Raw genomic sequence first — 100458 nt, forward strand, 5'->3', positions numbered from 1 at the left:
GATGAATGGTTTAATTGAATCGAAATAACAAAAAGAGCAGAGATAGCAAACAGCTGTCTATCTCTGCCCATTCCTTTTGTAAAACTCATCAGTCCAATTTGACAAAGAGCCAAAATAACTTTCTCTCCCATCGACTTAATTGCCAACAACACTAGTTGACAAAGAGCCCGAATGTTCAATAAAATCATTAATGAACATTCGGATTGTATTTCTATTATTTAATCTTTATATTTTTGACAATTCGTTATTGTGCATTTGATTTATCAATTTTTGATAAAGGAACCCATATAGCTGTTTCTTGCTTGTTTGCATACTTAATATCTTTTAACCTTTTCTTATTAACAAGTTGATTAGCAGCCTTAATCATATATTCCCCTTGTTGACTACCTGATTGTAAGACACTAAATTGCATACGGTCTTCTTTGATTGCGGATTGAGCTTCTGTAGTTGCGTCAATCCCAACAATCAATGGTTTTAGTCCATTTTGTTCAAATACTTCCAATGCCCCTAATGCCATCACATCGTTATTACATGCGACTACATCCACCGGTTGCTTAGTACGTAAGAATACTTCTACCATCTTTTTAGCAGTATCAGCATCCCAATTTGCAGTATCATTGAAAACAAAATTTATTTTTTTATCAGATTTTTTTAACGTTTCTTCTAGAGCGAGAGTTCTTTCTTGTGCTGCTGAATTACCATTCTCTCCTCGTAATATCATCACATTAATTTCATCACGACTACCTAACTTCTCTAAAATGTACTCTGCTTGATATTTTCCTGCAGCCAATTCACTTGAACCAACATAAATAAATCGATTTGGCATCATTAAAACATTACTTGGTCTAGCATTGAAAAATACAATTGGAATCTCTTTAGCAACAGCTTCCATCTCTTGCGCTGTATCAGCATCTACAGGTCTGCATAGAATAGCATCATATTTTTCCTTAACACCTTGTTTTAGCTGTGCCAATTGTACTTCACTAGAGCCATCAGCACTTTTAATTGTTAATTCTGCTCCCTGATTTTGTGCTTGCGTTTTCGCAGCATCCATAATTTGCTTAATGAAACCATCTGTATCATTTTGCACAAGCATTAAATATTTTTGACCACTTGCACTTTTACTATCATTACTTGATCCACAACCTGTTAAGATGAACAAAAAGCAACAAGCTAATAATATTATTTGAACATATTTCTTCACCAAAATCACTCCAATCTATACTTTAAAACGTTTCACTTGATTAGCTAATTGTTGTGAAGAATCAGCTAGTTTATGAGCTTCTGTAGCCACATTTTTACTATGATTAGAAATGTGTTTTGCCTGAGTTAATGTAGTCTCGGAAGTAGCATGAATTTCATCTGAGCTAGCAGCCTGTTCTTCTGAGATAGCTGCAGCGTTGGTCGCTACTTGATCGACTAAATCAATTTTATCAACTACATCTTGAATTAATTGGTTGGTTTGTTGAATATTTTGGAAAATCGAATCGAAACTATCCACTGCAGTACGTATTAATTGAGAGCTATTTAATATATCATCTGAACTGTGATTTGCCTGCGTCACTGCTTCTTCAACTAAAGTATTAACTTCCGAAATTAAATTTGTAATCTGAGAAACTGAATCTGCACTATTTTTTGCTAACTTATTAATTTCGGTAGCTACTACAGCAAAACCTTTTCCTGCTTCACCAGCTCTAGCCGCTTCTAGAGAGGCATTAATAGACAATAAGTTTGTTTGATGGGCAATTTCACCAATAATTTGAATAATTTGAACAATTTGACTTGATGCAGTACCCACGCGACCAATCGAGCTCTCTAAATCATTAATACTTTGTTGGATATTTTGCATAGCATTTACTACTTGTTGCATTTCTGAACGACCTTTTTCAGAAATTTCAACTGTTTCGTTCATTTTTTCTTCCACTAAATTACTATTTTGTTTTGTATCATTAGCAATTTGTGCAAGTTGCATCGCATTTTCTGCAATATCATTAACAGAAAGGGAAAGTTGATCTACTGTGTTATTCAACTCATCCATTGAAACAGATTGACTTTCTGATGCATCGTACATATCTCTAGAAATCATTTCACTAGTTTTTGCTTGTTCTTGCAATCCACTTGAAATATGAGTGATAGATTGAATCATATTACGCATATATTGAATAAAACCTTCAATACTATGTCCCATCTCAGCGATTTCATCATCACCATTATTATTCACTGAAACAGTAAAATCACCATCTGCCATCGTCTTAATTACAGACGTCATATCTTTCACTGGTTTTACCACTCGATTTGTCATACGTTCAATCAATATTCCTAATGCTAAAACTGAAAATACACTAATAATAACCATAATTAAACGTAATTTTGATAAACCACTTAAAATTACTTTTTCAGGAATATAGCTAACTAACACCCAATTTGTACCATTAACTTTTCGGCTAACAGCTAGATTACCATCAATTTTAAGACTAACTTCAGCATTTTTCTTTAATTCTTTAGACATAGCTTGATAAAATTTTGGCTGATTTGATTGTCCAAGAACTTGAGATACAAATGATTTTTCACGGTCAGCCACTATTTTTTGTGTTTCTTGATCGTATAAAAAGGCACTTGCACCTTTCATACTAATAAAAGAATTTACAATAGTAGATACGCGATCTAAAGTTAAATTACCAGCAATAACCTTTAGCGGGTCACCCGGAGTATTAATAATTCCAGAAGCGCTAATCATTTCCTCATTTCCTTGTTTATGTGGTGTACCAAATGCCATATTTACATGTGTCATACCTTCTTTAAACCAAATTTCAGAAGTCGGATTACTCACTTCAATATCAGATTGACTCGCTTTATAAAAATGTCCTTGATTATCAGCAATAAATAAACCATCTGGAAAATCAGAATCAAATTTATAGTATCCATCTAAGATTCCTGGTAGTTGTTCTAGTGACGGATTCGTTGTTTCAATAGTCTTTTTTGCAGTTTGAAAAGCAGACAAGTTTTCATTAAGCCAAGACTCAATTCTAGTTGCTTGACTTTTAACCGATGACTCTAGTAAATCGTTAGCATCCCTTTGCAACATTTTACTAGAAATAGAATAGGAAAGTCCAACTAATATTAATAATAAAATAGTGACAACGGGTATAATAGTTAACGTTAATTTTACTTTTATTGAACGTTTTTTCTTTCGATTTGTCTTCATTTTCTACATTCCTCCAATTATGCAGCATACAACAATGTTTCCCTTTATGCATCCCCTTACAATGTAACTTAAAGTAGTAACCACACACAATTACATCGGTCATTTGACAAGATTATTAAAGTCAAAATACCGCCAAAAATTTATTTTTTACCCATTTCTTGTTAAAAGGAGTAATTGCTTTATTATTATTTGGAAACAGTAGTACATAATGTATGAAGAATTTACTAAAAAATTATCTAATAAAGATTAAAATGATTATTTGATTATGTATAATGTAGCCTAGTATAAATCAAAAACAAATATTCACATTGATTGGCTACATTTCAAATAAAAAAAAACCACTAGGTTGGTTAGGCCTAGCGGAAAAAGGAGTAATTACTCAACTAAGGAGTAAAATGAAAAATAAAAAGGTTATTGTTGGTTATGTGATTATTATATACTAGGTAAAACAATTTATCCTAAAAACTGACTAATATTTAGATTAGATTTTTCTCCTTTTTTGTAAGTGCTTTTATCATTAACGTTTCATCAAAAGCATCGTCATCCGTTGAATCGCAAAAGCAATGGTGTCTGTTGCTTCATCTTGGTGTTGCTCAGCTTGATTAAAGGCGTCCACATCTACCTCACCTTCAAGGCTGGCAATCATATCTAGGCAACCTTGCACATATTTTTGGTAAGCAGCTACTAATTTTTTATGCAAACCAATCACTCTAGCCGGTGCTTTGAGTCCTTGTAATTTGGCTAAGTATTCTTTATATGTTTGCGTTCCTTCATTAAAAGTAGCTAAAATCTCAGCCAATTGCTCAGAAGATAAGGAGGCCAGTTGATTGTCTTCTATTGCTTTTTTCACTTCTTCAAATTTGGGATTCATCTTTTCCCCAACGGCTTCTGTATCTTGAATAATTTGATTAATCATTTGAATATAATATCCTAAATCGACACGCATAGATAAATTCTCTCCTTTTCGTAATGAGTTTATTTTAGCATATTTTTCAGATAAAAAAAACGCCACTAGCTAGATATCCTAACTAGTAGCGAAAAGGTTTGATTATTCTTTACCCATTGCACGTTGAATGGCTTTGATAATTTCAACAACTGGGATAATCGCAAATGAAGTACCTAGAACAATTCCCCATTGATATAAATCAAGGTGAGAAACTCTAAAGATATCATTTAATCCTGGTACAACAATAATGACCATCATTAAAGCAAATGATAATAGTATCGCCCAGTTAAAGACGCGGTTTTTAAAGGCACCCACTTTAAATAGAGATTGATGGACTGATTTCACGTTAAATGCGTGGAATAGTTGCATTAATCCTAATGTTGCAAAGGCCATGGTTAACGCATCGGCATGTTGTAATTGACTTAAAGCCGCCGCAGACATACCTGGTGTATTAGCTGCGGTGTGATCTGGCCATTGAATTGCTGCCCAGTATACGAATAATACAGAAGCCGCTTCTAAAATACCTTGGTAAATGATACTACTCAATACCCCACCAGAGAAGAAGTTTGAATTCTTACCACGTGGTTTGTGTTGCATCAATCCTTTTTCAGCTGGTTCCATACCTAAAGCAATGGCAGGGAAAGTATCAGTTACTAAGTTAATCCATAATAGATGAATTGGTAATAACGTATCCCATCCCCAAAGTGTCGCTAAGAATAAGGTTAAAACTTCCCCTAAGTTCGCAGCCAATAGATATTGAATGGCTTTTTGAATATTAGAGAATACTTTACGTCCTTCTTCAACAGCCACAACAATTGTCGCAAAGTTATCATCAGCAAGGACCATATCAGAAGCCCCTTTAGAAACTTCCGTACCAGTAATCCCCATACCAACACCGATATCTGCTTGTTTCAAGGCAGGCGCATCGTTTACCCCATCACCTGTCATCGCAACGACTTTACCTGCTTTTTGCCATGCTTTCACGATACGTACTTTATGTTCAGGAGATACACGGGCATAAACAGAATATTGGGTCACTTTTTGAGCAAATTCATCATCAGACATTTGGTTTAATTCAGCCCCAGTTAATACAGCAGCATCATCTTTTTCTTTAATAATCCCAAGACGTGCGGCAATTGCTTCAGCTGTATCACGGTGGTCACCAGTAATCATAATTGGACGAATACCTGCTTCTTTGGCCACTTTAACAGCATGAGCAGCTTCAGCACGTTCTGGGTCAATCATACCTACTAAACCAGCGAATACTAAGTCATTTTCAAGTGTTTCGCTGACTAATTCTGGCATTTCATCTACAATCTTATAAGCCATTGCCAAGACACGTAAAGCTTGTTGAGCCATGTCTTTATTATTGGCTAAAATATTGTCTTTATCTGCTTGTTGTAATGGACGTACTTGACCATCCATTAAAATTTGTGTTGTACGAGTTAATAAGACATCCGGCGCACCTTTGACAGCAACTAAATATTTGCCATCTGCTAATTGGTGAACCGTAGACATCAATTTACGATCAGAGTCAAATGGTAGGTCAGCCACACGAGGTTCAGCCACTAATGCAGCCTTCACATCAAAGCCTTGATCTAAACCAAATTGAATTAAGGCAGTTTCTGTTGGATCCCCGATTAAAGTGCCTTCTTGAGAAAATTTAGTGTCATTGGCAAAGTTCATTACTTTAATCGCCATATGATCATTGGCAAATTCATCATGAACTGCAAATTGTTGGTTATCCACATATAATTTTTCAACCGTCATTTGGTTAAGGGTTAGTGTACCTGTTTTATCAGAAGCGATAATATCAGTAGCCCCTAATGTTTCTACGGCAGGTAATTTACGAATCATAGAGTTACGTTTGGCCATGACTTGTGTACCAAGCGCTAGGATAATCGTAACAATGGCAGGTAAACCTTCAGGAATCGCTGCAACGGCAAGTGAGATAGAAGTTAATAACATATCTGCCCATGAAGTATTGTTGAAGAAAATACCAACAAAGAACATAATTACCGCAATCACGACAATCGCAGCTGTTAAGAATTTACCTAATTCGTTTAAGTTACGTTTTAATGGTGTTTCTGTTTCATCGGCTTGAGCTAACATTCCGGCAATCTTACCAACTTCGGTATCCATACCAGTGTTAACAACAATCCCTTTACCACGACCATAAGTGACATTACTATTTGAGTAAGCCATATTCACACGGTCACCAATACCCACTTCAGAATCTTCTAAAACGATTAATTCTTTTCCAACTGGCACTGATTCACCGGTTAAAGCTGCTTCTTCAATCTTTAATGAACTTACTTCAACCAAGCGCATATCAGCAGGAACAATATCCCCTGCTTCTAGCAATACTAAATCACCTGGTACTAATTCATCACTTTTGACCGTCATCGGATGACCATCACGGACGATATTCGCATTCGGTGTAGACATTTGTTTTAAAGCTTCAATAGCTTGTTCGGCTTTAGCTTCTTGCACCACACCCATGATGGCATTAATGATAACCACCGCTAAGATAATTAATGAGTCCACTACTTCATGTGAAACAACGGCAGAAATAATCGCAGCTACCAATAATACAGCAATCATCAAGTCTTTAAATTGCTCGATGAATTTTTGTAGCATACTTTTTTTCTTGCCTTCTTCTAGTTCATTAGGACCAAATTTTGCTAAACGCGCCTTTGCCTCACTAGAAGTTAAGCCATCAAGAGTTGTATCTAACGCTTGTGTGACCTCATCGACACTTTTTGCATAAAAAGCTTCATGCAATTGTGCTTGTTTTTGTTGTTCTGACATATGTTCCTCCTTCAAAATTCTCGCTAACCAATTACTTGAACTGGTTGCTAAATTCCACAAATCTATTTCTTGCTAAAAAAAATAGACCTGTGTATGCAAAAAAATACATACATAAGTCTCACTAATTAAGGCAACACCAGAAATTTCTTTCTTGCTGGTGATGTTGCCACAGTATTCCTACTGCCAGTTACTCCCTCATGAATTATTACATTGTCATTATACTAAACAATTCCAAACCTGACAACAACCAACACTCACAGAAAACGTTAACAAATGAAACAAAAAAAATAAGGTTGTGAGAAGGATTGGTCAGCTGCGAGCGGATAAGATTATCTTAAATGAGTTATCAATGCAAAAAAACTAGCCACTCAAAACGAATGACTAGTTCAAAAATATCAATTGATAGAGGGTTAAGCGATAATCGAACCATTTGGCATGTTTTCTGGAGCTTCTACAATTTGTAAACGTCCTTGACTATCTTCAGCAGATAAAATCATCCCTTGGCTGATTTCACCACGCATTTTACGTGGTTTAAGATTTGCGACTATCACAACTTTTTTACCGATTAAAGCAGCTGGATCTGGGTAGAACGCTGCGATACCTGAAAGAATTTGACGGTCTTGCTTATCCCCTGCATCTAAGCGGAATTGCAATAACTTGTCGGCATCTTTCACACGTTGGCAATCGATAACTTCAGCGACTTTTAATTCTACTTTATCGAAATCATCATATTTAATTTGCTTTTCTTTCACACTTACTAATTCTGTTTCTTCAGGGTTCCAATTGACTTTTTCTTCAACACTTGGCACACCTTGAGCCATCTTTTCTTGAATATAAGCAACTTCTTGTTCTACATCAAGACGTGGGAAGATTGGCACACCTTTTTCGACCACTTTTGTATCTTTAGGGAACTCACCAAAACGTAAATCAGTCAATTCTTTACTTGCATTACTAATACCAAGTTGTTCAAAGATTTGATTTGGTACATTGGTCATCACTGGTTGTAAAAGAATGGCGACAATACGTAATACTTCGGCTAAGTGAATCATAACAGAATCTAATTCAGCTTTACGTTCAGGATCTTTTGCTAAAATCCAAGGCTGTGTTTCATCGATATATTTATTTGCACGAGAAATCAAATTCCACACTTCGCCTAAAGCAAGGTTAAATTCCATATTGTCCATCGCTTCATGATATTTACTGATGACATTAGCCGCAGTTGTAGAAAGATCCGCATCAAAGTCAGTAACACGAGATTTATACTCTGGAACAAAACCGCCACAATATTTGTTAATCATCGCAACTGTGCGGTTTAATAAGTTACCTAGGTCATTGGCTAAATCATAGTTCACACGCGAAACGAAATCTTCTGGAGTAAAGACGCCATCAGATCCAAATGGTACCGCACGTAATAAGTAGTAACGTAAAGCATCTAAACCATAACGTTCCACTAACATTTCGGGATAAACGACATTTCCTTTAGATTTACTCATCTTGCCGTCTTTCATTAATAACCAACCATGACCAAAAACTTTCTTAGGTAATGGTAAATCAAGCGCCATTAACATGATTGGCCAATAAATGGTATGGAAACGGACAATTTCTTTACCAACCATATGAACATCAGCTGGCCAGAATTTTTCAAATAAACTTTCATCATCGCTACCATAACCAAGTGCTGTGATATAGTTTGATAACGCGTCAATCCACACATAAACCACGTGTTCAGGATTCGCATCAATTGGAATTCCCCATTTGAAAGTCGTACGAGATACCGCTAAATCTTCCAGTCCTGGTTTGATAAAGTTATTGATCATTTCATTTTTACGAGACTCTGGTTGAATAAACTCTGGATGTTCTTCATAATACGCTAATAAACGATCAGCGTAGTTACTCATTCTAAAGAAATAAGACTCTTCTTTCACTAATTCAACTTCATGACCACTTGGCGCTTTACCACCAATCATGTTGCCTTCTTCATCACGATAGACTTCAGCTAATTGTGTTTCTGTAAAGAATTCTTCATCAGATACAGAATACCAGCCTTCATATTCACCTAAGTAAATATCTCCTTGATCAAGTAAACGTTGGAAAATCTTACGGACTGCTTTTTCATGATAGTCATCAGTGGTACGAATAAATTTATCGTAGCTAATATCTAAGGTTTTCCATAATTTTTTAATATCCGCAGCCATTTTATCCACATATGCTTGTGGTTCTAATCCTAATTCAGCTGCTTTCTTTTCAATTTTTTGACCATGTTCATCCACACCAGTAAGATAAAACACATCAAAATCCATTAATCGTTTATAACGGGCCAATGCATCACAAGCAATGGTCGTATAAGAATTGCCAATATGTAACTTGCCACTTGGATAGTAAATCGGAGTGGTAATATAATAAGTTGGTTTTTCAGACATCTTTCAATTTTTCCTCCAATCAATAAACGACTTATACCAAATTATTGTAGCATTAGATGAAACGATTATCAATTGAAAAATAAGGTTGTGAGAAGGGTTGATCAGCTACAAGCAAAAGGTTATCAATCAACTTGGTCAAATACGAGAAAATTCATGTGTTACCTACTGCTAAGAAAATCGGATGAAAGGAGATTTTCTTAAGCAGGAGGGTGAATTTTCCGAGTATTTAGTTGATTGATACCGAGAAAGCTAAGGTTGTCCGGAATGACAGGAAAATCCGCTAGTTTTAAAGATTTTCCTAGGCAGGCCGGCTTAGATGCGATGTAGCTACCCTTCGAACACCGTCAAATAAGGTTGTGAGGCAGCTTGCACAGACATGAAGAAATTCGTATGTTTACCTACCACTGCAAAAATCGGATGAAAGGAGATTTTTGCAAGTGGTAGGGCGAATTTCACAATGTCTAGCTTCCGAACACCGTGGATAAGGTTGTAAATCGACTTGGGCAGCTACGAGCGGATAAGTTTGTCCAACACGTCGGGAAAGTCCGAAAAGTAAAGACTTTCCCAGACGGGGTGTCTTATACGCCGAAGTAGCTAGTCGATTTACACCGTCTAACAAGGTTGTGAGAAGGGGCATTCAATAAAATAAAGGTACAAATTACTTAAAATATGATATAATGAAAGTTACCAAGAAAATTGTGAGGATTATTTATGAAATCAGCTTCGAAAGCGGCTTTTTTAGTATCTTGTGTGCTAACTTTTTTGCATATTTTGTTCTTTATCAATCGTTATTATATACAAGCCTACTTTACAATGCATCAAGGTGTAGAGACCTTTTTACACTTGCAGCTATTATTTAAAATTATTTGTTTAGTAGGGATACTTATCCTAGGAGTCACTCAGGTTCGCAAAAAGCCCAATCTTTGGTTCCCATATACGGGATTATTTTTAATAAATCTCATACTATCTTAAAGAGGTGTTGATCGAATATGGAATTTTCATCAAAAGCTGAAGAAAAAAAATATTACGAACAAATCGCAGCGGAAGAAGAATTCTTAAAATGGTACCATGAACAAGAACATCCTACCTACGAAGCCCCTTCTTTAACCGTAGATATGGTATTGCTTTGTTATAATCGTCAAGAAGAACAACTGAAATTGCTATTGATTCAGCGTAAAAGTCACCCATTCCGTCATTCTTGGGCCTTACCTGGAGGATTCGTCTCAAAAGGTGAGTCCACTGATGATAGCGTCATTCGCGAAACATTAGAAGAAACTAGTGTACATATTAATCAAAATCAGATTGAACAACTCTACACTTTCTCTACACCGAATCGTGACCCTCGTGGTTGGGTGGTGACTGTTAGCTATTTAGCCTTTATCGGTGAAGAACCCGTAGATGCCGGCGATGATGCAAGCCAAGTACGTTGGTTTAATTTAAATCGCAAACAAAATACCATCGTCCTAGAAAACCAAGAAACACAAATTATTCTCGATTTAGAAACCGGTGAATCGCTTGGAAAAGACACCTTAGCTTTTGACCATAGCCAAATTATTCTTAAAGCTTTTCATCATGTATTAGAAACAATGATGCATGACCCACGCGTACTATTAGTATTAGGACCTGGCTTTACAATTACCGATGCTAGAAAAGTCTTTGCTAAATTTTTAGGTATCGATTTTAAAAATATTGATCATTCCAATCTTAAAAAAGCATTAAATGATCATTTAGAAGCTATCGGTGAACGTGCAAGTGGTGTTGGACGACCATCAAAAATCTACCAGTTAAAGACCGATAAAAAAATCAGCCCGAAATAGGCTGATTTTTTTGTGGTTTTTCATAATTAGTGGGCACATTTCCTAGAAACAAATGAATTATTACCTAGGCGAACCCTGGCACCCCTACCAGTTAGTTTTGTTTAAATATTTTGACAATTTATGATTTGAATCTCTTTACCATACCATTGTGCTTTGTATTTTAATAAACGAGTTAATTGATGCCATTCATTACTGGTGAATAAAGCATCTTTCGCACAAGACCTATCTTCTGGTTCGACAATTTCGATTACATCATATTCCTTAATATAAAAGATGGATAAATGATTTAAATAATCTTTTATCTGATTATTAAGGTGTGTCAATAATTTATCATATTGCTTTTTTTGCTTTTGGTAATTCTTACAGTCGGCTAATACCCGATTTTGCTTGCGGGCAACTCGAGCCTTTACCTTTAATTTTCGTTGTAAAAACGCTAGACGTCCTTTCGTTTGCTGAATGGGTTCAATCACTTCAGCACGATACTTCGCTTGTTTGACTAATTGATGTTCATCGAAAGAAAGTCTGATTTTCTTACCTGTTTTCTCAAATTTATCAATGGCTTCTACGCATAAAATCGAAGCATAAAACTCTTCATTATTTTTTGCTGAGATGGTCACCGACTTGATTTTACCAGTAATTTTCCGATGTTCGCATATTTGAATTTTTTCTTTTAACTTTGGCAATTTCAGATAACCATCCTCTATACGAACTGTACCATTTTGATTATTGGTCGTGTAAGATTGCCAGGCAGAACTCTTATTTTTGAGCTTAGGATAGCCACTACGCTGTTGATAGTAATTTTGAAAAGCCCTATCTAAATTTCTCTTCGCATTTGCAAGGGCTAGACTATCCGTCTTTTTTAAAAAGGGATAATCACGCTTAAGACTTGCTGGCGTGATTACCTCTTCACTTGTGCGCTCAGCTGTATCTAACTTCAAAAAATAATTGTAGATAAAGCGAACACAACCAAACGTTTCAATGAAGAAACTTTTTTGTGCTTCATTGGGATAAATTCTAAATCGATAACCCTTTAAATTTTTCATCGAATCAACCTTATTATTCAGTGTTCGGCAGCTAGACATTGTGAAATTCGCCCTCCCGCTTGCGAAAATCTCCTTTCATCCGATTTTCTCAGCGAGAGGTAATCACACGAATTTCTTCATGTCTTAGCGAGCTGCCTCACATCCTTTTCTTTTCAGTGTTCGAAGGGTAGCTACATCGCATCTAAGCCGGTCTGACTTGGAAAATCTTTAAACACAATGGATTTTCCTGTCATTCCGGACAAACTTAGCTTTCTCGGTATCAATCAACTAAATACTCGGAAAATTCACCCTCCTGCTTAAGAAAATCTCCTTTCATCCGATTTTCTTAGCAGTAGGTAATACATGAATTTTCTCGTATTTGACCAAGTTGATTGATAACCTTTTGCTTGTAGCTGATCAACCCTTCTTACATCCTTTTCTAATCAGTGTAAATCGACTAGCTACTTCGGCGTATAAGCCACCCCGTCTGAGAAAGTCTTTACTTTTCGGACTTTCTCGACGTGTTGGACAGACCTTATCCTTCTCGGTATCAATCAACTAAATACTCGGAAAATTCACCCTTCTGCTTAAGAAAATCTCCTTTCATCCGATTTTCTTAGCAGTAGGTAACACATGAATTTTCTCGTATTTGACCAAGTTGATTGATAACCTTTTGCTCGTAGCTGATCGAGTCGATTTACATCCTTTTCTTTTCTGCTAGTTTTTCGGCGAAGTGTTTGGCTTCTTCATCGCTAGCATAGACAAAATGGCCTTCTGCGATTTCTTGCATTTTGCGTGGTATTCCATCTTCTTTAGGTGCTGTGTATTTGATACGTTTGCGGGTACGTTCATAGTCTGGATCAGGTAATGGAATTGCTGATAATAGACTTTCTGTATATGGATGTACCCCATAATGATAAATCTCATCACTTGTACCCATTTCAAGCAATTTTCCATGATGCATTACGCCGATACGGTCACTGATATGTTTTACCATTGACAAGTCATGGGCAATAAATAAATAAGTAAGATTTTTTTCTTTTTGTAAATCTTGTAATAAGTTTACGACCTGTGCTTGAATCGATACGTCTAACGCAGAAATCGGTTCATCACAGATAATGAATTTCGGATTAACCGCTAAAGCACGCGCAATCCCAATTCTTTGTCGTTGTCCACCAGAAAATTCATGTGGATAGCGCGTACCATGGTTTGGATTTAAGCCCACTGTTTTTAGTAAGTCATCCACCATTTTATTGCGTTCTGCTTCATTTTTTGCTAAATGGTTGATATCAATTCCTTCAGCGATAATATCACGAACCTTCATCCGCGGATTTAATGATGCATATGGATCTTGATAAATCATTTGCACTTCACGACGAAATTCTTTTAATTCATCGCGTTTTTTCAACTTCATAACATCTTTTCCATCAAAAGTGATTTCTCCGCCACTTGGGTGATTTAAACGGATAATCGTGCGGCCAGTAGTCGATTTTCCACTTCCTGACTCACCTACCAAGCCAAAAGTCTCACCTTCATAAATATGGAAAGTAATGTCATCCACCGCTTTGACTTCATCTTTACGGCCAACGTTAAAATATTGTTTTAAATTTTTAACATCTAATAAAACTTTTTTCACGTTACGACTTCCTTTCTAGGCTTGACCTTTTTTTATTTGATTTTTTTCTGCAAATTTTGCCCAACGAATTTGAATTTCTTTCGGTGGGGTTACTTTTGGAGCTTGAGGTGCTAATAACCAAGTAGCTGCCTTATGTGTTGGGGATACTTCAAAGAATGGTGGTTGTTTTTCAGCATCAATCTTTAAAGCATACTCATTACGTGGATAGAAAGCATCTCCTTTTGGTGGTTGCAATAAATCTGGTGGTGTACCAGGAATCGCATATAGACGCTCTTCTCCTCCTTCTAAGGATGGCATTGAACCTAGCAAGCCCCAAGTATATGGATGTTGCGGATTATAGAAAATTTCCTCGGAAGTACCGATTTCCACAATTTTTCCGCCATACATAACAGCTACACGGTCAGCCACATTTGCTACTACCCCCAAATCGTGGGTAATAAAGATAATCGAGGTTTTAATTTTTTCTTGAATATCTTTTAATAGTTCTAAAATTTGGGCTTGAATCGTTACGTCTAGTGCAGTTGTTGGTTCGTCAGCGATTAAAATTTGTGGATAACAAATCAAAGAAATCGCAATGACAATCCGTTGACGTTGCCCACCTGAAAATTGGTGTGGATAGTTGTTCAAGCGTTTTTCAGCATTTGGAATTCCTACTAGTTTTAATAATTCTAAAGCTTGTTCCATCGCTTCTTTTTTCGAAATTTTCGTATGTTTTAATAAAGATTCTGCCACTTGTTTTCCGATTGGCATGGTTGGGTCAAGAGAAGTCATCGGATCTTGGAAAATCATCGCAATCTCTTTCCCACGAATTTTTTGCATTTCTTTTTCGGTCTTTTGTACAATATCTTGACCATTAAATAAGATTTGACCATTTTCAATATTGGCATTACTTGCAAGTAAGCCCATGACACTTCGAGTAGTGACTGATTTACCACTTCCGGATTCCCCTACAATCGCTAGGGTCTCCCCTTCATATAAATCAAAACTCACATTACGGATGGCTTGCACTTTGCCGGCGAAGGTGTCAAATGAAATTTCTAAATCTTTTACTTCTAGAATTTTTTTCATATTTGTTTACTCCTTCATCTTAGGGTCGAAAGCATCACGTAAACCGTCTGCTAAAAGGTTAAACCCAATCATAATTACTGATAACATGATGGCTGGAATCCACATTTGATATGGTAAGAATAAGAATGTCTTATATCCATCACTTAAAAGCATCCCTAGAGACGCTGCTGGTGGCTTAATCCCTAAACCGATAAAGCTTAAGAAGGCCTCGAAGAAAATTGCTGATGGAATACTGAACATCATTTGCACAATAATCACGCTAGAAATATTTGGCAAGATATGTTTAAATGCAATCTTCATTTTTGATTCACCTAATGTAGTGGCTGCGAGTACAAATTCTTGATCTTTTAACTTCAAGGATTGGGCCCGCACAATTCTGGCCATTGGAATCCAGTTGGTAATCGCCATCGCTGCAATGATTGATGGAATCCCTGGTTTAAATACAACTAACATTAAAATCATCACGACTAACGTTGGAATACCAGATAAGATTTCAATCAGACGTTGTAAAATCGTATCGACACGTCCACCAAGTAAGCCAGAAATCAAACCGACAACTACTCCGATGGAAATATCTAGTATAGCAGCAATAAAGGCGATAAATAGAGAAATTCGTGTTCCCATTAATAAGCGACTTAATAAATCACGACCTAGACTATCTGTACCAAAAATAAAGTACACATCTTTAGGTACGCCCGCTTCTTTATATTTATCGACTAATTCACCTCCAACCATGGCTTTCCCGTTAAGACCATTGATATCTACACCAGGAATTTTTGGTGGTAAGTTAATATAGTCAATATTTTGTTTAGCTGGATTATGTGGCGAGAAGAAAATTGCGCCCACACTCACCACTAAAATAATCGCTAATAAAGTAATTGAAAATACAGCGGCTTTATTTTTCTTTAATCGACGCCATGAATCCTGCAAGAATGTCAAAGAAGGAGCGGCAATGGCTTCACGTTCTTCAACGGTATCTTTTTGTAGAAATTCAAATTCAGAAGCAGGAATTTTGGCAATCTCTTCATGCATTTGTTTCGCTTCCATCTAGCCACGACTCCCTTCTGATACACGAATACGAGGATCAACAATTCCATAAAGGATATCGACCACTAAGATAACGACAACCAACATTGTAGAGTAAAGGATTGTTACGGCCATGATGGTTGGATAGTCATTCGTAGTAATTGATTTAACGAATTGTTCCCCGATACCTGGAATAGCAAAAATATTTTCGATAACCAATGAACCGGTCATCAAACCGACTGCTAAAGGTCCTAATAATGTTAATAATGGAATCAAACTATTACGTAAACCATGACGGAAAACAATTTGCCAACGACTCAATCCTTTGGCACGCGCTAATTCGATATAATCACTATGTAAGACTTCAACCATTTCTGTACGAATAAAACGAGCAGAATCAGCTAATGGACTCATCGCAAGGGCAATCGTTGGTAAAATCGTATATGCAAAACCTTCCCACTTCGCGATTGGTAAAATGTGTAATTTCATCGCAAAGAAATATTGTAATAATACCGCAAACACAAAGTTAGGAATCGAACGACCGATAATAGCCACTAAAGTCGCCAAGGTATCCACCCAAGTATTTTGCTTCATGGCTGAAATTGCCCCTAAAACTGTTCCGAAAATCGTACCTACAACAATAGCTTGGAACCCTAATTGTAAAGAAGGTCCGATACGATCCATTAATAATGAAGCAACAGGTTGGTTTTTAAATTGGAAACTAGTTCCGAAATTAAAATGTAGGGCATTCCATAAATATTTTCCATATTGAACAATGACTGGTTGATCAAGCCCCATTTGTTTATTTAAAATAGCAATTTGTTCTTTGGATAATTTCTCAGCGTTGGTATATGGTGTACCAGGTAGAAGCTTCATTAAAAAGTAAGTAATGGTAGCAATCAACCACAAAGTAATCACCATATAGAATAGTCGCTTAAGAATATATTTTACATAACTATTCAAATAGGTTCCCTCCAATTTTTTTAAGTATAGGATTTTTTTGACTTCTCACATTATTTTGTGTACATTTAGCATAGATAAACCAAGAAAGGAGCTTCTTATGCGCCCAAAAAAGTGGTCTCTTTATCTATATCTCATTATTTTACTAGGCAATATAGGATTTCTAACAATAAAGCATGAATTACATTTGGTCAATCTTTCAGACACCTTATTTTTATCCATGCTACCGTTTTTAATCATTGCCGTCTTTTTGTGGATTTTATCTTCTGGAGTGTTTGATTTCTTCCATTACTCCATGAAAAAGGCCTTCAAAAAATTAAAAGAAGATGATCTTTCACTCTCGCAAGCAAGTAAAGGTAGTTCCCGCTTCTTTTTTGAAATAAGTGGGCTACTCTTACTTACGAGTGTGCTTTGTCTACTTTTTTCTGGTTACTTTTAAACCTATAAAGCTGATGCACTGAAGTAAAAGTGCATCAGCTTATTTTTTGAAAGTTTCACGTTGCTTTATTTAGCGATGTAAGTCCACTTGAAGTCGTATTTCGCACCAGCTGGGTGGTTGACGATACCTTTGACTTTTGGATTACGCATATAGGCAACTGCTTTTTGATAGATTGGCACTACCCCTTGTTCATCCATGATAATCTTTTCAGCTTTTACAAAGTCATCCCAACGTTTTTCTTCATCAGCGGCATCTGTAGTAGCTGCAGCACGAACAAGTTTCGTATATTCTTCATTGTTCCAGTTTCCGCGGTTGTAGCTGTTACCAATTGTAAACATATCTAAGAAGCTAGAAGCATCGGCATAGTCAGCACCCCATCCACTTAGAACCGTATCAAAATCACCTTTGTTTGAACGATCTAGACGAACTGAGAATGGCACTGGACTAACACTTACTTTTAGACCTGGTAAGTTTTCTTGTAATGAACCTTGTAGATATTCAAGCATCTTTTTAGCCACATCTGAGTCAGAAGACAAAATGTCTAGTTTCACTTGATCGACACCAAGTTCTTTCTTCGCTTTTTCCCAGTATTCTTTTGCTTTCTTCTTATCATATTTCACTGGAGATTTCGCTTCTTTGACAAAATCTTTCTTCGTCTTAGGATCATAAATAAATTTTTCTGGCATCAAGTTCGTTGTCGCAATTGAACCATTGGCTAAAACTTGTTTTGCTAGAGAATCACGATTGATTGCGTAGGAAATAGCTTTACGTAAATTAGCATTGCGATATGGTGATTTTTCATCTTTTTGGTTAAATTCTAGATAGAAAGTTGAAGCTTCTGGAATGGTTAAGAATGCCTCATCATTAGCCATTTGTTGTGCTAATTCACCATTTAGTGTTACTTGATCAGCTTGACCATCTTTAAATAAGTTCAATGCTGTTGAAGATTCTTTAATGACGCTCACATTGATTTTATCTAATTTTACATTCTTAGCATCCCAGTAAGTATCATTTTTCGCATAAGACCATTCTGTATCTGTACCTGGGCCATCAAAACCTTCTAAAGTAAATGGTCCGTTATAAACAGCATTTTCAGATTTTGTCGCATAATCACTACCAAATTTTTCTACCACTTTTTGATTTTGTGGGAAGAAGATTGGAAATGCTAGTAATTGGTCAAAGTATGGTGTTACTTTTGCTAGTTTAATTTCTAATGTGTAATCATCTACTGCTTTAATTCCTAATTCACTAGTAGCTTTCTTACCGGCAGTGATATCAGAAGCATTAGCAACTGGTTCAAATAGGTAAGCATATTCAGAAGCTGTCTTTGGATCGACTGTACGTTGCCAGCCATAAACATAATCTTTCGCTGTGACTGGATCGCCATTTGACCATTTGGCATCTTCACGTAATTTTAATGTGTAAGTTAATCCATCCTCACTTACTTTCGCTAATTCCGCAGCACCTGCAGGAATTGGTTTATTATCTTTGTCTAATCGATATAGCCCTTCATAGCAGTTGTTTAAAGCTGAAAAACTCACTTCATCGGTTGCTAATGAAAGGTCAGCAGATGGCATTTCAGCACCTTCAACCATGTTAAAGACTTGTTTTTTCGCTACTGCTGATGTGTCAGAAGATTTACTTTCTTCTTTCTTTGATGAGTTCCCTGTTGAACAGCCCGCTAAAACTAAGCCGCAAACTGCCAGAGTTGCAATCGCCCATTTTTTCTTCATACTAAACTCCCCTATCATTAATTTTATTTTAAAAAAATTAGCTTAATGCAATTTTAAATAATAATTATTAAAAATGCAACTATTTTTTCTCAATTCTTTTTAATTTTTCAGAATATTTGAAAGTTACTATCAATTTATTGTTTTTATTTTTCAGTAAAACCCTTTTAATTTAATATTATTAGGCAGATAACGATTTTTTTCTGTTCTTTTTACAGTAATAAAAAAATTCTGATTATTTCAAACAATTAGATTCTGATTTTAGATATGCATTAAAATAAGCAGCCTAGCAAACTGCCAGACTGCTTCATATACTTTCTGGTTAGAAGCTGACCAAGTCGATTTACGACCTTATTTGACGGCGCAAATCGACTAGCTACTTCGGCGTATAAGCCACCCCGTCTGGGAAAGTCTTAACTTTTGTGACTTTCCCGACGTGCTGGACAAACTTATCCGCTCGTAGCTGATCAAGTCGATTTACGACCTTATTTTACTTCTACCCATTTGTATTCGTATTGGGCGCCAGCTGGGTGTGCAACGATGCCTTTTACTTTTGGATTGCGTAAGTGTGCTTCTGATTTGTAGAAGACTGGGATTACACCACTTTCATCTAGAATTACTTTTTCAGCACCTAGTAAGTCATCCCAACGTTTCTTTTTATCTGTCGCATCAGCATTTCCTGAAGCATCAACCAATTTATCATATTCAGCATTACTCCAGCGACCACGGTTATAACTATTTCCAGTAACGAATAAATCAGTAAAGCTACTTGCATCTAAATAGTCAGCTGCCCAACCACTCACAATCATATCGAATTGACCTTTATTTCCGCGATCCAAACGAACAGAGAATGGTACTGGCGTTAAGTTCACTTTCACACCATCTAAAGTATCTTGTAGTGAACTTTGTAGGTATTCACTGACTTTCTTCGTCGCATCGGTATCATCAGAAACTAATTCAATCGTTAAGCTATCAATGCCTAACTCTTGTTTAGCCTTATTCCAATATTCTTTGGCTTTCTTCTTATCGTAAGTAACTTTGACTTTAGAATCTTCAGTAAAGTCTTTACCATCTGGACCTGTCATATTACCTGTAGGAACTAAACCGGTCGCCACTGCAGAACCATCGCCCAAGATATTATTCACTAAAGATTTACGGTCAATAGCATAAGAAAAAGCTTTACGTAAATTAGCATTGCGATACGGTGATTTTTCATCGCGTTGATTTACTTCTAAATAAGTAGTACGTGCTTCTGGTTGTGTCACATAAGCTGGATCATTTTTCATTTGTTTGGCTAATTCACCAGTTAAAATGACATCATCAGCTTGACCATCTTTGAATAAGTTCAATGAAGTAGAAGATTCTTTGACCACATTGACATTTACTTTATCTAATTTGACATTTTTCGCATCCCAATAAGTGTCGTTTTTCTTATAAGCCCACTCAGTATCGGTACCAGGTCCATCAAAACCATCTAATACGAAAGGTCCATTGTAGATAGATTTATCAGATTTTGTCGCATAAGCATCGCCAAATTCTTTCACCGTTGCCTCATGTTGTGGGAAGAAAGAAGGAAACGCCATCAAGTATGGGAAGTATGGTGTTGCCTTTTCTAATTGAATTTCTAATGTGTAATCATCTACAGCTTTAATCCCTAATTCGCTAACTGGTTTTTCACCATTGATGATAGCTTCTCCGTTTTTCACTAACGCATATAGATACGCATATTCAGCCGCTGTTTTAGGATCTGCTGTACGTTGCCAACCATAGACATAATCTTTGGCCGTTACTGGATCACCATTTGACCATTTAGCATCTTTACGTAATTTAACGGTATAAGTCGTACCATCCTGAGATACTTCTGCCTCTTTTTCAGCGCCTGCAGGTTGTGGTTGGTCTTTTTTGTCCAAACGATACAACCCTTCATACACATTGTTCAAAGCAGTAAAACTAATTGTATCAGTCGCTAAAGAAAGGTCTCCTGAAGGCATTTCTTGTTGGACCACGACATTAATTTCTTGTTTTGCAGCTTTATCGCCACTTTCTGTTTTGGCTTTGTCGCCGCCACCTGTTGAACATCCCGCTAATACTAATGCGCATAAAGCAAAAGATGCTAATACCTGTTTTTTCTTCATTTTCATTCCACCCTTTTATCCATCTATCTTTCAATACTATGAGAGATAAACTAATAATAATGATTAATTATTAAAAAATCAACATAATTTTCATTCATTTTTAATAATATAACTGATAATTTATCTCGTTTGTTCTGAATTGTCTGAAAAATCAAGCATGGACGCTTTTATTAAAAAATGCAAAAAAATGACTTGTTTCCCTCAATTTTTTAAAAGAAAACAAGTCATTATGGATTGAATTCATTTCGAACTACGTAGCTGTCCGAGTCGATTTACGATCTTTTTAATCTGTGTTCGGCAGCTAGACATTGTGAAATTCGCCCTACCGCTTGAGAAAATCTCCTTTCATCCGATTTTCTCAGCGGTAGGTAAACACACGAATTTCTTCATGTCTGAGCGAGCTGCCTCACATCTTTTATACACGGCGTTCGAAGGGTAGCTACATCGCATCTAAGCCGGCCTGTCTAGGAAAATCTTAAAACATAGTGGATTTTCCTGACATTCCGGACAAACTTAGCTGCTTGTAGCTAATCGACCCTTCTCACGACCTTTTTTGACGGCGTAAATCGACTAGCTACTTCGGCGTATAAGCCAGCTCGTCTGGGAAAGTCTTTACTTCTCGGACTTTCCCGACGTTCTGGACAAACCTTATCCGCTCGTAGCTGCCCGAGTCGATTTACGACCTTTTTTTCATTTGTTTGCTTCGTAGTTGGCCACAGGCGGCATCGATGTCGGTTCCGTGTTCTTTACGGATAACACAGTTCACGCCATTTTTCTTCAATGTATCATAGAAACGCAATACATCGTCTTTGCTACTTCTTGAATATTGATCATGTTCACTGACTGGATTATATGGAATTAAGTTCACATAGGCTAATTTCTTCTTATCTTTGAGTAAATTCGCCAATTCTTGGGCATGATGCACACGGTCATTCACGCCTGCCAACATAATATATTCAAAGGTAATGCGGCGGTTGGTCTTTTCTAAATAGAAATCTACCGCATCCATTAATTTAGCTAATGGGAAGCTACGGTTAATACGCATAATAGATGTACGTAATTCATCATTTGGCGCATGTAAAGAGATAGCAAGATTTACTTGTAAACCATTATCAGCAAATTCTTTAATCTTCGGTACAATCCCACTCGTTGAAACAGTAATATGACGCGCACCAATAGCCATGCCTTTAGGATCATTCACGATGCGTAAAAATTTCGTTACATTATCATAATTATCAAAAGGTTCACCAATTCCCATCACCACGATATGAGAAACACGTTCACCTAAATCACGCTCATCAAAATAGTGTTGCACAAGCATAATTTGGGCCATGATTTCCCCTGCTGTTAGGTCGCGTTGTTTTTTCAATAAGCCACTCGCACAGAAGGTACAACCAATATTACAGCCCACCTGCGTCGTCACACAGACACTCATCCCATAATCTTGACGCATTAAAACTGTTTCAATCATATGTTTGTCAGGTAATTCAAATAAATATTTTACTGTACCGTCACTTGATTCTTGCACGACAATTTGATTTAACGGACAAATCTCAAAGTTCTCTTCTAATTTAGCAATCAAGGTTTTGGATAGGTTGGTCATTTCCGCAAAAGTCATCACTCGCTTTTCATATAACCATTCCCAAACTTGAGTCGCACGGAATTTCTTTTCGCCATTTGCTTCAAACCAGGCAATTAATTCAGCTTTTTCTAATCCATAAATAGATGGTTTCAATCGTTTTTCCCTCACTTTATCAGTATCGTATCCACTATAGCGAAAAATTTAGGGAAATGCAATGAAATCTACTTTAAATTTTGCTGAAAACTGACCTGAGAAAATCTAAGTGCGAGCACCACTTGCGTCAAGCCAAAGACCACAAATAGGCTATAGTAAGTTTGAATATGTATCATCTGACAACCAAACATCACGAGTAACCCAAGTAGATTGACAATAATTGTTTGCGTAACAACCATTTTTTCTTGATTTTGCGCTTGTAAATAGACCTTAATGATTTCATAAAACGGAACAGCTAGCATCACACTAAAAGTAAATCCCGCCATGAATGATAAGTGACTAAACATTTGCTGGGTAAAAAGTTGCGCAAAAGCTGGGATAGTCAAAGTTCCTACAATGGATAGCCCAATAAACAATAGAAAATTAATCTGCAATAACCATTTTAACAGTTGTGACTTTTGTTTTTGAGTGACTTCTGGTAAAAAGACTGGCAAACTATTGGCATACATTAGGCTTGGTAATTTTATAATTGCAAACATTTGAGAAATGACAGCATAAGCACCTAACGTAGTATTCCCCAAATGTCCCATAAAACTTTCAAAAACGAGGATAAATAAGACACTTTCAAATATTTCCTGGATGGCTAACGGAATACCTAAGCGTGTGATAGCTAGCATTTGATTAGCTGATTGCAAGAGACTTTGCTTGAGGATGGGGAAAATATGCCATAAATAGGCCAATACGAGGTACAAGACACCCGCCATATTCGCTAAGGCTGCCCCTTGAATCTCCCACAGTGGCACTAAAATGATATTCAAACCACATTCGAGTAAAGCGCTGATTACGCCGATACGAAAAATCACTGTTGTCTTTTGGGCGAATTTGAGCAGATTGCTAAAAAGAAACGAAAGCAATAATAGTAAGATATAGCCCGACATGATATAGAGATACTGACTCGCTTTTAGCAATAAATCCCCTTGAAAGCCATAAAAATATCGCAAAAACAGTTTGCCAAAAAGCAAGCAAAGAGCTAAGAAGCCCCCGCCAAATAATAAACACAAGCGCAAGGCTGAATGCACATACTGCTGGAACTGTTGCTTATCTTGGTAAAAACTCCGCGCCGCTAAAATATTAAAACTCAGACTAAAGGCCCCTAATATTCCACCAAAGGCATATAAAAAATTTTGAATAATCGTAATAGCGGAGAGTGAATGCGTAGAACCAGCTGTTGCAAAGTGTAGTGCTGCAATACCAATCGCCATCTGTAGCAACTGACTGGCGATTAAGGGAAATACATAGTGATTGATTTGTTGTTTAATTGTTTTCATCATTACTTCCTTTTTATTTGATATACTTGTATATTTTATCACAAACAAAAATATACACAATACAACAAAAGCCTTGCTATCAGAGTCGATCCTCTCGACCTAGCAAGGCTGATTTGTTATTCATAATCTTGGGGTATCTCCTCATAATCCACAGGTGTATCTAGGGATTCCAGATAGACCTTACGTGGTTTACTCCCCTCAGAAGGGCCAACTACCCCATTGGCTTCTAACTCATCCACCAGACGGGCAGCTCGATTATAACCAATTCTAAAGCGCCGTTGTAAAAGCGAAACACTTGCCGTTTGCATCTCTACCACTAAGGCCTTGGCTTCCTCGTACAACTCATCTTGTGGATAGTCATTATTACTTTCACTTGGTGCTTCTTCTTCCAGATTCATCATCTTCTCGTCATAATTGGCCCCCATTTGATCGGTTACAAATTTGACAATACGCTCGACTTCCCCATCTGAAATAAAGGCCCCTTGCACACGGATAGGTTTATTCTCACCCATTGGTAGGTAAAGCATATCGCCACGTCCCAATAGTTTTTCTGCCCCATGACTATCAATAATGGTGCGCGAATCCGTTCCTGAAGAGACCGCAAAGGCAATACGTGAAGGTACATTGGCCTTGATAATTCCTGTAATGACATCAACACTTGGCCGTTGTGTAGCTAAAATCATATGAATCCCAGCAGCACGGGCCATTTGCGCTAAACGAATAATCGCATCTTCTACTTCAGTACTTGCGACCATCATTAAGTCAGCCAATTCATCAACAATCACCACAATAAATGGTAGAATTGGACGTTTTTGCCCATCTTCTTGATTTTTTGCTTCAATTAGTTCATTATAACCAGCAATGTTGCGCACACCAGTAGCCGCAAATTTTTCATAGCGTTCTTCCATTTCTTTCACGACTTTTTGAAGCGCTTGGGCAGCTTTTCGCGGATTGGTTACCACTGGTGTTAACAGATGCGGGATGCCATTATACACATTCAACTCAACCATTTTCGGATCGACCATCATTAATTTCACTTGATGTGGTTTGGCTTGCATCAAAATACTGGTGATAATCCCATTAATCGCTACCGACTTCCCACTACCTGTCGAACCAGCAATCAATAAGTGCGGCATTTTCGTTAAATCACAGGTCTGCACTTTACCAGAAATATCACGACCTAATGGCACTTCAAGAATCTTATCCGGATGTGCCGGTGTGGCTTCAATAACTTCTCTAAACGAAACCATCGAAATATTTTGGTTTGGCACCTCAATCCCAATCAATGACTTACCAGGAATGGGCGCTTCCATCCGAATATCTTTGGCCGCTAAAGCTAAGGCAATATCATCGGTTAAACTAACAATTTTGCTCACTTTTACTCCAACAGCTGGCTGAATCTCAAATTTCGTCACAGAAGGGCCTAAACTTGCCTTCACCACCGTGGCATCGACGCCAAAGCTTTGGAAAGTCTGATTTAAAATTTCCCCGTTTTGCTTGATTTTTTCATATTCATCGCTTTGATCTTGAACTTTTGCCGGATCAAGCAACGTACTTGGTGGCAACTCATAAAATTCATCTGGCTCCTCATTTTCCATGCTAAATTCTAATGGATCATCGCCATCTATGTCCTCTTCAGGCGCTGCTTTGGTTTTGCGGGAACGTTTAGGTGGAACCTGACTCGCATCCTTTTGTTCTTGCATTAACTTTTCAGCCTCAGTTGGCTCAATCAAACTCATCTGATGAGGCTCAATAATCATTTCTGGTGCTTTATGCTGGCGTTCTTGTTCCTCAGTTTCAGTAAAAGGTCGTACTTGATTTTTTTGCTGTTCTAACATTTGCTGACGGAGTGCTTCTTTTTCAGCCTCTTTTTTCGCTTGTTTGGCCTTTTTCTTTTCTTCACGCAATTTTTGTTTTTCTTCACTGACCTTGAGACGTTGACTAATTGCCTCGCCGAAATCTTGCAGAAAATCAATCAAATCTTGCGCCGACTTTTGCGTAAATAAAAAGACCCCAACAAAAATACTTAAGACACCCAATACATAACTACCAAATTGGGCCACTAAGAAATAGGTTACTTGATAGAGTGCGCCACCAATCATGCCGCCACCAAGACTTTGGCTAATTTTGCTATGTTTTAAATCACTCACCCATAGATTTAGCGTTGTTCCTAAAATATTAGGATTCTTAGTATGAATCTTAGCAAAAAGCATCGCCGAAACAATCACTAATATTCCCACATAGGTTAATGCCAAACCAGCACTACGCTTACGAGAATCAAAGACGGTGAGCTGATGTTTGACCAATAACCAGATTCCATAAAAAATGAGTATTACCGCTAATAATGGGTACGTATTTCCGACAAAAAATCTTAATATATTGGCAAATAAAATACCTAAAAAGCCTAATTTAAAGAAACCAAGTAAACTTAAAAAAATAAAAGAAAAGCCAGTAATAATCATTGCCATGGTTTGATTATTGGCTTGCTGTTTTTTTGTTCTCTTGGTCGATTTTCTTTTCTTTCTTTGCGCCATAAATCATTTCAATCCCTTCATCCTTTCCATTATACTAAAAATATGACAAAAAAACGATGCCCGAAATCAAATTCATCACACCGTTTCTAATTTCACCTAAATTCGTATCCCTTTATCATTTTAAAAAAGCAGCACGCACTCAAAGCAAGCTCACATCGGATACTTTTTTTGAAAATACAAATTGATATACATTCCAATCATAAAAATAATATAAATGAATAGAAAGAAATAGTCGTGTGCCACAAATAATTTATAGATTAAGTAACCAGTCATAAAGCCAAATAGCGCGCCATAAATGACAACCAAAAATTTCATTGTACTATCTAAACTTCTCAATTTTAGATCTAGACTTCTCATTTTTTTGTTTAATTCTTGCAACATAAGACTCACCCTTTCTTTCTAATGTGTAACTCCAATGATGAGTAAACAGGATGAACTATCGAGATTTTTCCTATCCCCTTTGCTACTCCGTCACTTCTACAAGTTCATTATATCACAACTCAAACCCAGGATAAAGCGTTATCATTATAACGAAATAATCATTCTCCCTCATTTAATTTTCGAAGGAGAATGACGTACTTAAAACCCAAATAACGTAATTGCAAGTGGAAGAAGTCCAGCTAAAAGAATGCTTAAGCCAGCTATCCAATAATTCTTATAGCGTAGAGCCAGCAGTAAACAGATTATGCCAATTATCGGATTAATAATCAACCCGACGACACCACCCCAACGAAAATTTCCCAATATAGCACTCAAAAAATCAGTAGGGAGGATAAACACACTCAACCAAAACAACAGACCAATCACAAGTAGAACTGGATAATACTTCTTAATTACCATCTGAAATTTCCTCCTTCATCTCTTTCTTCTATTTATTAAGACTCTATATACTATCACAGCAATTAGCATCCAAAAAGTGACAAAATTAAATACTTTTGCGACGGAAGGAAGATAAGCATTGAAAATAATCGTCAGTAAAAATGCTAATACAAAACTAAAGATTAATAAATGATCTTTTTTCATCGCTTTTCCCTTCTTTTATCCATGTTCTATCTATAACGGCTAATGAGTAATCGCTGCCACCACTTATGAAAAGTCATCTTATAACCACACTTTCCTTTCGTCAACTTAATTGTAATCCAAATAAATCAAAAAAATAAGAATACATTAACGAAATGCAGGTTTTATCAACGAAATGCAGTCTAGGATAAAAACATTTGATTTCGATTACACCAAATATTTACAACTAATCTAAGGGTAAAACGACTCTGGCGATAAACTGTTGATTTTTTACGTTGATATCAAAAATACCCTTACTTCTTTCAACAGCATCTCTAACATTTTTCAAACCCAAGCCGTGATTTTTCTCATCTGCCTTCTGGGATTGAATCAGTCCATTTTCAATACTGATTTCATTTGATACCTTATTTTTCACAACAAAAATAAATTGTTGATTCTTAATCGAACATGACACACTAAAGAAATCATTTTTTTCTAGGATTGTTGCCTCTAGCGCATTTTGTAATAAATTATAGCAAATAATCGGTGAACTACTCACCACTTAGCTAAACCTAACGGTTCTTAACGCTTGAAGTGGGAGCTTCTTGGGAATAGAGCATACTTGATAGCTTATTTCTTTACTAACAGCGGTTTCTCTTATTTACCAAGCTATCCCCGTAGTTCCTACGGTTTTTGATTATATCTAAGCTAATGATTGTATCCTTAGACCTTCGGTCAAAATATTGATACTAGCGTTGATATCACGGTCATGATGAGTATGGCAAATAGGGCAAGTCCATTCTCGAATATCGAGCGATTTCTTGCCATCTTTATGTCCGCACTCTGAACAAATCTGACTAGACGGAAACCACGTATCCACTTTGATGATTTCACGTCCATACCAGTCCGCTTTGTATTGCAACTTAGCCACAAAGCTAGACCAAGATACATCAGAAATACTTCTTGCTAATTTATGATTACGCAACATACCTTTTACGTTTAAGTCTTCAATACAGATAATATCGTGATTTTTGATAATTTCTGTACTTAACTTATTCAGAAAATCAGTACGTTGATTCATTACTTTTTCATGTAATCTAGCAACTTTACGTTTTTGTTTTTGGTAATTTTTAGCTTCAAACAGATTGATACCTTTTTGTTTGGCTAATAATGCTCGTCTTGACAACTTACGTTGTTCACGTTTTAATTTCTTTTCCATTTTGGACGTGAATCTATTATTATCAATTTTTTGCCCATCTGAAAGAATCGCAAAGTCTGTAATACCTAAGTCAATGCCAATTGCAGAATTGGTTTTAGGTAACTCGTTAATTTCTTCTTTACATAGCAAAGAAATATAGTATTTACCGCTAGAATGCCGTGATATTGTAGCAGATTTAATCATCCCTTTTGGTTGTCTATGAAGCTTAATTCTTACTAATGATTTCAATTTAGGAACTTTTATGAATTTATTATCAATCAAAGCAACGGTACCATTTTGATTATTCGTTGTATAACTCTGAACAGGATTTTTCTTACTTTTGAAACGTGGAAAGCCAACAGATTTATCCCGAAAAAAATTCTTGTATGCTTTATCTAAATGAAGTTGGGCATTGGCCAAAGCGAGGCTATCGACTTCTTTCAGAAATGGAAATTCTTTCTTATATTTAGTCGGTGTTGGAAAAGTCATTTTTTTAGAAGGATCATTTTTAACTTCTTCATATGCTTTTTTTCGATCATTAAGCATTAGATTGTAGACCTTACGAACGCAGCCGAAAGTTTTGGCAAAGAAGATTTCTTGTTCCTCTGTTGGATAGATTCTGAATTTGTACGCTTTTAGTCGTTCCACAAAGTTCACCTGCTTTCTATTTATGATTGTTTCCTTGATTTTGGATGTATTTCTTTATCACATCAATTGGTGCTCCACCAGTCGTCAACAGACAAAAACTTTTAGACCAAAACTGTTCTTTCCAAAGAAACTGTTTGACTCTTGGAAAATCACGTTTTATCAATCTTGAACTAGCGCTTTTATAGGCGTTGATAAATTTTGTCAATTCTGTTTTAGGGTGAGCTTTGAACATGACATGAATATGGTCTTTATCATGATTCCACTCCACTAAAGTAATGTGATACGATTCTGAAATTCTTTCAAAAGTAGCTTTAGCATAATCAGATATTTCATCATCAATCACTTGTCTACGGTATTTCGTTACTAAAATAAGATGGTAATAAAGAAGAAAGACTGAATGGTTATTTGTATCTAATTCCATTTTATATCAACTCATTTCTAATATATACTGATTATAACATAGAACGAAATAAAAAGATAATATACTGCATCGTCGGTATTCATCACCCACCTATAGAGGATGGGCGACTTCTGCCTGAATTACGTTAAATCAACAGAATCCACATTTAAGTCTTTTGGAATAATTCCTTCTATATTAACTGTGATATTATTTTCGCATGCTTTTTCGGTTAAATTCGTCAACAAGATATCGATTATCTGATTCCCTGTATAAAAATATTGCTTATCAAAATGAAAAAGATGCGCGATTTCATCCAAATAATTCATCACTGCTTGATCAATGGGCTTACTGATAAAACCAAGTGTCTTTTCACTAAAAGCTTCACTCATTCGTTCAACAAAATTTGAGACATATACAATCCATGAAATCTTTTTATTCTTTAGTAAATATTGATTTAAAGCAATCCCATCTAGTCCATCCATTTCAATATCTAAAAGCAGAAAATCAATACTTGCTGTTTTTTCATCATTGATATAGTCCAATACTTCTTGTGCATTCATAAAATCAATAATTATGATTTCTTGCCCATACTGATGAGAAAATTCTGACAATAGGTTATGTAATTGTTCATAGATAGCCATATTATCATCACAAACTGCTACGTTCATCTTCCTCACCTCTCGTTATAATTATAACACTTTTTCGTCATTGAATATACCAAAATATAAAACGCTTTCTTAGTTTTTTCTCTGAATAATAAAAAAAGAACCACTTCCTTTTATTGAGAAGTGGCTCTGACTATCAAAAGCAAATCCTTATTGTTTAGGTGTGACGTCTTGGCCAAACCATTTTTCTGAGATTTCTTTAAACTTGCCATTTTCTTGTAATTTTTTGAAAGCTTCATTAATTTGTTTGGCTAACTTTTCATCATATTTACGTACCCCAACAGAGAAATCTTCGCTATCAAATGGTAATTCGACAATATTATATTCCGCTAATTTTTTGGCTTGTGTTAAATAGTATTCAGCATATACCTTATCAATTAGCAGACCATCAATCCGGCTATTTTCTAAATCGATAAAGGCTTCATTAAAACTAGCATACAGCGTCGCATCATTATTTTTAACGATATCTTGTAGAACTTCTGGCTGTTTCGTAAAAGTATCATAACCTGAAGAGCCTTCTTGTGCCCCTAACACTTTGCCTTTCATTTGTTCAGCCTTGGTGATATTGCTTTTCTTAGGTGTGACTAGCACTTGGGTATTTTTCATATAAGTATCTGTGAATGTCACTTTTTTCTGACGTTGAGGAGTCACAGAGTAACCATTCCAAATCATATCAATCGTTCCATTTTTTAGCTCGGTTTCTTTCATCGACCAGTCAATTGGTTGGAATTTCACCTTTTGATCTGTTAATTCAAACACGGCTTTCGCTAAATCAACATCAAAACCAACAATCTTGCCACTGTCATCTTTAAATCCCATTGGCACAAAGGTATCATCTAGCCCTACCACGACTTCTTTTTTGTCGGCAGCAGACTTACTCGTTTCGCCTTTTTTCTGAGTAGAACATGCGCCTAATACTAAACCTAATGCAACAACTGATAATACTTTAAATAATTTTTTCATTTTCATCTTCTCCTTTAATTTTTATGTTTATTCAACAGGGGTTACCTGATAAAGTTGATCGGCAATTCTCTTGGCAAATTCCAAATCATGCGTCACCACAATTTGCGTCATACCTGCTTCTTTCATTTCTAAGATTAAATCAGCGACTTGTTGACTCAAACCTGGATCAAGAGCACTCGTTGGCTCATCATAAGCTAATACTTTAGGATTCATCGCCATCGCCCGTGCAATTGCCACCCGTTGTTTTTGCCCACCAGATAATTGATAAGGATAATGGTCCAAAAGTTGAGATAAACCTAAACGTTGCGCCAAGTTTTGTGCCATTTGTTGGGATTCGGCCGCCGATTGCTTCAATGCCAACTTTGGAGCTAACGTAATATTTTCCATCACACTTAGATGTGGAAATAATTGAAAATCTTGAAAGACGACCCCAACGACTTGTTCCTTTGAAGTACTTGGATTAAAGGGTTGGCCATCTAATAAAAATTCGCCACTATCATAAGTTTCTAAACCAGCTAATATTCTTAACAGTGTCGTTTTCCCACCACCAGAGGGACCTACAATACATAAAATCGAGCCTTCTTCAATGGATAAATCTAGATTACGAATAATTTGTCGTGAACCAAATGCTTTATTGACTTGTTTTAGTGATAACATACAATCCCTCCTAACGATAATAATTTAAGCGTCCTTCAAAGTATTTCAACAATAAAGTCACGATGGCAGTCATTAATAGATAAACAATTGCCACGCCTACTAATGGCAGCAAGGTAGATTCTCTTTCCATCGCAATTTTACCAATACGCATCACATCTGATAAACCTAAAATATATACAAGCGAAGTATCCTTGACTAGATTAATGATTTCATTGCCGACAGAAGGTAAGGTAATTTTAGTGACTTGCGGAATGATGATTTTACTAATCGTTTGCCAAGGACTTAGATGCAATACTTTGGCTGCTTCATATTGGCCTTTAGGTATGGATTGAATCCCGCCACGGAAAATTTCTGCATAATAGGCGGCATAGTTTAGAATAAAAGCAATCAAAGCTGCTTCAAAACGATCAAAGACGATGCCGATATAAGGCAAACCGTAAAAGACTAAAATTAATTGTAATAGTAACGGGGTTCCGCGCATGAGCCAAACATAAAATTGAATCAATAATTTCACTGGATAAAAGCGACTCATTAATAAGAAGGCTAACAATACCCCTAGCGGAATTGAGCCTAAGATGGTCAATCCAAATAGCTTTAATGTTATCCCTGCCCCTTGAATAATTTGGGGAAACGTATCTAATATTACTTGCACATGTATAACCTCATTTCTCTATGATTGATGAACTTACCCACGGTCTTGCCCTCAAGGTATAAAATAAGTCCTTTGATCATTTTGACCAAAGGACGTGATTGACGTGGTGCCACCTTTTATTTATCTTTCCCTCGCAGAAAAGAACTCCGTGAGTCAAGTAAACTTTTTTGGGGAAACCTTATCCTGCTTGGAGCTGACCAACCCGCCTCACATCCTTAAAATTAGACGGCGTTCAGCAGCTAGACATTGTGAAATTCGCCCTCCCACTTGCAAAAATCTCCTTTCATCCGATTTTTGCAGTGGTAGGTAAACACACGAATTTCTTCATGTCTGGGCAAGCTGCTTCACGACCTTAATGCAATCTGTGTTCGGCGTGTAGCTCCTGTGCATCTAAGCCGGCCTGTCTTGGAAAACCTTAAAAAATAGTGGATTTTCCGACATTCCGGAAACCTTAGCTGCTTGGAGCTGACCGACCCGCTTCACATCCTTAAAATAAAAAAGTCCTTTGGTTTTTTTAACCAAAGGACGTGTTGACGTGGTTCCACCTTTTTTCACAACTACCTCGCAGTAATTGTCTCAATAAGTCTACTTGACTCTGGCTATAACGGGCCACCCGAATCTTCCTACTTCCTCATTTCAGAAAATCTACTCCAAGATGTGTTTCACGCATAGGTCTCTACTTCTTTGCACCAACCAGAAGCTCTCTGAAAAAGGACTATGGCTACTCTTCTTTTCAACGTATTTTCAATTTGATGAATCCAATTTATCAGAAAATTTTGAGGATGTCAATATGAAAATTCGATTAAAATTTTAAATTCGAAATTAAATAAACCATTAATAAATCATTTAGCTCTTTCAAATTCAAATCAAAACGTTGTTGAAACTTTTCCATTTTATACAATAATGTATTACGGTGCATGAATAAATCTTTAGCAGTCGAAGAAACGTTGGCTTGATTTTTCCATAATGCATGGATGACTTCTTTCATGCCTTCTTCTGCAAAAAAGATTTTTCCTAACTCTTTTAATGACTCATAATTCGTTAAATCTTGACTCGTTGCTAAATATAAAACACAATCACTCAAAGAAAGATACTTTTTAGGATTTTCAACTAACATTTCTTGAAATAACCGGCTTTCCTCACGATAAATCTTCGTAAAATCAACCTCGCTTGGATAAAAAGCCCCCACAAATATCTGGGTAAAGGTCGCAAAATCATCATCCAAAGCCGTGAACAATCCATGCAACTCTTCTTTTTGATAATAATTCTCTGTTCTTTTCTCAATAAGTAGGGCTTGGTTTGAACTAACAAATAAACAATCGACTAAATTTGGCAAAACAGTTTCCATCGTTTGTATCCATGAATGATAAATACTGTCATCCATCCGCTTAAACTGGACTTGAATAATCCGGTATTCACCCGCTTCTTTTTCAGAAAGTCGTGTATGTTTGAATAATACTTGATACCAAAATTTGCGCTCTAATTCATAAAGAGGGGCTACATTGGGATATAATGTTAAAAGTAATTTTTGCTCTGTAACGCTTAACTTTTGCTTTTCAATACAAAAGAACTTTCCCTTATATGGAATACACAAGAAATCTTTATTAAATAAAGGCTCATCCTTAATGAAACCTTCCGCATAAATTTGCTCTAAAGGTAAAATTTGCACTGTCATCACCTCAATTATTTTCATCTTTATTGTATCTAAGAAAGACAGATTCGACAATTCTTTCTATGTGTGAAAAGCGATTTCAACATTTTGCACAATTCACTGAGGTGTTCTTTGTACATGTTAACGTTGAGATGTAAAAGGCTTTCATTTATATTAAGGATGTCGATAAAAAGATTTCTCGCAAAAATAAACTTTGCGAATAGGATGATTAAACATAGAAAGAGGTATGAACTTATGGTAGAAATGGCTTTACGACATGTATATAAAAAATATGATAACGCTGAAAAATATTCAGTAACAGATTTTAACTTAGAAATTGCCGACCGCGAATTTATCGTTTTCGTTGGTCCTTCTGGTTGTGGTAAATCAACTACTCTACGTATGATTGCCGGTCTTGAAGATATTTCTGAAGGTGAATTATTAATTGGCGATAAAGTGATGAATGATGTTGCACCTAAAGACCGTGATATCGCGATGGTATTCCAAAACTATGCCTTATATCCACATATGACCGTATTCGATAACATGGCTTTTGGTTTGAAATTACGTAAATATGATAAAGCAGAAATCAAAAAACGTGTAGAAAATGCAGCTCAAATCTTAGGCTTGTCTGAATATCTTGATCGTAAACCAGCTGCTCTATCCGGTGGTCAACGTCAACGTGTTGCCTTAGGACGTGCGATTGTGCGTGATGCTAAAGTCTTCTTAATGGACGAACCTTTATCAAACTTGGATGCGAAATTACGTGTAGCCATGCGTGCAGAAATCGCGAAGTTACACCAACGTTTAAATACAACAACTATTTACGTAACTCACGACCAAACAGAAGCGATGACAATGGCTGACCGTATCGTTATTATGAAAGACGGTATTATCCAACAAATCGGCTCTCCAAAAGAAGTTTATGATACACCAAATAATGTATTCGTTGCTGGTTTCATCGGATCTCCTGCAATGAACTTCTTTAGAGTTACCCTAAATGGTGGCTATATCACAAATGATGGTGGTTTGAAAGTGAAATTACCTGAAGGACGTAATAAAATCTTAGTTGAAAAAGGTTATGAAGGAAAACAATTAATCTTTGGTATCCGCCCAGAAGATATTCATAGCGAACGTGTCGTATTAGATGCAACACCTGACGCTTGTGTGAAATCAACGGTTGTCGTATCTGAACTTTTAGGTGCTGAAACCATGCTTTATACTATGATTGGTGATACTGAATTTGTTTCTCGTGTGGATGCGCGTGATTATCACAAACCAGGTGAAGAAGTAGAATTAGCCTTTAACTTGAATAAAGCACACTTCTTTGATGTAGAATCTGAAGAAGTTATCCGTTAATCTTGCACATTTCTAGTCTTCGTCCCCTTTTTATACATTAGTTTAGGCCTAGCAATCCATCTGCTAGGCCTTATTGTTATGCTTGATTTTCTTGTGGTTTTATTTCCGCTGATTTTAAATTGGCTTGTAATAGAATGGGTAAAAGTACCATCATGACAATCACAACGATTCCTGAAATAAAGAAGGTCAGTCCACCGTTGGCCACTTCAAATAAGAATGAATAAAAAACAATTCCCAGAGGCATTAATAATTGCACTCCAGTCATTAAAAAGTGAAAGACACGACCTTGAAACTGTGGATCGACATATGCACTTAACCAAGTATTCAGCGGCACATTTAAAAGCGTAATACATACACCCATCACAAAATTTCCGACAATCATAATGACAATCATCCATTTTAACGGAAGTGATTGCATCAATATAAATCCGAGTATACTCATAATTGTCCCTAATGAAATCACATAAATATAAGTATTCAAAAGTGGATAACGAATATTTTTAATCATAGATAAAATCAAGGAAGCCAAGATTAATCCAAATCCAAAAGCTGATTCAGAAAAACTATAAGCTTGTGTTGGAAAATGAAGTTGGTGGATTTGAATATATGGAATTCCGACGCTAATAGAAGATAAGACGAAATTAATGGACATACCCATCACCATCGCAAACACCAATAAGCGATCCTTTTTGATATAATTTAATCCGGATAAAAACATCTTTAACAAAGAATCCTGTGACTCATCCACGTGACTGTCGCTAACTTTGCGATAATGAAAATTCACCATCATTAAAATCATCGCTGCCAAAGTTTCACAAACAACTTCCAACAATACGATATTGGATAAGGAAATAAGCACATAAATAATTCCACCAATAATTGGCGCAATAATTTGACTCACTGCTGAAACTAATTGTTCAAAACTTCTCACCTTTTGTAAATCGGCTTCATCCACCAAATGAATGGTCGCTGCTCCATAGGCGGTACTCAGAAAAATATCCGCTAGTCGTAATACAATCAATAACAAATAAGTGGAAATCAACACGGAAAAACCACTTTTTAACGAAAAAGCATAAAAGACGAGCATCAGAATACTCACAACTTGTGCAATAAAGATGATTTTCTTCTTTTCAAAACGATCGACCACTGCCCCGGCAAATGGCAGTAAAACCAACGATACCACAGGACCAATTAACTGCGTCCCACCAAAAGCAAGGGCAGAATTGGTTTTGGATAAAATTTCTAACCCGATAACAAAAGATAAAACACTACTGCCTAAAGAACCAAAAATCAATGAAGTAATGATTTTAACAATCTGTTTGTTTCCTTCTTTCATTTCATCACACCTTTTTTTAATTATTTTTTCATTCATTTTACCACAGGCAAATATCATGCACAACATAAAAAAAGATACTCGCCTCCATGCAGGATTTGAGTATCTTTTGTATTATTTATCTTCAGCCATCATCGCTTTTAAGGCTAAAGCTAATGGACTTTCCATTTCTGTATTTTCTTGGCTGTATTTTTTCAATAGTCGTTTTTCTTCATGTTTGGTCATTTTTTGTTTTCGTTCAGCCTTGGTTTGCATTTTTTCGGTCGTGCCGTCATATTTACAACGATAATAAGTCCCGTTTTTCCCTTCGATGATTTCCATTTTCTTATGACATTGTGGGCAACGATGATTGGATACTTTTGGCTCTTTTCGTCTTGAGTAATGACAGTCTTCATTCGTGCAGACCAAACGCTTGCCGTCTCGACCATTCTTTTCTTTTAAGAGCGAACCACATTCTGGGCAACGTTTTTGTGTAATTGAAAAATCTTGATAGCTTTGGTTACTTTGCTTAATCTCAGCCACTAAACGCTTCGTATCTTGTTCGATTTGTTGGATGAATTGTTGACTCTTCATCTGACCTTTAGCGATTTTTTCAAGATTTTTCTCCCATTTTTCCGTCAATTCAGGCGTGACTAATGAAGGATTCACCAGACCTAGTAGCTGTTTTCCCTTAGGAGTGACCGCTAAATAATTGGCTTTGCGTTCCATCAAGTCGCTTTTAATCAACTTTTCAATCATTTCAGCACGCGTGGCCGGCGTACCTAAGCTATATTTTTCCATCTTCGCCAACAAAGTCCCCTCACTCAATGGCTTAGGCGGGGTGGTCAATTGTTTTTCAATGCTAAACTCACCCTTGATTTTTTGACCTTCTGTATAGTGCACAACCTTTGCTTTAGGTTCGTCACTTGTCCCTTTCCAACCTGGTTCAAGTACTTTTTTATTACTTGCAACAAAACGTTCAGAACCAAATGATAGTGTGATTTTTTGAACCTTTTCTTGATATTCAGGTAAGAACAACATCAAAAAGCGTGACACAATCATCTGATAAATGCGTTGTTCATCACTGGATAACTTAGCAAAATTTGCCCTTTGTTCAGTTGGAATCAAGGCATGGTGGTCAGAAACCAACGCATTATTAAAAACTTTTTTTAAGACAACTTTTGCCCCATTTTTAATAATCGTCTTGACTTGCGGATCAAAATCACTAATTGCTTGTAGGCGTTCCTTCATCGTATTTTGCATATCGGTGGTTAAATACTTACTATCAGTCCGCGGATAAGTGACGACTTTATGAATTTCATATAGACTTTGCACCAAAGAGAGCGTTTTTTTAGCAGAAAAGCCGTAACGTTGATTGGCCTCACGCTGGATTTCCGTTAAGTCATAAGGTAATGGCGCGGCTTGGCGTTTGACTTTTTCTTCAATTTTTTCCACGGTGCCTGCTGTTTGGCTCATCTGTTGAACTAATTGTTGGGCCGCTTCTCGTGTTTTGATAGCTTGCGGATTCTTTTGTTGATGAGTAAAGGTCAACTGATTATCGGCAAACTGAATTGTAAAATATTCTTGTGGGAGAAACTTTTCAATTTGCTTTTCTTGCTGTCTCACTAAGGCCAAGGTCGGTGTTTGTACACGTCCAGCACTTAGATTATCTTGATATTTCACAGTTAAAGCGCGGGTCACATTTAACCCCACCAACCAGTCCGCCTTTGCTCTAGAAATAGCTGACTCATATAAATTGTCATATTGACTGGCTGGTTTTAAATTGGCAAAACCTTGTTTAATGGCTTTGTCTGTTTGTGATGAAATCCATAGACGCTTCACTGGTTTGTTAAATCTCACCCACTGCAAAATCCAACGGGCAACTAACTCTCCTTCACGTCCAGCATCGGTCGCAATCACGGCTTCTCCTACATCTTTTCGTTTGGCCAACGCTGCAATCGCCTTTAATTGATGACCAGTTTTTGGTAAAGGTTTGATACCTATTTGCTTTGGTAACATTGGCAGTGTCTCTAATTGCCATTGTTGCCATTCTTTGTTTAGATCTTCAGGCATTTTTAAGGTTAATAAATGTCCTAAAGCCCAAGTGACAATCACTTTGTCGCCTTCATAGTAATTTTTAGTTTTCTTCGTTGCTTTTAACACTCTACTCAGATCTTTGGCAACACTTGGTTTTTCCGCAATGATTAGCTGTTTCATATAAATTCCTTTCACTGGTTATTGTGACGGGTTCAAAATCTTTTAATAAAGCGATGGAGTGATATTGCTGTAAATCATCCTCGCATTCCTCACAATAACGTAATTCTTCTTCATTCCAAAACGCACAAAGATAATTTTCTTTTGCGCTGACACAGGAATATTTTATTTTATATTCGTGCCATAATAAGGTGTAAGCTGCGACGGCTTCCTCAAAAGTAGCAAAATATTGTTCTTCCACAATGTCTGCTTGCCAACCTTCAAAGAACCACCACACTTCATTATCACCATGCATACGAATTACTTGATACATCCTATTCACCATCTCTATTTTCCTAAATCTTTCGTAACAAATCAACAAAAACTTTTATAACAATTTTTAGTTTGTATTTTCTTTTGTTTCATTCGTTGTAAACTATATACTATTTTTCCTTGATAACTCTATAGTATTAAGCTTTGATTTATCTGGCAAATAATTTACTTGTGAAAAGGACAGTAAAGCAAATTTATAGTATCTCATTTATAAAAAAATACCGAACAGCCGCTAACAAACAACGACTATTCGGTAATATACAGTCTAACTTTTGGTCATGCTGGTACTTGTAGCTAATCGACCCTTCTCACAACCTTTTTTGACGGTGTTCGAAGGGTAGCTACATCGCATCTAAGCCGGCCTGCCTAGGAAAATCTTTAAACATAGTGGATTTTCCTGTCATTCCGGACAACCTTAGCTTTCTCGGTATCAATCAACTAAATACTCGAAAAATTCACCCTCCTGCTTAAGAAAATCTCCTTTCATCCGATTTTCTTAGCAGTAGGTAACACATGAATTTTCTCGTATTTGACCAAGTTGATTGATAACCTTTTACTTGTAGCTGAGCGACCCTTCTCACAACCTTTTTTGACGGCGTAAATCGACTAGCTACTTCGGCGTATAAGCCAGCCCGTCTGGGAAAGTCTTTACTTTTCGGACTTTCCCGACGTTCTGGACAAACTTATCCGCTCGTAGCTGACCGAGTCGATTTACGACCTTTATATATACTGCATTTGTTTTTGGTCTTGGTAGGCTTGGTCGATGAGTCCGCCGCCTAGGCATTCTTCGCCGTCATAGAAGACGACTGCTTGTCCTGGGGTGATGGCACGGGCTTTTTCATCGAATAATACTTCAGCACGGTCCCCTTCTAATAAACGGACAGTAACCGGTACATCTTGTTGACGATATCTGAATTTAGCGGTACAGCGAAATTCTTGTGGTTTTTCTTCATTCGTTGTGAAGTGAATTTGGCTTGCTGTTAAACGGTTCGCATACAATAATGGATGATGGAAACCTTGATCCACAATTAAGGTATTGGTTGCAAGGTCTTTTCCTACTACAAACCATGGCTCTTGTGTTTTACCGCCCCCACCAATGCCTAAACCTTGGCGTTGACCGATTGTATAATACATTAAACCATCATGCGTTCCTTTTTCTATTCCATCAGGAGTCATCATTTTCCCAGGTTGAGCAGGTAAATATTGACTCAAAAATTGTTTAAAGTTCTTTTCGCCAATGAAGCAAACACCCGTTGAATCTTTTTTCTTGGCAGTTGCTAAACCAGCTTTTTCCGCGATTGCACGTACTTCTTTTTTCTCTAAATGACCAAGCGGGAACATAGTTTTAGACAATTGTTCTTGTGATAACTGACTTAAAAAGTAAGTTTGGTCTTTGTTATTATCAGTTCCTCTTAGCATATGCACAACACCATTTTCATCACGCTTCACTTGTGCATAATGACCCGTTGCGACATAATCCGCACCTAGTTGCATGGCATAGTCTAAAAAGGCTTTAAACTTAATTTCTTTGTTGCACATGACATCAGGATTTGGGGTACGACCCGCGCGATATTCGGCTAAGAAATATTCAAAAACACGGTCCCAATATTCTTTTTCAAAATTCACTGAATAATAGGGAATCCCAATTTGTGAAGCGACTGCCGCAACATCTTTATAATCTTCTGTTGCCGTACAGACACCATTTTCATCGGTATCATCCCAGTTTTTCATGAAGATTCCGATGACATCATAGCCCTGTTCTTTTAATAAAAGGGCAGTAACCGACGAGTCAACCCCGCCACTCATACCTACAACAACACGAATTTTGCTGTTGTCTTGCATAAAAAATCACCATCATTTCTTTATAGATTCTGAAATCTACTACGATTGAAGGTCGCATTATTTTCAGTAAACTTCATTATAGCGCAAATTTCCCCAACATGCACGAAAAAAATCGCAGTACCAAGACTACGATTTTCTTACCTTATGCTTTTTCTAATAAACCACGATCGATAAATCCATCCATCAAGAAATAGAATTTATCCTGCAACATTTTATGCTGTTCGCTCTTGAAAATATTGACTGCTTTTAGACCTGTCGCATTGGTAATCGACATTTTTAAAGTTTGTAAGTCTTTAGAAACAGTTATTTTTAATTTAAAGCCTTCCTTACTTTGAGGCGTTGCTTCTAATGAACGAATCAGTTGGAAGTTGCCTCCATTTGTTTCAACAAAACCATTATCACGCAAGGTATAACGTTTTGCATTTGGGTTCATTTGGTATTTGACAGCTGAACCTAGAACTGTTGCTGTTTTTTCAAAAGCCATAAATCTAGCCTCTTTTCATGTTTTTCTTTATTTTATCACAGCTTTTGTCATCTGAAAACCTTTGCCTAGATTTAAGAAAACAAATTTTACGCTTGTTGAAATTTACGCACGACTTGTCCTAATTGTTGGGCTAGTTGCGCTACTTCATCTAAAGTATTGCCCAGGCCAAAACTTACACGAATGGCGGTATGAATTTTTTCATCCTTTTTTCCATACATCGCTTCTAATACATGGGAAGGGTTAACATTCCCCGCTGTACATGCCGAACCAGTTGAAATGGCCATGTTTGCTAAATCTAGATGCATCAAAAGCATTTGATTATTCACTTGATCAAAGGAAAGATTCCATACCTGTGGCAATTTATTTGCTTCATCGCCGTTCACTTGATACCGAACCTGTTGTTGGGATAACACGTCTAGAAAATGCTGACTTAACGCTTGCATCTGTGCTTGTTCTTCAGCTAAATGTTCATGGTGAAATTGCGCCACTTCAGCCATCGCACAAATCGCGGGTAAATTTTCCGTTCCAGCCCGACGCTTTTCTTCTTGCTCACCACCATGTGTAATTGGCTGTAATTTGACGTTATCTTTTTTATAAAGAAAACCAATTCCTTTAGGCCCATTGATTTTATGAGCCGAAATACTTAATAAATCTATGCCTAATTCTTCTGGAAAAATCGCCACTTTCCCATAAGCTTGTACCGCATCTGTATGAAAAATAGCGGGATGGTCTGTTAAGATTTCACCAATTTGGGCAATCGGTAATAAATTGCCCGTTTCATTATTCGCAAACATGATGGATACTAAAATCGTGTCTTCTCGTAGCGCTTGTTTAAAGTCAGCTAGCGAAATTTGTCCGTTAGCATCCACTGGTAAGTAGGTCACTTCAAAGCCTTGTTTTTCTAAGTAATGTAAAGTTTCCATAACTGCTGGATGCTCTATGCTTGTAGAGATGATGTGACGTCCTTTCGCTTGATTGGCAAAAGCGGCGCCGATAATGGCATAGTTATCGCCTTCTGTTCCCCCACTGGTAAAAATAATTTCATGAGGTTTAACCTTTAAAGTTTTAGCAATGACTTGGCGTGCCTTTTCTAAATATTCATGAGCTTTGCGACCATATTGATGAATGCTAGATGGATTACCAAACACCTCATTCATGATAGCAGTCATTTTTTCAATGGCCACTGGATGCATAGGCGATGTTGCTGCATGGTCAAAATACATAAAATCTACTTCCTTTACTAACAAATAAGCCAAATCAGCTTACTAAACTTCGCAATTTCTGTCAAGTAAACTCATTTGGCTAAACGTTTATTTTTGATCTTCAATAGATAGGCGGAATAAAGGACTCATTGGGGTATTTTCTTGGATACGTTTCATCGCTTCTCCCATTAAATCCGCACAAGTAATATAATGAAGGACATTTGGCTTGCGACTATCATCAATCAGACATGAATCAGTCACACAAATAGATTGAATTGGTGCTGCATCTAAATCAGCTTTAGCCCCTTCACATAATAAAGCATGAGAAGCACAAGCATAAATTTCAGTAGCGCCTTGCTCAGTTAGCAGTTTACTTGCTTTGACAAAGGTTTGACCAGTATTTAAAATGTCATCCACCATAATACATTTCTTTCCTTTGACATCCCCAATCACATAGCCACCTGCTTCATATTCATCGGATTGATCCACAATGGCTAAAGTAGAACCTAGATATTCTGCTAAACTACGTGCACGCTGTACCCCACTATTTTTTGGTGAAACAACCACATAGTCATCACCAGACATTCCTTGATTGAGATAATACTGAGCAAACAATGGAATCGTGAATAAATTATCCACTGGAATATCAAAGAAACCTTGTACTTGTACTGTGTGCAAATCTAATGTTAGAACACGCGTTGCCCCTGCTTTGGTTAACATATTGGCAATCAATTTTGCAGTAATTGGTTCGTGTGGACGCGCGGTACGATCTTGACGCGCATAAGCATAATAAGGTAAGACGACATTGATTGATTTCGCACTCGCCCGTTTCATTGCATCAATCATAATTAAAAGTTCCCAGTAGTAATCATTCACTGGTTGATTGGTCGATTGGATTAAGTAAGTATCCACCCCACGGACACTTTCTTCAATGTTAATCGCAATCTCCCCATCACTAAATTGTCGCACTACACATTTTCCTAATTCTTGTCCAAAGGCTTTAGCAATTTTTTCTGCTAAAGGTTGATTCCCGTTGAGACTAAAAATTTTGACATTGTCTGTTGCAGTATTCGCCACCGTTTCATCCTCCAAAAATGTTTTTTTCTTTTATTGTATCATATCTTGAGGTGATTTTGAAAATTTTCTTGTGTTTTCATAAAAATAATTATCGCTTCATCGAAACTGTGCTATTGACCCACTTTGCCGGAATGATTTTAGCCGGATTACCCCAAACATCATGCACCAGCAAATCATAGCTGCCATCTTCATTTTGTAGATACCCGTAGCAAACAACCCAGTGATTCCCATAGCTACTCCCTCTTTTCTTAGATAAACCTACAATCAATGGAAGACCGGCATCAATGCGTTTTTTAATACGTGTCAGACAAACCATGGTAGTACTATGGGCACGATAAGGCATCTGGTAACGCCTAAAAAATCGATTCAACCCCATCGACAACTCAATCGGTAAGGTAGGAAAGCCAAATGGTTGCACCAATAGTTTTAATATTTCGACCAAGCTTGCTTGACATTGCTGGGTATTTTCCTGTAAAAAATCAGGCAAAATAGCTGGCGTAAAATGTTTTTGAAAATAGCTTAATAAAACCGCACAACAATACGTCCCACAGTAATTACCTTGCGTATTTTCTAAGTCAGCGAGTTGCTCAAAAGTTTGTTTATCTAAAATTTTTGCTTTCATTTAAACAATTGTCGCCCCTAATGTGTTTTTGAAATGATTGAGTGCCCATTGATGACCCACTTGATCAAAACTTTGCACGGCATCTTCCACGACAAAAATTTTATAGCCCAAATTATAGGCATCTACAGCGGTATGCAATACACAAATATCGGTACATACCCCAGTTAAATAGACTTCCGTAATTTGGCGTTCTCTCAAGCGTAAATCTAAATCCGTCCCACAAAAAGCGGAATAATGACGTTTGTCTAGCCAATAAATTGTTTCTTTACTTTTATTTTGCTCATACAAATCAGCCAATTTACCATATAAGTCACGCCCAGGGGTGCCTATCAGATTATGTGGCGGGAATAATTTATTTTCTGGATGATAGTGATCTTTTTTATCATGACCATCAATGGCGAAAACCACAAAATCATCATTTTCAATAAAATCTTTTGTAACCTTTACCAACGCTTCTTCAATTTGTTGACCATATTCACCAGTCGTTAACTTACCATCCGTTGCGACAAAATCATACGTATAATCAATCGAAATTAAAGCCTTCATATTTCTCACCTTTTTTCATTTATTTAATTGTATTTAAAAACTCAATTACCATTTCTGCGGAGCGTTTTCCAGCTTCATCAATAAATTCATCAAAACTCATTGTTGCTTGATGGTCTGCCGTATCACTAATTGCTCGTACAACTAAAAATGGAATATTAAATTGACGGGCAGTTTGGGCAATGGCTGCACCCTCCATCTCACAAGCAAGCGCCTCTGGAAAATGCGATTTAATTTCCGCAATTTTTTCCGGACTATTGACAAAGCTATCTCCGGTTACAATTAAGCCACTACGCACTTGTTGTCCAGTTTTTTCCGCGGCTTTTTTCATTTCATTTATAATATATTTGCTTGCTTCAAAATATAATGGCATGCCAGCTGGTAATTGACCATACTCATAGCCAAATCCTGTGACATCAACATCAAAATACGCTAATTTTTCAGAAAAGACCACATCACCAACTTTTAAGCCTTCACCAATTCCTCCTGCAGAACCAGTATTAATCACCATATTGACGCCATATTGTTGAATCAGTAAACTCGTTGTGACACTGGCAGCCACTTTCCCAATGCCTGAGCGTACCACGATGACATCATGTTTGCCTAAAGTACCCGAAACAAACAAAACTCCTGCGCGTTCCCAGGACATGGGTGCTGCCATTTTTTCCTTTAATATTTTGACTTCTTGGTCCATTGCACCGATAATTCCGATTTTCATTTTCTACCAACTTTCTGAATAAATTATATAAAAAAGATAATCATAAAAATTAAAACCAACATTAACCCAACGATAATAATTGCTTTCCATAAAAAAGAATTTAAGGCACGAGAAGTTTCTTTTTCTTCTACCCGTGATTTATGAATTTCTTTATTCTTTTTTGCTTCTTTGCGATAATGGCGAGCGATGCGTTGTTCTTCTTGTTCAAATTCTTTTTGTGCTTGTTTGGCAACAATTTGTTGATTACGTTCTAACGCCTGTTGCTCTTGTTCACGCCGTCTTCTTAATTCTGCACGTGTGAGTAAGGGCTTATCTGACATTTCATCGACCTTCCTTAAGTTTCAAATTTTCCCAATATTGGATGGCAAAAATCGTCTTTGCATCACATATTTCGCGATTCATGATTGCTTGTTTAGCCTCTTCTAATGTTAATTCATATACTTCTAAGACTTCATCTTCATCCATGGCTTTCGGATTTTCTACCTTGCTTAATTGTTTGGCATGATAAATATATAGCTGTTCATTGGCAAATCCCGGTGAAAGATACATTTGCGCCACTAACTCCCAATCTTTCGCCTGAAGTTGTACCTCTTCTTCTAGTTCACGTTGTCCAGTGGTCAAGGGATGAATATTTTCACCTGGATCGATTTTACCCGCTGGAATCTCTAAAATGACAGATTCTAGTGGCTTTCTAAATTGTTTGACAAAAACCATTTTATCTTCATCAGTGATTGCAATGATTGCTACCCCGCCTGGATGAAAGACAAGTTCTCTTTGTGATTGGGAGCCATCAGGTAATTGGACTTCATCGACACATACATCAATAATATTTCCGTGAAAAATTTCTTTACGGTGGATTGTTTTTTCTTCAAAATCTTGAAATTCCAACATTATACTTCATCCTTTGCTTTTATTTGTTTCTAGTTTACCATAGGAAGCAAAAGATTTCTTATATTTTTCATAAATCCATAAAATACTTCCTCAGTTGGATACTTTTCTGGTCAAAAAAATGCTAAAATATAAAAGAAGTGAACGCTTGCCCAATTTTAAAGCAAGCAATAGTATATAATCTACACCTTTAAGGGGAGGGTTCTAATGAAAAAAAATCTATTTATATTTGGCGTACTGATTGTGATTGCTTTTTTAGTACTAGGTTATTTTGAAACTTTCTTTTTACTTGCAGCAGCCATTGCCTTTATTATTTTTATGGCTTATTTAGCAATCCAAGCGCTAGAAAATCGGCATAAAGCGAAACCACTGTATAAGAGTCTGATTTATGCTATTGCCATTATCGCCTGTGCTACCATTGCTTTTGATCATGAATTTTATTACGATTTACGCTATGATTTTGCTGAAACCGTCATTGAAACCACAATGAAGATTTTTGCCATTTTCATTCCGATTTATCTGTATACGGCTTGGCGTAAATATTTTCAAAATAAAGTCGTGCGTCCGAATACTTTGCCACCATTATCCAAAGCCAAAGAGCAATATTACCATGAATTAGGCTTAAGTGATAGCGAAATTGAGTTATTCCGTGACACGATGAATCAAGCCAAAATTCAAATTGAGCAATTACAAAAAAATGTGAGAAGCAATTCAAAATTAAAAGCCTTAGATTTGCGTCACGACTATCTTAAAATTTCTAAAGCATTGTTTAAAGAAATCGTCAAAAATCCAACACGCTTATCCGATGCAAGTCTATTTTTATACACACATCTTCCTAACTTGGTCGATTTAACCAATAAATATGTTGAAATCAATAATCATGAAATCAAAAGTCGAGAAGCTTATGATCGTCTAGAAGAAGGCATTCAAGTCATCGAACAATTAACTGAATTGATTCAACGTGATTATCAAGACTTTGTAGCGGATGATTTTGAAGATATGGACATTGAAATCAATATGGCAAAAAAACATATCGAAAAAGATTCAGATCATCAAACCCTACAATTTTAGCATTGAAAGGCAGGAAACATGATGGACAATTTAACACCAGATACTAATAAAAGTTTGGATGACTTATTAGCCAATCCTTTTTCCGTTGATACCAATGAATTAACTAGTAGTCAACAAAACGAAATCAAACAATTTCAGGAAAAACAAACAGCTCCTCGTTTAATTGATCGTTTGGATGCCAATTATCAAGAGCAAGCCAAACAACTCGCTTCTCAAATTGACGTCAATGATGCACAGGCGGTCATCATCTACGGGGCCAATGCGCAAAGTAAATTAAGTGAATTCTCGCAAAGCATGCTAAGTCACGTCCAAGCTAACGACATTGGGCCAATAGGGGATTCTTTAAACGAGTTAATGTATCGCCTACAAGAAGCCAACCCTGATGAATTACGAGCAGGTGAAGGCAATTTCTTCCAAAGAATGTTTGGCAAAGTGAAACAATCAATTTATGAAATTACTGCTAAATACCAAAAAATCGGTGCCCAAATCGATAAAGTCGCTGTCAAATTAGAACACGAAAAAGATGGGCTAATCAAGGATAATCAAATGCTTGAACAAATGTATCAAAAGAATAAAGATTACTTTGATGCTTTAAATATATACATTGCCGCGGGTGAATTGAAAATCGATGAATTACAAAATCAAATCATTCCTCAAGCAGTGGCTAAAGCTCAAGCCTCAGGTGATCAAATGGATGTCCAAATCGTGAATGATTACACCCAATTTTTAGACCGACTTGAAAAACGGACCCATGATTTAAGATTAACGCGTCAAGTCACGATTCAACAAGCGCCACAAATTCGCTTAATTCAAAATACCAATCAAGTCTTGGCTGAAAAGATTCAATCCTCTATCCATACAGCGATTCCTCTTTGGAAAAACCAAGTCGTGATTGCCTTGACCTTATTACGTCAAAAAGATGCTGTGACTGCACAACGTCAAGTATCAGAAACGACCAATGATTTACTGAAGAAAAATGCAGAATTATTGAAAGTCTCTGCCATTGAAACGGCCAAAGAAAATGAGCGTGGTATTATTGATATCGAAACATTGCAAAAAACGCAAGATGATTTGATTGAAACCATTCAAGAAACCTTGCGTATCCAAAAAGAAGGTAAAGAAAAACGTCAAGCAGCCGAAATTGAACTTGGCGTCATGGAAGAAAATCTCAAACAAAAATTATTGGAAATTACCCATTCTTAGTAAAAAAGGTTCAACACAAAATTTTGCGTTGAACCTTTCTTTTTTTTATTTATTTAATGTGGAATGTTTATAACCATAGCCAAAGTATATGCCTAAACCAATCACCAGACTAATGAAAAAGACAATCCAAGTGGTTAAAGATAGTTGCACCATTAAGAAGATACAAAAGCCCACGGTAATGAGTGGAAAAATTGGTACAAACGGCACTTTAAATTCACCTGGTTTGGGCTCACCCGCTACTTGACGCAAGCGAATAATACCCAATGCCATCATAATCAAGTACCCTAATGCTACGATATTGGTTAACTCTGCCAATATTTGCAGCGGAAACATCGTCGCAAAAATAAAGACGACCGCACCAGAAACTAAAGTCGCGCGCACAGGAGTATGGGTTTTAGCATCTACTTTTTTCAAAGATACCGGTAGTAAGCCATCTTTACTAATCGCATAAACCAAACGTGCTAAAGAATACATCATCGAAATCGTCACAGTTAGTAAAGTTAAAATCGCCCCAATAGATATAATGGAACCAACTAAATCCAAATGCAAAAAGCGCATCGCAAACGCTACTGGGTCATTGACACCTAATTTTGTATAAGGGACTAAACCTGTTAAAATAGCTGTGACAATGATATAAAGGACTGTTGAAATGGCAATCGCGCCAATCATCCCTCGTGGCACAGTCTTTTGTGGTTCCACGACTTCTTCTGCAGCCATCGCGATCGCATCAAAACCTAAAAAGGCAAAGAACACCAAAGCGGCCCCATCAATCACACCTTCGACTCCAAAAGGCAAATAAGGTTGCCAATTGCTAGTTTTCACAAAAAAGACACCAACTACGATAAATAAAGCAATAATTCCAAACTTGATCCATACCATAAAATTATTGAGGGCTAAGGCTTTTTTCGCTTCTTGTAGCACCCAAAAGACGACAAAAATCACGACAAGGCCTGCAATCAAATCGAAATAGGTGCCCTTTTCAAGATTCAAACCAGCAGTCAAGGCTTGTGGTAATTGCAGATGGAGATAACTTAAAAAGCCTTGAAAATACGCAGACCATCCCGAGGCTACTGAAGCCACAGCCAACATGTACTCGCATAATAGAAACCATCCCGTAAGCCATGCGATAAACTCTCCAAAAACCACATACATATAGCTATATGCCCCACCGATGACCGGAATACGCGAGGCAAACTCAGCAAAACTAAAACCGGTTAATATCACGACAAAAGCAGCTAACACAAAGGATAAAGTCAAGCCTGGTCCTGCTAAATTCGCCGCAGCTTGTCCTGGTACGACAAATATTCCCGTACCAATGACCGCCCCAATCCCTAGTAAAATCAAATCTTTTAATTTCAATGTCTTGCTTAAATGACTGGATTGCTGAGTATTGATTTGTTTTTTTCTAAATAAATCCATTTTATTTCCTTTACATGTAAAAATTTAACCAACAATACCCTTCATTATACACATCCTCGTCTATACTTTCATGAGATTTTTATCATTTTTCATTATTTTATTTACGAATTTAGCAATTTTTTCAGAAAATCCATTTGGGAAAATTAAGTTTTCATTAAGAACAGGACGTATATCTTATCATTTTTCCTATGCATTATTTGAAATTTTCAGAAAATGTAATAAAATGATAGTATTCACAAAAAAGAAGTTTAAAGGAAGTTATTCATGAAAAAAGAAAAACAAGATTTACAACGTGGGCTGAAAAACCGCCATGTCCAACTCATTTCAATCGGAGGCGCCATTGGGACAGGTTTATTCTTAGGCTCCGGTAAATCGATTCAATTGGCTGGTCCATCGATACTTTTAGCCTACGCCATTATGGGAGGCGTGTGCTTTTTAATTATGCGTGCGCTAGGTGAGTTGCTCTTATCTAATACCAACCACCATTCATTTATTGATTTTATCGCCGAATACCTAGGTGTTAAAGCAGCTTTTGTTACTGGCTGGACATATTGGTTTTGCTGGATTGCGATTGCCATGGCTGACTTAACGGCAATTGGTACGTATATGAAATATTGGTTGCCGCACTTACCTAACTGGTTACCTGAGCTGATTGCCTTAACCCTGCTCATTGCTTTTAACTTAATTGCTGTTTCTTTATTTGGTGAGTTAGAGTTTTGGTTCGCTTTAATCAAAGTCGTTGCTATTTTAGCGCTGATTATTGTTGGGATTTTTATGATTATCACACATTTTCACACCAATCAAGGCGTAGTAAGCATCAGTAATCTATGGTCACACGGTGGCTTTTTTGCGGCAGGTCCTAAAGGGTTCATCCTCTCTTTTCAAATGGTTGCTTTTGCCTTTGCCGGAGTTGAACTAGTTGGTCTAGTTGCCGGTGAAACCAAAGACCCTGAAAGTGTGTTACCAAAGGCGATTAATAATATTCCTGTACGAATCATTTTATTTTATATTGGTGCTTTAGCGGTCATTATGTCCATTTACCCATGGAATTCAATGGATGGCAGCCAAAGTCCATTTGTCCAAGTTTTTTCAGAAATCGGCATTGTCTCCGCCGCTACCATTATTAATGTCGTCGTCTTGAGTTCAGCCGCATCCGCTTGTAACTCAGCCATTTATTCAACCGGTCGTATGTTGCGTTCCTTATCAGCTGAAGGAAATGCGCCACAAGCTTTCCATAAATTAACCAGTCATAAAGTACCAGCTAGAGCCATTTTCTTCTCAGCTGGCGTGATTTTACTCGCAGTGATTCTAAACTACGTGATGCCAAGTGGTGTCTTCGTATTAGTGACAAGTGTCGCAACAACTTGTTTCTTATTTATTTGGAGTATGATTGTTTTAGCCCATTTACGCTACAAAAAAACCATTCAAGGACGAAGTGAGCATCCTTTTAAAATGCCGCTATATCCTTTAAGTGATTATTTCGTTTTAGCTTTTATGGCATTTATTGCAGTCGTCTTACTCTTCCAACCTGATACCCGACAAGCATTACTTTTTGCGCCAGTCTGGTTTATCTTTTTATTGCTTGTCTATCGTTTCAAAATTGCCAAAAGCATGGTGCGTATCAAGCAAACCGAAGAATAAATTACAAGTCAAAGAGGCCGTCTATTAATCTAAGACGACCTCTTTATTGATTATCCTAAATGAAGATTGGCGCTTGCTAAGGCTTGATCAACTACTTGCATCACTGTAAGACTATGGTTTAATTGTTTAGAAGCAAAGGCCAAATCTTTTTGATCAATTACCTCAGTAAATTTCACAAACTCTTGATACATCCGATGCTTATCCAAATTCACATTCACGGCTTCTACCTCAGTTTTGCTTCGCCGTTCATAGCGTGGCATTTCATTGGTTGCGCCCAATACTTCAATTGAAGCATCTGTCCCTTGAATAACAGAACGAATTTGAGCAGTCGAATCCTTCGCACCAATACAAACCGCTTTAAATGCACCATAATCTAAAACTAAAATCCCTGAAGTATCAATATGACGTTCAACATTTGCTAAATACTGCACCTTTTCTGGCTTTCCAAACAGACCAACAACAAAATGAATATTATAAATATTAATATCCATCAATGCCCCACCACCTTTTTGTGGATTAAACGCTGGGAGAATCTTGCCTTCTTTAAAAGCATCATAACGAGAAGAAGATTGTGAATAATTACATTCTACAATCTTGATTTCCCCTAATTTAGCTAGGTCCCTTTTAATCTGTAAGAAATTGTTTAAGTACTGGTTGGTAATCGCCTCAAGTAATATCACCCGTTTTTCTGTCGCGATTTGGATTAATTCTTCTAATTGTTGGGCATTGAGTGTAAAGGGTTTTTCGCAAATGACATTTTTGCCCTGTAATAAAGCTGCTTTGGTATATTGATAATGCAAATGATTGGGTAAAGCAACATAGACTGTATCAATCGAATCATTAGCTAAGAGTGTCTCATAATCTGTATATACTTCTTGAATATGATACTGTACTTGCATCTCTTTGGCTTTGTCTAAACTACGTGGGGTACTTAATAAAGCGACTAATTCTACATTTTCAACTTGTTGAATCATCGGTAAGAATTCTTGAACAATTTTTCCTGTTCCCAAAACGGCTAACTTCATCTCTCTTCATCCTCTCAAACGTTTTCATGTATATTATGGCTTAAATAAATTAAAAAAGCCAACTAGATGAATGAAACGAAACAATTTATTCAAATATTGAACAAAAAACATAGAATCATTGAAAATCAAGTTCAAAAAAAGCTGTGAGAACAATCCCACAGCTAAAACTTTTATTAAGCTAAATCTGCACCATTAGAGGCAATCACTTGTTTATACCAGTCAAATGATTTTTTCTTCATACGTTTGCCGCTACCTTCAATCTTGTCATCCAAATCGACATAGATAAAGCCATAGCGTTTGCTCATTTCACCGGTAGACGCTGAGACTAAGTCGATACAGCCCCATGGTGTGTAACCCATCAAGTCGACACCATCTTCTATTGCTTTAGCCATTTGTTCGATATGCGCGCGTAGGTAGTCAATGCGATAATCATCTATAATTTGGCCCTCAGCATTTATTTCATCAACAGCTCCTAATCCATTTTCAACGACAAAGACTGGTTTTTGATAACGATTATACAGTTCATTTAGAGCAATTCGTAAACCAACTGGATCAATTTGCCAACCCCATTCACTCGCTTTTAAGAATGGATTACGCACCCCACCTAGTAAGTTACCAGCTACTGTATCAGATTCATCGCCAGTCACCGTCACCGCAGAAGACATGTAGTAACTAAAACCAACATAGTCAACTGGATAAGCTTTTAATAGGTCTAAGTCTTCTTTGGTAATATCAAGATCTTCAAATTTCACCCCGCGGCTATTTAAGAAACGGTTGGTATACCCTGGATATTCTCCACGTACTTGCACATCCGCACAGTAATAATTGAAGATTTGGTTTTGTTCCATCGTAGCTGCTTGGTTCACTGGATTGGCATCCAAACTATAGGTTGTCGCATAAATAATCATACAACCAATTTTTAAATCTGGATCTAACTCATGACCAATCTTCACAGCTAATGAACTGGCTACAAATTGATTATGCCATGCTTGAGCAATATTTTTGAAATCGCCCGCACCATTTGATAAAACCATGCCTTGGCTTAACGCTGGAAAATGAAGCGCTGAATTGATTTCATTAAAGGTCATCCAGTATTTTACTTTACTGTGGAAACGAGTTAAGACCACTTTGGCATAGCGTTCATAAAAGGCAATTAATTCACGATTTTTCCAACCACCATATTTTTTCGCTAAGTTTAAAGGCATTTCGTAGTGTGAAATCGTGATAACTGGTTCAATGCCATGTTTCAAGCATTCATCGATAACTTGATCATAAAATTTTAACCCTGCTTCATTTGGTTCTAATTCATCACCTTGTGGGAAAATACGACTCCAGGCAATAGAGAAACGATAACATTTAAATCCCATCTCTGCAAAAAGCGCGATGTCTTCTTTAAAATGTTCATAATAGCTGATCCCTTTATGGTTTGGGTAGACATATTTTTCTTCATCAATCGTCCAGTCAAATTCTGGGCTGCCTAGGACTTCAAAACGAATTTTTCCACCTGGCATCGCATCCGCAACCGATAAGCCCTTGCCATCTGCTAAATAGGCACCTTCTAATTGATTTGCTGCTGTAGCGCCACCCCATAAAAAGTTTTCAGGAAATACTGTTTGACTCATATTTATTACCTACCTTTATTATTTGATTACGACTAGAAAATCTTCATTTGCTAATACTTCTACTTGATTTAAATCTAAAATATCCGCATAATCATTGGTATTTGTCACAATGATTGGGGTAATTAGATTATAACCTTTATTGGAAACGCGTTCAACATCAAATTGTACCAACAAATCTCCTTGTTTCACTTGTTGTCCTTCTTTTACTTTTAATGTGAAACCATCGCCCTCTAGTTCAACGGTATCCATTCCGATATGCATTAAGATTTCTACACCGTCATTCGTTTTCATTCCAATCGCATGTCCAGTTGGAAAAGCCGTCATAATCACACCATCAGCTGGAGCCAATAATTCTCCTTTAGTCGGCTGAATAGCGATTCCTTTACCCATCGCACCTGAAGCAAAGACTGGATCAGGTACTTCAGATAAGGCTACTACTTCACCAGTTAATGGGCTTTTTAATACAACACGTTGGATTTGCGTATCCGTTGTTTGTGCTTTGGAGTCAGTAGTTATTTTTTCAATCGTCTCAGCTGTTTGATTTTCTTTATATAAAACTAAGGTCAAAATAAAACCTAAAATAAAAGATACAATTGTGGCAATCACAGCCATCATAACATTAGATTCAATTTTTGGATTAGGACTAATGAAGGTTGGAATAGAAAGAACGCTGATTAAACCAAAAGCAAAAACTTTCACTTTCGCCCAACCGATGATGGCACCACCGACTGCACCTGAAATACAAGCCGCAATAAATGGCTTTTTCAGTGGTAATGTCACCCCGTAAACCGCTGGCTCAGTAATTCCAAAGAAAGTGGTTAAACCAGAAGAAATCCCTAACGAACGCATTTTGATATCTTTTGTACGTACCGCAACGGCTAAGGCTGCCCCACCTTGTGCAACAATTGCTGGTAATAACATTGGTGCCATTGTGTCAAAACCTAAATTGGATAAGTTAAGCATCATAATCGGTACAAAGCCCCAATGCATACCAAACATGACAAATACTTGCCATAAGCCACCCATTACCGCACCAGCAACTAGTGGACTAAGGTTATAAATACTATTATATACGCCACCTAAAGTATTACCGATAATTGTACCCACTGGACCTAATGCCACAAAGGTTAAAGGAACCATCACTAATAACACAATTAAAGGATAAAAAATAGTGTGTAGTGATTTTGGCACAACTTTTTTAATGATTGGTTCAATTTTACTTTGTACAAAAACAGCTAGTAAAATTGGTAATACTGAAGAAGTATAGCCAGATGGAGATAACACTGCTGGAATGCCTAGAAAATCTAAACCTTTGCCCGCTGAAGCAAGCGAAGTAATATTGGGATAAACTAACGCAAAAGCAATTGTTGCAGCAAGATATTCATTTGCTTTAAACTTTTTAGCTGCTGTATAGGCTAACATCACAGGCAAGAATGTAAAAAGACCATCCGCACCTGCATATAAAATTTGATACGTCCCACTCGTTGCATCCATCCAATGAAGCGTCGTTGCTAATGCCAAGAAACCTTTGAGTACCCCCGCAGCTGCCATAGCCCCTAAAAACGGAGTAAAAATACTAGAAACAATATCAATTAATACACTTAACACATTTCCTTTTGGCGTGCTGTCTTCTTTTGATTCGCCAAGGGCATTGTTTTCCATAATTTCTTGATACTGTCCGCCACTTTGTACGACTTGAACTACCTCAGGATCGGCTTTTATCGCTTGGGTATCCGCCTTGCCCTCATCTTTTAATTTAAATCTTAGGCGGGTCGCACAGTGTGTAAGGATAATAACGTTATCTTTCCCACCTACCGCTTCAAAAACACGTTGTCCTACTGAATTTTTACTCATGATTGAACCTACTTTCTTTTTTTATTAAAAAAACCTAGATTGAAAAAACGGCATACTAAAAAGTATACACATCATTTTCAATCTAGGTTTTGCCTGACTTACTCAGTAACAATCCTTTGAATATGAATCGGTGAACTACTCACCACTTAGCTAAACCTAACGGTTCTTAACGCTTGAAGTGGGAGGTTCTTGGGAATAGAGCATACTTGATAGCTTATTTCTTCACTAACAGCGGTTTCTCTTATTTACCAAGCTATCCCCGTAGTTCCTACGGTTTTTTGATTGTGCCTAAGCTGAAGTTTGTATTCTTAGACCTTCGACCAGTATATTGATACTAGCGTTGATATCACGGTCATGATGAGTATGACAAATAGGGCAAGTCCATTCTCGAATATCAAGCGATTTCTTGCCATCTTTATGTCCGCACTCTGAACAAATCTGACTAGACGGAAACCACTGATCCACTTTGATGATTTCGCAACATACCTTTTACGTTTAAGTCTTCAATACAGATAATATCGTGATTTTTGATAATTTCTGTACTTAACTTATTCAGAAAATCAGCACGTTGATTCATTACTTTTTCATGCAATCTAGCTACTTTGCGTTTTTGTTTTTGATAATTTTTAGCTTCAAACAAATTGATGCCTTTTTGTTTGGCTAATAATGCCCGTCTTGATAACTTACGTTGTTCACGTTTTAATTTCTTTTCCATTTTGGACGTGAATTTATGATTATCAATTTTTTGTCCATCTGAAAGAATCGCAAAGTCTGTAATACCTAAGTCAATACCAATGGCAGAATTGGTTTTAGGTAACTCGCTAATTTCTTCTTTACATAACAAAGAAATATAGTATTTGCCACTAGAATGACGTGATATTGTAGCAGATTTAATCATCCCTTTTGGTTGTCTATGAAGATTAATTCTTACTAATGATTTCAATTTAGGAATTTTTATTAATTTACTATCAATCAAAGCAACTGTGCCATTTTGATTATTCGTTGTATAACTCTGAACAGGATTTTTCTTACTTTTGAAACGTGGAAAGCCAACGGATTTATTCCGAAAAAAATTCTTGTATGCTTTATCTAAATGAAGTTGGGCATTGGCCAAAGCAAGGCTATCCACTTCTTTCAGAAATGGAAATTCATTCTTATATTTAGCCGGTGTTGGAAAAGTCATTTTTTTAGAAGGATTATTTTTAACTTCTTCATACGCTTTTTTTCGATCATTAAGCATCAGATTGTAGACCTTACGAACGTAGCCGAAAGTTTTGGCAAAGAAGATTTCTTGTTCCTCTGTTGGATAGATTCTGAATTTGTACGCTTTTAGTCGTTCCACAAAGTTCACCTGCTTTCTATTTATGATTGTTTCCTTGATTTTGGATGTATTTCTTTACCACATCAATTGGTGCTCCACCAGTCGTCAACAGACAAAAACTTTTAGACCAGAACTGTTCTTCCCAAAGAAATTGTTTGACTCTTGGGAAGTCACGTTTTATCAATCTTGAACTAGCGCTTTTATAGGCGTTTATAAATTTTGTCAATTCTGTTTTAGGATGAGCTTTAAACATGACATGAATATGGTCTTTATCGTGATTCCACTCCACTAAAGTAATGTGATACGATTCTGAAATTCTTTCAAAAGTTGCTTTAGCATAATCAGATATGTCATCATCTATCACTTGTCTGCGATATTTAGTTACTAAAATAAGATGGTAATAAAGAAGGAACACTGAATGGTTATTTGTATCTAATTCCATTTTATATCACTCATTTCTAATATAGACTGATTATAAAATAGAACGAAATAAGAAGACAATGTACTGTATTGCCGGTCTTCGAGTTACCAACAGTAACCCTCATACCGAACGGCATTCATCACCCACCTATAGAGGATGGGCGACTTCTGCCTGAATTACGTTAAATAGATTTGTTCTGACTCCTCCATTAACGGAAGATGTTGGGTGTGCAAATAATCATTTATTCGCTGCACACATTGAAAAGCTTGTGGATATTTTCCTTGAACCAAAGCATATAAGAATTCATCTGGCTGCTCTTTTAGATTTTCGTTACGAACATAGCGTTGGGCAAAATATTGTAAATGTGTGACCATCCGCTGATAAGCAAGACTTTCTTCATCAAAAGTTTTACCAAAAAAGCGCCGGATCAAGGTAAGGATATCGCGAACCAATTTAGTTGCTTGCATGGTTTGCTGCATATTTTGACTATCTTGTTGACTATTGACCAAGTGAAAAGCAATAAAACCAGCTTCTTCTTCAGGTAAAAGAACGCCCAACCGTGTTTGGATAATGACTAAAGCTTGCTTTGCCACATAATATTCTTCTGGATAGTATTTCTTAGTCTCGAATAGTAAAGGATTCGCTAAGGTGATTCCTGATTTTTGACGCTCAATCGCATAATGCACATGATCAGTCAAATTCAAAAATACACTTGGCAAGAGCTTAATTTTCAGCGAATGTTCAGCCAACTCGACAAATTCACGCACCGCCTCTAATTCTTCAGGCTGGATATCGGTCAGTAACTGCTCAAATTGCTGCAACTCTTGACTATCCTTTAAGACAAATTCTTTTTCAACCTTTGCTCTGTCAAATTGCTGCCCAGCTTTTCTACCAAATGCTAGGCCGCGTCCCATACAAACAATTTCTTCGCCAGCTTCATTTTTTGAAAGCACCACATTATTATTAAATACTTGTAAAATTTCCACGAAGCTGACTCCTTAAGTAATTTATTGTACAAAAAAAGCCAGAATCCCCCCATTTACTGAAATGAGAAATTCCGGTTTTGCCTGCCGAACAGTAACAATCCTCTGTACAAAAAGTATATTAGCAGATTCTAAAACCGTTTTCAAGTACTTTTTTAAATATTTCAAAAAAAATAGACGATAAGCCACTACACCTATCGTCTGTTTTTTGAGGATTATACTAAAATTCCGGCAATAATCGCACTTAAGAAGCTAACTAAAGTCGCCGCAAATACAATCTTTAAGCCATGTTTAGCGACTAAGTTTCCTTTTTCTTCATTTAAGCCTTTCATCGCACCACTAATAATCCCGATAGAAGAAAAGTTCGCAAAGGAAACCATAAAGACTGACAGAATCGCTTGTGTATGTTCGCTAAAATGCCAGTTGCCTTGAGAGAGTTCGCTCATCGCTACAAATTCATTGGTTACTAATTTAGTCGCCATTAAACTACCTGCATCCACTGCTTCATTCCAAGGAATCCCTGTTAAGAAGGCTAATGGCGCAAAGACATAACCTAATAACTCTTGGAAAGTAAAACCAGTAATTCCTTTAAAAATCGCGTTAATCATCGCAATTGCTGCCACAAAACCGATCAACATCGCCGCAACAGTAATCGCCACGTGGAAACCATCCAGAATATACTCCCCTAACATCTGGAAAAAAGTTTGATCTTTGTCCTCTTCAGAAGCATTGAATTGATCTTCTTTTTCGCCTAGTTCATATGGATTGATTAAGCTGGCGATAATAAAACCACCAAATAAGTTTAAAACCAATGCACAAATGACATATCTTGGCTCAATCATCGCCATATAAGAACCGACAATTGACATTGAAACGGTAGACATAGCTGAAATACTCATCGTCAATAAGCGTTTTTCAGTTAAAAATTTCAATTCTTTTTTATAAGAGATAAATACTTCTGACTGCCCTAAAATTCCGGAAGCTACACCATTATAAGATTCCAATTTACCCATACCATTGATATAGCTAATGGCTAACCCTACATATTTAATGAATAATGGTAAAATCTTAATATAACGTAATATCCCAATAATGGCTGAGATAAAGACGATTGGCATCAAAACATTTAGGAAAAAAGGTGCACTGCCTTTATTCGCTACTCCGGCAAAGACAAAATTAACACCACTAGCGGCAAATTCCAATAAATAATCAAATAATTTAGCAAAAGAAGCCACTAAAAAGGTCCCCACAGAAGTTCTTAATAAGAAAAATCCTAAAACAAACTGCAAGACCAACATGATTCCAATCGATTTCCAACGGATTTGACTTTTGTTACTACTTGCCAAATAACTTAATCCAATAACAATAATTAAACCAACGCACGCAATCAATAGCTGCATTTTCCCACCTCTTCATTTCTTTTTTCTTGTATATACATTTGACATACTGTTTTATAGATTAAGTATTTTCCACTATAATTGCAAGCATTGGATAACGATTTTTAGTATATTCTAAATAAGTAGACGCTAACATTTTAATAAAAATAATAAGTGAGATATAAGAAAAAAACTCACCACAACTAGGTGTGATGAGTCCATGAATCATTCTTATTATAAGCTTGTTACAGTTACAACCGTTTCGCCAGCATTCACTGGTTTCGTAGCTACCACTGGATCTACTTGGAAATCATTAGAGTTAGTGATAATTACTGGTGTTTGTGTCGTGTAACCAGCTTCTTTCACTACATTTAAGTCAACTTCAAGTAATAATTGTCCCGCTTTAACCGCATCGCCTTGTTTCACATGCGCAGTGAATCCTTTACCATCTAATTCAACAGTATCTAAACCTACATGGATTAATAATTCTACGCCAGTGTCACTTACTAAACCAATCGCATGTTTTGTTGGGAATAATAAGCTGACTGTACCATCAAATGGCGCAACTAATTTACCTTCAGAAGGATCAATTACAACCCCTTGTCCCATTGTACCTTGTGCAAATACTGGATCTTTGGCATCTGCTAATGGTAATAATTGTCCAGTAAATGGTGCTTTGACTTCAGTTTTTGTACCAGCAGCTACAACTTTTGCTTGAGTTGCTTTTGGTGCTTCATCGACTTCACCTAAACCAACTGGAATTGTTTGTTCTACACGGTCGATTTTGTTAAAGATACCTGCTTTACGGAAGAATAAAGTTAAGATAATTGGAACGACAATTGCAATCGCCATCGCAATTAAGAAGATTAAGTAACCTTGAGCACCTGTGCCTTTACCTACACCTAGACTATTCTTGATAGCTAAGATACCTGGTAGACCACCGACACCGATAGCATTAGCACGAACTTTCATAATTGTGATAAACATACCTGCAATACCTGAACCAATCATCGCAGCAACGAATGGATAAACATATTTTAAGTTAATCCCAAACATCGCTGGTTCAGTAACCCCTAACCAAGCTGAAATAACAGATGGTACTGAGATTTGTTCTTCTTTTTTGTTTCCACGGTGAGCAATAACAACCGCTAATACTGCAGCACCTTGCGCGATATTAGATAAACAGATCATTGGCCAAAGGTTAGTTGAACCAAAGTCGGCAATTAATTGAGAGTCAATCGCTAAAGTGGTATGGTGCAAACCAGTGATTACTAATGGCGCATAAACCGCACCGAAAATACCACCGAATAACCAGTTAAGAGGTGATTCTAAACCAGTATTCACAATCCAAGAAATACCTGAACCAATCTTCCAACCAATTGGACCTAAAATAGTATGAGCCGCAATGATTGTTGGTAATAATGAGAAGAATGGTACGAAAATCATTGAAACAGATTCAGGGATACGTTTTCTAAAGAATCTTTCTAAGTAAACAAGTAAGAATCCGGCCATCATCGCTGGAATCACTTGTGCTTGGTAACCAATTTTAGCTACTTGGAAGAAACCAAAATCCCAAGACCAGTTTTTCGCAATTTCAGCAGCAGAAGTACCATTTACAGCATAAGCATTTAACAATTGAGGAGAAACTAAAGTAATCCCTAAGACAATCCCCAAAATTTCAGTAGCGCCCATTCGACGAGCAATACTCCAAGTAATACCTACTGGCAAGAAGTGGAAAATCGCTTCACCAGGTAACCACAAGAAACTATTTACCCCATTCCAGAATGGCGATACGGCAACAATTGTTTGATTACCTAAAAAGCCAAATTGCACACCTTCTAAAATATTACGGAAACCTAAAATTAAACCACCTACGATAATTGCTGGTAATAATGGTGTGAAGATTTCAGCTAACATGGTAATCACACGTTGTACTGGATTTTGGTTTTGTTTCGCAGCTGATTTCGCATCTTCTTTAGAAACCCCAGATAATCCAGATACTGCAATAAAATCATTGTAGAATACAGGCACATCATTCCCAATAATTACTTGGAATTGCCCTGCATTCGTAAACATTCCTTTAACCACTGGAATATTTTCGATTGTTGCTTCGTCTGCTTTTTTTGGATCATTTAAGACAAAACGCATTCTTGTCGCACAGTGTGTAACAGCTGATACGTTTTCTCTACCACCAATGGCAGATAGCAACTCTTTGGCTTCTTTGTCGTATTTGCCCATAGTTTTTTCCTCCTTATAAACAACTTGTATAACTATGTTTCTTACATGCTTAATATACTGTATTTCATACCTTTTGTAAACCGTTTACAATTTTGAAAACACGTTTGAAAATTTTCTTAAATTAGAGAATTTTAATCATTCGGTTTCTGTTACCGGTGCCCCAGATATAAATATGTCTTTATTCTACCTACCTGTATGGGAATTCACCAACAAGCTAAAGTTTAACAAGCTTATAAATTAATTTTTTTTAATTTTTATAAATAATATCTGTTTTTTTCGTATGATAGAGATGTTAAGTATTTATGATGTACATACAAGTTAGAGGGGTTCTTGATGAAAATATATGAATTAATCTATCAACAATTAGAAAGTGAAATCTTATTGGGAAATTATCCCCCAGAAACCTTTTTGCCAAGCGAAAGCCAATTAGCTAAGCACTTTGACGCCTCACGCGATACCATTCGCAAAGCCTTGCAACAATTGACCAACCATGGCTATATCAAAAAAGTTCAAGGGAAAGGTTCGCTAGTCTTAAGAAGAGAACAGTTACGTTTCCCTGTTTCTGGTCTAACTAGTTATAAAGAGTTACAAAATGCCTATGGTTATGATAGCAGCACCCAAGTTGAAAGTTTAACCAAGCTAATTGTCAAAAAAGAACTGGCTGAAAAAACTGGCTTTGAAGAAAATCACGAAGTTTGGTCCGTCCTAAGAAGTCGTAAAATTGATGGGCAAAAGGTAATTTTAGATTGGGATTTGATTGCGCTAGAATTTGTGAAAGAGCTTGATACTGAAATTGCCAAAGATTCCTTATATGCCTACTTTGAAAAACAACTAGGACTAGAAATCTCTTTTGCTGAAAAAGAAATTACGGTTGACCCTGTTAAAACCTTGGATAAATTATACTTGGATTTAAATGAGCAAGATACCCACATTGTTTCGGTGACAAGTCGCGTCTTCTTAAAAAATATGCGGCAATTTCAATATACAGAAAGCCATCATCGCCTAGACAAGTTTAAATTTCATGATTTTGCTCGTCGCCATCAATTGTAAAAAAGTAGCTTCCTTCTATTGATCAATCATAGAAGAAAGCTACTTATTATTTTTGAGCATTCCTATATAAATCTGTGGCTTGACTCATCGAAAGCTTAAAGGAACAGCAAATACGTTTGATGGCTAAATCTTTATTTGGACTCTTACGTATGATTTGGGAAATCAAGTGTTCATCTTGCTTCGACATGACTTTAGGTAGTACTTTGCATCGCGTGCTGAAAAACCATAGACTTATGCCAACTAATATACCGATTATGACAAAACCTAGCCACATCACACATCATCCTTTGCTTTTTATTTGATTTTAGCAAAAGAATCTTAAAAATGTATCCGCCTCCAGCATGATTTTTCCATAGATTTTAGGCTTCAAAACCATTTTGATCAGCCACTTGTTTGAACCAATGTCCTGATTTTTTAATTGTCCGTTTCCCATCATTGACCAAATCGACTGAGATAAAGCCATAGCGATTCTTATAGGCATTCAACCATGACCAGTTATCCATGCAAGTCCACATATGATATCCTTTACAATTGGCACCTTCTTGAATGGCTTGATGGACATATTTCAAATGATTTTGCACAAATTCAATGCGATAATCATCCTCAATTTGCCCTTCTTCATTGATAAAGCGTTCTTCACCTTCCACACCCATGCCATTTTCCGAGATATAACATGGAATATTGCCATAATTATCACGAACATTGATTAAGATATCATAAATTCCTTTTTCATATATTTCCCAGCCACGATAAGGATTCATTTTACGACCTGGCATTTCATAGTTATCAAAGAAATCATCAGGCATTGGATGATTCGGATCAACTTTTGATAAATCTTCCTTTGCTTTGATTCGGCGTGGTTGATAATAATTAATGCCTAGAAAATCAATGGTATTCTCTTTGAAAATCGCAGCATCTTCAGCTTGTCTTTCCGGTAGTAAATCTAATTGTTTGACCACTTCAATTAAATCTTGTGGATATTCTCCTTTGATGGCTGGTTCTAAAAATGAACGATTAAAGAAAGCATCGGCCAATTGACTCGCTTTGACATCTGCGGGATTGTTTTCATCACGAGGATAGCTTGGGGTAAGATTTAAAATAATCCCAATTTGACCACCTAGATTCATTTGATGATAAGCTTGAATTGCAAGGGCACTGGCTAAAGCTTCATGATAACCGACTTGAACCGCATGCTTCATATTAACCTCAGCTGGATAATGAAATTGATATAAATACCCACCTTCAACAGGCACAATTGGTTCATTATGGGTAAACCAATATTTCACCCGATCCCCAAACAATTCAAAACAAGTCTTCGCATAGTTCACATAAGCCTCTACTGTTTGGCGATTTAACCAACCACCTTGTTCTTGTAGTTTCATTGGCATGTCAAAATGATATAAATTGATAAAAGGCTCGATACCATTGGCAATGAGTTCATCAATATAATCATTATAAAATTGTACCGCCTTTTCGTTCACTTTCCCGACACCCTCTGGAATGAGTCGACTCCATTGAATTGAAGTACGAAACGAATTATGTCCGACTTGCTTCATTAATTGAATATCTTCTTTGTATTTGGTATACACTTGTGAAGTCTTGTCTGGTCCTACTTGATTAAAAAAGGGTATTGGATTTTGTTGATACCAATAATCCCAAATATTTTCGCCTTTACCATCACCAGCTACTCGGCCTTCTGTTTGCGGACCACTAGCGGCTGAACCCCAAAAGAAATCTTGTGGAAATTGATAAAAAGTCATAATAAATGCCTCCTGGATACGTTTTTATATTTCTGTTAACTCTATTATAGCAACTTATTTATCAAAATCAATCTTTTTGTTATAAATGACTAGACATTTATTTTGAATGATGGTATATTTTCGTTGTAACGGTTACAAATCTATAAGTGAATATGCACGATATTGTTTACCAAGTGATTCAAGCACCATTAACTGGTCTAGGAAGTAGCTTACCTGCGACTTTAATTGCTTTATTCTTTGTCCAATTTTTATGGTTCTTTGGATTACATGGCCAAATCATCGTCAATTCCGTCATGGATCCAATTTGGAATACCTTAATGTTAGAAAACTTAGAAGCCTATAAAGCCGGCAAAGAATTACCACACATTATCACCAAACCATTCATGGAAGTCTTTACGGTTGGACTTGGTGGTTCAGGGATGACCTTAGCAGTTGTGATTCTAATGGCCTTTGTTTTGAAGAAAAAACAATACCAAGATGTCGGTCGTCTCGCTTTAGCACCTGGTATCTTTAACGTCAACGAACCAGTTATTTTGGGTCTACCTATCGTATTAAATCCAACTATTTTAATACCATGGGTCATTGCACCATTAATTGTCACAACCTTAAATTACTTAGTTATGGCCGCTGGAATTGTACCAGCTCCAACTGGTGTATCTGTACCTTGGACTGTGCCTATCTTCTTTAGCGGCATGCTCGCAACCAACTCAGTATTAGGTGGCGTCTTACAAATTGTTGCCTTTTTAATTGTCGCTATCGTTTGGTATCCATTCTTACGTGTACTAGACAAACAACTTGATTCTGCGCTATAATTTTACCAATAAGAAACAAAGATGACGGTAAAATGGTTGGGAGGAACAAACATGCCAAAATATGAAGAAATTGCCAATATACTTAGAGAAAGAATCCTAAATGGCACATATCCAGTGGACAGCTTCCTTCCCCACCAGACAGAATTGGTCAAAGAGTTTAATGTTAGCCGCATGACCATCAAAAAAGCGGTCAATATCTTAACGGTTGAAGGCCTTGTGTATTCAAAACAAGGAATGGGGACAAAAATTCTCAACTCTTCCTTTTGGGATAAAGATGATGATCTTTATCGTTTTAACCAATATCAAGGGCTCACGAGTGATTTCAAAAATGATGAAAGAACCTTAACGAGTCAGGTCATTTTATTTACGGTTATCTTTCCTAGTGAAGAGATTGCACAAAGACTTGCTGTTGATACCCAAACACCAATTTACCAAATTATTCGTCTGCGTTTGGTAGATAATCAGCCCTTTGTCTTAGAACATACTTATATGCCTTGTGATTTAGTTCCTGGTCTATCACGTGAGATTCTTCAAAATTCGATTTATAGTTATATCCAAGACGAATTAAAAATCAATTTTGCTGGAAGCTATCGTCATATCACTGCAGAAAAGCCTGATGAATATGATCAAAAATATCTACACTGTGAATTGACCGATCCAGTATTGCAAGTCGAACAAGTAGTCTATCTCGAAAATGGCCGTCCGATTGAATATTCGAGAAGTCGCAATCGTTATGACGCAAGAGGCTACTCATTATTAGATGTCAAAAAATAAATAATGATGGTGTGTCACTTTTATCTTTAAAGTTGGCACATCATTTTTTTATGCAAAAACGGATATTCCTGACTAACCTTGATTGTTAATCTGGAATATCCGTTACTATTTATCTTAACCAACAAGCACGCTTTCATATGGATATTGATAGCGACAAGTTGTTTTTTGATTATTGGACATTAATGAGAAGAGTACGGTCATGATACCCACTCGACCAATATACATTAAACCAATAATTAATAATTTACCAAATTCGGTTAAATCTGGCGTTAAGCCCATCGTCAAGCCTACTGTACCAAAGGCTGAGAATACTTCAAAAGCCGCGTACTCAATCCCATTTTGACGTGGTAAATGTTCGGTCGCTGATAAAATCATAATCGAGATAACGCATAGACTTAAGGTGATAAAGAATAAAGTCATCGCCCGAAATACTGCGGTTTCTTTAATCGAGCGGCCAGCAAATTCAGCCCGTTGACGCCCCTTTAATAGTGAAATCATCTGAATTAAGACGACTCCGAAAGTTGTTGTTTTCAAACCACCGGCAGTCGATCCAGAGGTACCACCGATATACATCAAGAACATGGTTAAAATTAATCCTGGATTAGACATCGCCGCATAATCTACAGAATAAAATCCAGCTGTTCTTGGCGTAACCGACATAAATAAAGTATTCATCAATCGAACCAAGAAATTATCGCTTTGAACTAAGTAACGCCCATTATGCTCAGAGAAGAAGAAAATCACGAAGCCACCAAGCAACAATAACCCAGTCATCATCAACGCAATTTTACTATGCATGGACATCCGCTTAGTATGTTTATACTGTAATAAATCACGCCAAACTAAAAATCCTAAGCCCCCAGAAACAATCAAGAAAGAAATGACCAATAAAATATAGGGATCATTTTGGAAAGGCACTAAACTATCTCCGAATAAATCAAAACCAGCATTACAAAAACTAGAAATTGCATGGAAAAGGGCATACCAAATTCCCTTAATGATACCGTAACGCGGAACCAAATCAATCGCTAATAACACCATTCCCGTTGTCTGAATTGCAATCGAAAACTTTAATACATACAAGGTTAACTTCATCACACCAGACATATCATCTAAATTTAAGGCTTCTTTTAAAACAATTCGAGTGCTCAGATTGACCTTTTTCTTCGCTAAGGTATAAAAAATAATTGGCAGCATCATAAAGCCTAAACCACCCATTTCAATTAAAAGCATGATGATGATTTGACCAAAAATACTCCAATGTTGTGCTGTATTTAATGTCGTCAATCCCGTTACACAAGTCGCTGAAGTTGCGGTGAATACAGCATCTAAAAAATTCGTAAATTGACCACTTTGCGAACTAATCGGCAAGGAAAGTAAAAAGCCTCCGGTCAAAATAATTATCGCAAATCCTAGAGATAAAAATTTGACTGGCCCTAATTTTTGAATATTACTCTTTTTTTCTTTTTTTAACATTTTCGCCCCTTCATTTCAATAAACTAAATCCTCATTCTTATTGTACCGCAATATCATAACCGAGTCATCCCATAAAAGCAACCCTTATTCAAAAATCTGATGGAAAGTAAAAGTTTGATTACTAATATTAAGGTTTCCAGTCATATTTTCTAAAATAAATAAACTCCCCTGCCATCAAACAGAGGAGTATAAAGTTTATTTGTTCATATTTTTAATTTTAATCAAACGCGTGATTTCAGAGCGTTCATTTTCTTCAAGTTTCATACGAATGCGATAAATGGTTTGCTCTAATTGTGGAATGGTCATGTATTCCAAAGCATTCACCCGACGTCTAGTCTTTTCAATTTCTGTAGACATCAATTGACACGTTTTTTCGATTTCCGTTAACTCTAATAGCTTGGGTAGAATCGCGGTAAAATCATCAATCACCGTATCTAACTCTGCATTGGAATTCAGATAACCATATTCTAAAGGTGAAGAAAGCAAGTCATCATCATAGTCAAAATTCATAACTGGTACTTTGACGCTCATGATATTTTTTTCTAACACATCTAGACTCACTTCACTTGCTGGCAACATGAAAAGCTCTTCAATAAAGTTTTCATTAATGGCCGCATCAGCTAACATCAATTGGCGCATCGCTTCTTGTAGTTTTGCCTCGACTTCTTTACGCAATTGGTCATTTTTGCGGATAAGTAAGATAAATTGACGCATCAGTTCATCTTGTTTATCCTTTAATAATTTATGACCACGAGTAGCTGTTTGTAATTGCTTTTTGAGTCGAGTCAGCTCCATTCGCGTTGGATTGACATTTAACTCAGGCATGGATCTCACACCCCTTTAGTAGGTAGATATTCATCCAACATGTCGTCTTTGATTCGTTTTAATTCTGTACGTGGCAACATTGAAAGCAGTTCCCAACCTAAATCTAACGTATCAAAAATAGAACGATTGGTGCTAAATCCTTGGTTCACATATTCTTTTTCAAAACGATCAGCAAATTTTGCATAGATTTTATCCACATCAGATAAAGCTGAATCCCCTAGTACTACCGCTAATTCCTTGGCTTGTTTTCCTTGGGCATAAGCAGAGAATAGTTGGTTCATCGTAGCAGCGTGATCTTTACGCGTTTTACCTTCCCCAGTCCCTTTATCTTTTAGACGTGATAATGAAGGTAGCACATCAATTGGCGGTTGAATGCCACGTTTGTATAAATCACGTGAAAGGATGATTTGGCCTTCTGTAATGTAACCTGTTAAGTCAGGGATTGGATGAGTCTTGTCTTCTTCAGGCATGGTTAAGATTGGAATCTGGGTCACGGAACCTTTCAAACCACGAATACGCCCTGCACGTTCATATAAAGTGGCTAAGTTTGTATAAAGATAACCAGGATAGCCACGACGACCAGGGACTTCACGACGAGCGGCCGAAATTTCACGTAAGGCTTCACAATAGTTGGTCATATCGGTCATGATAACTAAGACGTGCATGCCTTTTTCATAAGCGAGATATTCTGCTGCAGTAAGTGCCATACGTGGGGTTGCAATCCGTTCAATCGCAGGGTCATTGGCTAAATTCATAAAGATTACCGAACGATCAATCGCTCCTGTTTGACGGAAATCTTCCATGAAAAATTCAGCTTCTTCAAAAGTAATCCCAATCCCTGCAAAGACAACGGCAAAGTCATCATCGGTATTTAACACATTGGCTTGACGGGCGATTTGGGCAGCCAACTCTTTATGTGGTAAACCAGATGCTGAGAATACTGGTAATTTTTGACCACGAACCAATGTATTTAAATGATCGATAGCCGAAATTCCTGTTTGGATAAATTCATCCGGATAGTCACGAGCAACTGGGTTAATGACTTCCCCATTAATATCCATCATTTTTTCAGGTAAGATGGCTGGACCGTTATCTTTTGGACGACCTAAACCATCAAACACACGGCCAATCATGTCTTCAGAAACCCCAAGCTCTAGCGGATGACCTAAAAAACGCACCGCAGAGTCTTTTAAGTTAATCCCACTTGTTCCTTCAAAGATTTGCACCAAAGCTTTATCTTCTTGTACTTCTAGGACTTGGCCGCGACGTAATTCACCATTTTGCAAGCGAACTTCGATAAGCTCTTCATATTTAACCCCTTGCACCCGATCGACAGCCATCAAAGGACCGACGACTTCACCGATTGTACGATATTCTTTAATCATTCGTCATTCCTCCTTGAGCCACAATTTGTTGCATGGTTTGCTTAATATCTTGATTAATTGCATCTAATTTTGCTAATTCTTCTTCAGGTACATATTTACTGCGGGCAATGCGGTCTCGTAATGCCACTGTACCATTCATAATTTCACTTAGATAAGCTCCTAATTCTAAGGCGCGTTTACCTTCTGCGTTAAACGTTAAGATATTGTTTAACATCTTAAATTGTTTTTCACGAGAAGTAAACGTATCGACGCCATCGAAAGCATTTTGTTGTAGGTAATCTTCACGAATTGATTTAGCCACTTGTAAGGTTAAGCGGTCTTTATCTGAAAGTGAATCAATCCCTACCAAACGCACAATTTCTTGTAATTGTGATTCTTCTTGTAATAGACTCATCCCTTCAGTCACTAATTCAGACCAATCAGCTTGTAATTGTTGATCTAAGAATTTACCAACTTCAGTGGAATAAAGTGAGTAACTTTGTAACCAGTTAATGGATGGGAAGTGTCGTTGTTGCGCCAATTGCGAATCTAATCCCCAGAACACTTTAACAACGCGTAAAGTATTTTGCGTCACTGGTTCAGAAATATCCCCACCTGATGGCGAAACCGCTGAAATGGCAGTGATACTACCTTCACGTTGATCGCTACCTAAAGCTATCACACGTCCAGCACGCTCATAATATTCAGCCAAACGTGAGCCAAGGTAAGCTGGATAGCCTTCATCCCCAGGCATTTCTTCCAAACGGCCACTCATTTCACGCAAGGCTTCAGCCCAACGAGAAGTAGAGTCAGCCATAATTGCCACATTATATCCCATATCACGGAAATATTCAGCAATCGTAATTCCAGTATAGATAGAAGCTTCACGGGCTGCTACAGGCATATTTGAGGTATTGGCAATCAAAATGGTTCTTTCCATTAAGGATTCACCTGTATTTGGATCTATTAATTCTGGAAATTCATTTAATACATCGGTCATTTCGTTTCCGCGTTCCCCACAACCGACATACACCACGATATCCACATCGGCCCATTTAGCAATTTGGTGTTGAACCACGGTCTTACCTGCACCAAATGGCCCCGGAACCGCCGCTGCGCCACCTTTTGTTACTGGGAAGAAAGTATCAATAACACGTTGGCCAGTAATCATTGGCGCATCAGGATTTAATTTTTCCTTCACTGGACGCGCTTTACGAACGGGCCATTTTTGAAGCATGGTTAATTCGCGTGGTCCTTGAGCAGTTTCCACTACGTAAATCACTTCATCAATGGTAAATTCTCCGGACTTAATTTCAGTGATTGTTCCTTCTACACCTTTAGGCACCATGATTTTATGAACAACAATTTTCGTTTCGTCCACAGTACCCACAACATCCCCACTCACTACAGTATCTCCTACAGCGACACAAGGATTAAATTGCCATTTTTTCTCATGGTCTAACGCAGGTAATTGCACGCCACGACCTAAGAAATTACTTTTAGTGACTTCCATAAATGTATCTAATGGACGTTGAATGCCATCAAACATTTGTGAAACAATCCCAGGAGCTAACTCAACTGATAAAGCTTCTCCGGTACTTTTTACTACTTCTCCTGGTCCGATACCAGAAGTTTCTTCATATACTTGAATAGAAGCGACATCGCCACGCATTTCAATAATTTCGCCAATAACGCCTAAGTCACCAACATAGCAAATATCTTGAATACTTGCATGTGACATATTTTCAGCCATTACTAACGGACCTGAAACTTTAATGATTTTTCCTTCTTGCAAAATCGCTACCTCCTAATTTTTTATTGATGGTGTTCTTATCTACTCCACGGCGTTCAGCAGCTAGACACTGTGAAATTCGCCCTCCCGCTTGTGAAAATCTCCTTTCATCCGATTTTCTCAGCAGGAGGTAAGCACACGAATTTCTTCGAGGCTTCCCGAGCTGCTTCACGACCTTATTCTGTGTTCTTATAGAATATTTTGTCCGACGGCTTTTTCGACGCGGTCTCGGATATTTTGTTGGCCGATTCCTAAGCTTCCTGAATGGTTTGGGATTAGGACAATCGCTGGTGTCATTACTTCATCGAAACGTGCGATGGTTTCACTAACCTTTTGTGCATATTCTTCTGTAATGTAAATGACACCATAATCTTTATCAGCCATCTCTTCAATCGCTTGACGAATTTCAGCAGCCGTATCTACAAAGCGGACATCAAAACCAAATAATTTGAAAGGTAATACTGAATCTTTATCACCGATAACACCAATTTTATAAGTCATAAGTCAGTCTCATCCTTTCTTTAATTTCTTGATTGGTAAAACCACTGCGTTTTCCTACGATAATCGTTCGTAAATTCTTCGTTTCGACTTCTTTTGCATTTAAATAAGCTAAAAGTGGTAAAGGCCCAAACGCGACGGATGTGGCACGAACATAGTGATCTGTTAAGAAATTATCCTTGATTTTTTCTAAAAGATGGAAGTTCAACTTATTATCACGTAAAGCCTCTTGTAATAACTCACCATAAGTACTATTAAGTAAATAATCTACAAAAGTCGCTTCATCTTCTTTACAAAAACGCAGTAATTCTTCTTTATCAATACTGCCACAGCTTGAAAGCACGCCAGTCATAAACGCTTGGCTACGATTTTGGACAATGCCACGACCGGCTGTGATAATGTTCGTCAAATCAATAAAGCCGATAATTTCATCCAACAGTTCGGGATAACCTAATTGTTCACCGATTTTACGCTGCATCCTTAAAAAGGCGCGATCATAAATGACATCTATCCCTTGAATGACCTTTGATTCTTCGAGATATTCACGTACTTCTAAAATGCTAGCCATCAAATCTTCTGGTAATTGCGATACTCCTGTTTTAATGGCGCTCTTTAAAGTATCGATATCGTAAAAGCCATCATAAATACATAGATAATCATAATCTTGATCTAAAACTTGTGCCTTGGTTAAAACTTTCAAATTGTGGAAAGTATAACGCATGGTATATATCCAAATAACCTCTTTTTCAGGTGCTAAATCAATCAGTTCTGAAATTGTATTTTCGATATCATGATTCAAATTTTGCTCGAAATGATAGGCAAAATTCTCCCCAAGATAGTCTTGATAAACCGTATTGGATAAAATTTGAGACACTTGTTCTAAATCATCAGCTGCAACCAAGCGCTCAAAAGTGTCTTTGGAAAGCAAACTCGACTCACGAATTCGCACCAATGGATTGACCTCATGATAGGTAGGCTTACTCATTGAATCACCTTCCTTTTATTCAAACAACTGCTTAGCTAAATCAAAACTCATCGTTGTTTGGATATCTTTAATTAAGTTTTCGAAAATAAAATTATATTGAACCCCACCATCATCAATGATAAAGCCTGCTTGTTTATTGATGATTTTATCCGCTAACTGCAGTGAAAAAGGTAATTGCGCATTCAATTTCGCAATAAAATCAGCTGAATAAGCCTTTTTAGAATATTCACCGCTGATAAATTGTACCTCATGATTCAAGTCTAAACTTGCTAAGGCTTGTTGCGCAAAATCTTGCATTTGCTCAGGTGACCAAGCTGCCATTTCTTCAGCTGCTTGCACAAATAAATGCTCTAAATAGCGTTGTTTTTCATTTAAGATGGTTTGTCTCGCTTCAACTTCTTGACGGTTATGAAGTTGTTTATATTTTTTATCTAGCATTTGCGCTTGTTTTTTCAGTTGACGTTCTTTGTCTTGTGCTAACAGGTTAAATTTTTGTTGATAGACTTCATCAAGACGTGCCAACTCTTTTTTCTCAAAAGCTTCACGTTCGCTACGTGCTTGACTTTCGATTTGTTCGATAATATTGTCGATGGCACTCATTTTCTCACCTCGCGATTACTTAGTTAGAATCATAATAGAGATAACGAAACCTAAAATTGCATAAGTTTCAACCATCGCTGCGTAGATAATCCCTTTACTCATATGTTCTGGTTTTTTCGCTAAAATTTGGATACTTGCTGCAGAAACTTTACCTTGGGCAATCCCTGAACTTAAACCAGCAAAAGCAACTGGTAATGAAGCGGCAAGAAGTGTCAAACCTTTTACTAAATCCATGTTAGGAGAAGCTTGTAAGAAAATCATTACCGCGATAACGAAACCATATAAACCTTGTGTACCAGGAAGTAATTGTAGTACTAAAGATTGACCAAACTTTTCTGGTTGTGAAGTCGTTAACGCCGCCGCAGCTTCCCCGGTAAAGCCTACCCCTTTAGCTGACCCAATTCCTGAAAAGATTGTTGCAATAGCCATACCAAAGACTGCTGCAATAAATCCACCATTTGCATTAAAAAATTCCATCATTTTTGATTTCCTCCATTGTTTTCATTATTCCATTTAATATTGACATGTTTTTCACTTGATTTGAGTGGCATAAATTTACGTCCGCCACCTTCATAGAATTTACCAAAGTACTCTACATATTGTAAACGTACCCCATGCACATAAGCACCTAGTAAAGATAAGAAAATGTTTAAAGCATGTAAAGCTAACAATAAGGCAATACCTACCGTAAAGCGGACAACTGGCGGTAAGAAGCTAACGATTAAGTTAAACGCTGCTGCAATTGATCCACCAGAGATACCTAAAGCCATTAAACGAGTATAGCTGACTAAATCGCCGACATAGCTACTAATACCATATAAATCATATAGCCCACCCACAAAGCCTAATACTTTTGATTGACTATTAAAAGTTGGTATCAAGACGATTGAAGCCGCACCTAAAATAGCTAAGAACAGACCGATATAATAAACGGTTTGGCCTAAACCTAACATTTTACCTGCTACGGCTAAAAGTACGCCAACTAAGATTGCTTGCCAGGCAAATCCATTGGTAATTGCCGCTGCATAATCTTTTTTCTTTATATTTTGATAACCAGCTAAACTCAAACCAACTAAAATTTGAATAAAGCCAAAAATAACTGTTAATAATAAGATTTGAATGACATCATTTGTCGTAGAAAGAATCGGCTTATAAGGTAAACTTTCGCCAAAACAAGAATTATAAATAATCCCCCAAATAATTGTCGGAATACTTAAAATTTGGAAAAAGCGGACAAAGCGTTCGGTCCCACTTGGAAACACCATCACTTTTAAAGCAATCGTCGTTCCGATAAGCATCAATGCACCGTAACCAATATCTGCAACCATCATCCCGAAAAAGACTAAAAAGAACGGGAACATCCATGGTGTTGGGTCAATTTCATTATATTTAGGTAAACTATATAATTCGATGAGCATCTCAAACGGACGAATCAACGGATGGTTTTTCAATTTTGTTGGTACTTCTTGATCTATTTCTTCCGTTGTTGGATCTTCAAAATCAATATAGACTGTATCTGCGCCCAATTTTGCTGCTAATTGTTGTGTTAAGAGATTGACTTCATCTTCGCCAACCCAACCTTGTAAAACCAATAAATGCTTGGTTGTCACTAACTTACTTTGCGCTTCTAAACGACTTTTTTGTGCCAATAAATATTCTTCAGCAATTTGTAACTTATCAATCCATTTGCGCTTTTGTCCAAGGGCTTCTGTTAGCTCTCTTTGCTCTTTCAATAATTGCTTGTTCTCTTGATTGATGGCTTTTAGACTATTTTTCACTGTCCCTTGAATGTTAATCCGTGTTCGAACCACACTAAAGCGACTAAATAATTCCTTAACTTCAGTCTCTTTTGCTTTTAAATAAATACACGCAAAGGATGCAACCTTGGTATCATCATAAACTAATTCCAGATAAACATTCTTTAAAGTAGCTACTTTTTGTTTAAATGCCTCATAGTTTTCACTACCAATCTGGCCAAAATATACTTGCGTAGTAGTAGAGTCGAGATTTTCAAAATTCAAATCTAGATTCTGCCAGCAAAAGAGCGCTTCTTCTTTATCTGATAAATGTCGTAGCTTTTGTTCAACAGTTTCCCATCTTTGCTTTAAATCAAAAATTTCATGTAATTGTTGCATGATGACTTCTTCTTTATGCAGTTGATCTAAATCATACAAAGATAGATTTTGACGTTTTAATAATTGACTTTTAACCTTGATGCTTCCATAATGGTTCACAAAATCAATGGCTTCATTAATTTTTTGAATTTTTTGTTGGTAATCAAGCAAATCTTGGCTAATATCTTTAGGAGACACGCCATCAAAATACGTATGAACCCATTCATTTGATACATTTTGAACAAATACATCGCGCACTTGTACTTGCTGTAAATCTTGCAAGACTTTCAGCAATTCTTCTTGCCATTTACTTTGAGCAATCAGGGTTACTTTTTTCATTCTAGTGACTGCCATAGGTTACCATCACCTTTTCAATCACTTGCGCAACTGCCTTTTGTGCATTTTCTTGATAACTCGCCTCTAAATGCTGCTTAGTCGTAGCTACTTCTTTGGCTAATTTTTGCGCCTCTTGTGTCAAACTTTCTTGCTTTTGGGCTTCTGTTTTTTCAATAAAAGTCTTAACTTCAGCTTTATTTTGCGACAATTGAGCTTCATATTTATGTTGAAGTTCTAATTCATAGTCTTTCATCTTTTGTCGTAAAGCTTGCATTTGCGCTTCATTTTTCGACTCCGTTGCTTTAATTTTATCAAGCACTTCTTGCAATTGATTCACATCCTTTCAAATTTGACTAAATACGTTATACTTGTATCCGCCAATTTTAAGCACCATTAAATCTCCATTAAACAAAAAATTGACCATTTCTACAAGAAGTCAGTCCTTCTCACCCCTTGAAGAACGCGATCCTTGAAGCATATGCTCAACCATTTCGTAATATTCGATTTACATTGGATAGTATAGCAAAACTTACTGAAAAAGAAAAGAAAAAAATGAAAATACAAGTCCAAACAAAGTACAGTTAAAATTATGAAAACACCTTATTTTAATTATCAAAAAATCTTTCTTCTATTATAATAGATTGTCGATAATGCGATTTTTCGTTTGCAGTATTTATTAATTTTTCTTAAATATTTCAAAAAATATAATCATACTCTTTTCAATTATTAAAAACCAGCATATAAACCCGAATGATTAATATAACAATAAAATTTAAGGAAGCAATCACAGTTTTAGTTATATTATACAACTCAAACAGTTATATCTAAATATCTTTAACTAAAATCACACTATTTTTTAAAATTCACTTTAAAGAATTAGTTGCCCCTTTATAAATCTAAAATCACCATTCGTGAAAAGTTTAATTTTCTTTTTGATTGAGGTTAGATTCATAATATTGCTTGCAAGTTGATAACGTAATCGCTAAAATGAAAAATAAAGGAGGGGATATTTTTGGATGATTTAGATTACAAAATATTGAATATCCTTCAAAGAAATGGTCGTATTACCGTTAAGCAAATTGCCGAAGAGTGTTTTATTTCCTCTCCATCGGTTTCTGTACGACTACAAAATTTAGAAAATAATGGCTATATTAAAAATTACCAGGCAATGGTTAATTACCAAAAATTAGGTTATTCTATCAAGGCTTATGTCAATTGTGCCGTCAATGCTAAAGATAAAGATGCCTTTTATCAATACATTGAGTCTATTCCAAATGTCGTAGAATGTGACTGTATAACAGGAGATTACTCAATGTTATTGAAGGTTTATTTTCCAAATACTATCGACCTTGATAACTTTATTAATGCCTTGCAACGCTTTGGAGACACCAAGACACATATTGTCTTTTCAACCAATGTCGGTCCACGAGGCGTACAATTCCAAACCAATGCCTAACAAAAAGCTTCATCTCCTTGATTGGGAAATGAAGCTTTTTGTTTTACTCTACATTTTCTTGATCTTGCCACTCTTTAGAAAAGAATTGGGCATTATTTAAATGATAATTGGTTGGTTCATAAGGTTGCGCTAAAAATGGTGCAATCGCCTCATCCGCTCTTAACCAACCACGCCAACCCAAATGAATCGTATCGGCCATAAAGAAGCGCACATTGGCCTCCTTAGAAAAGTCCGCAATATCGGTAAAACCTTGACTTTGTAATTGATACTTGATTTTTTTAGCAAAGCGTTGCAACATCTCTTGAGAAAGTCCGGTATAATCACTCCATTTTTGATTAACTGGTGGAATAATGAATAAAACCTGTGTATGTGATTGAGCAAATTGATTCAATACCAATTGAAAATCCGCAAATTCTGGAGATTGACAATAGTTCCATTTACGTTGAGAATTCTTCAACCCTTTGATACCAATTTCTAATCTAGCTTTATAAAACCCATTATCAATTTCAAATCGATTATTATTGGTGTGTTTTTGACCAATTTTTTCCGCTAAACTATCTAAGACTTGATAATTATATTCATTCGGTAATTTTTTAGCAAAGAAATGAATCTTCTTTTCTTTTGATAACATCCCGACTTGCGTAAAAAGATGGTCCTCTTTTTGTAATAATTGGTAATTATATTCTAAATAATGGCGTTGTTTACTTGATAATTGATTTGAGCCATTCGCAATTGCAGTCAAGACCGCACTCATTTTCGCATTATCTTTAATTCGGCTATAATTTAATAATCTTTGTGCATAATAACGGTCAGAATCACGCACTTGATCAATAGAAAGCAACCAATGATATAGTTCAAGCTCAGAAAAATAAGCATTGAACTCTAAATCTTCCATCCCCTTTTTCGTAAACCATTGCGGTGAAATAATGAAGACTGCTTTTTTATTTGTTAATTCCTTACTTAAAGAATTACTAATCGCAAATTGACTTAAAGACTGGGTACCTGGAGCCCCTAATAAAAATGGACGGTAGGAACGATGATATTTTTCAGCCAACACACTTGGATGAAATGGACTTAGACGACTTAACTCAGAAGAACCAAAAAACGGAACATACTCTCCTGAAGCAATAGCCGGATTTTTAATCGCCATACCTCCAAATACGTTACTAGCCATACTCGTAGAGGCTTGTTGCCAGACTCTCGGTTTTTCAATAGTTTTCTTTGAAGGCCAACAAAAAATCAGACCTAAAATAATAAGTGCGACCAATAAAGGTGCAAAATGACTTAGTATCTTTTTTGACATTATTGTATACCAACGTTAGATAAATAACGTAATTCCTTTCTTAAAATCAAAGTACAATTCATTCTTCTCATCCAAAATAACGCGAAAAGAGATAAACTGCAAGCCATTTTAAGTGTTTTTTGAAAATTTCAATAAAAAATCAGTCTTAAGGATGAGATTTCGACCACTGCTTGATAAAGGAAATCATTTCTAAAATAATTGGTTGTGCGAGATGTTCTCTTTCAACTAAATAAAAATGACGCAAATATTCTTCTGATAAAGTTTGGTAAGGTAAATCTTTTGCCGCACGTTTCGATAAAATAGTCTGACCAAAGCCTAATTTGAGCATTTCTACAATTAGTTCATTATTTTGGATTTCGATGATTTTACTATCGATATTATTTTCCTCCATAAGACGCTTCGTATAATGATAAACACCGGAAGTCCCCTCTCTTAGTAACCACGGTTGATCTTTTTGACCGACATAGACTAACTCATCTTGCATCAAAGCCGTTCGTTTCACCGATCCTGTAGCCAGTGGCTTTTCAATAAATCCAAATTCAATTTCATGGCTTTGAATGGCTGTAAAAACTTCATAGGAATTAAGCATCTGAACAGAGAATTGCACTTGCGGAAATTTTTGTTCTAAATCAATTAATAATTGCGGTAAAACATAAATCGCAAAAGTATGAGAAGCAGCCAGTTTGCAACGGATTTTCTTGGTATCTTTGTGATGCATCTTATATTTGATTTCTTGCCAGTCTTCTAATAAATTCAATGTATCTTTATAGAGCGTATCAGCTTGGGGAGTGGTCATCACTTCTTGGCGACCATTTCGAATAAAGAGTGTTACTTGTAAATCCGCCTCTAATTGTTTGATTTGATTAGATACAGCAGGTTGTGAGATAAATAATTTCTCGCTTGCTTTTGAGAAGTTACGCGTTTCATAGACAATTTTAAACGTCTCTAATAATTTAAACATTCGTAATCCCTTCCATAAATATTTTTTATACTTACTATAATAGCATTATTCACAGTAATTAGAAAAGTTCCTATATAATAAAAAGCGTAACAGAATATAAGAAATCGACAAGTACCCAAAATACAATCAAGTACAATCCTTCCCATTTTTCATTCTTTCAAAAAGGGCTTGTTTGATTTCTATTATTCTAAAAATACAGCACTCATTTTTTAACAACAATATCTGTAGAAGGAGGAGATTTTTTGGTTGAAAAAATGAAGCCAATCTTACCTGGTTTAGGACTTTCAGTGGCCGTAGCAGCTATCAGTAAAGCTTTAGCCCTCTTGTTTCCTGAATTAGGTGGAGCAACAATCGCGATTTTATTAGGGATCGTTTTAGGAAACACCATCTTTAGACAAGAATATTTAGCAAAAGGAACCAAATTTTCTGAAAGCAGGCTATTAGAATATTCTATCGTGCTTTTAGGATTTACAGTAACTTTTCAAACAATTGGCCAAATGGGTATCAAAGGAATCGTCTTTATCCTTATCCTAATGAGTATTACCATTGTGGGTACTTATTTGCTTGGAAAAAAACTCGGCTTTAACGATGAGATGAGTTTGATGATGAGCGGAGGAAATGCAGTCTGTGGTTCATCAGCTATCGGAGCCATCGCACCAAGTATCGATGCCAAAGATGAAGAAAAAGGTCAAATTATCACTTTAGTTAACCTACTCGGTACAGTGATGATGCTTACCTTACCTTTTTTAGGGATAGCTTTATTCGGCGATCAAGTTTTAACTAAAAGTGCCCTACTTGGTGGGACCTTACAATCAGTCGGACAAGTTGTAGCAGGTGCTTCTTTAGATAGTCCAGCAGTAGTCCAATTTTCGATGCTCTTTAAGATTATGCGTATCATTATGTTAGTTGTGGTAGTACTAAGTTTTGAGAAATTTATCTTAACGAAAAAAGCCCATCTTAAAGGCGCTAAAGCAAGTAAAAAGAAATTACCGATTCCATGGTATGTTTTAGGCTTTTTGATTGCTTGTATTTTAAATAGTACTTTTGATTTACCACAATTCTTTGATCATGGTGCCCATTTTGCTAGCACTTGGTTTGAAACAACTGCCTTAGCCGCTATTGGTTTGAGATTAGACTTCAAAAAATTCTTAAAAGAAGGACCACGTTTCCTACTTTATGGTTTAGGCGTTGGGACTTTGCAAACTATCGCAGCGGTTAGTCTGATTTACTTACTGCATATTTAAGCAAACGAACGATTCAGTTATTACTGGGTCGTTTTTTTGTTTTGTAAATGTTTCTTTATTTCTAAAAAAAAACAGCTGAAATAGAACCGTTCCCGTGATTAATGAATCTACTTTAGTTATGAAACCTCTTGTGAATTGAAATCGAAAAAAAATAGTTATATAATTAACTTAGAATCATTTTAATCATTTTAATTATTTTAATTAAGGAGGAGACATTTATGCCGACTACCTATGCACACTTGAGATTTGGGAAAGAAGTATTACCTTTACTACCTAAGGATTTACAAGCAGAAATAAAGCAATACTTGCCATTATTTTTAACTGGCCAACATGGACCAGACATTCTGTTTTATTACCGTCCTTACCATAAAAATGCGTTAAGTGCTTATGGCAGCGAATTGCATAATGAAACAGGTCGTCAAGTATTCCAGAGATTCCGCCGTTACTTAAAGATGCAACCAGGTGATAATACTGCCTTAAAAGTCTATATTTTAGGATTTTTATGTCATTATTGCTTGGATAAATACTGTCATCCATATGTCTATAAAGTCCAAGATACTGGCTTTTCACATGCAGAAATCGAAGCTGAATTTGACCGTATGTTATTAATTAAAGACGGGTTTGATCCTCTTAGCCATCGTTTGAGTAGCCATATCTGCACAGATGATGAAGATGTGGCGGTCATTAGCAAGTGCTTCCCGCAATTTAGTCAAGCACAAATCAAAGAAACCTTAGTGACCATGCGAGCTTTTCTAGACGTTATTGTCGCACCGGGTAATTTCAAACGCGGCTTAGTGAAGGGAATCTTTTTAATTAGTGGAAATTACGCTACAAGAAGCAAGCTAATTATCAATAAACAACCAAATCCAAAACTAGCTGCTTCAAATGAAGAATTATACCGCCGTTACAAGATGGCTGTGGCTAATGCAGTGGATATGTTAACTGATTTTAATCACCAACTCTCAAAACCAAATATGACTTTTAATAGCGATTATGCACCGACATTTGAAAGAGAATAGGGGAAAATATGCAAAAACTATTAAAACAGAAAGTCACTAAGAATGAACGTGACTGGATATTATATGATGTGGGAAATTCTGGTTATAGCTTGATGTTGGCTACGATTTTACCGATTTATTTCAATCATCTCGCCCAACAAGAACACTTATCTTCGGCTCAGTACTTAGCTTATTGGGGTTATGCTACAAGCTTGATTACACTTTTTGTTGGGTTTATTGGTCCGATTTTTGGAAGTATTGCTGACTTTCAAGGGATGAAGAAAAAACTTTTCATACTGTTTTTGACTATTGGGGTTGTAGGTTGTTACGCCTTAAATTTAGCGCATACTTGGTGGCTCCTTTTAGTTGTATATGTCATTAGTAAATTAGGCTATTCCTCTAGTTTGATTTTCTATGATGCGATGCTAACCGATATTACGACAAAAGAGCGCTATGATAATATTTCTTCCTTGGGTTATGCTTGGGGCTATATTGGAAGTATTGTTCCGTTTGTGCTAAGTATTGGTCTAGTTTTAGGTCGTAATGCTTTTCATCTCAGCCTTACTGCAGCAATGATTTTAGCGTTTAGTATTACTGCGACTTGGTGGTTAATCAATAGCCTACCCTTACTGAAAGTTTATGAGCAAAAATACTATATTCCTAAACAAGCCAATGTACTAAAAAATACCTTCAGCCGTTTGAAGAAAACCTTAAAAGCCATTTATCATCAAAAACATATTTTTTATTACTTGATTGCCTTTTGCTTATACATTGATGGTGTCAATACCATTATTAGTATGGCTACGGCTTACGGTAAAGCATTGGGACTAGGAGATACCGACTTGCTCCTTGCCTTATTGGTAACTCAGTTTGTTGCCTTTCCTGCTACGATTGTCTTTGCGCGAATTACCAAACACTTCAAGACATCTACATTAATCTATGTTTGTCTATTTGCTTATGTTGGCATTACGCTCTTTGCGGTTACCTTGGTTTATCCCATTCAATTTTGGATGTTAGCTATTTTTGTTGGCTTATTCCAAGGGGGGATTCAAGGATTATCCCGATCTTATTTTGCAAGTATGATTCCAGCAAGCCAATCCGGAGAATATTTTGGGATTCTAGATGTTTGTGGGAAAGGAGCCGCCTTCTTAGGAACTTTCCTTGTCAGTAGCGTCACCCAAATTACCAATCGTGAACAAATGGGACTGGGTGTATTGATTATCATCTTTATCGCTGGTCTTTATTTCTTCCATAAATCAGTGAAAATAAAAGCATAAAATAAAGCTACGAAGACAAATGATGTTTTCGTAGCCTTTTTACTTATTTCACTTCATCTAAAAGACGTTTTTGTCCGGTTAATTGCTGTAATTCAGTGATATCTTGCGTCACTTCTAAACAACCTAAGTATTTGCCTTGTTCATCATGAAGTGCATAATAGCGAATCGAGATTTTCATTCCACGCATATCAATCCAAAAATCAGCTTGTGTACGTGCGCCTGATCTGAAATCATCTAAAATTTGTTGGACAATATGCATGCTCTTTGGCGGATGACAGTTCACCACTTCTCGTCCAATCACTGATTTCGTTCTTGGGAAAATACGATGTGGGCCTTCTGAGTAAAAACGGACCTTCTCATCAGCATCAACAAAGGTTAAATCAACTGGTAGATGAGAGAAAATCGCGATTAATTGTTCTAATTGTAAGTTCCCAGTTGGTAGATCAATGGTTTGCGTTAAATCTCCACTAAAATTATCTGTCTTTTCTTGAGTAGCAACCGAGCTCACAGGATAATCGGGTAAACTTGCGGCAATTGCTTCAGTTGTTTCTTTCGCTTGGGCAATAGCTGCTAGACGTTGTACCTCATTTTCCTTTTCTTTTTCAAAGGAAGCAGCACTCGGTACCCATTTTAACGGTTCAGTAATAAAGCTAAAACCAATATCATGACTATCTTTAGCGATTTGTTGCCAGTCTGCCAAGCTAAAAACATCTAGCGTCATTGGAATCATGATTTCTTCTTCTTTAAAAATCATTTCTTCTATTTCGTTTTTCAAAGCGGCCCATTTTTCAGATAGTGGATTATACGCTACTTTAGGAGAAGCTAAAAGTTCAGCAAACTCTTTAATCATCGCACGAATTTGATCATCCACCCCCCACATGACTTTAGGTGGTGCAGTAATGCCGTATTTTTCCATGAAAGCAAAAATCAACGTTTCCTTGCGTGTATAGTGTTTATCAATATTTTTTAAATCTGCCACTGCTCTTTGAAGACGTTCCAATTGTGACCAGTCTTGTTTAGCCATTTTCGCTAAAATCCCATCAATTTCATCTGTTAGCAAAGATTGCAAGACTTGATTTTCTAATTTTAAAGTATGTACCGGATGTCCTACTTGCCCATGCTCTTCATTTGAACGATGAATCTCATTGATGGAACCCTTAAAGACAGCCGCATGAATATTACATAACCGTTGAATTTCGCTTGGATCAAGTCCTGATTGAATCAAGGCTTTTTCAGCAGCCGTTATTTCGGTCACATCCACACCATCGAAGGCTTCATTGAACAGCGCCTTCGCTTCTTCAAAACTGCCCCCATTATGTAAAGTAGTTAATATTTCGACAATTTTTTCTTGTCTTTGTTTTCTTGTTTGATCCATTTATTTACCTCCCACGACTGTAAACCCAGCATTTTCAAAGGCCTGCATAATTTGTTCTAAAGGAATTTTCTTTAATTTTGCCCCTTTAGGAATCGTCATATATCGCCCGGCTGTTTGTAGCATACCAGGTGCCTTAATTTCCTTAAATCCTAATTGAAACATAATATCCAAAATTTCTGGATAACTTTGAACCAATTGATATAAAGTCAAATTTAAATCAAGTTCTTTCACCAAACCACCTCACAATTGATAATCATTCTCATAAACTATTCTACGCTATTTTGCCATTCTTTTCACTAAAAAATTTATAGAAAAATCAAAAACATCTTTTCATTGAAACGATAAATTTATTTGTTCATTCTACTTGACATGAGAATATAATTAGAATATACTGTTTTAAAAATTAAATATTTCTCATTTTAAACCAATGATGCGGAGATAAAGGTAATCATGCTTCTACAGAGAGTCTACGTTGCTGAGAGTTAGGCGAAAAACAAGTTATCAAATGGACCGCGGAGGGGGTAGTCAAAGAAAGCTTGCTTTTGAGTATACTACCACGTGATGGCTTACGTAAGTAGTCGAAGATATGTTGGTATCTTGCTGAGGGTATGGAGTTTTCCATGAATCAAGGTGGCACCGCGGATTAGTCGATTCGTCCTTGACAGTCATTTATTATGCTGTCGAGGACTTTTTTATTTCCTACGACAATCTAAGGAGGCCTTTTTATGTATCCAATTTATCCGGATTTGTCTTTTTTACAAAATCAAGCAAATACAAAAGACTACACACATTATCCACTGACACTAGAATTGCTAGCAGATATCAAAACACCGCTAGAAGTCTTAAAACTATTCAAAGAGCAAAACAAACCTTGCTTTTTACTAGAGTCCGTCATCTCTAAAGAACAATGGGGGCGCTATACTTTTCTAGGCTTTGATCCAGTTTTAGAAATCACTGGCTTAGACGGTCAAATCTATGAAAATGGTCAAGCAATTAAAAGTACTACCCCTCAAAAATATTTACGCAAGCTTTTAGCTCAATACCGCGTACCTAAACGAACCAATCTACCGCCCTTTATCGGTGGTTTAGTCGGCTATTTTGGCTACGACTATTTCAAATATGCCGAAACAAAATTAAAATTAGATGCTAAAAACCCTGAAGCATTAAATGATTTCAACTTGATGCTTTTTACCAAAGTGGTCTGCTTTGATCATAGTCAACAAAAAATCTATCTAATCGCTAATGTGTCGCTAACTGATTTGACGGCACAGTATCAAAAAATCTGTCAAGAATTACAAGATTTGGCTGAACTTTTGACTAATCAACATGCAAAACGTAAATTTACGGGTGAATTATTAGCCCCTTTACAACCTCGGTTTACCAAGGAGCATTTTGCCCAAATGATTCAAAAAGCGAAGAACTATATTTATGAAGGGGATATCTTCCAAGTCGTGCTTTCCAATTACTTAAGCGCATCTTTTCAAGGAAGTTTACTGGATACTTATCGCCAATTAAGGCTGCTAAACCCTTCGCCTTATCTCTTTTATGTGCAAACAAGTGACTTAGAAGTAATTGGTGCCTCCCCTGAAACCTTAGTCAAATTAGAAAATGAAACATTATACACCTATCCCTTAGCCGGAACTAGACCCCGGGGCAAGACCTTGCAAGAAGATTCGACCTTAGAAAACGAGCTCTTACAAGATGAAAAAGAACTGGCCGAGCACAATATGTTGGTGGATTTAGGACGCAATGATTTAGGTAAAGTTTGTCAGTTTGGCACGGTCGAAGTCGAAAAATATTTAAATATTGAACGTTTCTCACACGTTATGCATATCGGTTCAACCATTCGCGGAATTATCCAAAATGATAAAGATACACTAGATACCGTAGATGCGATTTTACCAGCTGGAACTTTATCCGGTGCACCGAAATTTCGAGCATGTGAAATTATCAATGAATTAGAAGATGTCAAACGCGGCATTTACGGCGGGGCAATTGGTTACATCGATTTTAGCGGGAATCTTGATTTATGTATTGCCATTCGCATTATTTATCAAAAAAACCAAAAAATCTTTATTCAAAGTGGTGCTGGAATTGTGGCTGATTCAAATGCCGATAAAGAATATCAAGAATGTATCAATAAAGCCAAAGCCACGGTGAAAGCTTTAGAACTTGCAGGAGGAAATTCAAATGATCTTACTCATTGATAACTATGATAGTTTCGCCTATAACCTCTATCAAATGGTTGGCGAAATTGCCAAAGAAATTAAAGTCATTCGCAATGATACCTATAGCGTGGCACAAATCGCACAGCTCAACCCGCAAGCCATCATCCTTTCACCTGGACCTGGTCGACCGGAAGATGCTGGAGTTTGCCAAGAAGTGATTACTCGCCTAGGACATAAAATTCCGATTTTAGGTGTTTGCTTAGGCCATCAAGCTATCTGCCAAGTTTTTGGTGCTACGATTACCCATGCCCCACAATTAATGCATGGCAAGTCGTCCTATATTCAAATCAATCAGGAGAGTCCTCTATTTAAAGAGATTGCTGCACCGATGCAAGTGGCACGATATCATTCTTTAATTGCACAAAAAGAAACAATTCCTGAATGCTTAAAAGTTATCGCAAGTACGAATGAACAAGAAATAATGGCCGTAAATCATCAAACTTATCCAATCTTTGGGGTCCAATTTCACCCCGAATCAATTCTTACACCCAACGGCCGAAAACTATTAGCGAATTTCATTCAATTTGCGCAAAACTATACACCAAATACAGTATTGGAGGAAATAAAATAATGATTCAAGAAGCGATTAAAAAAATTGTCGATAAACAAGATTTAACTTTTGATGAGGCTTATCAAGTGATGAGTGAAATCATGAATGGTCAAACCTCCCCTACTCAAAATGCAGCCTTTTTAGCAGCTTTATCCACCAAAAGCAGCCGCAGTGAAACCATTGAAGAAATTTCTGGATGTGCCAAAGCCATGCGAGACTGTGCAACCTTGATTCATCACCCATTTGAAGTCATGGACATCGTCGGCACAGGGGGCGATGGATCCAATAGCTTTAATATTTCGACTACCGCTAGCTTTGTTGTGGCAGCTAGTGGCATCAAAGTAGCAAAACACGGCAATCGGGCAGCTTCTTCTAAAAGTGGTACGGCTGACTGCTTAGAAGCTTTAGGACTCCCCTTAGCCAAAACGCCTGAAGAAAACATTGAAATGCTAGAAAAGACGAATTTTTGCTTCTGTTTTGCCCAAAGTTACCACCCTTCGATGAAATATGTGGGAGGGATTCGTAAAGAGTTAGGCATTCGCACCGTCTTTAATATCTTAGGTCCCTTAACCAACCCAGCTAAACCAAGCTATCAACTACTTGGTGTCTATGACGAATCCTTATTAGAAATCTTAGCACATACTTTAAATGAACTCGGTGTGAAAAGAGCCATGGTCGTCTATGGGCAAGATAAATTAGACGAAATTTCTTTAAGCGCTCCTACTAGCATCTGCGAACTAAATGAGGGACAAGTCACACGTTATACCTTTGACCCTCAATCTATTGGTTTTACCTACTGCACCAAAGAAGATTTACGAGGGGGCACGCCAGAAGAAAATGCACAAATCACCAAAGATATTTTAGCTGGTAAAATCAAAGGACCAAAACGCCAAGCTGTCTTACTAAATGCTGGAGCCGCCCTTTATCTTGGTGGTAAAGCCGCAACTTTTGCAGAAGGTATCGTTAAAGCTGGTGAATTAATTGACTCTGGGGAAGCTTTGGCCACTTTATTAAAAGTCATTGATTTTGCTCAAATACAGGAGGCTCGTCATGACTGATATCTTACAAACAATTGCCAATAAAACGAAAGAACGAATTGAAAAGCAAAAAGCGCTCCACCCTCTAGAAGAATTAAAACAAGCTTGTGCCAAATTACCAATCAATCAAGATTTTCCTTTTGAACAAGCTTTACGCAAAGAGGGATTGAGTTATATTTGTGAATGTAAAAAAGCCTCCCCCTCGAAAGGATTAATAGATGAAGATTTTAATTATTTACATATTGCCAAAGAATACGAAAACGTGGGTGCTCGTGCGATATCTGTCCTAACTGAGCCCGAATTTTTCCTAGGCAGTGATCAATATTTGCAAAAAATCGCCCAAGAAGTTAAGATTCCTTGTTTGAGAAAAGATTTTGTCGTCGATGAATATATGATTTATCAAGCAAAACGACTAGGCGCTCAAGCTATTTTATTGATTGTCTCCTTATTAGATACACAAATTTTAAAACAATATCTTGATATAGCCAATTCACTAGGCTTATCGTGTTTAGTCGAAGCCCATGATGAAGCCGAAATCAAACAAGCCATTGACGCCGGCGCAAAAATTATCGGTGTGAATAATCGTAACCTTAGAAATTTCCAAGTCAACGTTGAAAATACCTTAAATCTACGCCGGGCTATTCCTAAAGAGATTCTGATGGTGGCTGAAAGTGGGATACAAAGCCGCTCAGACATTGCTTTACTTGAAAAAGCGCAAATCGATGCCGTACTGATTGGAGAAACATTGATGAAAGCCAGTGACAGACAAGCAAAGATGGCCGAGCTTAGAGGTGAAAAGAATGAGTAAAATTAAATTTTGTGGCATCAAACCAGATAGCGATTTAGATTACCTCAATCAATTAGCGCCAGATTACATTGGAATGGTTTTTGCGCCCAAAAGTAAACGCGTCGTCACTTTTGAAGAGGCCAAAAAAATCAGCCAAACACTTAAACCTGAAATTACGAGAGTCGGTGTCTTTGTCGATGCACCCGAAAGCCTAATTGCAAAACTTGTAAACAATCAAGTCATTCAGGTCATACAATTACATGGCGCTGAAGATGAAGCAACCATTCGTCACTACCAACAAACGCTTAAAGTACCCGTAATCAAAGCCTTTGGAATTCAAACACCTGATGATGTCGACAAAGCTATACAATCCCCAGCCGATTATTTACTTTTTGATTACAAGGTAGCTGGTAGTGGCAAAACTTTTGACTGGCGCTATATCCAAGAAGTCAAACGCGAGTACTTTTTAGCGGGTGGGATTAATAGTGAAAATCTCAAAGAAGCGCTATCCCTTAACCCCTATGCCATTGATTTAAGCTCAGCCATCGAAACAAATGGCCGTAAAGATAAGCAAAAAATGACCACTATTATCAACATCATGAAAGGATGAAAACAATGACAAATCCAAATGGACGCTTCGGTATCCATGGCGGTCAATATATTCCTGAAACTTTAATGAATGCCGTCATCGAACTTGAAGAAGCCTATAATCACTTTAAAAATGATCCAACTTTTCAAAATGAGTTAAAAGAATTATTCCATGACTATGCCAATCGTCCAAGTAGACTCTACTACGCTGAAAAACTGACGAAAAAACTAGGTGGCGCAAAAATCTATCTCAAACGTGAGGACTTAAATCATACCGGGGCCCATAAAATTAACAATGTATTAGGACAAGCCTTATTAGCAAAGAAAATGGGTAAAACACATCTCATCGCCGAAACAGGTGCCGGTCAACACGGAGTTGCCACCGCCACCGCTGCTGCACTTTTAGATATGGAATGTGTAGTGTATATGGGTAAAGAAGATACCATTCGCCAATCCTTAAATGTCTACAAAATGCGCTTACTAGGAGCTGAAGTCGTGCCGGTTACGAGTGGTACAGCGACGTTAAAAGATGCCGTATCCGAAGCAATGCGTGAATGGACGTGCCGCATAGAAGATACCCATTATTGTCTTGGATCGGTGATGGGGCCTCATCCATTCCCAGTAATTGTCCGTGATTTTCAAGCAGTTATCTCTCAAGAAATCAAAGAACAAATGCTAGAAAAAGAAGGCCGGCTCCCTGATATTGTGATGGCTTGTGTAGGTGGTGGCAGTAATGCAATCGGGGCTTTCTACCACTTTATCGAGCATCCTGAAGTTCGTTTAATCGGTTGTGAAGCAGCAGGACGCGGCATCGATACCCTTGATACAGCAGCCACGATTGCAACTGGGAAACTCGGCATTTTCCACGGGATGAAATCTTATTTTTGCCAAGATGAATATGGACAAATCGCCCCAGTTTACTCTATATCAGCTGGATTAGATTATCCCGGAATTGGACCAGAGCATGCGAATTTACATGACCAAAAACGAGCTGAATACGTCGCTATTACTGATGAAGAAGCCGTCAATGCCTTTGAATTATTAAGTAAAACAGAAGGAATCATCCCAGCCATTGAATCCGCTCATGCACTAGCCCACGCAATCAAAATCGCCCCTACCCTAGACAAAGATAAAATTATTGTGGTGAATTTATCTGGACGTGGCGATAAAGACTGTGCAGCAATTGCAAGATATCGAGGTGAAGACATCCATGACTAAACAAACTGGACAACAACGTATTCAAAAAGCTTTTCACCACAAAGCTTTTATCCCCTTTATTACTTGTGGTGACCCAGATTTAGCTACTAGTAAAGCCATTATCCGCACATTAGCAGCAAATGGCGCAGATATTATCGAACTAGGTATTCCTTTTTCAGATCCAACTGCAGAAGGACCAGTCATTCAAGAAGCGAATTTACGCGCTTTAAAAAACCAAGTAACCACAGATGATATCTTCCAAATGGTAGCAGATTTACGTCAAGATTTAACCGTGCCAATGGTCATTATGACTTATGCCAATGTGGTCTTTTCTTATGGTACCCAACGTTTCATCCAAAAAGCCCAAGAAGTCGGCATTGATGGTCTGATTTTGCCAGATGTGCCTTTTGAAGAAAAAGAAGAATTCAATCAAGTTTGCCAGCAATATGGTTTAGCCTTTGTTTCCTTGATTGCCCCTACTTCCCACGAGCGTATTGCAAAAATCGCCAAAGAAGCAAATGGTTTCTTATATTGCGTTTCTTCTTTAGGGGTAACTGGGGTTCGTAGCCAAATTAATACGGATCTTGGTAGCATGATTGCCGCTGTACGTAAAGCAAATCCAACTATTCCGGTGGCGATTGGTTTTGGAATTGCCACAAGTGAACAAGCCCAACAAATGAGTCAACTTGCAGACGGGGTCATCATCGGATCGGCCATCGTCAAACAAATTGGCCAACATCAGCAAAATGCTCCAGAAATTTTAGCCCCATATGCCAAAAGTATTGTCCAAAGTATTCGGTGAACATGAAACAATAGAAGCAAAAAATCAGCGTGGAGCCACTAAAACTTCACGCTGATTTATTTTTATTTTATTTTCCGTCCTAAGTAAAATACAGGAACTCCTAGTAAAGTCAGCCCGATTCCGGTTAAGGCAAGCTGGGTTGAATAAACGATTGTCATCACTAAAATAAACCCACCACCGAATATCGCAATGAGTGGTAAAACTGGATATAACGGAACTTTATATGGTCGCGGTAAGTCCGGTTGTGTCTTGCGCAAAACAAAAACTGCCGCAAAAATCAAAATGCTGAAAAACCACATCACAAAGACTAACATATCCGTTAATAAATCAAAGTTTCCTAAACACATCATCACAATGGCAATGGCTAGTTGAAACAAAGCGGCGACGTACGGAATCGCAGTATGTTTAGAAAGACGTTTGAAATAGTGGCTCAAAGGCAATTCATCTTCTTTCGCTAAAGCATAAGGCACGCGAATTCCGGTCATTGTATAGCCGTTTAGTGCCCCATATACTGAAATCAAAATCCCAATCGTCACTAATTTTCCACCAAAACCACCAAACATTTGGATAGCTGCTAAATTCGCTGCATTTAAGTTACCAGCAATCTGCGCAACCGGTAAATTCTTCAAGAAAGCCCAGTTAATCAACACATAAACTAAAGTTACAAAACTAAGTCCCAAGATAATCGCTTTAGGCAAATCTTTTTGCGGATGCTTCATTTCACCTGCGACATTTCCTACATTTAACCAACCATCATAGGCAAATAAAGTAGCCAGTAGCGCAGCAGCAAAATTATGGGCAGCATTGGTTTGACCAAAAAAGCTTGCATCCACTAAAGCTATTTGCACCTGACCTTGTGTAAATAGTCCTGCTAGAATAATTAAACTAATCGGTAGCAATTTTACAATAAGTGTTACTGATTGCACATTGGCCGCTACCTTTGTGCCTAACAAGTTAATCCCCGTTACACTCGAACCTACTAAAATCGCTAAGGGTAGTAATATAGAAGAGGACAAATGAAATAGATTGATACACTGGGTGGCAAAAATAATGCTTAATGCGGCAATATTTGCTGGAAAATAAACAATCATTTGCGCCCAACCAAGTAAAAATGAAGGCAGCTTACCATAGGCTTCCTCAATATAGCGCACCGCTCCACCAGTTTTTGGAATCGCTGTGGCTAATTCAGCAACCGTCAAGCCCCCACAGATTGTTAATATACCTGCCAAAGCCCAGGCAAATAAAGTAGCCGAGGCATTTTGCGTATGATTGACGACACTGGCCACTTTGAAAAAGACCCCTGCACCAATGACTGTACCCATCACTGTTGACAAGGCACCTACTAAATTAATTTCCTTTTTTAAATGTTTTTGCTCCATCCATTAACCTCATTTTCTAAATATAATGAAAGTATACAGAAAATAATCACAAAAAACTATAGAAACTGATTTAAAAATCACTGTTTTCTTAAATGTTTCATAAAATTTTTCTCATGCTATAATAAAGGCAAAATATCGAAACATCAAGGTTGCAAGCAATACTTTCCTTGATGCAACCTTAGCTTTCTACCATACTTTCTTTTCTTATGATATCATCGATTGCGAGGAGGGATGAAGATGCAATTTGCTGAAAAAATCAAACAAATACGTACAAAAAATCATTTAACCCAAGAGCAATTTGCTATGCGATTGAATGTCACACGTCAAGCTGTTTCAAACTGGGAAAACAATCGAAATTTACCCGATATTCAAATGTTGATACTTATTACAGAAATATTCGATGTGACGTTAGACGAACTAATTTTAGGAGATGAAAAAATGAATAAATTGACAGAAAAATTAATAGAAGATACCAATCAAACAAAACGTGCAAAATTAAATTTAGCCACTACTCTTACCGGTACCATTCTTCTATTACTTGGTATTGTTTGTCTAGTAATCAAAGCTTTATCTGTAGAATATATTGATGATCAGGGAATTTTACACGAAAATTTCTTCTTGATTCCTATTGGATTTAGTTTACTATTTGCAGGCTGTATCGTATTTTTGGTAATCGGTATTCAATACTTGAAAGAAACAATATACAAACATCGAGCATAGCCATACCGCTATGCTCGATGTTGCTATTAAAAATTCGTTGTATCTGGATCCGTAGCTAAACTCTTAACCCCTTGTAACGCATCCATCGCTGCCATATCCTGGGCATCAATTAGAAAATCAAAGACTTGGAAGTTTTGCTCAATCCGTGATGGCGTAACAGATTTTGGTAGTGGTAAGAAACCTTTTTGTAAGCTCCATCGTAATAATAATTGTGGCACACTCTTTTGATATTTTGCCGCAATCTTTTCTAGCTCTGGTAAACCAATTAAATTACCTGTGCCTAGTGGACTATAAGCTTCACTTAAGATGTTGTGGGCATTATTATAGGCCACTACTTCTCTTTGTTGATCAGATGGGTTAAGATAAATTTGATTCACCACTGGTTGAATCTTCGCTGTTTCAAGCAATGCGTCTAAATGATGTGCTCTAAAATTCGAAACACCGATAGATTTAATCTTGCCTGTTTCAACTGCTTCTTCCATCGCACGCCAAGCTTCACTATTAGCTTCTTTCCAGTTTTCACGAAAATGAACTGGATTTGGCCAATGAATCAAATATAGATCAAAATAATCTAAGCCTAAATTTTGTAAAGACTGATCAATGGCTTTTTTCGCTAATTCATAACTATGATCAGTGTTCCATAATTTTGTCGTTACGAATAACTCTTCACGAGCAACCCCACTTTTTTGAATGGCACGACCGACTGAAACTTCATTGCCATAAATCATCGCTGTATCAATATGACGATAACCACTTTCTAAAGCTTTCAATACAGATTGTTCAGCCACCTCCCCATCCGGAGTTTGCCAAGTACCAAAACCTAGCACCGGGATTTCTTGACCATTTGCTAATTTGTAAGTTGGAATTTTACTCATAATATGTACACCTCTTTATATATGTATTATACCTTTAATTTTACAACTAATACTGCATTTTTTCATGTATCTTACTTAAAAAGATTTAGCAAAATCTACTTTTCAATAGCGCAGAATCTATTTCATAAAAATTATTTTAAATAACTATATATTTATAATTAGTATAAATAAAATAATTTACATATGCATGTTAAATACACTAATTATAGTACATTATGAAAAATTTAATAATTCATATATTTCCATATAACTATTGAAAAATAATTTTTACCGTGTATAATTTTAAATGAAATAATAATGAAAAGAGAAAAAATATGACTCGAAATACATCTTATTATGATAAAGAAGCCTACAAAGAACTAACGCATATACAGAAACTTCTATTAGCCGATGAGCCACTCACCGTCTCCAAAAGAATTCACGCGGCTAAACGTGGTCGCTTACAAGAACCTTTCCTTACTGCAGACCAAAATCGTATGCCGAATTATTTCAAACGCTCCATTCGCCTATAGCTAAAAAAAGAGTCACCACTTTTAAATGGTTGACTCTTTTTGATTATCTTGTATGATTTGATTGTTGCATCATCATATAAGCGCGATATTTTTCATCTAAGGTAGCAAGATCACTCTCTAGTCTTCCACGCTCTCTTGCATGAACACGCTTTGACGCCGTCCATGATTTAGAAGTAGAATCCAATGTTAATAATTTCGCAAACTCAAAAGGTTGATTCTCAGCCTTTACTAGTGAATTTTCACTATCCAATGTAAAATATTGTACTTCTCGAATAGACTCCATACTAAACCCTCCAATACTCATTCCCCATGATTATTATACAACTAGTTAATTGTAAAATACAAGGACTGAGCACCCATTTTCTCAAAAATTTTTTTCATCGTTTCTATTTTAACGGGACGATTTTTATATCCATATGGATCATTAACATAAATATTTTCGCTATCCATTCCAGTAATAACTGCTGCATGTATCTTTGGAGTAACCTTAATATTTCCTTGATTTGTAGGCCACTCAATAAAATCACTATCTTGCAATTCAATAAAATCAACCGTTATCAAGCACCAAATGGGAATGTCTTGTTGCACAAGCGAGATAACTTCATCAAACGTTATTTTTTCATCATGTACCATTACATCTTCATGCACAATTTTACGTGCAAGCTGAGCAATTGGTTCCACAAATACCCCCATCGCCCGGTTTCCTTTTTGAATATCTCCTACAAAACCAATTCTAGGATCTCCATATATTTGGTTATTTACACTAAATGGTTCATATTGAAGTTGGCTTGCTAAGACATTTTTATTCACATCATAACCATAATATTGAAGCAACATAGATAATGCAGTAACTTCACAACCATTTTCTAGTCTTTGACCTTCAAATTGGCTCTCCAACGGAACGTCCAATAAAATCGTTGAATAAGTAATATCTTGAGTAGAAAGATTAATCGTATGCGTTGCTTTTACTTGGCTTTTACTCGAAACATCGTCATTAAATAGACAAAATATGATGGTTAATACAACTATAAAAAAAGCAATAACTTTTCTTTTCAAAGATGCAGCCTCCTATTAATTGCCGTTAGATACAACTTTTGCAGTATGCATTTTTTGAATAATGATTTCAACACGACGATTTAGAAGTCTACCTTCATCTGTACTATTTGTTGCTTTAGGTTTATTATCTGCATATGCTTGAATAGCTACTTTGTTACTAGCTATCATATGATTGTTAACAAAATAATTCATAACTGAAATCGCACGTGCCGCCGACAATTCCCAGTTCGAAGCATATTTGCCATTCTCAGGTCGATTATCGGTATATCCTGCAATTATAAAATCCTGATCTAATCCTTTGAAATGGCTACCTACAATTGACAAGTTTTTCTGAACATCATCAGATAAATCAGCACTTCCTGGACTAAATAAGATTCGACTAGATAATGCAATATGAATCCCATCGGACTTTAAATCTATCGTAACATCATCAGCAATCTCAGTTTTCGATAAATCTTCATCTAATTGTTTTTGTAGTTTAGCTAATTTCTTATCTTCCAAGCGCATCTTTACAATAGCTTCTTTCGTTGCTTCTGATTCTGCTGTCTTTTCTTGAGTATCTTCTGGTAAATCAGGATCCACGGCTTTGCCAATTACTGCCGTTCCACTGCTTTGACCAACTCCAGCAAATATTTGCGTAAATTCACTTTTAAATTCATTAAATTTCGCCGTATCTACTTTAGCCATCGCAAATAAGACAATAAATAAAGCTAATAGTAGCGTCATCATGTCAGAGTAAGGGAGTAACCATGCTTCATCGACGTGTTCTTCATGTCTTTTTTTTCGTTTCATCGTTTAAACACCCTCTTAAATTAGGATTCTCTACGTTGGTTTGGCTCAATGATGCTGTTTAATTGTTTTTCAATATTTTTAGGTGAGTGGCCCGCCTGAATTGCCATCACACCTTCCAAAATGATCATCTTTTGCTGAATTTCCTCTTGAGATTTAGACTCCAAACGCGAAGCAAAAGGCATCATCAATACATATCCGAAGAAAATCCCATATAATGTCGCTACAAAGGCCGCTTTAATCATATGACCTAAAGCCTCAACATCACTTAAATTTCCCAAGGCACCAATCAAACCGATTACTGCCCCCAATACCCCTAAAGTTGGAGATGTTGATCCTAATGTCTTGAACATCTTAGCTGCTGAATGATGTCTTTCTTCAATTCCAGCAATTTCTGTCTCTAGAATTTCACGAATTTGTTCAGCATCAATTCCATCGACTACCATTTCTAAACCTTTTTTCAAAAACGGATCGTCTAAAGTATTTACATGTGACTCTAATGCAAGCAATCCATCACGACGAGCCATATTGGCCATTTCAATAATTGATTGAATTAAATCTGCATTATTCACTTCTCGATTATTAAACAATACTCCAAAAACTTTTGGTAGTCGCTTTATCTGTTGCATAGGATAAGAATTAAGTAAAGCTGCAATACTTCCACCAAAGATGATAATGATAGCGGCCGGATTAATAAGTACAGAAACATCCGCCCCTTTTACAATCATTCCTACAACCACTGATAAAAAACCTGCGATAATACCAATAATTAAAAAGATATCCATTTATAAATTTCCCCTTGTATTCTATATTCATATTTTAATTTATCGGTCAATATCAGTCAAAATTCAAGGGGATAAATAAAAATTATTGACAAATCATTATTTTTCAAAATTTATTCGTTCTTTTTTAGTTTTTCCCTTTAATTTTTATTCAACTATCCGATAATACAGTATGTCAAGGTGATAAGCATCTATGAAAACCTTGACAAGCACAAAACATATGCTTATAATAGCTATGTAAACTTTGCATATTATGCCGTTTCAAGTTAATGTAAATTATCTTTTCCCATATTCCAATAAACGCACGTGTTTTACACGTGCGTTTATTGTTTTGCAAAAATAAATGATTTATTATTTATTTAGTTCGTTTATTTTTTATTTCGGGCTTACGTTTTATGTTCGAAATATTTTCTGTATCGGAATGTAATGTTACGGGGACAATTGTTAATTTTTGTTCTGGCATATGAAAAGCACCTCCTTTGATTGATATGTCAATTTTAACAAGAGGTGCTGTTGATTTATATGCGTTGTTTGAATGGGGGCTTACGATACACCTTGTTATTGGGCGCTTACCTAGCGTGCGCTGAAAATTGCGCATATTAAATTAACCGTTTCAAGTAATGTAAATTATCTTTTCCCATATTTCGACAAACGGGGCTGACCCATTAGTCCCTTTTGAATCCAAAAATCGAAGGCACCCGTGAAAGATGCCTTCGATTTTTGGATTTTTTGGATGAAATATAGAGGATTTTCCCCCTATATTT

At 36.8% G+C, this 100458-nt stretch carries 90 protein-coding genes, 2 pseudogenes and 2 other annotated features; of the genes and pseudogenes, 22 read left to right on the forward strand and 70 right to left on the reverse strand.

Annotated features, from left to right (window positions below):
* Positions 1–244 precede the first annotated feature (244 nt).
* From ACTQZM_RS00500 to metG, 5 genes are all read right to left on the reverse strand, one after another.
* Complete coding sequence (locus ACTQZM_RS00500; RefSeq protein ID WP_441652551.1) at positions 245–1204, reverse strand: sugar ABC transporter substrate-binding protein; 960 nt, start codon at positions 1202–1204, stop codon at positions 245–247.
* Between the two features lie 15 nt (positions 1205–1219).
* Entirely contained in the window at positions 1220–3205 is a 1986-nt protein-coding gene (locus tag ACTQZM_RS00505; RefSeq protein ID WP_441652552.1) for a methyl-accepting chemotaxis protein, read from the reverse strand.
* 517 nt (positions 3206–3722) lie between these two features.
* Entirely contained in the window at positions 3723–4151 is a 429-nt protein-coding gene (locus tag ACTQZM_RS00510) for a hypothetical protein (protein ID WP_113783724.1), read from the reverse strand.
* A gap of 102 nt (positions 4152–4253) precedes the next feature.
* Positions 4254–6962: a cation-translocating P-type ATPase gene (locus tag ACTQZM_RS00515; RefSeq protein ID WP_441652553.1), complete on the reverse strand. Its 2709-nt coding sequence runs from the start codon at positions 6960–6962 to the stop codon at positions 4254–4256.
* Between the two features lie 410 nt (positions 6963–7372).
* Positions 7373–9382 (reverse strand): methionine--tRNA ligase, encoded by a 2010-nt coding sequence (gene metG / locus ACTQZM_RS00520; protein ID WP_047242746.1) that lies wholly within the window; start codon positions 9380–9382, stop codon positions 7373–7375.
* A gap of 989 nt (positions 9383–10371) precedes the next feature.
* Here metG and ACTQZM_RS00525 point away from each other — a divergent pair.
* Positions 10372–11199 carry an NUDIX domain-containing protein gene (locus ACTQZM_RS00525; protein ID WP_441652554.1) on the forward strand — a complete coding sequence of 276 codons (828 nt, stop codon included), beginning with the start codon at positions 10372–10374 and terminating at the stop codon, positions 11197–11199.
* Between the two features lie 101 nt (positions 11200–11300).
* Here the strand turns inward: ACTQZM_RS00525 and ACTQZM_RS00530 are convergent, their stop codons facing one another.
* From ACTQZM_RS00530 to opp3b, 5 genes are all read right to left on the reverse strand, one after another.
* Positions 11301–12242 carry an RNA-guided endonuclease TnpB family protein gene (locus tag ACTQZM_RS00530; protein ID WP_441652555.1) on the reverse strand — a complete coding sequence of 314 codons (942 nt, stop codon included), beginning with the start codon at positions 12240–12242 and terminating at the stop codon, positions 11301–11303.
* Between the two features lie 676 nt (positions 12243–12918).
* Positions 12919–13857: an ABC transporter ATP-binding protein gene (locus ACTQZM_RS00535; protein ID WP_113842432.1), complete on the reverse strand. Its 939-nt coding sequence runs from the start codon at positions 13855–13857 to the stop codon at positions 12919–12921.
* Between the two features lie 15 nt (positions 13858–13872).
* Positions 13873–14925, reverse strand: a complete 1053-nt coding sequence (locus tag ACTQZM_RS00540) for an ABC transporter ATP-binding protein (protein ID WP_016251058.1) — start codon at positions 14923–14925, stop codon at positions 13873–13875.
* 6 nt (positions 14926–14931) lie between these two features.
* Entirely contained in the window at positions 14932–15972 is a 1041-nt protein-coding gene (locus ACTQZM_RS00545; protein ID WP_349276603.1) for an ABC transporter permease, read from the reverse strand.
* On the reverse strand, positions 15973–16914 hold the full coding sequence (gene opp3b / locus ACTQZM_RS00550; protein WP_113783713.1) for an oligopeptide ABC transporter permease: 942 nt from the start codon (positions 16912–16914) through the stop codon (positions 15973–15975).
* Between the two features lie 97 nt (positions 16915–17011).
* Between opp3b and ACTQZM_RS00555 the strand changes: the two genes are divergently transcribed.
* On the forward strand, positions 17012–17350 hold the full coding sequence (locus tag ACTQZM_RS00555) for a DUF3899 domain-containing protein (RefSeq protein ID WP_047334253.1): 339 nt from the start codon (positions 17012–17014) through the stop codon (positions 17348–17350).
* A gap of 65 nt (positions 17351–17415) precedes the next feature.
* On the opposite strand, the gene ACTQZM_RS00560 is transcribed toward ACTQZM_RS00555, so the two are convergent.
* From ACTQZM_RS00560 to ACTQZM_RS00640, 17 genes are all read right to left on the reverse strand, one after another.
* Positions 17416–19083, reverse strand: a complete 1668-nt coding sequence (locus tag ACTQZM_RS00560; protein WP_441652556.1) for a peptide ABC transporter substrate-binding protein — start codon at positions 19081–19083, stop codon at positions 17416–17418.
* Positions 19084–19565: 482 nt separating this feature from the next.
* Complete coding sequence (locus tag ACTQZM_RS00565) at positions 19566–21215, reverse strand: peptide ABC transporter substrate-binding protein (protein WP_441652557.1); 1650 nt, start codon at positions 21213–21215, stop codon at positions 19566–19568.
* Between the two features lie 676 nt (positions 21216–21891).
* The gene (gene rlmN, locus ACTQZM_RS00570) at positions 21892–22950 is read right to left on the reverse strand and encodes a 23S rRNA (adenine(2503)-C(2))-methyltransferase RlmN (RefSeq protein ID WP_441652558.1); all 1059 of its coding nucleotides are present in this window, start codon (positions 22948–22950) and stop codon (positions 21892–21894) included.
* A 68-nt stretch (positions 22951–23018) separates the two neighbouring features.
* Positions 23019–24278, reverse strand: coding sequence for an MATE family efflux transporter (locus ACTQZM_RS00575; RefSeq protein ID WP_441652559.1), 1260 nt, complete (start codon positions 24276–24278; stop codon positions 23019–23021).
* A 116-nt stretch (positions 24279–24394) separates the two neighbouring features.
* A complete protein-coding gene (locus tag ACTQZM_RS00580; protein ID WP_441652560.1) occupies positions 24395–26812 on the reverse strand; it encodes a DNA translocase FtsK in 2418 nt (805 codons plus the stop codon).
* 150 nt (positions 26813–26962) lie between these two features.
* Complete coding sequence (locus ACTQZM_RS00585; RefSeq protein ID WP_113783706.1) at positions 26963–27193, reverse strand: hypothetical protein; 231 nt, start codon at positions 27191–27193, stop codon at positions 26963–26965.
* 198 nt (positions 27194–27391) lie between these two features.
* Positions 27392–27652: a hypothetical protein gene (locus ACTQZM_RS00590; protein WP_047342151.1), complete on the reverse strand. Its 261-nt coding sequence runs from the start codon at positions 27650–27652 to the stop codon at positions 27392–27394.
* 15 nt (positions 27653–27667) lie between these two features.
* Complete coding sequence (locus ACTQZM_RS00595) at positions 27668–27835, reverse strand: hypothetical protein (protein ID WP_441652561.1); 168 nt, start codon at positions 27833–27835, stop codon at positions 27668–27670.
* A 223-nt stretch (positions 27836–28058) separates the two neighbouring features.
* Positions 28059–28373 (reverse strand): GHKL domain-containing protein, encoded by a 315-nt coding sequence (locus ACTQZM_RS00600; protein WP_441652562.1) that lies wholly within the window; start codon positions 28371–28373, stop codon positions 28059–28061.
* A 141-nt stretch (positions 28374–28514) separates the two neighbouring features.
* Entirely contained in the window at positions 28515–29657 is a 1143-nt protein-coding gene (tnpB, locus tag ACTQZM_RS00605) for an IS200/IS605 family element RNA-guided endonuclease TnpB (protein ID WP_441652563.1), read from the reverse strand.
* 16 nt (positions 29658–29673) lie between these two features.
* Positions 29674–30078 (reverse strand): IS200/IS605 family transposase, encoded by a 405-nt coding sequence (gene tnpA, locus ACTQZM_RS00610; RefSeq protein WP_113837022.1) that lies wholly within the window; start codon positions 30076–30078, stop codon positions 29674–29676.
* Between the two features lie 119 nt (positions 30079–30197).
* Positions 30198–30725 (reverse strand): response regulator, encoded by a 528-nt coding sequence (locus ACTQZM_RS00615; RefSeq protein ID WP_441652564.1) that lies wholly within the window; start codon positions 30723–30725, stop codon positions 30198–30200.
* Between the two features lie 147 nt (positions 30726–30872).
* The gene (locus ACTQZM_RS00620) at positions 30873–31685 is read right to left on the reverse strand and encodes a transporter substrate-binding domain-containing protein (RefSeq protein WP_441652565.1); all 813 of its coding nucleotides are present in this window, start codon (positions 31683–31685) and stop codon (positions 30873–30875) included.
* 27 nt (positions 31686–31712) lie between these two features.
* Complete coding sequence (locus ACTQZM_RS00625; RefSeq protein WP_171336655.1) at positions 31713–32342, reverse strand: amino acid ABC transporter ATP-binding protein; 630 nt, start codon at positions 32340–32342, stop codon at positions 31713–31715.
* Between the two features lie 10 nt (positions 32343–32352).
* Positions 32353–32994, reverse strand: a complete 642-nt coding sequence (locus ACTQZM_RS00630; RefSeq protein WP_441652566.1) for an amino acid ABC transporter permease — start codon at positions 32992–32994, stop codon at positions 32353–32355.
* A 390-nt stretch (positions 32995–33384) separates the two neighbouring features.
* The gene (locus tag ACTQZM_RS00635) at positions 33385–33549 is read right to left on the reverse strand and encodes a hypothetical protein (protein WP_441652567.1); all 165 of its coding nucleotides are present in this window, start codon (positions 33547–33549) and stop codon (positions 33385–33387) included.
* Positions 33513–33740: a binding site (T-box leader), on the reverse strand. (Overlaps the previous gene by 37 nt.)
* A gap of 56 nt (positions 33741–33796) precedes the next feature.
* Positions 33797–34663, reverse strand: coding sequence for a helix-turn-helix domain-containing protein (locus ACTQZM_RS00640; RefSeq protein WP_441652568.1), 867 nt, complete (start codon positions 34661–34663; stop codon positions 33797–33799).
* A gap of 237 nt (positions 34664–34900) precedes the next feature.
* Here ACTQZM_RS00640 and ACTQZM_RS00645 point away from each other — a divergent pair, with 237 nt between their 5' ends.
* Positions 34901–36004, forward strand: coding sequence for an ABC transporter ATP-binding protein (locus ACTQZM_RS00645; RefSeq protein WP_113783699.1), 1104 nt, complete (start codon positions 34901–34903; stop codon positions 36002–36004).
* A gap of 76 nt (positions 36005–36080) precedes the next feature.
* Here ACTQZM_RS00645 and ACTQZM_RS00650 read toward each other — a convergent pair whose 3' ends face one another.
* From ACTQZM_RS00650 to ACTQZM_RS00705, 12 genes are all read right to left on the reverse strand, one after another.
* The gene (locus ACTQZM_RS00650) at positions 36081–37340 is read right to left on the reverse strand and encodes an MFS transporter (RefSeq protein WP_441652569.1); all 1260 of its coding nucleotides are present in this window, start codon (positions 37338–37340) and stop codon (positions 36081–36083) included.
* 111 nt (positions 37341–37451) lie between these two features.
* Positions 37452–39533 (reverse strand): DNA topoisomerase III, encoded by a 2082-nt coding sequence (locus tag ACTQZM_RS00655; protein ID WP_441652570.1) that lies wholly within the window; start codon positions 39531–39533, stop codon positions 37452–37454.
* Positions 39481–39843, reverse strand: a complete 363-nt coding sequence (locus ACTQZM_RS00660; protein WP_113783696.1) for a DUF1033 family protein — start codon at positions 39841–39843, stop codon at positions 39481–39483. Before ACTQZM_RS00660 ends, ACTQZM_RS00655 begins: the two co-directional genes overlap by 53 nt.
* Before the next feature lie 719 nt (positions 39844–40562).
* A complete protein-coding gene (gene mnmA, locus ACTQZM_RS00665; RefSeq protein ID WP_441652571.1) occupies positions 40563–41684 on the reverse strand; it encodes a tRNA 2-thiouridine(34) synthase MnmA in 1122 nt (373 codons plus the stop codon).
* 142 nt (positions 41685–41826) lie between these two features.
* A complete protein-coding gene (locus ACTQZM_RS00670; protein ID WP_243179142.1) occupies positions 41827–42168 on the reverse strand; it encodes a DUF1831 domain-containing protein in 342 nt (113 codons plus the stop codon).
* Positions 42169–42254: 86 nt separating this feature from the next.
* Positions 42255–43391, reverse strand: a complete 1137-nt coding sequence (locus ACTQZM_RS00675) for a cysteine desulfurase family protein (protein WP_441652572.1) — start codon at positions 43389–43391, stop codon at positions 42255–42257.
* Between the two features lie 87 nt (positions 43392–43478).
* Positions 43479–44447 carry a ribose-phosphate diphosphokinase gene (locus tag ACTQZM_RS00680; RefSeq protein ID WP_248624086.1) on the reverse strand — a complete coding sequence of 323 codons (969 nt, stop codon included), beginning with the start codon at positions 44445–44447 and terminating at the stop codon, positions 43479–43481.
* 88 nt (positions 44448–44535) lie between these two features.
* Positions 44536–45069, reverse strand: coding sequence for a C39 family peptidase (locus ACTQZM_RS00685; RefSeq protein ID WP_441652573.1), 534 nt, complete (start codon positions 45067–45069; stop codon positions 44536–44538).
* Positions 45070–45615, reverse strand: a complete 546-nt coding sequence (locus tag ACTQZM_RS00690) for a cysteine hydrolase family protein (RefSeq protein WP_441652574.1) — start codon at positions 45613–45615, stop codon at positions 45070–45072. It lies immediately after the preceding gene.
* Between the two features lie 19 nt (positions 45616–45634).
* On the reverse strand, positions 45635–46330 hold the full coding sequence (locus ACTQZM_RS00695) for a 5'-methylthioadenosine/adenosylhomocysteine nucleosidase (RefSeq protein ID WP_441652575.1): 696 nt from the start codon (positions 46328–46330) through the stop codon (positions 45635–45637).
* A 23-nt stretch (positions 46331–46353) separates the two neighbouring features.
* Positions 46354–46650 (reverse strand): cell wall synthase accessory phosphoprotein MacP, encoded by a 297-nt coding sequence (macP, locus tag ACTQZM_RS00700; protein ID WP_248621071.1) that lies wholly within the window; start codon positions 46648–46650, stop codon positions 46354–46356.
* 1 nt (position 46651) lies between these two features.
* Positions 46652–47221 (reverse strand): NUDIX hydrolase, encoded by a 570-nt coding sequence (locus ACTQZM_RS00705; protein WP_441652576.1) that lies wholly within the window; start codon positions 47219–47221, stop codon positions 46652–46654.
* Positions 47222–47425: 204 nt separating this feature from the next.
* Between ACTQZM_RS00705 and ACTQZM_RS00710 the strand changes: the two genes are divergently transcribed.
* Together ACTQZM_RS00710 and ACTQZM_RS00715 are read left to right on the forward strand one after the other, a co-directional pair.
* Complete coding sequence (locus ACTQZM_RS00710) at positions 47426–48289, forward strand: 5-bromo-4-chloroindolyl phosphate hydrolysis family protein (RefSeq protein WP_441652577.1); 864 nt, start codon at positions 47426–47428, stop codon at positions 48287–48289.
* 21 nt (positions 48290–48310) lie between these two features.
* Positions 48311–49492, forward strand: coding sequence for a toxic anion resistance protein (locus ACTQZM_RS00715; RefSeq protein ID WP_047340989.1), 1182 nt, complete (start codon positions 48311–48313; stop codon positions 49490–49492).
* Between the two features lie 45 nt (positions 49493–49537).
* Here ACTQZM_RS00715 and ACTQZM_RS00720 read toward each other — a convergent pair whose 3' ends face one another.
* On the reverse strand, positions 49538–50911 hold the full coding sequence (locus tag ACTQZM_RS00720; RefSeq protein ID WP_441652578.1) for an APC family permease: 1374 nt from the start codon (positions 50909–50911) through the stop codon (positions 49538–49540).
* Positions 50912–51175: 264 nt separating this feature from the next.
* Between ACTQZM_RS00720 and ACTQZM_RS00725 the strand changes: the two genes are divergently transcribed.
* Positions 51176–52552: an amino acid permease gene (locus ACTQZM_RS00725; protein ID WP_441652579.1), complete on the forward strand. Its 1377-nt coding sequence runs from the start codon at positions 51176–51178 to the stop codon at positions 52550–52552.
* A 50-nt stretch (positions 52553–52602) separates the two neighbouring features.
* On the opposite strand, the gene ACTQZM_RS00730 is transcribed toward ACTQZM_RS00725, so the two are convergent.
* The 8 genes and pseudogenes from ACTQZM_RS00730 to treP all read right to left on the reverse strand — a co-directional run bounded on the left by ACTQZM_RS00730 (position 52603) and on the right by treP (position 63392).
* Complete coding sequence (locus tag ACTQZM_RS00730; RefSeq protein WP_441652580.1) at positions 52603–53577, reverse strand: Gfo/Idh/MocA family protein; 975 nt, start codon at positions 53575–53577, stop codon at positions 52603–52605.
* 173 nt (positions 53578–53750) lie between these two features.
* A complete protein-coding gene (locus ACTQZM_RS00735) occupies positions 53751–55199 on the reverse strand; it encodes a glycoside hydrolase family 1 protein (protein WP_441652581.1) in 1449 nt (482 codons plus the stop codon).
* A gap of 18 nt (positions 55200–55217) precedes the next feature.
* A complete protein-coding gene (locus tag ACTQZM_RS00740; RefSeq protein ID WP_441652582.1) occupies positions 55218–57053 on the reverse strand; it encodes a beta-glucoside-specific PTS transporter subunit IIABC in 1836 nt (611 codons plus the stop codon).
* A gap of 288 nt (positions 57054–57341) precedes the next feature.
* Positions 57342–58395, reverse strand: a pseudogene (locus tag ACTQZM_RS00745) (RNA-guided endonuclease TnpB family protein).
* A 16-nt stretch (positions 58396–58411) separates the two neighbouring features.
* Positions 58412–58816: an IS200/IS605 family transposase gene (tnpA, locus tag ACTQZM_RS00750; RefSeq protein ID WP_441652583.1), complete on the reverse strand. Its 405-nt coding sequence runs from the start codon at positions 58814–58816 to the stop codon at positions 58412–58414.
* Positions 58817–58971: 155 nt separating this feature from the next.
* Positions 58972–59781: a BglG family transcription antiterminator LicT gene (licT, locus tag ACTQZM_RS00755; protein ID WP_441652584.1), complete on the reverse strand. Its 810-nt coding sequence runs from the start codon at positions 59779–59781 to the stop codon at positions 58972–58974.
* A gap of 212 nt (positions 59782–59993) precedes the next feature.
* Positions 59994–61178, reverse strand: coding sequence for a NupC/NupG family nucleoside CNT transporter (locus tag ACTQZM_RS00760; protein ID WP_016251017.1), 1185 nt, complete (start codon positions 61176–61178; stop codon positions 59994–59996).
* A gap of 210 nt (positions 61179–61388) precedes the next feature.
* Positions 61389–63392 carry a PTS system trehalose-specific EIIBC component gene (gene treP, locus ACTQZM_RS00765; RefSeq protein WP_441652585.1) on the reverse strand — a complete coding sequence of 668 codons (2004 nt, stop codon included), beginning with the start codon at positions 63390–63392 and terminating at the stop codon, positions 61389–61391.
* A 333-nt stretch (positions 63393–63725) separates the two neighbouring features.
* Here treP and treR point away from each other — a divergent pair, with 333 nt between their 5' ends.
* Positions 63726–64442: a trehalose operon repressor gene (gene treR, locus ACTQZM_RS00770; RefSeq protein ID WP_441652586.1), complete on the forward strand. Its 717-nt coding sequence runs from the start codon at positions 63726–63728 to the stop codon at positions 64440–64442.
* Between the two features lie 46 nt (positions 64443–64488).
* On the opposite strand, the gene ACTQZM_RS00775 is transcribed toward treR, so the two are convergent.
* Both ACTQZM_RS00775 and ACTQZM_RS00780 read right to left on the reverse strand, forming a co-directional pair.
* Positions 64489–64716 carry a hypothetical protein gene (locus ACTQZM_RS00775; RefSeq protein ID WP_441652587.1) on the reverse strand — a complete coding sequence of 76 codons (228 nt, stop codon included), beginning with the start codon at positions 64714–64716 and terminating at the stop codon, positions 64489–64491.
* A gap of 85 nt (positions 64717–64801) precedes the next feature.
* On the reverse strand, positions 64802–66202 hold the full coding sequence (locus ACTQZM_RS00780; RefSeq protein WP_441652588.1) for a glycoside hydrolase family 1 protein: 1401 nt from the start codon (positions 66200–66202) through the stop codon (positions 64802–64804).
* A 149-nt stretch (positions 66203–66351) separates the two neighbouring features.
* Here ACTQZM_RS00780 and ACTQZM_RS00785 point away from each other — a divergent pair.
* Both ACTQZM_RS00785 and ACTQZM_RS00790 read left to right on the forward strand, forming a co-directional pair.
* A pseudogene (locus tag ACTQZM_RS00785) lies at positions 66352–67014 on the forward strand (PTS sugar transporter subunit IIC); the annotation flags it as partial.
* Between the two features lie 51 nt (positions 67015–67065).
* Entirely contained in the window at positions 67066–67788 is a 723-nt protein-coding gene (locus tag ACTQZM_RS00790; protein WP_047342125.1) for a GntR family transcriptional regulator, read from the forward strand.
* A gap of 114 nt (positions 67789–67902) precedes the next feature.
* Here the strand turns inward: ACTQZM_RS00790 and ACTQZM_RS00795 are convergent, their stop codons facing one another.
* The 10 genes from ACTQZM_RS00795 to ACTQZM_RS00840 form a co-directional block, all read right to left on the reverse strand.
* Positions 67903–69264, reverse strand: a complete 1362-nt coding sequence (locus tag ACTQZM_RS00795; RefSeq protein ID WP_441652589.1) for a TrkH family potassium uptake protein — start codon at positions 69262–69264, stop codon at positions 67903–67905.
* Positions 69265–69459: 195 nt separating this feature from the next.
* Entirely contained in the window at positions 69460–70089 is a 630-nt protein-coding gene (locus tag ACTQZM_RS00800) for a V-type ATP synthase subunit D (RefSeq protein ID WP_171315732.1), read from the reverse strand.
* Between the two features lie 5 nt (positions 70090–70094).
* A complete protein-coding gene (locus tag ACTQZM_RS00805) occupies positions 70095–71474 on the reverse strand; it encodes a V-type ATP synthase subunit B (protein WP_016250998.1) in 1380 nt (459 codons plus the stop codon).
* Positions 71467–73248: a V-type ATP synthase subunit A gene (locus ACTQZM_RS00810; protein WP_047340929.1), complete on the reverse strand. Its 1782-nt coding sequence runs from the start codon at positions 73246–73248 to the stop codon at positions 71467–71469. The genes ACTQZM_RS00805 and ACTQZM_RS00810 overlap by 8 nt, the downstream gene beginning before the upstream one ends.
* Before the next feature lie 186 nt (positions 73249–73434).
* Positions 73435–73746 carry a V-type ATP synthase subunit F gene (locus ACTQZM_RS00815; protein ID WP_016250996.1) on the reverse strand — a complete coding sequence of 104 codons (312 nt, stop codon included), beginning with the start codon at positions 73744–73746 and terminating at the stop codon, positions 73435–73437.
* Positions 73736–74728 carry a V-type ATPase subunit gene (locus tag ACTQZM_RS00820; protein WP_047334982.1) on the reverse strand — a complete coding sequence of 331 codons (993 nt, stop codon included), beginning with the start codon at positions 74726–74728 and terminating at the stop codon, positions 73736–73738. The genes ACTQZM_RS00815 and ACTQZM_RS00820 overlap by 11 nt, the downstream gene beginning before the upstream one ends.
* Before the next feature lie 15 nt (positions 74729–74743).
* A complete protein-coding gene (locus tag ACTQZM_RS00825; RefSeq protein WP_441652590.1) occupies positions 74744–75328 on the reverse strand; it encodes an ATPase V in 585 nt (194 codons plus the stop codon).
* Positions 75329–75343: 15 nt separating this feature from the next.
* A complete protein-coding gene (locus ACTQZM_RS00830; RefSeq protein ID WP_016250993.1) occupies positions 75344–75808 on the reverse strand; it encodes a V-type ATP synthase subunit K in 465 nt (154 codons plus the stop codon).
* Complete coding sequence (locus ACTQZM_RS00835) at positions 75805–77796, reverse strand: V-type ATP synthase subunit I (RefSeq protein WP_441652591.1); 1992 nt, start codon at positions 77794–77796, stop codon at positions 75805–75807. The genes ACTQZM_RS00830 and ACTQZM_RS00835 overlap by 4 nt, the downstream gene beginning before the upstream one ends.
* Complete coding sequence (locus ACTQZM_RS00840) at positions 77783–78097, reverse strand: hypothetical protein (RefSeq protein ID WP_224762833.1); 315 nt, start codon at positions 78095–78097, stop codon at positions 77783–77785. Before ACTQZM_RS00840 ends, ACTQZM_RS00835 begins: the two co-directional genes overlap by 14 nt.
* Before the next feature lie 693 nt (positions 78098–78790).
* Between ACTQZM_RS00840 and ACTQZM_RS00845 the strand changes: the two genes are divergently transcribed.
* Positions 78791–79234: an Lrp/AsnC family transcriptional regulator gene (locus tag ACTQZM_RS00845; RefSeq protein WP_248624066.1), complete on the forward strand. Its 444-nt coding sequence runs from the start codon at positions 78791–78793 to the stop codon at positions 79232–79234.
* A 43-nt stretch (positions 79235–79277) separates the two neighbouring features.
* Here ACTQZM_RS00845 and dltD read toward each other — a convergent pair whose 3' ends face one another.
* A complete protein-coding gene (gene dltD / locus ACTQZM_RS00850; protein ID WP_441652592.1) occupies positions 79278–80537 on the reverse strand; it encodes a D-alanyl-lipoteichoic acid biosynthesis protein DltD in 1260 nt (419 codons plus the stop codon).
* 145 nt (positions 80538–80682) lie between these two features.
* A complete protein-coding gene (locus ACTQZM_RS00855; protein ID WP_441652593.1) occupies positions 80683–81498 on the reverse strand; it encodes a LysR family transcriptional regulator in 816 nt (271 codons plus the stop codon).
* A 242-nt stretch (positions 81499–81740) separates the two neighbouring features.
* Between ACTQZM_RS00855 and ACTQZM_RS00860 the strand changes: the two genes are divergently transcribed.
* From ACTQZM_RS00860 to ACTQZM_RS00870, 3 genes are all read left to right on the forward strand, one after another.
* Positions 81741–82742 carry a YeiH family protein gene (locus tag ACTQZM_RS00860; RefSeq protein WP_441652594.1) on the forward strand — a complete coding sequence of 334 codons (1002 nt, stop codon included), beginning with the start codon at positions 81741–81743 and terminating at the stop codon, positions 82740–82742.
* Between the two features lie 218 nt (positions 82743–82960).
* Positions 82961–83761 (forward strand): zinc dependent phospholipase C family protein, encoded by an 801-nt coding sequence (locus ACTQZM_RS00865; RefSeq protein WP_441652595.1) that lies wholly within the window; start codon positions 82961–82963, stop codon positions 83759–83761.
* Positions 83762–83769: 8 nt separating this feature from the next.
* Positions 83770–85017: an MFS transporter gene (locus ACTQZM_RS00870; protein WP_441652596.1), complete on the forward strand. Its 1248-nt coding sequence runs from the start codon at positions 83770–83772 to the stop codon at positions 85015–85017.
* Positions 85018–85060: 43 nt separating this feature from the next.
* On the opposite strand, the gene ACTQZM_RS00875 is transcribed toward ACTQZM_RS00870, so the two are convergent.
* Positions 85061–86392 carry a DUF438 domain-containing protein gene (locus tag ACTQZM_RS00875; RefSeq protein ID WP_441652597.1) on the reverse strand — a complete coding sequence of 444 codons (1332 nt, stop codon included), beginning with the start codon at positions 86390–86392 and terminating at the stop codon, positions 85061–85063.
* The gene (locus tag ACTQZM_RS00880) at positions 86393–86623 is read right to left on the reverse strand and encodes a DUF1858 domain-containing protein (protein ID WP_047334990.1); all 231 of its coding nucleotides are present in this window, start codon (positions 86621–86623) and stop codon (positions 86393–86395) included. It lies immediately after the preceding gene.
* Between the two features lie 187 nt (positions 86624–86810).
* Positions 86811–87055 (forward strand) — a binding site (T-box leader).
* A gap of 62 nt (positions 87056–87117) precedes the next feature.
* Between ACTQZM_RS00880 and trpE the strand changes: the two genes are divergently transcribed.
* Genes trpE through trpA form a run of 7 tightly spaced genes read left to right on the forward strand, consistent with a single transcriptional unit; the run spans position 87118 to position 93581 of the window.
* Positions 87118–88599: an anthranilate synthase component I gene (gene trpE / locus ACTQZM_RS00885; protein ID WP_441652598.1), complete on the forward strand. Its 1482-nt coding sequence runs from the start codon at positions 87118–87120 to the stop codon at positions 88597–88599.
* On the forward strand, positions 88583–89191 hold the full coding sequence (locus ACTQZM_RS00890) for an anthranilate synthase component II (protein WP_171301461.1): 609 nt from the start codon (positions 88583–88585) through the stop codon (positions 89189–89191). The genes trpE and ACTQZM_RS00890 overlap by 17 nt, the downstream gene beginning before the upstream one ends.
* Positions 89191–90228 carry an anthranilate phosphoribosyltransferase gene (gene trpD / locus ACTQZM_RS00895; protein WP_441652599.1) on the forward strand — a complete coding sequence of 346 codons (1038 nt, stop codon included), beginning with the start codon at positions 89191–89193 and terminating at the stop codon, positions 90226–90228. The genes ACTQZM_RS00890 and trpD overlap by 1 nt, the downstream gene beginning before the upstream one ends.
* The gene (gene trpC, locus ACTQZM_RS00900) at positions 90221–91015 is read left to right on the forward strand and encodes an indole-3-glycerol phosphate synthase TrpC (RefSeq protein ID WP_441652600.1); all 795 of its coding nucleotides are present in this window, start codon (positions 90221–90223) and stop codon (positions 91013–91015) included. The genes trpD and trpC overlap by 8 nt, the downstream gene beginning before the upstream one ends.
* Positions 91008–91604: a phosphoribosylanthranilate isomerase gene (locus tag ACTQZM_RS00905; protein WP_349276707.1), complete on the forward strand. Its 597-nt coding sequence runs from the start codon at positions 91008–91010 to the stop codon at positions 91602–91604. Before trpC ends, ACTQZM_RS00905 begins: the two co-directional genes overlap by 8 nt.
* Positions 91605–91609: 5 nt before the next feature.
* Entirely contained in the window at positions 91610–92800 is a 1191-nt protein-coding gene (trpB, locus tag ACTQZM_RS00910) for a tryptophan synthase subunit beta (RefSeq protein ID WP_349276709.1), read from the forward strand.
* A complete protein-coding gene (gene trpA / locus ACTQZM_RS00915) occupies positions 92793–93581 on the forward strand; it encodes a tryptophan synthase subunit alpha (RefSeq protein ID WP_441652601.1) in 789 nt (262 codons plus the stop codon). The genes trpB and trpA overlap by 8 nt, the downstream gene beginning before the upstream one ends.
* 62 nt (positions 93582–93643) lie before the next feature.
* On the opposite strand, the gene ACTQZM_RS00920 is transcribed toward trpA, so the two are convergent.
* A complete protein-coding gene (locus tag ACTQZM_RS00920) occupies positions 93644–94960 on the reverse strand; it encodes an APC family permease (protein WP_349276713.1) in 1317 nt (438 codons plus the stop codon).
* Positions 94961–95197: 237 nt separating this feature from the next.
* Here ACTQZM_RS00920 and ACTQZM_RS00925 point away from each other — a divergent pair, with 237 nt between their 5' ends.
* Positions 95198–95680 (forward strand): DUF3955 domain-containing protein, encoded by a 483-nt coding sequence (locus ACTQZM_RS00925; protein WP_349276715.1) that lies wholly within the window; start codon positions 95198–95200, stop codon positions 95678–95680.
* 26 nt (positions 95681–95706) lie between these two features.
* Here the strand turns inward: ACTQZM_RS00925 and ACTQZM_RS00930 are convergent, their stop codons facing one another.
* Positions 95707–96555: an aldo/keto reductase gene (locus tag ACTQZM_RS00930; protein ID WP_441652602.1), complete on the reverse strand. Its 849-nt coding sequence runs from the start codon at positions 96553–96555 to the stop codon at positions 95707–95709.
* A 314-nt stretch (positions 96556–96869) separates the two neighbouring features.
* Here ACTQZM_RS00930 and ACTQZM_RS00935 point away from each other — a divergent pair, with 314 nt between their 5' ends.
* A complete protein-coding gene (locus ACTQZM_RS00935; RefSeq protein WP_113783649.1) occupies positions 96870–97067 on the forward strand; it encodes a hypothetical protein in 198 nt (65 codons plus the stop codon).
* Positions 97068–97110: 43 nt separating this feature from the next.
* Here the strand turns inward: ACTQZM_RS00935 and ACTQZM_RS00940 are convergent, their stop codons facing one another.
* The 4 genes from ACTQZM_RS00940 to motA are packed head-to-tail and all read right to left on the reverse strand — an operon-like array spanning position 97111 to position 99697.
* A complete protein-coding gene (locus ACTQZM_RS00940; protein WP_441652603.1) occupies positions 97111–97350 on the reverse strand; it encodes a hypothetical protein in 240 nt (79 codons plus the stop codon).
* 41 nt (positions 97351–97391) lie between these two features.
* Positions 97392–98123 carry a C39 family peptidase gene (locus tag ACTQZM_RS00945; RefSeq protein WP_441652604.1) on the reverse strand — a complete coding sequence of 244 codons (732 nt, stop codon included), beginning with the start codon at positions 98121–98123 and terminating at the stop codon, positions 97392–97394.
* 15 nt (positions 98124–98138) lie between these two features.
* Positions 98139–98915, reverse strand: coding sequence for a flagellar motor protein MotB (locus ACTQZM_RS00950; protein ID WP_441652605.1), 777 nt, complete (start codon positions 98913–98915; stop codon positions 98139–98141).
* A 20-nt stretch (positions 98916–98935) separates the two neighbouring features.
* A complete protein-coding gene (gene motA, locus ACTQZM_RS00955) occupies positions 98936–99697 on the reverse strand; it encodes a flagellar motor stator protein MotA (RefSeq protein ID WP_248624047.1) in 762 nt (253 codons plus the stop codon).
* Positions 99698–100458: the final 761 nt, after the last annotated feature.

It is taken from the genome of Enterococcus cecorum, from assembly GCF_052119425.1.
Lineage (GTDB): Bacteria > Bacillota > Bacilli > Lactobacillales > Enterococcaceae > Enterococcus_E > Enterococcus_E cecorum_C.

What these genes read in the sequence shown, in the direction of transcription:
- ACTQZM_RS00505 (WP_441652552.1), bottom strand. Translation starts at nt 3,205, where the DNA reads ATGAAGACAAATCGAAAGAAAAAACGTTCAATAAAAGTAAAATTAACG.
- ACTQZM_RS00510 (WP_113783724.1), bottom strand. Translation starts at nt 4,151, where the DNA reads ATGCGTGTCGATTTAGGATATTATATTCAAATGATTAATCAAATTATT.
- ACTQZM_RS00515 (WP_441652553.1), bottom strand. Translation starts at nt 6,962, where the DNA reads ATGTCAGAACAACAAAAACAAGCACAATTGCATGAAGCTTTTTATGCA.
- metG (WP_047242746.1), bottom strand. Translation starts at nt 9,382, where the DNA reads ATGTCTGAAAAACCAACTTATTATATTACCACTCCGATTTACTATCCA.
- ACTQZM_RS00525 (WP_441652554.1), top strand. Translation starts at nt 10,372, where the DNA reads ATGGAATTTTCATCAAAAGCTGAAGAAAAAAAATATTACGAACAAATC.
- ACTQZM_RS00530 (WP_441652555.1), bottom strand. Translation starts at nt 12,242, where the DNA reads ATGAAAAATTTAAAGGGTTATCGATTTAGAATTTATCCCAATGAAGCA.
- ACTQZM_RS00540 (WP_016251058.1), bottom strand. Translation starts at nt 14,925, where the DNA reads ATGAAAAAAATTCTAGAAGTAAAAGATTTAGAAATTTCATTTGACACC.
- ACTQZM_RS00545 (WP_349276603.1), bottom strand. Translation starts at nt 15,972, where the DNA reads ATGGAAGCGAAACAAATGCATGAAGAGATTGCCAAAATTCCTGCTTCT.
- ACTQZM_RS00555 (WP_047334253.1), top strand. Translation starts at nt 17,012, where the DNA reads ATGCGCCCAAAAAAGTGGTCTCTTTATCTATATCTCATTATTTTACTA.
- ACTQZM_RS00560 (WP_441652556.1), bottom strand. Translation starts at nt 19,083, where the DNA reads ATGAAGAAAAAATGGGCGATTGCAACTCTGGCAGTTTGCGGCTTAGTT.
- ACTQZM_RS00565 (WP_441652557.1), bottom strand. Translation starts at nt 21,215, where the DNA reads ATGAAGAAAAAACAGGTATTAGCATCTTTTGCTTTATGCGCATTAGTA.
- ACTQZM_RS00575 (WP_441652559.1), bottom strand. Translation starts at nt 24,278, where the DNA reads ATGAAAACAATTAAACAACAAATCAATCACTATGTATTTCCCTTAATC.
- ACTQZM_RS00580 (WP_441652560.1), bottom strand. Translation starts at nt 26,812, where the DNA reads ATGGCGCAAAGAAAGAAAAGAAAATCGACCAAGAGAACAAAAAAACAG.
- ACTQZM_RS00585 (WP_113783706.1), bottom strand. Translation starts at nt 27,193, where the DNA reads ATGTTGCAAGAATTAAACAAAAAAATGAGAAGTCTAGATCTAAAATTG.
- ACTQZM_RS00590 (WP_047342151.1), bottom strand. Translation starts at nt 27,652, where the DNA reads ATGGTAATTAAGAAGTATTATCCAGTTCTACTTGTGATTGGTCTGTTG.
- ACTQZM_RS00595 (WP_441652561.1), bottom strand. Translation starts at nt 27,835, where the DNA reads ATGAAAAAAGATCATTTATTAATCTTTAGTTTTGTATTAGCATTTTTA.
- tnpA (WP_113837022.1), bottom strand. Translation starts at nt 30,078, where the DNA reads ATGGAATTAGATACAAATAACCATTCAGTCTTTCTTCTTTATTACCAT.
- ACTQZM_RS00615 (WP_441652564.1), bottom strand. Translation starts at nt 30,725, where the DNA reads ATGAACGTAGCAGTTTGTGATGATAATATGGCTATCTATGAACAATTA.
- ACTQZM_RS00620 (WP_441652565.1), bottom strand. Translation starts at nt 31,685, where the DNA reads ATGAAAAAATTATTTAAAGTATTATCAGTTGTTGCATTAGGTTTAGTA.
- ACTQZM_RS00625 (WP_171336655.1), bottom strand. Translation starts at nt 32,342, where the DNA reads ATGTTATCACTAAAACAAGTCAATAAAGCATTTGGTTCACGACAAATT.
- ACTQZM_RS00645 (WP_113783699.1), top strand. Translation starts at nt 34,901, where the DNA reads ATGGTAGAAATGGCTTTACGACATGTATATAAAAAATATGATAACGCT.
- ACTQZM_RS00650 (WP_441652569.1), bottom strand. Translation starts at nt 37,340, where the DNA reads ATGAAAGAAGGAAACAAACAGATTGTTAAAATCATTACTTCATTGATT.
- ACTQZM_RS00655 (WP_441652570.1), bottom strand. Translation starts at nt 39,533, where the DNA reads ATGAAACAGCTAATCATTGCGGAAAAACCAAGTGTTGCCAAAGATCTG.
- ACTQZM_RS00660 (WP_113783696.1), bottom strand. Translation starts at nt 39,843, where the DNA reads ATGTATCAAGTAATTCGTATGCATGGTGATAATGAAGTGTGGTGGTTC.
- mnmA (WP_441652571.1), bottom strand. Translation starts at nt 41,684, where the DNA reads ATGCAAGACAACAGCAAAATTCGTGTTGTTGTAGGTATGAGTGGCGGG.
- ACTQZM_RS00670 (WP_243179142.1), bottom strand. Translation starts at nt 42,168, where the DNA reads ATGGCTTTTGAAAAAACAGCAACAGTTCTAGGTTCAGCTGTCAAATAC.
- ACTQZM_RS00675 (WP_441652572.1), bottom strand. Translation starts at nt 43,391, where the DNA reads ATGTATTTTGACCATGCAGCAACATCGCCTATGCATCCAGTGGCCATT.
- ACTQZM_RS00685 (WP_441652573.1), bottom strand. Translation starts at nt 45,069, where the DNA reads ATGAAAGCAAAAATTTTAGATAAACAAACTTTTGAGCAACTCGCTGAC.
- ACTQZM_RS00690 (WP_441652574.1), bottom strand. Translation starts at nt 45,615, where the DNA reads ATGAAGGCTTTAATTTCGATTGATTATACGTATGATTTTGTCGCAACG.
- ACTQZM_RS00695 (WP_441652575.1), bottom strand. Translation starts at nt 46,330, where the DNA reads ATGAAAATCGGAATTATCGGTGCAATGGACCAAGAAGTCAAAATATTA.
- macP (WP_248621071.1), bottom strand. Translation starts at nt 46,650, where the DNA reads ATGTCAGATAAGCCCTTACTCACACGTGCAGAATTAAGAAGACGGCGT.
- ACTQZM_RS00705 (WP_441652576.1), bottom strand. Translation starts at nt 47,221, where the DNA reads ATGTTGGAATTTCAAGATTTTGAAGAAAAAACAATCCACCGTAAAGAA.
- ACTQZM_RS00710 (WP_441652577.1), top strand. Translation starts at nt 47,426, where the DNA reads ATGAAAAAAAATCTATTTATATTTGGCGTACTGATTGTGATTGCTTTT.
- ACTQZM_RS00715 (WP_047340989.1), top strand. Translation starts at nt 48,311, where the DNA reads ATGGACAATTTAACACCAGATACTAATAAAAGTTTGGATGACTTATTA.
- ACTQZM_RS00720 (WP_441652578.1), bottom strand. Translation starts at nt 50,911, where the DNA reads ATGGATTTATTTAGAAAAAAACAAATCAATACTCAGCAATCCAGTCAT.
- ACTQZM_RS00725 (WP_441652579.1), top strand. Translation starts at nt 51,176, where the DNA reads ATGAAAAAAGAAAAACAAGATTTACAACGTGGGCTGAAAAACCGCCAT.
- ACTQZM_RS00730 (WP_441652580.1), bottom strand. Translation starts at nt 53,577, where the DNA reads ATGAAGTTAGCCGTTTTGGGAACAGGAAAAATTGTTCAAGAATTCTTA.
- ACTQZM_RS00735 (WP_441652581.1), bottom strand. Translation starts at nt 55,199, where the DNA reads ATGAGTCAAACAGTATTTCCTGAAAACTTTTTATGGGGTGGCGCTACA.
- ACTQZM_RS00740 (WP_441652582.1), bottom strand. Translation starts at nt 57,053, where the DNA reads ATGAGTAAAAATTCAGTAGGACAACGTGTTTTTGAAGCGGTAGGTGGG.
- tnpA (WP_441652583.1), bottom strand. Translation starts at nt 58,816, where the DNA reads ATGGAATTAGATACAAATAACCATTCAGTGTTCCTTCTTTATTACCAT.
- ACTQZM_RS00760 (WP_016251017.1), bottom strand. Translation starts at nt 61,178, where the DNA reads ATGCAGCTATTGATTGCGTGCGTTGGTTTAATTATTGTTATTGGATTA.
- treP (WP_441652585.1), bottom strand. Translation starts at nt 63,392, where the DNA reads ATGGGCAAATACGACAAAGAAGCCAAAGAGTTGCTATCTGCCATTGGT.
- treR (WP_441652586.1), top strand. Translation starts at nt 63,726, where the DNA reads ATGAAAATATATGAATTAATCTATCAACAATTAGAAAGTGAAATCTTA.
- ACTQZM_RS00775 (WP_441652587.1), bottom strand. Translation starts at nt 64,716, where the DNA reads ATGTGGCTAGGTTTTGTCATAATCGGTATATTAGTTGGCATAAGTCTA.
- ACTQZM_RS00780 (WP_441652588.1), bottom strand. Translation starts at nt 66,202, where the DNA reads ATGACTTTTTATCAATTTCCACAAGATTTCTTTTGGGGTTCAGCCGCT.
- ACTQZM_RS00790 (WP_047342125.1), top strand. Translation starts at nt 67,066, where the DNA reads ATGCCAAAATATGAAGAAATTGCCAATATACTTAGAGAAAGAATCCTA.
- ACTQZM_RS00795 (WP_441652589.1), bottom strand. Translation starts at nt 69,264, where the DNA reads ATGTTAAAAAAAGAAAAAAAGAGTAATATTCAAAAATTAGGGCCAGTC.
- ACTQZM_RS00800 (WP_171315732.1), bottom strand. Translation starts at nt 70,089, where the DNA reads ATGCCTGAGTTAAATGTCAATCCAACGCGAATGGAGCTGACTCGACTC.
- ACTQZM_RS00805 (WP_016250998.1), bottom strand. Translation starts at nt 71,474, where the DNA reads ATGATTAAAGAATATCGTACAATCGGTGAAGTCGTCGGTCCTTTGATG.
- ACTQZM_RS00815 (WP_016250996.1), bottom strand. Translation starts at nt 73,746, where the DNA reads ATGACTTATAAAATTGGTGTTATCGGTGATAAAGATTCAGTATTACCT.
- ACTQZM_RS00820 (WP_047334982.1), bottom strand. Translation starts at nt 74,728, where the DNA reads ATGAGTAAGCCTACCTATCATGAGGTCAATCCATTGGTGCGAATTCGT.
- ACTQZM_RS00825 (WP_441652590.1), bottom strand. Translation starts at nt 75,328, where the DNA reads ATGAGTGCCATCGACAATATTATCGAACAAATCGAAAGTCAAGCACGT.
- ACTQZM_RS00830 (WP_016250993.1), bottom strand. Translation starts at nt 75,808, where the DNA reads ATGATGGAATTTTTTAATGCAAATGGTGGATTTATTGCAGCAGTCTTT.
- ACTQZM_RS00835 (WP_441652591.1), bottom strand. Translation starts at nt 77,796, where the DNA reads ATGGCAGTCACTAGAATGAAAAAAGTAACCCTGATTGCTCAAAGTAAA.
- dltD (WP_441652592.1), bottom strand. Translation starts at nt 80,537, where the DNA reads ATGTCAAAAAAGATACTAAGTCATTTTGCACCTTTATTGGTCGCACTT.
- ACTQZM_RS00855 (WP_441652593.1), bottom strand. Translation starts at nt 81,498, where the DNA reads ATGTTTAAATTATTAGAGACGTTTAAAATTGTCTATGAAACGCGTAAC.
- ACTQZM_RS00865 (WP_441652595.1), top strand. Translation starts at nt 82,961, where the DNA reads ATGCCGACTACCTATGCACACTTGAGATTTGGGAAAGAAGTATTACCT.
- ACTQZM_RS00870 (WP_441652596.1), top strand. Translation starts at nt 83,770, where the DNA reads ATGCAAAAACTATTAAAACAGAAAGTCACTAAGAATGAACGTGACTGG.
- ACTQZM_RS00875 (WP_441652597.1), bottom strand. Translation starts at nt 86,392, where the DNA reads ATGGATCAAACAAGAAAACAAAGACAAGAAAAAATTGTCGAAATATTA.
- trpE (WP_441652598.1), top strand. Translation starts at nt 87,118, where the DNA reads ATGTATCCAATTTATCCGGATTTGTCTTTTTTACAAAATCAAGCAAAT.
- ACTQZM_RS00890 (WP_171301461.1), top strand. Translation starts at nt 88,583, where the DNA reads ATGATCTTACTCATTGATAACTATGATAGTTTCGCCTATAACCTCTAT.
- trpD (WP_441652599.1), top strand. Translation starts at nt 89,191, where the DNA reads ATGATTCAAGAAGCGATTAAAAAAATTGTCGATAAACAAGATTTAACT.
- trpC (WP_441652600.1), top strand. Translation starts at nt 90,221, where the DNA reads ATGACTGATATCTTACAAACAATTGCCAATAAAACGAAAGAACGAATT.
- ACTQZM_RS00905 (WP_349276707.1), top strand. Translation starts at nt 91,008, where the DNA reads ATGAGTAAAATTAAATTTTGTGGCATCAAACCAGATAGCGATTTAGAT.
- trpB (WP_349276709.1), top strand. Translation starts at nt 91,610, where the DNA reads ATGACAAATCCAAATGGACGCTTCGGTATCCATGGCGGTCAATATATT.
- trpA (WP_441652601.1), top strand. Translation starts at nt 92,793, where the DNA reads ATGACTAAACAAACTGGACAACAACGTATTCAAAAAGCTTTTCACCAC.
- ACTQZM_RS00920 (WP_349276713.1), bottom strand. Translation starts at nt 94,960, where the DNA reads ATGGAGCAAAAACATTTAAAAAAGGAAATTAATTTAGTAGGTGCCTTG.
- ACTQZM_RS00925 (WP_349276715.1), top strand. Translation starts at nt 95,198, where the DNA reads ATGCAATTTGCTGAAAAAATCAAACAAATACGTACAAAAAATCATTTA.
- ACTQZM_RS00930 (WP_441652602.1), bottom strand. Translation starts at nt 96,555, where the DNA reads ATGAGTAAAATTCCAACTTACAAATTAGCAAATGGTCAAGAAATCCCG.
- ACTQZM_RS00935 (WP_113783649.1), top strand. Translation starts at nt 96,870, where the DNA reads ATGACTCGAAATACATCTTATTATGATAAAGAAGCCTACAAAGAACTA.
- ACTQZM_RS00940 (WP_441652603.1), bottom strand. Translation starts at nt 97,350, where the DNA reads ATGGAGTCTATTCGAGAAGTACAATATTTTACATTGGATAGTGAAAAT.
- ACTQZM_RS00950 (WP_441652605.1), bottom strand. Translation starts at nt 98,915, where the DNA reads ATGAAACGAAAAAAAAGACATGAAGAACACGTCGATGAAGCATGGTTA.
- motA (WP_248624047.1), bottom strand. Translation starts at nt 99,697, where the DNA reads ATGGATATCTTTTTAATTATTGGTATTATCGCAGGTTTTTTATCAGTG.